At 46.5% G+C, this 115343-nt stretch carries 115 protein-coding genes, 7 pseudogenes and 1 riboswitch (2 of these 123 only partly in view); of the genes and pseudogenes, 26 read left to right on the top strand and 96 right to left on the bottom strand.

Going from position 1 to position 115343, the window contains the following annotated elements:
* On the bottom strand, nucleotides 1-38 hold the start of the coding sequence (locus tag NST83_RS14535) for a D-alanyl-D-alanine carboxypeptidase family protein (protein WP_137063511.1). Its footprint begins 1156 nt before the window's first position; only the first 38 of its 1194 coding nucleotides appear in the window; its start codon is at nucleotides 36-38; its stop codon lies off the left edge, out of view.
* A 212-nt stretch (nucleotides 39-250) separates the two neighbouring features.
* The gene (locus NST83_RS14540) at nucleotides 251-1909 is read right to left on the bottom strand and encodes a glycosyl hydrolase family 28-related protein (protein WP_342414718.1); all 1659 of its coding nucleotides are present in this window, start codon (nucleotides 1907-1909) and stop codon (nucleotides 251-253) included.
* Nucleotides 1910-2112: 203 nt separating this feature from the next.
* Between NST83_RS14540 and NST83_RS14545 the strand changes: the two genes are divergently transcribed.
* Complete coding sequence (locus tag NST83_RS14545) at nucleotides 2113-3378, top strand: O-antigen ligase family protein (protein WP_342414719.1); 1266 nt, start codon at nucleotides 2113-2115, stop codon at nucleotides 3376-3378.
* 36 nt (nucleotides 3379-3414) lie between these two features.
* Here the strand turns inward: NST83_RS14545 and NST83_RS14550 are convergent, their stop codons facing one another.
* The 7 genes from NST83_RS14550 to NST83_RS14580 all read right to left on the bottom strand — a co-directional run bounded on the left by NST83_RS14550 (nucleotide 3415) and on the right by NST83_RS14580 (nucleotide 9017).
* Nucleotides 3415-4239, bottom strand: a complete 825-nt coding sequence (locus NST83_RS14550) for a purine-nucleoside phosphorylase (protein WP_342414720.1) — start codon at nucleotides 4237-4239, stop codon at nucleotides 3415-3417.
* Between the two features lie 81 nt (nucleotides 4240-4320).
* Nucleotides 4321-5265, bottom strand: a complete 945-nt coding sequence (gene xerD, locus NST83_RS14555) for a site-specific tyrosine recombinase XerD (RefSeq protein WP_137063515.1) — start codon at nucleotides 5263-5265, stop codon at nucleotides 4321-4323.
* A 67-nt stretch (nucleotides 5266-5332) separates the two neighbouring features.
* Nucleotides 5333-5575 (bottom strand): YqzK family protein, encoded by a 243-nt coding sequence (locus tag NST83_RS14560; protein WP_137063516.1) that lies wholly within the window; start codon nucleotides 5573-5575, stop codon nucleotides 5333-5335.
* A gap of 185 nt (nucleotides 5576-5760) precedes the next feature.
* The gene (locus tag NST83_RS14565; RefSeq protein ID WP_137063517.1) at nucleotides 5761-6258 is read right to left on the bottom strand and encodes a Fur family transcriptional regulator; all 498 of its coding nucleotides are present in this window, start codon (nucleotides 6256-6258) and stop codon (nucleotides 5761-5763) included.
* A 102-nt stretch (nucleotides 6259-6360) separates the two neighbouring features.
* Entirely contained in the window at nucleotides 6361-7014 is a 654-nt protein-coding gene (gene spoIIM, locus NST83_RS14570) for a stage II sporulation protein M (RefSeq protein WP_342414721.1), read from the bottom strand.
* Between the two features lie 189 nt (nucleotides 7015-7203).
* Complete coding sequence (locus NST83_RS14575; RefSeq protein WP_342414722.1) at nucleotides 7204-8400, bottom strand: endonuclease Q family protein; 1197 nt, start codon at nucleotides 8398-8400, stop codon at nucleotides 7204-7206.
* 5 nt (nucleotides 8401-8405) lie between these two features.
* Nucleotides 8406-9017 (bottom strand): NUDIX hydrolase, encoded by a 612-nt coding sequence (locus NST83_RS14580; RefSeq protein WP_342414723.1) that lies wholly within the window; start codon nucleotides 9015-9017, stop codon nucleotides 8406-8408.
* 121 nt (nucleotides 9018-9138) lie between these two features.
* Between NST83_RS14580 and mciZ the strand changes: the two genes are divergently transcribed.
* Entirely contained in the window at nucleotides 9139-9282 is a 144-nt protein-coding gene (gene mciZ, locus NST83_RS14585; RefSeq protein WP_014282169.1) for a Z-ring formation inhibitor MciZ, read from the top strand.
* 57 nt (nucleotides 9283-9339) lie between these two features.
* On the opposite strand, the gene NST83_RS14590 is transcribed toward mciZ, so the two are convergent.
* Nucleotides 9340-10473, bottom strand: a complete 1134-nt coding sequence (locus tag NST83_RS14590; RefSeq protein WP_342414724.1) for a tripeptidase T — start codon at nucleotides 10471-10473, stop codon at nucleotides 9340-9342.
* A gap of 85 nt (nucleotides 10474-10558) precedes the next feature.
* Here NST83_RS14590 and prli42 point away from each other — a divergent pair, with 85 nt between their 5' ends.
* On the top strand, nucleotides 10559-10663 hold the full coding sequence (gene prli42 / locus NST83_RS14595; protein WP_137063522.1) for a stressosome-associated protein Prli42: 105 nt from the start codon (nucleotides 10559-10561) through the stop codon (nucleotides 10661-10663).
* Between the two features lie 122 nt (nucleotides 10664-10785).
* On the opposite strand, the gene lipB is transcribed toward prli42, so the two are convergent.
* The 6 genes from lipB to NST83_RS14625 all read right to left on the bottom strand — a co-directional run bounded on the left by lipB (nucleotide 10786) and on the right by NST83_RS14625 (nucleotide 16932).
* Nucleotides 10786-11484, bottom strand: coding sequence for a lipoyl(octanoyl) transferase LipB (lipB, locus tag NST83_RS14600; protein WP_137063523.1), 699 nt, complete (start codon nucleotides 11482-11484; stop codon nucleotides 10786-10788).
* 45 nt (nucleotides 11485-11529) lie between these two features.
* Nucleotides 11530-12924 (bottom strand): dihydrolipoamide acetyltransferase family protein, encoded by a 1395-nt coding sequence (locus NST83_RS14605; RefSeq protein ID WP_137063524.1) that lies wholly within the window; start codon nucleotides 12922-12924, stop codon nucleotides 11530-11532.
* Nucleotides 12925-13012: 88 nt separating this feature from the next.
* On the bottom strand, nucleotides 13013-13999 hold the full coding sequence (locus NST83_RS14610; RefSeq protein WP_342414725.1) for an alpha-ketoacid dehydrogenase subunit beta: 987 nt from the start codon (nucleotides 13997-13999) through the stop codon (nucleotides 13013-13015).
* A 2-nt stretch (nucleotides 14000-14001) separates the two neighbouring features.
* Nucleotides 14002-15030 carry a thiamine pyrophosphate-dependent dehydrogenase E1 component subunit alpha gene (locus NST83_RS14615; RefSeq protein WP_137063526.1) on the bottom strand — a complete coding sequence of 343 codons (1029 nt, stop codon included), beginning with the start codon at nucleotides 15028-15030 and terminating at the stop codon, nucleotides 14002-14004.
* Nucleotides 15031-15171: 141 nt separating this feature from the next.
* Nucleotides 15172-16593 carry a dihydrolipoyl dehydrogenase gene (gene lpdA, locus NST83_RS14620; RefSeq protein WP_342414726.1) on the bottom strand — a complete coding sequence of 474 codons (1422 nt, stop codon included), beginning with the start codon at nucleotides 16591-16593 and terminating at the stop codon, nucleotides 15172-15174.
* A 126-nt stretch (nucleotides 16594-16719) separates the two neighbouring features.
* Entirely contained in the window at nucleotides 16720-16932 is a 213-nt protein-coding gene (locus NST83_RS14625; protein ID WP_044647639.1) for a hypothetical protein, read from the bottom strand.
* 231 nt (nucleotides 16933-17163) lie between these two features.
* Between NST83_RS14625 and NST83_RS14630 the strand changes: the two genes are divergently transcribed.
* Complete coding sequence (locus NST83_RS14630) at nucleotides 17164-17760, top strand: thymidine kinase (protein ID WP_283652297.1); 597 nt, start codon at nucleotides 17164-17166, stop codon at nucleotides 17758-17760.
* 147 nt (nucleotides 17761-17907) lie between these two features.
* A pseudogene (locus NST83_RS14635) lies at nucleotides 17908-18685 on the top strand (sporulation protein).
* Between the two features lie 98 nt (nucleotides 18686-18783).
* On the opposite strand, the gene NST83_RS14640 reads toward NST83_RS14635, so the two are convergent.
* From NST83_RS14640 to NST83_RS14650, 3 genes are all read right to left on the bottom strand, one after another.
* On the bottom strand, nucleotides 18784-19188 hold the full coding sequence (locus NST83_RS14640; RefSeq protein ID WP_342414727.1) for a hypothetical protein: 405 nt from the start codon (nucleotides 19186-19188) through the stop codon (nucleotides 18784-18786).
* A gap of 66 nt (nucleotides 19189-19254) precedes the next feature.
* On the bottom strand, nucleotides 19255-19401 hold the full coding sequence (locus tag NST83_RS14645; protein WP_342417962.1) for a S26 family signal peptidase: 147 nt from the start codon (nucleotides 19399-19401) through the stop codon (nucleotides 19255-19257).
* A 469-nt stretch (nucleotides 19402-19870) separates the two neighbouring features.
* Complete coding sequence (locus tag NST83_RS14650; RefSeq protein WP_342414728.1) at nucleotides 19871-21571, bottom strand: methyl-accepting chemotaxis protein; 1701 nt, start codon at nucleotides 21569-21571, stop codon at nucleotides 19871-19873.
* A gap of 427 nt (nucleotides 21572-21998) precedes the next feature.
* Here NST83_RS14650 and NST83_RS14655 point away from each other — a divergent pair, with 427 nt between their 5' ends.
* Complete coding sequence (locus NST83_RS14655; protein ID WP_342414729.1) at nucleotides 21999-22757, top strand: SDR family oxidoreductase; 759 nt, start codon at nucleotides 21999-22001, stop codon at nucleotides 22755-22757.
* A 126-nt stretch (nucleotides 22758-22883) separates the two neighbouring features.
* Here the strand turns inward: NST83_RS14655 and spo0A are convergent, their stop codons facing one another.
* The 29 genes from spo0A to NST83_RS14800 all read right to left on the bottom strand — a co-directional run bounded on the left by spo0A (nucleotide 22884) and on the right by NST83_RS14800 (nucleotide 48328).
* The gene (gene spo0A, locus NST83_RS14660) at nucleotides 22884-23687 is read right to left on the bottom strand and encodes a sporulation transcription factor Spo0A (RefSeq protein WP_134913747.1); all 804 of its coding nucleotides are present in this window, start codon (nucleotides 23685-23687) and stop codon (nucleotides 22884-22886) included.
* A gap of 216 nt (nucleotides 23688-23903) precedes the next feature.
* Nucleotides 23904-25064, bottom strand: a complete 1161-nt coding sequence (gene spoIVB / locus NST83_RS14665; RefSeq protein ID WP_342414730.1) for a SpoIVB peptidase — start codon at nucleotides 25062-25064, stop codon at nucleotides 23904-23906.
* 123 nt (nucleotides 25065-25187) lie between these two features.
* Nucleotides 25188-26906, bottom strand: a complete 1719-nt coding sequence (gene recN / locus NST83_RS14670; RefSeq protein ID WP_342414731.1) for a DNA repair protein RecN — start codon at nucleotides 26904-26906, stop codon at nucleotides 25188-25190.
* Between the two features lie 59 nt (nucleotides 26907-26965).
* Nucleotides 26966-27415 (bottom strand): transcriptional regulator ArgR, encoded by a 450-nt coding sequence (argR, locus tag NST83_RS14675; protein WP_014282217.1) that lies wholly within the window; start codon nucleotides 27413-27415, stop codon nucleotides 26966-26968.
* A 16-nt stretch (nucleotides 27416-27431) separates the two neighbouring features.
* Nucleotides 27432-27908, bottom strand: a complete 477-nt coding sequence (locus tag NST83_RS14680) for a hypothetical protein (RefSeq protein ID WP_137063549.1) — start codon at nucleotides 27906-27908, stop codon at nucleotides 27432-27434.
* 154 nt (nucleotides 27909-28062) lie between these two features.
* Nucleotides 28063-28914, bottom strand: coding sequence for a TlyA family RNA methyltransferase (locus NST83_RS14685; RefSeq protein ID WP_342414732.1), 852 nt, complete (start codon nucleotides 28912-28914; stop codon nucleotides 28063-28065).
* 75 nt (nucleotides 28915-28989) lie between these two features.
* Nucleotides 28990-30888 carry a 1-deoxy-D-xylulose-5-phosphate synthase gene (dxs, locus tag NST83_RS14690; RefSeq protein WP_342414733.1) on the bottom strand — a complete coding sequence of 633 codons (1899 nt, stop codon included), beginning with the start codon at nucleotides 30886-30888 and terminating at the stop codon, nucleotides 28990-28992.
* A gap of 108 nt (nucleotides 30889-30996) precedes the next feature.
* Nucleotides 30997-31920: a polyprenyl synthetase family protein gene (locus NST83_RS14695; RefSeq protein WP_137063552.1), complete on the bottom strand. Its 924-nt coding sequence runs from the start codon at nucleotides 31918-31920 to the stop codon at nucleotides 30997-30999.
* Nucleotides 31892-32152 (bottom strand): exodeoxyribonuclease VII small subunit, encoded by a 261-nt coding sequence (gene xseB, locus NST83_RS14700; protein ID WP_007430920.1) that lies wholly within the window; start codon nucleotides 32150-32152, stop codon nucleotides 31892-31894. Before xseB ends, NST83_RS14695 begins: the two co-directional genes overlap by 29 nt.
* Nucleotides 32142-33506, bottom strand: coding sequence for an exodeoxyribonuclease VII large subunit (xseA, locus tag NST83_RS14705; protein ID WP_342414734.1), 1365 nt, complete (start codon nucleotides 33504-33506; stop codon nucleotides 32142-32144). The genes xseB and xseA overlap by 11 nt, the downstream gene beginning before the upstream one ends.
* A gap of 12 nt (nucleotides 33507-33518) precedes the next feature.
* Complete coding sequence (gene folD, locus NST83_RS14710) at nucleotides 33519-34376, bottom strand: bifunctional methylenetetrahydrofolate dehydrogenase/methenyltetrahydrofolate cyclohydrolase FolD (RefSeq protein WP_342414735.1); 858 nt, start codon at nucleotides 34374-34376, stop codon at nucleotides 33519-33521.
* A 38-nt stretch (nucleotides 34377-34414) separates the two neighbouring features.
* Nucleotides 34415-34864: a transcription antitermination factor NusB gene (nusB, locus tag NST83_RS14715; RefSeq protein ID WP_137063555.1), complete on the bottom strand. Its 450-nt coding sequence runs from the start codon at nucleotides 34862-34864 to the stop codon at nucleotides 34415-34417.
* A 135-nt stretch (nucleotides 34865-34999) separates the two neighbouring features.
* Entirely contained in the window at nucleotides 35000-35233 is a 234-nt protein-coding gene (locus NST83_RS14720) for a DUF2273 domain-containing protein (RefSeq protein WP_137063556.1), read from the bottom strand.
* 15 nt (nucleotides 35234-35248) lie between these two features.
* Nucleotides 35249-35788 carry an alkaline shock response membrane anchor protein AmaP gene (gene amaP / locus NST83_RS14725; protein ID WP_025683329.1) on the bottom strand — a complete coding sequence of 180 codons (540 nt, stop codon included), beginning with the start codon at nucleotides 35786-35788 and terminating at the stop codon, nucleotides 35249-35251.
* A 73-nt stretch (nucleotides 35789-35861) separates the two neighbouring features.
* Entirely contained in the window at nucleotides 35862-36275 is a 414-nt protein-coding gene (locus NST83_RS14730; protein WP_007430927.1) for an Asp23/Gls24 family envelope stress response protein, read from the bottom strand.
* 125 nt (nucleotides 36276-36400) lie between these two features.
* Entirely contained in the window at nucleotides 36401-37744 is a 1344-nt protein-coding gene (gene accC, locus NST83_RS14735; protein ID WP_342414736.1) for an acetyl-CoA carboxylase biotin carboxylase subunit, read from the bottom strand.
* A gap of 62 nt (nucleotides 37745-37806) precedes the next feature.
* Nucleotides 37807-38301 (bottom strand): acetyl-CoA carboxylase biotin carboxyl carrier protein, encoded by a 495-nt coding sequence (accB, locus tag NST83_RS14740; RefSeq protein WP_342414737.1) that lies wholly within the window; start codon nucleotides 38299-38301, stop codon nucleotides 37807-37809.
* Nucleotides 38302-38439: 138 nt separating this feature from the next.
* Complete coding sequence (locus NST83_RS14745) at nucleotides 38440-39267, bottom strand: SpoIIIAH-like family protein (RefSeq protein ID WP_342414738.1); 828 nt, start codon at nucleotides 39265-39267, stop codon at nucleotides 38440-38442.
* A 59-nt stretch (nucleotides 39268-39326) separates the two neighbouring features.
* Nucleotides 39327-39968 carry a stage III sporulation protein AG gene (gene spoIIIAG, locus NST83_RS14750; RefSeq protein ID WP_137063560.1) on the bottom strand — a complete coding sequence of 214 codons (642 nt, stop codon included), beginning with the start codon at nucleotides 39966-39968 and terminating at the stop codon, nucleotides 39327-39329.
* A 16-nt stretch (nucleotides 39969-39984) separates the two neighbouring features.
* Nucleotides 39985-40755 carry a stage III sporulation protein AF gene (gene spoIIIAF / locus NST83_RS14755; protein WP_342414739.1) on the bottom strand — a complete coding sequence of 257 codons (771 nt, stop codon included), beginning with the start codon at nucleotides 40753-40755 and terminating at the stop codon, nucleotides 39985-39987.
* 38 nt (nucleotides 40756-40793) lie between these two features.
* Complete coding sequence (gene spoIIIAE / locus NST83_RS14760; protein WP_342414740.1) at nucleotides 40794-41984, bottom strand: stage III sporulation protein AE; 1191 nt, start codon at nucleotides 41982-41984, stop codon at nucleotides 40794-40796.
* Nucleotides 41985-41996: 12 nt separating this feature from the next.
* Complete coding sequence (gene spoIIIAD, locus NST83_RS14765) at nucleotides 41997-42386, bottom strand: stage III sporulation protein AD (protein WP_025683336.1); 390 nt, start codon at nucleotides 42384-42386, stop codon at nucleotides 41997-41999.
* Between the two features lie 8 nt (nucleotides 42387-42394).
* Nucleotides 42395-42598, bottom strand: coding sequence for a stage III sporulation protein AC (spoIIIAC, locus tag NST83_RS14770; protein WP_137063563.1), 204 nt, complete (start codon nucleotides 42596-42598; stop codon nucleotides 42395-42397).
* Nucleotides 42599-42610: 12 nt separating this feature from the next.
* The gene (gene spoIIIAB / locus NST83_RS14775; RefSeq protein ID WP_137063564.1) at nucleotides 42611-43129 is read right to left on the bottom strand and encodes a stage III sporulation protein SpoIIIAB; all 519 of its coding nucleotides are present in this window, start codon (nucleotides 43127-43129) and stop codon (nucleotides 42611-42613) included.
* The gene (gene spoIIIAA / locus NST83_RS14780; RefSeq protein ID WP_137063565.1) at nucleotides 43122-44117 is read right to left on the bottom strand and encodes a stage III sporulation protein AA; all 996 of its coding nucleotides are present in this window, start codon (nucleotides 44115-44117) and stop codon (nucleotides 43122-43124) included. Before spoIIIAA ends, spoIIIAB begins: the two co-directional genes overlap by 8 nt.
* A gap of 422 nt (nucleotides 44118-44539) precedes the next feature.
* A complete protein-coding gene (locus NST83_RS14785) occupies nucleotides 44540-45793 on the bottom strand; it encodes an aspartate kinase (protein WP_342414741.1) in 1254 nt (417 codons plus the stop codon).
* A 201-nt stretch (nucleotides 45794-45994) separates the two neighbouring features.
* Entirely contained in the window at nucleotides 45995-46552 is a 558-nt protein-coding gene (efp, locus tag NST83_RS14790) for an elongation factor P (RefSeq protein ID WP_044647663.1), read from the bottom strand.
* 33 nt (nucleotides 46553-46585) lie between these two features.
* Nucleotides 46586-47659: a Xaa-Pro peptidase family protein gene (locus NST83_RS14795; protein ID WP_342414742.1), complete on the bottom strand. Its 1074-nt coding sequence runs from the start codon at nucleotides 47657-47659 to the stop codon at nucleotides 46586-46588.
* An 81-nt stretch (nucleotides 47660-47740) separates the two neighbouring features.
* The gene (locus NST83_RS14800) at nucleotides 47741-48328 is read right to left on the bottom strand and encodes a YqhR family membrane protein (RefSeq protein ID WP_342414743.1); all 588 of its coding nucleotides are present in this window, start codon (nucleotides 48326-48328) and stop codon (nucleotides 47741-47743) included.
* Nucleotides 48329-48643: 315 nt separating this feature from the next.
* On the opposite strand from NST83_RS14800, the gene NST83_RS14805 reads away from it, so the two are divergent.
* Both NST83_RS14805 and NST83_RS14810 read left to right on the top strand, forming a co-directional pair.
* Entirely contained in the window at nucleotides 48644-49636 is a 993-nt protein-coding gene (locus NST83_RS14805) for a DUF1385 domain-containing protein (protein WP_137063568.1), read from the top strand.
* 7 nt (nucleotides 49637-49643) lie between these two features.
* Complete coding sequence (locus NST83_RS14810) at nucleotides 49644-49964, top strand: hypothetical protein (RefSeq protein WP_342414744.1); 321 nt, start codon at nucleotides 49644-49646, stop codon at nucleotides 49962-49964.
* A 111-nt stretch (nucleotides 49965-50075) separates the two neighbouring features.
* Here NST83_RS14810 and NST83_RS14815 read toward each other — a convergent pair whose 3' ends face one another.
* The 3 genes from NST83_RS14815 to mntR form a co-directional block, all read right to left on the bottom strand.
* Entirely contained in the window at nucleotides 50076-51065 is a 990-nt protein-coding gene (locus NST83_RS14815; RefSeq protein WP_342414745.1) for a patatin-like phospholipase family protein, read from the bottom strand.
* A gap of 98 nt (nucleotides 51066-51163) precedes the next feature.
* Entirely contained in the window at nucleotides 51164-52900 is a 1737-nt protein-coding gene (locus tag NST83_RS14820) for a family 10 glycosylhydrolase (RefSeq protein WP_342414746.1), read from the bottom strand.
* Between the two features lie 138 nt (nucleotides 52901-53038).
* Complete coding sequence (mntR, locus tag NST83_RS14825) at nucleotides 53039-53464, bottom strand: transcriptional regulator MntR (protein WP_007430946.1); 426 nt, start codon at nucleotides 53462-53464, stop codon at nucleotides 53039-53041.
* A gap of 252 nt (nucleotides 53465-53716) precedes the next feature.
* Between mntR and splB the strand changes: the two genes are divergently transcribed.
* Entirely contained in the window at nucleotides 53717-54781 is a 1065-nt protein-coding gene (gene splB, locus NST83_RS14830) for a spore photoproduct lyase (protein WP_342414747.1), read from the top strand.
* On the opposite strand, the gene NST83_RS14835 is transcribed toward splB, so the two are convergent.
* The 8 genes from NST83_RS14835 to adhE all read right to left on the bottom strand — a co-directional run bounded on the left by NST83_RS14835 (nucleotide 54774) and on the right by adhE (nucleotide 67577).
* Nucleotides 54774-55490 carry a cytochrome c biogenesis protein CcdA gene (locus NST83_RS14835; protein WP_342417963.1) on the bottom strand — a complete coding sequence of 239 codons (717 nt, stop codon included), beginning with the start codon at nucleotides 55488-55490 and terminating at the stop codon, nucleotides 54774-54776. The two genes, splB and NST83_RS14835, sit on opposite strands and share 8 nt — an antisense overlap.
* 150 nt (nucleotides 55491-55640) lie before the next feature.
* Nucleotides 55641-57659 carry a methionine--tRNA ligase gene (gene metG / locus NST83_RS14840; protein WP_137063575.1) on the bottom strand — a complete coding sequence of 673 codons (2019 nt, stop codon included), beginning with the start codon at nucleotides 57657-57659 and terminating at the stop codon, nucleotides 55641-55643.
* Between the two features lie 416 nt (nucleotides 57660-58075).
* Nucleotides 58076-58366, bottom strand: a complete 291-nt coding sequence (gene yidD, locus NST83_RS14845; RefSeq protein ID WP_342414748.1) for a membrane protein insertion efficiency factor YidD — start codon at nucleotides 58364-58366, stop codon at nucleotides 58076-58078.
* 1 nt (nucleotide 58367) lies between these two features.
* Nucleotides 58368-58859 carry a Fur family transcriptional regulator gene (locus tag NST83_RS14850; RefSeq protein WP_137063577.1) on the bottom strand — a complete coding sequence of 164 codons (492 nt, stop codon included), beginning with the start codon at nucleotides 58857-58859 and terminating at the stop codon, nucleotides 58368-58370.
* 252 nt (nucleotides 58860-59111) lie between these two features.
* The gene (locus NST83_RS14855) at nucleotides 59112-61331 is read right to left on the bottom strand and encodes a stalk domain-containing protein (RefSeq protein WP_342414749.1); all 2220 of its coding nucleotides are present in this window, start codon (nucleotides 61329-61331) and stop codon (nucleotides 59112-59114) included.
* Nucleotides 61332-61552: 221 nt separating this feature from the next.
* Complete coding sequence (pflA, locus tag NST83_RS14860) at nucleotides 61553-62311, bottom strand: pyruvate formate-lyase-activating protein (protein ID WP_137063580.1); 759 nt, start codon at nucleotides 62309-62311, stop codon at nucleotides 61553-61555.
* A 65-nt stretch (nucleotides 62312-62376) separates the two neighbouring features.
* On the bottom strand, nucleotides 62377-64638 hold the full coding sequence (gene pflB / locus NST83_RS14865) for a formate C-acetyltransferase (protein WP_342414750.1): 2262 nt from the start codon (nucleotides 64636-64638) through the stop codon (nucleotides 62377-62379).
* 326 nt (nucleotides 64639-64964) lie between these two features.
* Entirely contained in the window at nucleotides 64965-67577 is a 2613-nt protein-coding gene (gene adhE, locus NST83_RS14870; RefSeq protein WP_137063582.1) for a bifunctional acetaldehyde-CoA/alcohol dehydrogenase, read from the bottom strand.
* 259 nt (nucleotides 67578-67836) lie between these two features.
* Here adhE and NST83_RS14875 point away from each other — a divergent pair, with 259 nt between their 5' ends.
* The gene (locus tag NST83_RS14875; protein ID WP_137063583.1) at nucleotides 67837-68553 is read left to right on the top strand and encodes a Crp/Fnr family transcriptional regulator; all 717 of its coding nucleotides are present in this window, start codon (nucleotides 67837-67839) and stop codon (nucleotides 68551-68553) included.
* Between the two features lie 185 nt (nucleotides 68554-68738).
* Here NST83_RS14875 and NST83_RS14880 read toward each other — a convergent pair whose 3' ends face one another.
* From NST83_RS14880 to NST83_RS14910, 7 genes are all read right to left on the bottom strand, one after another.
* Nucleotides 68739-69506 (bottom strand): class III extradiol ring-cleavage dioxygenase, encoded by a 768-nt coding sequence (locus tag NST83_RS14880; RefSeq protein ID WP_342414751.1) that lies wholly within the window; start codon nucleotides 69504-69506, stop codon nucleotides 68739-68741.
* Nucleotides 69507-70199: 693 nt separating this feature from the next.
* Entirely contained in the window at nucleotides 70200-70523 is a 324-nt protein-coding gene (locus tag NST83_RS14885) for a helix-turn-helix domain-containing protein (protein ID WP_137063586.1), read from the bottom strand.
* Between the two features lie 266 nt (nucleotides 70524-70789).
* A complete protein-coding gene (locus NST83_RS14890; protein ID WP_342414752.1) occupies nucleotides 70790-71521 on the bottom strand; it encodes a ThuA domain-containing protein in 732 nt (243 codons plus the stop codon).
* 20 nt (nucleotides 71522-71541) lie between these two features.
* Nucleotides 71542-72510 (bottom strand): sugar phosphate isomerase/epimerase, encoded by a 969-nt coding sequence (locus tag NST83_RS14895; RefSeq protein ID WP_342414753.1) that lies wholly within the window; start codon nucleotides 72508-72510, stop codon nucleotides 71542-71544.
* A gap of 82 nt (nucleotides 72511-72592) precedes the next feature.
* Nucleotides 72593-73675: a Gfo/Idh/MocA family oxidoreductase gene (locus NST83_RS14900; protein WP_342414754.1), complete on the bottom strand. Its 1083-nt coding sequence runs from the start codon at nucleotides 73673-73675 to the stop codon at nucleotides 72593-72595.
* Nucleotides 73668-74435, bottom strand: coding sequence for a sugar phosphate isomerase/epimerase (locus NST83_RS14905; protein WP_342414755.1), 768 nt, complete (start codon nucleotides 74433-74435; stop codon nucleotides 73668-73670). Before NST83_RS14905 ends, NST83_RS14900 begins: the two co-directional genes overlap by 8 nt.
* A gap of 18 nt (nucleotides 74436-74453) precedes the next feature.
* Nucleotides 74454-75560, bottom strand: a complete 1107-nt coding sequence (locus NST83_RS14910; protein WP_342414756.1) for a Gfo/Idh/MocA family oxidoreductase — start codon at nucleotides 75558-75560, stop codon at nucleotides 74454-74456.
* A gap of 161 nt (nucleotides 75561-75721) precedes the next feature.
* Here NST83_RS14910 and NST83_RS14915 point away from each other — a divergent pair, with 161 nt between their 5' ends.
* On the top strand, nucleotides 75722-76540 hold the full coding sequence (locus tag NST83_RS14915; RefSeq protein ID WP_137063593.1) for an AraC family transcriptional regulator: 819 nt from the start codon (nucleotides 75722-75724) through the stop codon (nucleotides 76538-76540).
* Between the two features lie 101 nt (nucleotides 76541-76641).
* On the opposite strand, the gene NST83_RS14920 is transcribed toward NST83_RS14915, so the two are convergent.
* The 5 genes from NST83_RS14920 to NST83_RS14940 all read right to left on the bottom strand — a co-directional run bounded on the left by NST83_RS14920 (nucleotide 76642) and on the right by NST83_RS14940 (nucleotide 81063).
* A complete protein-coding gene (locus NST83_RS14920) occupies nucleotides 76642-78126 on the bottom strand; it encodes an alpha-N-arabinofuranosidase (RefSeq protein WP_342414757.1) in 1485 nt (494 codons plus the stop codon).
* 409 nt (nucleotides 78127-78535) lie between these two features.
* Nucleotides 78536-78820 (bottom strand): hypothetical protein, encoded by a 285-nt coding sequence (locus NST83_RS14925; protein WP_137063882.1) that lies wholly within the window; start codon nucleotides 78818-78820, stop codon nucleotides 78536-78538.
* A gap of 54 nt (nucleotides 78821-78874) precedes the next feature.
* Nucleotides 78875-79195, bottom strand: a complete 321-nt coding sequence (locus NST83_RS14930) for a hypothetical protein (protein WP_137063595.1) — start codon at nucleotides 79193-79195, stop codon at nucleotides 78875-78877.
* A gap of 69 nt (nucleotides 79196-79264) precedes the next feature.
* A complete protein-coding gene (locus NST83_RS14935; protein WP_342414758.1) occupies nucleotides 79265-80209 on the bottom strand; it encodes a Gfo/Idh/MocA family oxidoreductase in 945 nt (314 codons plus the stop codon).
* A 164-nt stretch (nucleotides 80210-80373) separates the two neighbouring features.
* The gene (locus NST83_RS14940) at nucleotides 80374-81063 is read right to left on the bottom strand and encodes a TerC family protein (RefSeq protein ID WP_342414759.1); all 690 of its coding nucleotides are present in this window, start codon (nucleotides 81061-81063) and stop codon (nucleotides 80374-80376) included.
* 352 nt (nucleotides 81064-81415) lie between these two features.
* On the opposite strand from NST83_RS14940, the gene NST83_RS14945 reads away from it, so the two are divergent.
* Together NST83_RS14945 and msrA are read left to right on the top strand one after the other, a co-directional pair.
* Nucleotides 81416-82033, top strand: a complete 618-nt coding sequence (locus NST83_RS14945) for a VTT domain-containing protein (protein WP_342414760.1) — start codon at nucleotides 81416-81418, stop codon at nucleotides 82031-82033.
* A gap of 187 nt (nucleotides 82034-82220) precedes the next feature.
* Complete coding sequence (gene msrA, locus NST83_RS14950) at nucleotides 82221-83192, top strand: peptide-methionine (S)-S-oxide reductase MsrA (RefSeq protein WP_342414761.1); 972 nt, start codon at nucleotides 82221-82223, stop codon at nucleotides 83190-83192.
* Nucleotides 83193-83291: 99 nt separating this feature from the next.
* Here msrA and NST83_RS14955 read toward each other — a convergent pair whose 3' ends face one another.
* A complete protein-coding gene (locus tag NST83_RS14955; protein WP_342414762.1) occupies nucleotides 83292-84095 on the bottom strand; it encodes a lipid II flippase Amj family protein in 804 nt (267 codons plus the stop codon).
* A gap of 182 nt (nucleotides 84096-84277) precedes the next feature.
* Here NST83_RS14955 and NST83_RS14960 point away from each other — a divergent pair, with 182 nt between their 5' ends.
* Nucleotides 84278-84634, top strand: a complete 357-nt coding sequence (locus NST83_RS14960; RefSeq protein ID WP_342414763.1) for a DUF2188 domain-containing protein — start codon at nucleotides 84278-84280, stop codon at nucleotides 84632-84634.
* A 126-nt stretch (nucleotides 84635-84760) separates the two neighbouring features.
* On the opposite strand, the gene NST83_RS14965 is transcribed toward NST83_RS14960, so the two are convergent.
* Together NST83_RS14965 and NST83_RS14970 are read right to left on the bottom strand one after the other, a co-directional pair.
* The gene (locus NST83_RS14965) at nucleotides 84761-85465 is read right to left on the bottom strand and encodes a YitT family protein (protein WP_014282274.1); all 705 of its coding nucleotides are present in this window, start codon (nucleotides 85463-85465) and stop codon (nucleotides 84761-84763) included.
* Between the two features lie 456 nt (nucleotides 85466-85921).
* On the bottom strand, nucleotides 85922-86821 hold the full coding sequence (locus NST83_RS14970) for a DMT family transporter (RefSeq protein WP_342414764.1): 900 nt from the start codon (nucleotides 86819-86821) through the stop codon (nucleotides 85922-85924).
* 130 nt (nucleotides 86822-86951) lie between these two features.
* Between NST83_RS14970 and NST83_RS14975 the strand changes: the two genes are divergently transcribed.
* Complete coding sequence (locus tag NST83_RS14975; RefSeq protein ID WP_342417964.1) at nucleotides 86952-87365, top strand: hypothetical protein; 414 nt, start codon at nucleotides 86952-86954, stop codon at nucleotides 87363-87365.
* 6 nt (nucleotides 87366-87371) lie between these two features.
* On the opposite strand, the gene NST83_RS14980 is transcribed toward NST83_RS14975, so the two are convergent.
* Nucleotides 87372-87836: an amidohydrolase family protein gene (locus NST83_RS14980; RefSeq protein ID WP_342417965.1), complete on the bottom strand. Its 465-nt coding sequence runs from the start codon at nucleotides 87834-87836 to the stop codon at nucleotides 87372-87374.
* Entirely contained in the window at nucleotides 87764-87991 is a 228-nt protein-coding gene (locus NST83_RS14985) for a hypothetical protein (RefSeq protein WP_342414765.1), read from the bottom strand. The genes NST83_RS14980 and NST83_RS14985 overlap by 73 nt, the downstream gene beginning before the upstream one ends.
* Between NST83_RS14985 and NST83_RS14990 the strand changes: the two genes are divergently transcribed.
* The 3 genes from NST83_RS14990 to NST83_RS15000 are packed head-to-tail and all read left to right on the top strand — an operon-like array spanning nucleotide 87980 to nucleotide 91645.
* Entirely contained in the window at nucleotides 87980-89443 is a 1464-nt protein-coding gene (locus tag NST83_RS14990) for a spore germination protein (RefSeq protein ID WP_342414766.1), read from the top strand. The two genes, NST83_RS14985 and NST83_RS14990, sit on opposite strands and share 12 nt — an antisense overlap.
* On the top strand, nucleotides 89436-90527 hold the full coding sequence (locus NST83_RS14995; RefSeq protein ID WP_342414767.1) for a GerAB/ArcD/ProY family transporter: 1092 nt from the start codon (nucleotides 89436-89438) through the stop codon (nucleotides 90525-90527). The genes NST83_RS14990 and NST83_RS14995 overlap by 8 nt, the downstream gene beginning before the upstream one ends.
* Complete coding sequence (locus NST83_RS15000; protein WP_342414768.1) at nucleotides 90524-91645, top strand: Ger(x)C family spore germination protein; 1122 nt, start codon at nucleotides 90524-90526, stop codon at nucleotides 91643-91645. The genes NST83_RS14995 and NST83_RS15000 overlap by 4 nt, the downstream gene beginning before the upstream one ends.
* Before the next feature lie 15 nt (nucleotides 91646-91660).
* On the opposite strand, the gene NST83_RS15005 is transcribed toward NST83_RS15000, so the two are convergent.
* From NST83_RS15005 to NST83_RS15020, 4 genes are all read right to left on the bottom strand, one after another.
* Nucleotides 91661-94177, bottom strand: a complete 2517-nt coding sequence (locus NST83_RS15005) for a transglycosylase domain-containing protein (protein WP_342414769.1) — start codon at nucleotides 94175-94177, stop codon at nucleotides 91661-91663.
* A 35-nt stretch (nucleotides 94178-94212) separates the two neighbouring features.
* Entirely contained in the window at nucleotides 94213-94401 is a 189-nt protein-coding gene (locus NST83_RS15010; RefSeq protein WP_342414770.1) for a hypothetical protein, read from the bottom strand.
* A gap of 941 nt (nucleotides 94402-95342) precedes the next feature.
* Entirely contained in the window at nucleotides 95343-95723 is a 381-nt protein-coding gene (locus NST83_RS15015) for a DMT family transporter (protein ID WP_342414771.1), read from the bottom strand.
* A gap of 61 nt (nucleotides 95724-95784) precedes the next feature.
* Complete coding sequence (locus tag NST83_RS15020; protein WP_342414772.1) at nucleotides 95785-96417, bottom strand: NAD(P)H-dependent oxidoreductase; 633 nt, start codon at nucleotides 96415-96417, stop codon at nucleotides 95785-95787.
* 212 nt (nucleotides 96418-96629) lie between these two features.
* On the opposite strand from NST83_RS15020, the gene NST83_RS15025 reads away from it, so the two are divergent.
* Both NST83_RS15025 and NST83_RS15030 read left to right on the top strand, forming a co-directional pair.
* Nucleotides 96630-97310, top strand: a complete 681-nt coding sequence (locus NST83_RS15025) for a winged helix DNA-binding protein (RefSeq protein ID WP_342414773.1) — start codon at nucleotides 96630-96632, stop codon at nucleotides 97308-97310.
* Between the two features lie 64 nt (nucleotides 97311-97374).
* A pseudogene (locus NST83_RS15030) lies at nucleotides 97375-97645 on the top strand (Tn3 family transposase); the annotation flags it as partial.
* A gap of 266 nt (nucleotides 97646-97911) precedes the next feature.
* Here NST83_RS15030 and NST83_RS15035 read toward each other — a convergent pair.
* The 4 genes from NST83_RS15035 to NST83_RS15050 form a co-directional block, all read right to left on the bottom strand.
* Entirely contained in the window at nucleotides 97912-98229 is a 318-nt protein-coding gene (locus NST83_RS15035; protein ID WP_342414774.1) for a multidrug efflux SMR transporter, read from the bottom strand.
* A gap of 3 nt (nucleotides 98230-98232) precedes the next feature.
* Nucleotides 98233-98574, bottom strand: a complete 342-nt coding sequence (locus tag NST83_RS15040; protein ID WP_342414775.1) for a multidrug efflux SMR transporter — start codon at nucleotides 98572-98574, stop codon at nucleotides 98233-98235.
* An 80-nt stretch (nucleotides 98575-98654) separates the two neighbouring features.
* Nucleotides 98655-98753: riboswitch (guanidine-I (ykkC/yxkD leader) on the bottom strand.
* A gap of 33 nt (nucleotides 98754-98786) precedes the next feature.
* Nucleotides 98787-99305, bottom strand: coding sequence for a GNAT family N-acetyltransferase (locus tag NST83_RS15045; RefSeq protein WP_342414776.1), 519 nt, complete (start codon nucleotides 99303-99305; stop codon nucleotides 98787-98789).
* Nucleotides 99306-99332: 27 nt separating this feature from the next.
* On the bottom strand, nucleotides 99333-99785 hold the full coding sequence (locus NST83_RS15050) for a MarR family winged helix-turn-helix transcriptional regulator (protein WP_342414777.1): 453 nt from the start codon (nucleotides 99783-99785) through the stop codon (nucleotides 99333-99335).
* A 118-nt stretch (nucleotides 99786-99903) separates the two neighbouring features.
* On the opposite strand from NST83_RS15050, the pseudogene NST83_RS15055 reads away from it, so the two are divergent.
* Nucleotides 99904-100139 (top strand): annotated as a pseudogene (locus tag NST83_RS15055) (YitT family protein); the annotation flags it as partial.
* Between the two features lie 8 nt (nucleotides 100140-100147).
* On the opposite strand, the pseudogene NST83_RS15060 reads toward NST83_RS15055, so the two are convergent.
* Nucleotides 100148-100270, bottom strand: a pseudogene (locus tag NST83_RS15060) (transposase); the annotation flags it as partial.
* A 127-nt stretch (nucleotides 100271-100397) separates the two neighbouring features.
* On the opposite strand from NST83_RS15060, the pseudogene NST83_RS15065 reads away from it, so the two are divergent.
* Nucleotides 100398-101309 (top strand): annotated as a pseudogene (locus NST83_RS15065) (dihydrodipicolinate synthase family protein).
* A gap of 97 nt (nucleotides 101310-101406) precedes the next feature.
* Here NST83_RS15065 and NST83_RS15070 read toward each other — a convergent pair.
* From NST83_RS15070 to NST83_RS15080, 3 genes and pseudogenes are all read right to left on the bottom strand, one after another.
* Nucleotides 101407-102172: pseudogene (locus tag NST83_RS15070) on the bottom strand (transposase); the annotation flags it as partial.
* Nucleotides 102127-102486, bottom strand: a complete 360-nt coding sequence (locus tag NST83_RS15075) for a helix-turn-helix domain-containing protein (protein WP_342414778.1) — start codon at nucleotides 102484-102486, stop codon at nucleotides 102127-102129. The pseudogene NST83_RS15070 and the gene NST83_RS15075, both read right to left, overlap by 46 nt.
* 124 nt (nucleotides 102487-102610) lie before the next feature.
* A complete protein-coding gene (locus NST83_RS15080; protein ID WP_342414779.1) occupies nucleotides 102611-103879 on the bottom strand; it encodes a DNA polymerase IV in 1269 nt (422 codons plus the stop codon).
* 200 nt (nucleotides 103880-104079) lie between these two features.
* On the opposite strand from NST83_RS15080, the pseudogene polYB reads away from it, so the two are divergent.
* The 3 genes and pseudogenes from polYB to NST83_RS15095 form a co-directional block, all read left to right on the top strand.
* Nucleotides 104080-104262: pseudogene (gene polYB / locus NST83_RS15085) on the top strand (DNA polymerase IV); the annotation flags it as partial.
* Nucleotides 104263-104656: 394 nt separating this feature from the next.
* Nucleotides 104657-105253 (top strand): TetR/AcrR family transcriptional regulator, encoded by a 597-nt coding sequence (locus tag NST83_RS15090; protein WP_342414780.1) that lies wholly within the window; start codon nucleotides 104657-104659, stop codon nucleotides 105251-105253.
* Nucleotides 105250-106467 carry an FAD-dependent monooxygenase gene (locus NST83_RS15095; RefSeq protein WP_342414781.1) on the top strand — a complete coding sequence of 406 codons (1218 nt, stop codon included), beginning with the start codon at nucleotides 105250-105252 and terminating at the stop codon, nucleotides 106465-106467. The genes NST83_RS15090 and NST83_RS15095 overlap by 4 nt, the downstream gene beginning before the upstream one ends.
* A gap of 620 nt (nucleotides 106468-107087) precedes the next feature.
* On the opposite strand, the gene NST83_RS15100 is transcribed toward NST83_RS15095, so the two are convergent.
* From NST83_RS15100 to NST83_RS15115, 4 genes are all read right to left on the bottom strand, one after another.
* Entirely contained in the window at nucleotides 107088-107375 is a 288-nt protein-coding gene (locus NST83_RS15100; RefSeq protein ID WP_342414782.1) for a stage VI sporulation protein F, read from the bottom strand.
* Nucleotides 107376-107485: 110 nt separating this feature from the next.
* Nucleotides 107486-109534: an ATP-dependent DNA helicase RecG gene (gene recG / locus NST83_RS15105; protein ID WP_342414783.1), complete on the bottom strand. Its 2049-nt coding sequence runs from the start codon at nucleotides 109532-109534 to the stop codon at nucleotides 107486-107488.
* A gap of 1 nt (nucleotide 109535) precedes the next feature.
* A complete protein-coding gene (locus NST83_RS15110) occupies nucleotides 109536-110405 on the bottom strand; it encodes a DegV family protein (protein ID WP_342414784.1) in 870 nt (289 codons plus the stop codon).
* A gap of 48 nt (nucleotides 110406-110453) precedes the next feature.
* Entirely contained in the window at nucleotides 110454-112238 is a 1785-nt protein-coding gene (locus NST83_RS15115; protein WP_342414785.1) for a DAK2 domain-containing protein, read from the bottom strand.
* Nucleotides 112239-112748: 510 nt separating this feature from the next.
* Between NST83_RS15115 and rpmB the strand changes: the two genes are divergently transcribed.
* On the top strand, nucleotides 112749-112937 hold the full coding sequence (gene rpmB / locus NST83_RS15120) for a 50S ribosomal protein L28 (RefSeq protein ID WP_014282288.1): 189 nt from the start codon (nucleotides 112749-112751) through the stop codon (nucleotides 112935-112937).
* Nucleotides 112938-113161: 224 nt separating this feature from the next.
* Here the strand turns inward: rpmB and spoVM are convergent, their stop codons facing one another.
* From spoVM to pknB, 4 genes are all read right to left on the bottom strand, one after another.
* Nucleotides 113162-113242 carry a stage V sporulation protein SpoVM gene (gene spoVM / locus NST83_RS15125; RefSeq protein ID WP_014282289.1) on the bottom strand — a complete coding sequence of 27 codons (81 nt, stop codon included), beginning with the start codon at nucleotides 113240-113242 and terminating at the stop codon, nucleotides 113162-113164.
* 390 nt (nucleotides 113243-113632) lie between these two features.
* A complete protein-coding gene (gene rpe / locus NST83_RS15130; protein WP_137063612.1) occupies nucleotides 113633-114301 on the bottom strand; it encodes a ribulose-phosphate 3-epimerase in 669 nt (222 codons plus the stop codon).
* 4 nt (nucleotides 114302-114305) lie between these two features.
* The gene (gene rsgA, locus NST83_RS15135) at nucleotides 114306-115223 is read right to left on the bottom strand and encodes a ribosome small subunit-dependent GTPase A (RefSeq protein ID WP_342414786.1); all 918 of its coding nucleotides are present in this window, start codon (nucleotides 115221-115223) and stop codon (nucleotides 114306-114308) included.
* Nucleotides 115224-115310: 87 nt separating this feature from the next.
* Nucleotides 115311-115343, bottom strand: the final stretch of a protein-coding gene (gene pknB / locus NST83_RS15140) for a Stk1 family PASTA domain-containing Ser/Thr kinase (RefSeq protein WP_342414787.1). It continues 2244 nt past the right edge of the window; 33 of the gene's 2277 nt are visible here — the last part of the coding sequence; its start codon lies off the right edge, out of view; its stop codon occupies nucleotides 115311-115313.

Below are 115343 nucleotides of genomic sequence, written 5' to 3' on the forward strand. Positions count from 1 at the left end.
AGACAAGCCAGGATGAATGCTACCACTTTTTTCTTCACAATCGGTTCCCTCCTCAACATATTGGCGTAAAGCACCGGAGCCCGTAAGCTTACTCTTCCGGCCTATTCATGTGCTGCTAACCATTGTCGTCAGATTGGATGAAAAATATTCCATACGCCTGAAAACATCAAATAGCACCAAGCTGGGTCAGCATGGTGCGGATTTTTCAAATTTAGAATGAAAGAACGTCTATCATCTGCGTGACAGCGACTTACATTCGGCTGATCGTGAGGTACGTAAGTCCTCCACCCGGTAAAATATCCGTTTTATTTTGGCTGAACACCCGTATATCAATAAAAGAATCCGCCTCCAGCTTCAGTTCAATCGTTCCACTCAAAGCACTGTAGTTCAGTCCGCCAATCACCCGATCATCGAGATAAGCATACGCCGAGCTGCCGGCAACCTGTTGATCATTCACATGGAGCGCCAACCGTGTACGATTGCCATCCACTTGAGGATCGGTTGAAATATAGGCTTGTATTCTGTACTTACCAGCTTGTTTGGCCCGCCAACGGCTGCCCGTCGCCTCAAACTCGGTCAGTTCATCAAAGCTGATCTGGTTGAAGTTTACCTTCTGCCAACTGCCTGCGAGGATACTTTGTCTTGCTCCCAGATAGGCTTTGACAAAAGTTTTATCCAAAAGCTCGATTCCGTTGTTCGAATATTTCTCGACTAGCAGCAAGGCTTGCCCTGTCCCGTTGTTTTTATAATAACGGTTATCCGCGTAATTGAAATCCAAATGCGAGCGAAGTGTTGCCTGCTGCGTGGATGAACTGCCGGAGAAGGAAACCAGATTCCTCAAATTGCGTGGATATCCACCCACCTCATCCACTAAAATTTTTTTGCCAATGACCACATCTACAAAATAGTCACATACTGACCCGTAAGTGTCGCCGTTATCGTCCTTGAATTTGTCCGCGATGGCTAAAATGGAGTCGCGAAGAGCGACATTCTTCGTCTCCTTCGTGGCCCCAATTTGAATAAAAGATGGAACCGTCACTCTATGTTCTAAGCTCAGCCCCTCAAACCAGCAGCCTATAAATTCAGCATTCATAAAGTCATCAATTCGAATGGGGATATCACTTGAACTTCCGTCCTTAATGTGCTGGCTCGCCAAAAATCTCGCACCGTTGGAACTTTTCAGATCGAGCGCCGTATCATTCCCCAGTGTAAATAAAGCAAGGCTGGTAAACTGTGAACTTCTGTTCTGCAAGTGAATACCCGTTTTATTATAATTAATTTCCGTACAATTAAATAAATTCACATCGCTTTCGCATCCCCAAAAGGCCGTTTCAAAATGCTCAATCAACACATTATCCAGCGTAACTCCGCCGCCCTTCCAATCTTGGATGCCTAAAGTACCTTTTCCATAATATCCGCGCTTCACTTCCTGCGAAAAGGGATTATTTAATGCTGCTCGATTCGTTCCTTCGTAGCGGATGGCCAGGTCATGAAACTGCACATTTTGAAAGCCGCTAAACGATGAAAGACTCTCGTCTCCAATTTGAAAACAAGGACCCGTACCATAGTATTCAATCGACGTAACCCCCTTACCCTGTCGGTATCTTCCCTTATGAATGCCAAAAATGCGTACGCCCTGTTTGCGAATCTGAAGGGTGGAGGTTATTTTATATCGTCCACTGGGGATGTGAAGTATGGAATAGTCGGGAGTCTTATTGATCAGTTCCTGCAAAGCCACCGTATCGTCCTGAACACCGTCGCCTGCCGCTCCAAACCAACTGACATTTACACTGCGTTGGATAAATTCCTTTTCAATGCTTTTAAAATTTTCGTTTAATTGCTGCGGCGTTAGCTCTGTGCCCGTACCACTCAAATTCAACTTCAAACGATCTGTGAAACGATCCGTCACCCGAACACCCCCATTTATAAAAACATAGAAAATATATCTTTCAGACAGACTGAAGGATTTTGCATTTCCTTAACATGGACTGAGTATATGAACGGGACGGCTTGCTCTACACCTGAGAAAAATGAAAATTAAAAATTTTATCATTGTACAAAAGGATACAATTTGTATAAAATAGATACATATCGTATCTAGGTGGTGGATGTGTGAAGACTGTCCTTACAGTAGTCGGTTTACTTGCTTTTTCGATTCCTTATGCCTGTCAGGGCTTGTCTCCCAGAGTGATCGCAATTTCCCTGCTTATCCTGTTGTTTAGCTATCTGATGCTGTTGCCCTCGCTAAAGCCACTGATCGCAACCTTAGCTGATAATCCGTTGCTGACCTTGCTCATGATGTACATAGCTGCCTCCTGTTTATGGGCTGCACAGGAACAGACCTCATCCATGCTGATGGTGCTTAAATTCGTTGCTTTTTCCACCTTCGGACTTTATCTAGTTACCCATTATACGACGCAAGGCTGCATCCGCCTGTTGGTCATTACGTTAAGTGTTATGAGCATACTCAATTTACTGGCGGTATTGCTCGTTCCCTCCTTTGCCATTCATGGAGGCGTCGAACATACAGGGCTGTGGAAAGGCATTTCCGGTCATAAAAACACACTGGGAACGCTCTCTCTGCTTTGTTTTGTTTCACATGTCATTTATTATTTCAGAGGAACACGAAAAGCTTTGCATGTTGGCTTTGTTTTGCTGAATGCCTTACTGCTCATCAAATGCCAATCCACCACCTCGTTGCTGCTTACTTCTTCCCTGTCCACGTTCATCCTGTTTATATTGCTATTCAAAAGAATCCGAAGCGTTGCCCTGCGTGGTTTCTTCATTAGCAGTTCCTGCCTGCTTGTGCTTTTGGGCCTCGTGCTCGTCTTTAGTTACGGGGATGCGATTGCATCGGAATTCGGCAAAACAACAACCTTAACTGGAAGAACAGAAATCTGGCAGGGGATTGCAGGTGCCATTGGCAGTCACTACTGGTTTGGTTATGGCTATGGTTCCTTCTGGGCAAACCGACCCAGCATCTATGCCAATGGAATCCGATTTGATCTGACAAGCAGCCACAGCGGATTTCGGGATCTGTGGATCGATATCGGCCTCACAGGGCTGTTAGCAACCATTACACTCGTCATAACCACTTTATTTAAATTCAGAATTGGTAAAACCGATATGTATACATGGCTGACAGCAGCTGTCTTTTTCCTATTCATTGTATTGAACAATATTACGGACAGCCGCTTTCTGAATTCTCTAGCCATCTACTGGATCATATTCGTTGTTATTGTGATTAAGGTACAGGAACGGCATAGACTGACAGTAGCAGAAAGGGCGAATACGACAGGCATACAACACGCCCCCATCACATTAGGAAATACCAACCGAACAGCACGCAAAAAAGAACCCCGTTTTCCTACGCCTTAAATGGCGTTTGGAACGGGGTTCTTGGGATGTGACAACCTACATTTGTGGAATAATCGCCAATACGAGATTCAAAAATTTCTCACGTACCTTCTCTGCTGTCTCCATTACTTCATCGTGGGACAGAGGCTGATCCAAAATGCCTGCCGCCATGTTCGTGATACAAGAGAAGCCCAGCACCTCAATGCCTGCATGTCGGGCTACGATTACTTCGGACACCGTGGACATACCCACCGCGTCTGCACCCAGTGTGCGCAGCATAACGATTTCAGCAGGCGTTTCATAGTTTGGACCCAGCAATCCGGCATATACGCCTTCCTGCAAGCTGAAGCCCTGCTGAGTAGCGGTTTGCTTGGCAATCTCGCGCAAACGACGGCTGTATGCCTCCGACATGTCAGGGAAGCGAACGCCCAGAGCAGCATCGTTCGGTCCGATCAGCGGATTTTGTCCGGTCAAATTGAGATGATCCGAGATAACCATCAGATCACCTGCCTCGTAAGACGTATTGACACCGCCTGCCGCATTTGTCACCAGCAGACTTTGAACACCCAATTGCTTCATGACTCGAACCGGGAAAGCTGTAAGCTGCGGGCCATAGCCCTCATACATATGGAAGCGGCCCTTCATCATAACTACAGCGCGACCTTCAATGGTACCTAGCAGCAATTCTCCTTCATGACCTTCTACCGTCGATACGGGGAAATGGGGAATATCCTGATAAGGAATACTAATTCCATCTTGAATCAAATCGGCCAGAATGCCGAGACCCGAGCCTAAAATAAGACCGATTTCCGGACGGATTCCGCTCTTGGCACGGATATAATCTGCTGCTTCCTGAATCGTAGCTTGGTTGGCTGTTGACATCAATATCTCTCCTGACTTGTACAATCGTTAGTTATAGTTGCTGTTGGTTGTTACTATAATGATGATTATGGTAAATCGTCGTCACATGCGATCCTTGCTTTCGCTGGACGGACGATTGCCGCCGTGCGGGTGGTGCTTTTCGTACACTTCCTTCATACTTCGCTTGGCTGTCCGTGCATAAACCTGCGTCGTAGACAGATCGGCATGGCCCAGCATCTCCTGTACGGAGCGCAAATCCGCTCCGCCCTCCAGCATATGTACCGCGAAAGAATGCCGTAGGGTATGCGGTGTAATATCCCCGCTTATGCCTGCTTCCTGACCATACTTCTTGATCATTTTCCAGAAGCCCTGTCTGCTGAGACGCTGGCCAGATACATTGAGGAACAAGGCTTCCTGTTCTGCCTGAGTTTCCTCACCCTGCCCGGATCGCAGCAGCAACCCACGCTGCTCGTCCATGTACGCTTGTGCCCACTGCGCTGCCTCACGGCTGATTGGCACGACACGCTCCTTGCCCGCCTCACCGCCACAGTGAACGAAACGCAGATCGGTGCGTACATCACGCACGTTCAGGGCGATCAGCTCGGATACACGGATGCCTGTCGCATACAGCAGCTCCAGCATCGCCTTGTCCCGTCCCCCTTGCAGGGTGGAAACATTCGGCGCTGCCAGCAGACGCTCTATCTCATCCTGCGTGAGCACCGAAGGCTTTTTTTTGTTGGCCTTCGGCAGCTCCAGCAAGACAGACGGGTCATGACCCGTCATCCCCTCCCGAATGAGGAAATGGAAAAAGGAGCGGATAGAGGCTACGCTGCGCGAAATCGTCGCCGCAGCTCTTCCCTGTTCCTTCAAGCGTCCCAAATACAGCACCAGATGGGAGCGTTGAACATGGTTCGGCAGCTCGATGCCGCAGCTTTCAGCGAACTTGACAAACTGCTGTACGTCCCGATGATACGCTTCCAATGTGCTGGGCGACAATCCCTTTTCCTCTTCCATATATCGAACAAAAGGTTGAATATACATTTTCATGAGTTCCAGAAGTCTCCTTGTCCTGCATACAACGGTTCAGTCGGATCAGTCTCAGCGTCTGCATGGATTATTCACCATACCAGTAAAAGAACCGTAGACGCTCCGACACTGCCGCCTTATGCTCGGGTACGTCGGATAATTCCTGCCCGCCGAATACTTTGACTGCATGTCCTTCCGGGATCCGGTAATGATCCACAGGTGTAATCCAATCCCTGAACATCCCAAGGCTATAGTAGAACATACATGCGAAAGCCCCGAACAGTATGACCAGACGCAACCATTTCAGTCCTCTCCGCAACGATAGTACCATGTGAATCAGCCGCCTTTCTTCTAGATTATAGGCCCTATTAAGGCTCTCTATGGAAGGGTATGACAAGCTGTTCATTTTTATAACTGCTTAATGTCGTATAACAGATCCCGAACCAAAAAAGTCCCCCAACTAAAAAAGCTCCCCCGAACGCGTCTTCGCCGGTGAGAGCTTGGGTTGTCAGCTTATTAATCCTGAGATTTGTTTTTCTTGGTTTTACCCAAAAATTTCTGGGCAGTGGTATCGTTCTTCGCCTTGCAACGATAACAAATACCGTGAAAGTCCAAACGGTGGTCCACTACAGTAAAGTTATATTCCCGTTCCAGACGCTCTTCGAGCGGTCCAAGCCAATCCTCCAATATTTCATCCACACTGCCGCACTGCACACATATCAAATGGTGGTGGTGATGCTTGGTCGTATCGCCGCGTAGGTCATAACGCGCAACACCATCACCAAAATTGATTTTCTCCACGACGTGCAGTTCACTTAGCAGTTCTAGGGTACGGTATACGGTTGCCAGACCAATTTCGGGAGCTTTCTCTTTAACGAGCATAAATACATCTTCCGCACTCAGATGATCATCTTCGTTCTCAAGTAAAACTCTGACGGTGGCTTCCCGCTGAGGCGTTAGTTTGTAGCCCTGGGATTGCAGCTGCTGCTTAATTTTTTCGATCCGTGCTTCCATGTGTCTCCCTCCCCCTACAAAAGCTACTGCCCACTGCACTTTTTTTCACTCCTATTATTATAGGGGGTCTATACAAATAAAGTCAAACATTTTGAAGCGGAGTCAAGGAGACACGGAAGCAGTCAGCATGGGAGTAACCCACTGCATCATAACCGGGGTGATCCAAGTTTCAAAGGACGCGCTTCCAACGAGGAGCAGCATCATTGCAGCGGTCAGCCCTGCGTAGGACAGCAACGGACGCAGCATGCCGTCAGATGGCCGTGTAGCGAGTATTTTAGTTTTGATCATATGAATGGAAAAGGTCATCGCAGCCACACTGCACACGAGCAGTACCGGAATGATGATTAAATTGTGGGGAGCCACGGAAACGAGGGAAAATAACAGCCCCTTCCACGAATATTGTCCTACCATATACCCTACCGAAAAACCGATCAACACACCCTTGAGGAAATTCAGTACGAGAATGCCGGGAAGACCGATAACCGAAAGACCACATACCCAGATTAAACCGACCCATTTTAGATGTAGAGACACATTATCCCAAAAGGTTGAGGTCGCTTGCGAACCAGCAAAGCCCTGCTCATTTTGATTAACTGTCACAAAAAAATCCTTCAGATAACGCGACAAATCCTGAAGCTGCTCCAGCGAGAGCGCGTTCACCATCAGTGCGCCAAAGACGACTCCCACCAGAAACAGCACAGCCAAAAATACATAATACGGCGTCTGGTCCTTTAACGTATGACGAAACCATTGCATCGGCGTCCTGCCCCTTTCAACTGCTTGTTTGTCCAAAAAACAACCGTAATCCGACGGCTGATGGCTAGGGTTCGGGGCAGCTTGCGCTGCAAAAGAAGATTTACGAGCGATGTGCCAAGCCAACGGCATAGATATTTAATGGTTATGAACAAGCAGACCCCGATATGACTTTAATAGGACAAGACTTTACTAGGACTTGGCTATTTTGCCGTAGGTTCCGCCACCACCGGATACGAGGGAAAGTCGTCCTTCCCGGGAAAGGACAATTTGCTCTGCCAACACTTCTCCGACAACCGCCGCCAATTGTTCCTGTGTGACCTCATGTAAAATATTCATTTCTGTTCCGAATGCATTCAACAGATGGTTCAGCTTGGCTTTGCCCAGACCGGGGATAAACTCCAGTGGAATCTGGTAAATGTACGGTGGACGATGTGATGGAATCACGGGTTGCTCACGGTCAGCAATACTCCATATCCGATCCAGCACGCCTCGCACCAGCTTGGTATGGCCACAAGCAAGACAGCGTTCATCCGCCATCTGCTGCTCGTTCATAATCGTACCACAGCTTTGACAGTAGGAACGATGGTACTTGCCCAGCTTCGGATTTAATCCGTAGTTGGCAGACACCCGTCGTCCTTCCCGTCGCTCCAATGCCATTCTGAATTCATCAAAGCTCGGCTTTGCCATGGATAATTTGTTGTATTCCCGCCCAATTTTGCCGAGCGAATGGGCATCCGAATTGGTCAGGAAGCTGAAACGATCCAGCTCCGAGATCAATCCGGCCATAGACGAATCTGCACTTAACCCCAGTTCCACCCCGCTAATGAGCTGCATATCCAGCAGTTCCTCCATACGGGCCGCAGAGCTGCCGTATATGCCCTTATGAGGGGTGAATATATGCGCTGGCACCATTAGGCCTCCACGGCCATAAATTTGCTGCTGCAGCTCGCGTGGCGAAGCATAGATACGCTGCGAGCTGAGATTGACATTTTTCATGTGCCGAGCCATCCATTGCGTAAAATCCTCCATCACCGCCAAATTGGGAAAATAGGCCAGGATGTGCGCCTCGGGACGACCTTCCGCCCGAATCTCCAGCTCCGTTCCCAGCAGCACAACCGTATCCCGGTACGCGATACCACCACCGCTGATTTCCGTCATTTCACCTGTTTGTAAATAAGCGTGGATATCCTCCTGTACGTTCGGCGCGTGGCAGTCAATAATCCCGATCAGTCCGATCCCCTTGCGACCAGATGCTTCCTTGGCAATGTTGGCAAAAGTCAGGTCCCGACTGCCGCTGATTTTGACCGGATCTCCCTTTTCCGTTCTGCCGATATGAATATGGAGATCAGCATAGTAATCTGTAAGTTCCACCGTATTTCCATTCATACCGCTTAGAAGCTCCCTGTGTGTTGGTGAAGCTGCCACGCATAGACGGCCAGAATCGTTTTGGCGTCACTAATCCGACCTTCCCGAATGAGCGACTGTGCTTCCTCCAGCGTCACCTCGAACAACTCCAGAAATTCATCCTCATCCGGTTCCATTTCTCCCAGCTCCAGCTCTTCAGCCACATATAGATGAATGATTTCATCCGCAAATCCGGGGGAAGTATAAAAGGAATGTAGCAACTTCAGCGACTTGGCAGTATAGCCTGTCTCTTCTCTCAGCTCGCGTCCCGCCGCCTCCATTGGATCTTCGCCCTTCTCCAGCTTGCCAGCCGGTATTTCCACCTCACATCGGCCCATCGCCTGTCTGTACTGATCCACGACCAGCATTTTACCCTCATTCAACGCCAGCACGGCCACCGCCCCCGGATGCTTCACGATTTCACGCTTACCCGTGGAGCCGTCGGGAAGCTCTACCGTATCCACCTGCAATGAAATCACTTTTCCTTCAAAAATAGGCTGCGTGGATACCGTTTTTTCCTCCAGCGCAGGATTGGAATACGGCTTGTGAACTGGGTTGCTCACCCGTTTATTCACTGGATCGTTCTTTTGGTTGTTCATCAGCATGTTGCCTCCTTCGTCATCTATCTCTTCATCAGCCATCGCCAGCTTAGTCTAACTTGTCCACTTCGGGCATATGGTGGTATTATAACAAATTTCCCTGTTCAAAGGAGATTCGCCAATGAAAAGCTACCGTACCGAAACCACTCTCCATATTGTCGGCAAAGCCTGGCAGATTCAAGCCCTCCTGCGGCAATGGCAAAAAGAACACGGCTCCGCTGCCACGATCGCCTCGCTCATGGTTCCAAAAAAGGTTCAGGTCTAAAGACAAGGGAACGCTCCCTCTGTCTTTAGCCTGAACCTTATGTGTATCGCGCCAGTCTTACTTCGTCGCCTCTTGGATAAGTGCTACGACCACTTCGGCAACCTTCACCAGATCATCTGCCTTGATTTTTTCCTGTGTTGTATGAATGTTCTGGTAGCCAACAGCCAAATTCACCGTTGGAATTCCCAGTCCATTGAATACATTGGCATCTGAGCCACCACCGGAATGGAAGGTCGGCGTTGCCAGTCCCAGCCCTTGTATAGCACGCTGCGCAACCTGCACAATTTCATCATGCTCTGTGAAGCTAAATGCCGGATAAATGACTTCGCTGCGGAATTCTCCTTGTGCACCAAATTCACGCGCAGTAGTTTCCAGTGCTTCACGCATATGCTGGATTTGATGATTTACCTTCTCCTGCACAATACTGCGTGCCTCTGCCCGGATCAGCACAAAATCGCATACAACATTCGTTGCTCCGCCGCCCTCGAAGCTGCCAATGTTAGCAGTCGTTTCCTTATCAATCCGTCCCAGCTTCATCTTGGAAATGGCCTTGGAGGCTACTTGAATGGCACTGATGCCATCTTCGGGGTTGACACCCGCATGAGCGGACTTTCCTGTAATTTTCATTTCAATACGAGCCTGCGTTGGCGCAGCCACACAAATGGAGCCTACTTCACCATTGGAATCCAATGCATACCCAAAGTCCGCATCCAGCAATTCCGGTTTCATTGCCCGTGCGCCGAACAGACCGGACTCCTCACCTGCCGTAATCACAAACTGAATTTGTCCATGGGGAATTTTCTGCTCACGCACGACACGAATCGCCTCGAACAAAGCGGCAATCCCTGCCTTATCGTCTGCCCCCAAAATGGTTGAACCGTCACTGCGAATCCAGCCATCCTCACCCAGCTGCGGCTTGATGCCTTGGCCTGGGGTAACGGTATCCATGTGGCAGGTAAAAAACAATTTAGGTGCTTGCTCCGCCCCTTCCGCTTTCCAGGTTACGATCAGATTACCCGAACCATGTCCGGTTCTTTCGCGGGAATCATCTTCTGTTACCTCTAGTCCGAGTGCATTGAATTTTTCTTTCAGAACACACGACATTTCCTGCTCGTGCTTGGTTTCGCTATCCACCTGTACGAGTTCCATAAATTCTTGTACGATTCGGTCTTTCACTACTTTTGCTGTCATTGAACTTCCCTCTCTTTCCCGTTTACGCTACAATACGGATAGATAGTCTTATATCTGACTTAAACCTATCCTAAAGGAGTTACACATGCAGAACAAAAAATGGGTTCGTTTTTTCATCTACATCATGCTCGCCGCGATGATTGGCTCTACGCTGTTCATGGTGATTGAGCCATTGATTATGCCACTATAATGGATTGCGCCGCTCAGGATATTCTCCCATCCCAGTGCTCCATGGAGACTGTAGGCGGACAAGCTGTGGCGCAAGAAAACAGGCGGGCTTCCGTGTACATCACAGAATAGCCCGCCTTTGCTTTATTGGAGGGAATGACTTTGCCATTCCGCCGCAAATGAAAATTGCTCCTCAAAGTAAGGTACAATCTCTTTCGCAATCTGCTCTACTGTAAAAGCCTGCTGTGTGCAGTCCTCCAATGAAGTCACTCCGTATTCCTGGATTCCGCATGGAACGATACCCTGAAAGCCCTCATGCTGTATCCCTGATTTGATATTGAAGGCAAAACCATGACTGGTCACAAAGCCCCGACGGTGCTTACATTTGTTGAATTTGACTCCTATGGCCGCGATTTTAAGATTCCCGACCCATACCCCTGTGTATTCAGGCTTGCGACTTCCTTCAATACCATGGGAAGCCAGCAACCGAATGATCACCTCTTCCAGACTCCTGAGGTATCCGTGCAGGTCAAGTGCCTTCTGGTTGCCCAGCATAAGCAGGGGATATCCGACCAGTTGCCCCGGCCCATGATATGTAATGTCTCCCCCACGGTCAATCTGAAAGACGCTGATTCCCTGAGCCTTCAACTGCTCCGACGTGAGAAGCAGATGCTCAGGATGCCGCTGAGAGCCAATCGTGTAGGTCGGCGGGTGCTGGAGAAGCATAAGCGTTTCCCTCGCCTCCCCCGCATCCAGCTTCCCTACAATATCCTTCTGGATATCCCATGCATGGGCGTACTCCATCCTGTTCGTATAGGTTACATCCAGCGGTCGTCTGTTCACGGCCTGTCACTTCCTCTCCGTCCATTTACCCAACTGTTCGGATGATTAGTACAGCTTCGTATCTAAGGTGTAGCCTTCCAGGTTTTCTTTGATCCGTTGCAGGAATCGTCCGCAAATCACACCATCCAAAATCCGATGATCCAGCGACAGACACAGGTTAGCCATTGAGCGAACCGCAATCATATCATCAATCACCACTGGTCTTTTAACGATGGATTCAAAGGTCAGAATCGCAGCCTGCGGATAGTTAATCACCGGATATGACAGTATTGAGCCAAAGGAGCCAGTGTTGTTCACAGTGAACGTCCCGCCCTGCATATCGTCCAGCTTGAGCGTGCCTTCCCGTGTTTTACGTGCCAAATCGTCAATTTCACGCGCCAGTCCGGCAATATTTTTCTGATCCGCTTTTTTAATAACAGGTGTAAGAACTGCGTCCTCTGTACCCACAGCCAGCGAAATGTTGATATCTCTTTTGACGATAATTTTGTCCACAGCCCATACCGAATTCATGATCGGATATTCCTTGATGGCATTCACGACCGCTTTCATGAGGAAAGCCAGGTACGTAATGTTGATACCTTCTTTTTGCTTGAACTCGTTTTTGATCTTGTTGCGGAGCATCACCAGGTTGGTCACATCCACCTCAATCGTCGTCCAGGCATGTGGAATTTCCGAGACACTTTGCCGCATATTGCGGGCAATCGCACTGCGAATTGGTGTAACATCAATAAAATACTCGGATCTGTTGTTGCCACCCTCAACTTCGATCGGAGGAGCTTTCGGAGCTTCCGTCAAATGAATGCCGCTGTTGCGCACCGGAATTGCAGGGTCCATGTTTTGAACCGGTGTACTATTCTGAACAGCAGACTGCTGTCTCCCTGCAAAAGGAGAGCCTTGCCCTTGTGTCGTTGCAGTTGGCTGTTCGGATACCCCTGCCTGAGCGAACCCACCCTGTTGTACATAATTCAGCACATCTTTGCGAGTAATTCGTCCACCCATGCCTGTGCCTGTCACCTGATTCAGGTCTATGCTGTGCTGAGCAGCCAGCGTTTGCACCGCCGGGGAAAACCGTCCCCGCATGGATTGATCGGAGGCAGCACCCTGCTGGGATTGTACTTGTGCTTGTGCGTTGCCTTGAGGTGCTGGCACAATAGGAGTCGCTCCAGTTGATGCAACAGGTGCAGCCGACTTCGTCTGAATACGGCAAATCAATTCTCCAACGGCTACCGTCTGACCTTCCTCAGCTAACAGATCACCCATAATTCCGTCCAATGTCGATGGAATTTCCGCGTTCACTTTATCTGTAATGACCTCGCAAATCGGTTCGAATTGCTCCACCGTTTCGCCAGGTTGTTTCAGCCATTTTGCAATTGTCGCCGATACAAGCGATTCTGCCAATTGGGGCATGGTCACGTCGGTCCATTGTGTTTGGTCTGACATTTTTTCAACTCCTTAACATCATAGGAGGGCGCGTTTTACCGCAACCCACGCTACACTTTTGGAATGCTTTCGTCCAATCCGCTCTATATTAATACATTGCAAGACGGCGCATCGCTTCCTTAACCTTATCCTTGTTCAACATATAAAACTTCTCCATCGGCGGGCTGATCGGCATTGCAGGCACGTCTGGAGCGCACAGGCGCTCAATCGGCGCATCCAGCTCGAACAGACATTCCTCATTAATAATAGCGGATACCTCGGCACCGATGCCGCCCGTTTTGTTGTCTTCATGCACGATGAGTACCTTGCCTGTATGCTTTGCAGCTTCAATAATGGCCTGACGGTCTAAGGGCTGGAGTGTGCGCAAATCCACAACATGTGCGGTAATACCCTCTTCCTTCTCCAACTCCTCAGCAGCCTGCATAACAAAATGTAGCGGCTGGCTGTACCCGATGACCGTAATATCGTCACCTTCACGCAGCAAATTGGCTTTACCAATCGGAACGATGTAATCATCATCAGGTACTTCACCCTTGAGGAGCTTGTAGGATTTTTTGTTTTCAAAAAACAGCACCGGATCAGGGTCACGAATGGCTGCCTTCAGCAATCCTTTGGCGTCATAAGGTGTAAAAGGCGCTACAATTTTCAGACCCGGTGTGCCAAAAAAGATAGATTCCGGACACTGTGAGTGATACAAGCCTCCAAAGATCCCCCCACCGATGGGCGCACGGATTACAATAGGGCAGCTCCAATCGTTGTTAGAGCGATAGCGAATTTTAGCTGCTTCACTAATAATCTGATTGGTTGCCGGAAGCATGAAGTCCGAGTATTGCATTTCGGCAATTGGCTTCATTCCGTACATGGCCGCACCAATCGCAACTCCGGCAATAGCCGACTCTGCCAATGGCGTATCCAAGACACGCTGCTCACCGAATTGATCCATAAGACCCTTGGTGGTCGTAAAGACACCACCCTTAACACCAACATCCTCACCTAACACAAAAACCGTTTCATCCTGCTCCATTTCTTCCTTCATGGCAAGACGAATCGCATCAATATATTCCATAACCGCCATAATTACCGGCCCTCCCCATCGCTGTCAGCATAAACATGCAGTAGCGTATCTTCGGGCTTCGGAAAAGGCGCATTATCCGCATATTCAATCGCTTCCTTGACCTCGAGCAGTAGCTCAGCAGACAAATCCGCGTCCTTGGCCTCATCCCAAATGCCGCATTCCAGCAAATAATTTTTCATACGGGCAACGCCGTCCTTGGCCCAGTTCTCATCCACTTCCTCTTTGGTCCGGTAAGCCAGATCATTATCCGAGGTGGAGTGAGGAGACAGGCGGTACATCATCGCTTCAATAAGCGTTGGCCCCTCGCCACGAATAGCACGTTCACGCGCTTCCTTGACGACTGCATACACTGCCAGCGCATCGTTACCATCGACCCGAACCCCAGGGAATCCGTATCCCAAAGCACGGTCGCTCACCTTGCCTGCCATTTGCTTATGAATCGGAACTGATATCGCATATTGATTGTTTTCACACATAATGATGACTGGCAGCTTCTGTACACCTGCAAAGTTACAGCCTTCGTGAAAATCCCCCTGGTTGCTGGAGCCTTCACCAAATGTAACGAACGATACAAAATCCTTCTTCTGCATCTTGGCAGCCAGCGCTACACCCACTGCGTGTGGAACCTGCGTCGTCACCGGACTGGAGCCTGTCACAATTCGCAGCCGTTTACTGCCGAAATGACCGGGCATCTGTCGGCCACCGCTGTTGGGATCATCCGCCTTGGCAAATTGCGACAGCATCAGTTCGCGTGGCGTCATACCGACCGCAAGTACGAATCCGTAATCCCGATAATAGGGAAGAAAATAGTCCTTCTCCCGGTCCAGTGCAAAAGCCGCACCTACTTGTGCCGCCTCCTGCCCAATGCCGGAAACGTGAAAATTAATTTTCCCTGCCCGTTGCAGGAGCATGTTACGCTCGTCAAACCTTCTTGCGAGCAGCATATATCTGTACATGTCAATAACTTGTCCGTGAGTCAGTCCCAGCTGTTCATGTCTGAAGCCAGCGTCTACAGCGCCTTTTGAACTCATTGAGGCACCTCCTTAAGTGTCAAACATCCTACTACCAGCACATAGTACCATCTTGTCTTAAAACCTGGTACTAAACTCTGGCTAACCCCATTATAATCCTTTTCTCCCCAAAAAGAAAAGCACCGATTTATTAAGATAAAATTATATCCCTATCGCCTGTCCATCAACCGCCAGCATCGCTTCTCCCAAAATCTCCGACAATGTTGGATGCGGATGAGCCAGCTGTCCGACTTCCCATGGCGTAGCATCCAACAGCTGCGCAAGAGCCGCCTCGCTGATGAGATCCGTTACATGTGTACCGATCATATGTACACCGAGAATATCATTCGTCTTCTCGTCGGCAACCACTTTGACAAAGCCATCCCGGCTACCGTACACCAGCGATTTTCCGATAGCTTGAAAAGGGAACTTCCCTGTCTTCACCTGATGTCCACGCTCACGGGCTTCTTGCTCTGTCCAGCCGACACTGGCTGCCTCAGGACGTGTATAAATACAACGCGGAATCAGATGATTCGGTACGCTGTGAACCACTTCGCCGGACAGATGATGGACAGCCAGCAGCCCTTCATGGCTCGCCGCATGCGCCAGTTGTAAGCCTCCGATGCAATCCCCGATCGCATAAATATGCGGCTCATTCGTCTGCAAATGCTCGTTAACCGATATAAAGCCACGCTCTACTCGGATATCCGTATTTTCCAGCCCGATATTTTCCACATTCGCCTGACGCCCCACCGAAATAAGCAGCTTGGAGGCGCTGAGGGTTTCGGTTTCGTCTCCCTTTTGCACGTCAATCTGTACGCCTTCCTCATCCTTACCGTACGTTTCAGCCAGCACTTGCGAGCCCGTCAGAACCTTGACTCCACGCTTGGTTAACAGGCGCTGCATTTCACGCGAAACATCCTCGTCCTCGGTTGGAATAAGCCGATTCGCCGCCTCGACCACCGTAACCTCCACGCCAAAATCATTCAGCATGGAAGCCCATTCCACGCCAATAACGCCACCACCTACGATAATCAGGGAGGCCGGTAATTCTTCCATCGTCAACGCTTCGTCACTACTCAAAATAAATTCGCCATCCGGCTCCAATCCGGGTAGCATACGCGGGCGTGATCCCGTTGCAATAATGAGATGGGTAGGAACAATCGTCTCCATCTCGCCATCTTCCAGCTCCACGGCAACTGCGCCGCTTTTTGGAGAAAAAATCGATGGCCCAATCACACGCCCTTTGCCGCTCAGCACCGTGATTTTATTTTTACGCATCAAAAATTGCACGCCCTGATGTAGCTGCTCTACAACGGCTTCCTTGCGCTCTTGTACCTTGGGAAAAACAAGCTGCGCTCCAGAGGTCTCAATGCCGTATTGCGCACTTTCCTTAATCGTCGCATATACCTCCGCACTACGCAGCAAAGCCTTGCTCGGGATACATCCACGATGCAGACAGGTTCCACCTAGCTTGTCCTTTTCAATAATAACGACTTCCTTGCCGAGCTGGGCTGCACGAATGGCTGCCACATATCCCCCGGTTCCCCCGCCCAAAATTGCAACATCACAATGTATAGTCATACTTCTCCTCCATTAACATTGATTATATATAGCTTATTGTACTCTCTTTATTTCTCTGTACAAAATATAGTGTTTATGCATAGGCTATGGGCCGTCTAGCAACCCGCTCGCGGCATCTGACATATATTATTCATACAAGGCGTCCCGCAACTTGGTAGACATCCTCGGCGTTTGGGCTGATTTGGCCCGTAGTGCTTTGCGAAACGATTCATTTTGCTTGCGCAGAAGATCCAGCTCCGTCTCCAGCTCCGTGATCAACTCCTGAGCCTGTGGGCTTACCAAGCCTTGCTCCAGCAATGCTTCTTTTTTGGCACTATAATCCGTATCTTTTTGGTCCATGCCTGTCCCCTCTTTCCTTTATTCCACTACACTTCACCTTATCATGCTCACGGCAACAGAGCAATGACATCCACCTTTACGTTCAAAGAATAGATCTACAATAACATGTCGAAAAACAATATATTTTCTCTAGTCTGTTTGCTGCACATTATGGTACTCTATAATGGCCTTTTCTTTCGGGAATAATAGACTCACAGCGTTATGCGCATGTTACAGAGAGGGGAATTCGCGTTGCATACAGGACGAATTACGATCATTACAGGCCCCATGTTTAGCGAAAAATCCGGCGAACTGATTCGCCGCTGTCAAAAATTAATTCAATACGGACACCGCAAGGTGGTCGCTTACAAACCGGCTGAAGATAACCGATACGCCAAGGATGAAATTGTAAGCCGCATCGGATATCGGCTGCCCGCCATCTCCATTCCGAAAAAGCTCACAGATGAGCTCGTTCAGCGGATTTTGGAAGAAACGAAGGATGCCGATGTGGTCGCCTTTGACGAAGTACAGTTTTTCAGTCGTCATATCATGACGTTGGTGGAGGAGTTAGCTTACTGTGGCAAGCATGTAATTGCAGATGGACTCAATTTGGACTACCGGGGTAAGGAATTCGGATATGTCGGCGGTTTACTCGCCATGGCAGATGACATCGAAAAGCTAGCTTCCTTTTGTGCCGTATGCGGAAGTTCGGAAGCTGTATATACCCAGCGTATGGTGAACGGAAAGCCTTCCACTGTAGGACCCATTGTAATGATTGGCGACTCTGAGGCGTATGAGCCACGTTGCCGTAATTGCTTTATACCACCCCATAAAGTGAACTGCGATTAGCACGGAGAATTTGCCGTCAAACTGCGATAAAGGCACGACTACTAGCAGATTTTTTTCTTGCATTTTTTTGGAACGATTCGAGCAATTGCCCCGTTTATCCGGTTAAGTATGAACACTATGACCATGATATGATCGGGGGGCTTACTTATGAGTTTTTTCAACAAGATCTTGGCAAGCGCAGGAATCGGTTCAGCTAAAAGTCAATACATTGGTGGACCAGGTCGTGTATGTCCCTGGCGAAGAACTTAGTGGCATCATGCGTATTAAAGGCGGTAAAATTGATCAGGAAATCGGCAAAATCGATATCGAACTCAAAACAGAATATATCGAAGAGCACGATGACAAGAAAACCACCTCCACCTGCTGCATCGCTCGGGTCAAGGTATCCGACGGCTTTCATTTAAAGCAAGGTCAGGAGCTTGAAATCCCTTTTTCTTTTCGGTTGCCATTGGAAACCCCTGTCACTCATGCCAAACAGCCCGTATGGCTGGATACAGCATTAGACATCGGTATGGCCTTGGACCCGACCGACCGTGATTCGCTCAAAATCGAGCCGCATCCCTATATGAGTACGGTGTTTGAGGCCGTTCACCTGTTGGGCTTTCGATTCCGTTCCTCCACCTGTGAACGTCATCCCAAGCTGGGACGCGGTGTTCCGTATGTACAGGAATTTGAATTTACGCCCGGATCGGAATATGCACGCGATATCGAGGAGCTGGAGCTAATTATGCAGTTGGAGCCTGAAGGCGTGCATGTGCTTGTGGAAGTGGATCGCAGAGGCAGAGGGTTATCCGGCTGGCTGGAGACTGCCTTTGATATGGACGAGCGTCATGCCTGGCTGAGCCTTAGCAGTCAAGAACTGTCTTATGACCCAGATCATATCGCAGAGGCGCTGGAGGGGCTGCTCGACAGACAGATTCGATAAATATGTTGATATAACAAAAAATCCCCGCCGTTTAAGTCACGGTTGGGGATTTTTATGCTCTTCAAAATACTCTGCCGTTTCCGTATCATCTGCATCGGCTAAAGTGGCAACATGTCCTGTCGTTCCGCCTTGTGCTTGCAATCCTTGCATACCCCGTACAGAGAACCATTGTCATCTGCGTAAAAGGTTAATTTGTCTTGTTTTTTACAAAAGGAGCATTTTTGTTTGCCTGTGTCCTGAATGGAGTCAGACAGTCCAAACCCAGATTGGACTTGAATACTAGTTGCATCTGTATTCGCGTGAGAATCCGAAGATACCTTAGATTTGAACACGTTCCCGGTCCTCGATTGTCGGGCAGGCTTACGAGGACGAAATTCCACGACATTGCTGCCCCGCTGTTCATTCACTTGTTTTTTGCTGCTGCGACCACGCCATGCCATAACAATCCAACCCAACGCCACCAACAACACGCCGACGATCACCCAAGTTAGACTATTCCACATGCCTTCATCCCCGCCTTTGCTTTAAAATCTTTTGGTTTGCTTCCACTTCCTCGTACAGTACAAGCTTTATCCTGTTTCGTCTAACGGAATCCCGTTCAATACAATAACCTTGCCTATGACCTTATTCATTGAAATATATCTGAGAAAACGACTGTCTGTGCTGTTCATCGGATTGTCTCCCAGTACAAAAACGCTATCCCGTCGAAGTCCAATAACCCTTTTTACAAATTGTACATCATCCTTCTAAAAAACGATAATATCCCCTCGCTGAAAACTGTTTCCCTTAAAGCTTTGCGACTATGCCTAAAGTCCTTTTGACATCTTCAATACCAAATCTATATTATAGCGTTTCAAATTCAAATGCTCCTGTCATGTTGTACATGTTAGCCAATCCAAAGCATATATAACATACCCCGGCTTGATAAGAAAGCATCGCTTGTCTCATAATCAAGTTCTTCTTCCCATACATGAACAATCACTATTTTCTCGGGCATAGCCACGTCTAACACAATTTTTTCCTCTTTTCTAAAAAGTAGATTTATTTTAATCCATAATCTTCCTCCTTAAAACATACAATCCCATCATTATATCGCTTCCATCGCCCTTACAAAATAAAAAGAGACAGCGTGTTATTACACACACTGTCTCTGCTGAATCTCAGCTTAATCTATGTTGATCCGAATTATACTTTGAACTTGCCGATTTGTCCTTGAAGGTCCTCTGCCATGGTAGACAGGTTTCTTGCAGATGAAGCAATTTCCTCCATGGATGCCAGTTGCTCTTGTGTTGCAGCAGACACATGCTGTGTTCCGGCTGCAGCTTCCTCAGCAATCGCTGAAATTTGCTTGACAAAACCAACAACTTCATCCGTACTTGCAGACATTTGCTCTGATCCAGCGGATACCTCTTCAATCTCACTCGCTACTTTATTAACAGTTTCCTGAATCAGTTCAAAAGAAGCACCTGCATTCTGCACGACTTCCCGACCTGTCATGACATCTTTTCCATTGGACGCTACAGCCTCGATCGCATGGGCGGTGTCCTTTTGAATTAAACCAACAAGTTCCGTAATTTGTTGAGCAGAATGAGCCGATTGTTCAGCCAACTTGCGCACTTCGCCCGCAACTACAGCAAATCCGCGACCGTGTTCTCCTGCGCGGGCCGCTTCAATGGCAGCGTTCAGAGCAAGAAGGTTGGTCTGACTCGAAATATTGGTGATTACATCAATAATCTTGCCAATTTCATCTGAACGCTCCCCCAATCCAGCCATAAGACCAGCCAATCCCTCCATGGAGTGATTTACAGCGTTCATCTGCGTAACAGCCTGTTGAATCAATTGGTTACCTTCAGCTGATTTGTGGGCCGCATCCTGAGCAGATGCAAATACATTTTGCGCACGGATAGCAATTTGTTCTACACCGATGGACATTTCCTCAATAGCCTGAGACGACTTGGTCACCATATCCACCTGTTCGCCCGTTCCTGTAGCTACTTCCTGTACCGTTTCGGTTATTTGTGCAGAAGCTTGGCTATTTTGCTCTGCGCTGGCCGTCAATTCCTCTGAGGATGTGGTTACCATTTCAGTCGTCTTACTAACCGATTGAATCAATTGGCGAAGGTTTTCAACCATCGTATTAAAGGAATGTGCCAACGTGCTAATCTCATCCTTACCCTTCACGACGATAGCTTCACCTGTGAGATCACCCGATGCAATGCTTTCAGCAGCGCGGCTGATCCGCAAAATGGGTTTAGAAATAATTTGGGCGATGATGAGTGCCATGATGAATGCCAATACAATGGCCGCAATACTCAAAACAATGACTATTTGTCTACCTGAGATAAAGTTGTCAACGCCTTCTTGTGTAATCTGTTTTGAGCCATCTGAGTTCAGCTTGATGAGCTGAAAGATCATATTGTTCGCGCTATCCCATAGTGCATAGGAATCTTTATGAAGAATGCTGGATTGTACATAATCGTTAGCTTTCCCTGCTGCAATAACCTCTGGCAACTTATTCAGATAATCTGCATATTTTTTGGAGAAATCATCATACATTTCACGTTCTTTAGGAGTAGCAATTAATTTTTCATATATTTTCCGGCCGCTCTCGATCTTTTTCAAAACCTTATCGTATTCCTCCTGAACCTTCTCCACCTCTGCCGGGTCGCGTTCTACAATAATATTTAAGGAAAGCCGTTCTACATCAGATATATCGCCGTTTAGCGTTCCCAGGATAGTCACACTGGGCATCCAGTGGCTATCAATTTCCATCGAAGTGTCACCCAAGTTTTTCATTTTTGAGATGGAAACCAAACTAATGATGATCAATAAAGCAATTACCGCAAGAAAACCCAATAACAATTTTGCTCGAATGTTAAATTTCATACGTTCTCCCTTCAATCTCTTCATAGTACATATTATATCGACATGAATCGACACATTGTTTATATCAATCTAAAGAGATTTTTCAGAACTGTTTCCAAAAGGAAAATTTTACTTGTGATAATTAGTGAAGCTGATTCTGGTTTGTTTTATAAACAGCGTGGGACGTGTTATGTTCATGATTTCGAGCAATTGTTCCGCTATATAGAGAGGGGAATGCTACAGAAACTCATCAATGCGTTTATCCTCAACTAATTTTGGATTAGACATGCTGCATCGCCGTTATTTTGAATTTTATATACACAGAATAGGAATATTGTTCGAAAAGCAACAAATTGCTGTTAGTTTGCTGATTGTGATTCATAAATAACTATGATTATACTATTAATAAAGTATAACAGTGCTTAATTGAACAGGCGGAGGGATCAACATGAAACTTCAAGGTAAGGTGGCAGTAGTCACAGGAGCAGCTTCTGGGATGGGTAAGGAAATAGCCATTTTGTATGCTAAAGAAGGAGCTAAAGTGGTTGTATCTGATATCAATATAGATGCGGCAAACTCGACTGTAGCAGACATTAAATCCAATGGCGGAGTCGCTACTGCTATTGTAGCAAACGTTTCCAAAGAAGCAGATATTCAAAATTTAATCGATACTACGGTGAATACGTATGGAACATTAGATGTTTTAGTTAACAATGCAGGGATTATGGATAATTTTGTTCCGGCTGCTGATTTAACAGACGAGCTTTGGGAACGCATGTTTGCTATCAACACCACGGGACCTATGCGTGCAATTCGGAAAGCTCTTCCCATTTTTATGGACAAGGGTGCCGGGGTTATTATTAATGTTGCTTCACTGGGCGGGTTGCATGGTTCTAGAGCGGGTGCAGCTTATACAGCAGCAAAACATGCGGTTGTCGGCCTGACTAAAAATGTGGGCTTCCAATATGCTAATAAAGGCGTACGTTGTAACGCAATCGCTCCTGGTGCTGTAATCACTAATATTGGAACTACTATTAACCAACCCAATGAATTCGGTATGGAAAGAGCTATGGCTGGGCAAAACCTGAGTCCTCGGGCCGGAGATGCTGAAGAAATCGCGAAGGTTGCCCTCTTCCTTGCTTCAGATGATTCCAGCTTTGTGAATGGTACGGTGATTACAGCCGATGCTGGTTGGTCCGCTTATTAAAAGATGTAGGTAATAACAAAAAACCAGTCCGGACACGAAAGTGTCGGCTGGTTTTTTTGTTGTTCTACGTAAAATGTTTAGCTCTGCGAACCTTCTTTATTCGCTTACTTTCCCTAATTAACCCTTTCAGGAAACTTTATTCTCAATCCGCAGCTTATCTGCCACCATCGCAATGAATTCGCTATTCGTTGGCTTGGATTTGGAGATATTAATCGTATACCCAAACAGGTGAGAGATGCTGTCGATATTGCCACGTGTCCATGCTACCTCGATAGCATGGCGAATAGCGCGTTCCACGCGAGATGCCGTCGTTTTGAATTTTTCGGCGATTGCCGGATATAATGTTTTGGTTATGGCACCCAAAATTTCGATATTATTGTATACCATCGTAATGGCTTCGCGTAAATATTGATAGCCCTTAATATGAGCTGGCACACCGATTTCATGGATAATGGCCGTAATACTGGCATCCAGATTTTTCGTTTTACCCATTGGCACCACATTAGACCGCATGGAAGAAATGGTCACCGGACTGCTGCTAACTAACTGTGGTCCCACCAATTGGCGAACGCGGTTCGCAAGCACTTCCATATCAAACGGCTTCAAAATATAATAAGATGCCCCGAGCTGTACAGCCCTTTGCGTAATATTTTCTTGCCCAAATGCAGTCAGCATAATGATTTTCGGTTGTGGAGACAGGTTCATTTCTCTCAGGCGTTCCAGTACGCCGAGGCCGTCCAGATGAGGCATGATAATATCTAAAATAAGTACATCAGGTACGTTACGGGATTCTGCAATGTGTTGGAGCACTTCTTCACCATTATAGGCGATTCCTGTAACTTCCATATCCTCCTGATCGGAAATATATTCGGCAAGCAAATTCGTAAATTCCCGGTTGTCATCAGCCAACAATACCTCAATTTTTTGCAATGTACTTCCTCCTTATTGAGTGTTATTCAGTTGGGATATCAGTTTACAGCAAATAAATATTTCTTGTCGGAGTATATGATTTCGACATCGAATTATGAATTCCTTCTGTCGAAAATTATTTTTATTTATTTTTTTTATGGTTTCCATTATAATTAATTCTTTAGATTGCTATTACGAGTTTATTCTTTGCCTTTCGACAAAAAAATCTTAAGGCCACTAGCTGGCCTTAAGATTAGAGAATGATTTCAAGCTTACGTTATTCTTTATGATTCCTGCATCACGCAGCATCCATTCGATAAAGCAGCCGTAGCCTGATTTAGGATCGTTAACAAATACATGCGTCACAGCCCCGATGAGCTTGCCGTTCTGAATAATTGGGCTTCCGCTCATCCCTTGTACAATTCCCCCAGTCTTATCCAGCAACTTTGGATCTACGATACGAATAACAAGTCCTTTGGTTGCCGGTTTATCCTGTTGAGAAATGTGTACGACCTCTGCCTTAAACCGCTGAATCTGCTGACCTTCCAATACAGTCAAAATTTCTGCGGGTCCTTCTTTTACTTCATTCGCAAGTGCCACAGGAATTGGCTTGGAATACAAACCATATTGCGGCTCATCTGACATCTTCCCAAAAATCCCAAAGTTCGTGTTTCGTTCAATATTACCTAATACCCGATGATCCTTGAGAAAATGTGCGCGTTTTTCCCCTGGTTCACCACTTTGACTTTTCGCAATTGACGTCACATTGGATTGCACTATTTCCCCGCTCCCCACAACAATGGGGGTCTGGGTATTCATGTCGGTAATAACGTGCCCCAAGGCCCCATACACCCCCTGATCCGGTGCGTAAAAGGTCAAGGTGCCTACACCCGCAGCTGAGTCCCTAATATACAGTCCAAGCCGCCATGCCTTATCATCAAGATCATAAGCTGGTGTTAGCTTGGTGGAAATCGTCTGCTCCCCCCGGCAAAGCGTGATGTCGAGCGGCTTTTTGTTCTTGCCAGCTTCCTCTACAGCCTCCGCTACCCTTGTCAGGCTATCCAAAGGTTTGCCATTCATATGGGTGATCCGATCACCAAGACGAATCCCGGCAACCTCTCCAGGTGACACCTTGCGATCCATACTTTCCTGAATGACATGATGACCAACAACAAGCACTCCTGAAGATTTTACTTTGACCCCGATCGTCTGACCCCCTGGATATACCCTCAAGTCGGGAATCATGTTCTCTTGAGGCGTCTTCACTGCATGGGAACCGAATAATTCCAGAGAAGCTTGTGAAGGCAGCGCTGCATGCACATGCTTGGCGTTACCGATACAACAAATAAGAAAAACAAGCAAAAGACCGAGCAATTTGATCCTGGAGTAAAAATTCAATGGCTGTCACGCTCCCTTTGCTTCTTTCGCTTGACGAGTAAAGGTGGTCGCCAATTGCGTACCTTTAAGGTAACCTTGCCCCCAGGCTTTTATAACTGTTAATCATTACGCCAGCCGCTCTTTTCAGGCTTTCTTTCCTTCCGCCAAATTCAGCATTTCCTGTGCGTGATGCAAAGTTTTTTCGGTAATTTCCACGCCGCCCAGCATACGTGCCAATTCCTTTACACGTCCGTCCTCATTTAACGCTTCAATTTGCGTCATTGTACGTTCGTCATGAACATTCTTCTCAATTAGGTACTGGTGATCCGCCATACATGCCACCTGCGGCAAATGAGTAATTGAGAACACCTGGCAGACAGAAGACAAACGATATAGTTTTTCGGCAATGGATTGAGCCGCGCGACCGCTTACCCCAGTATCCACCTCGTCAAAAATGAGTACCAGAATTTGATCATGACGTGCAAAAATACTTTTCATCGCCAACATGATACGGGACAGTTCACCACCCGAAGCAATCTTGCCCAGCGGACGAAGCGGCTCCCCCGGATTCGGGGAAATCAGAAATTCCGCATTATCGATGCCCTGCTTGGTTGGTCGTACCCGCCGACCTTTATATTCATATCCGCGCGGATCTTCAATCGGATCAATACGAACCTTGAGTGACGTTCTTTCCATTTGCAGATCCTTTAGCTCCTGCTCTACCTGCTCGGCCAGCTCTTCAGCACAAATTTCACGCGCTTCTGTAAGCTCTTCTGCAATCTGTAGCAAATCCGAAAGCAGCTCATCCCGCCTTGCAATTAATTGCTCCAGCCGTTCATCCTTATTTTCCAGCATATCGGTTTCCTGCTCAATACGGCTATAGTATTCCAAAATCTGCTCTATACTATCACCATATTTTCGCTGTAACCCAGTAATTTGATTCAGACGTTGCTCCACTTCATGCAGCTTGCCCGGATTAAATTCAATATCCTCACGGTATGAACGTAATTGGAACGCCGCATCCTCCAGTTGGTAAAAAGCAGATTGAATCTGCTCCGCAATAGGCTGAAGGCTTTTGCTGTCGTAGCTTTGGACATCATTCAGTCTGGACAACACGTTATTGATCATATCCAGTCCACCTCTGCCGCTTAGCAGATCGTAGGCTCCTGATATCCCATCCATCATTTTCTCACTATGGGATAGCTTGACCCGTTCTTCTGTCAATAATTCATCCTCTCCCAATTTAAGCTCGGCAGCAGCAATTTCCTCCAACTGAAACCGATACATGTCCAATAACTGATAGGCCTTTTGACTGGAACTTTGCAGCTCTCGTACTTCTTTTTCCGCTTTGACAAAAGCATTGTAGCGCTCTCTGTAAAGTGTTTTGACCGGACCGATGACCGAATCACCGAACGTATCCAGCAACGCCAGATGGCGGTCTGCACGTAGCAAACTTTGATGCTCATGCTGACCGTGAATATTGACGAGCTGCTCACCCACCTCACGCAGCATCGTTAAATTGACCATTTGACCATTAATCCGCGATGAACTTTTGCCTTGAACGGTCAGTTCCCTCCGAATCAATAGATGTTCTTCCGCATTTGCCTTGATTCCCTGCTCTTCTAACGTTGCCCAAACCGGATGCTTAATCGGCAGTTCAAACAGCGCCTCCATCTCTGCTTTATCACATCCATAACGGACCAGATCGGCCGAACCTCTGCCTCCAGCAATCAGACCGAGGGCATCAATAATGATGGATTTACCCGCGCCTGTTTCCCCGGTCAATACGTGGAACCCTTTATAAAAATGAACATCGACAGCCTCTACAACTGCCAAATTTCGTATAGATAAAGTGACCAGCATCGTTCTTTCACCTCTATGATGTACAAATTCAAACGTCTAAATGAGCTAAGAAATAATATTTAGGAAATGTAGCCCATAAGACGATTCACAATGGCCTCGCTGTTCTCTTCTGATCGGCAAATAATCAAAATGGTGTCATCCCCGCTTATGGTACCCATAATTTCAGGCCATTCAATATTGTCCAATAATGCAGCAATCGAGTTCGCCGTTCCCGGAAGGCACTTCATTACGATCAGATTGGTCGTATAGTCAATATGTAAAAAGTTGTCGACCAATGTACGTTTCAGTTTCTGCGCCGGATTATATCGCTGATCTGAAGGCATCGAATATTTGTACCTGCCATCATCCATTGGGACTTTAATAAGCAGCAGTTCCTTGATGTCCCGAGATACAGTGGCTTGAGTGACCTGAAAACCTGCCTTGCGTAAAGCTTCGACCAGATCGTCCTGCGTTTCAATTTCCCGTTGTGAAATAATTTCCCTGATTTTAATATGTCGTTGACCCTTCATAAAATCCTCCTATAGATTAATCCTTATATTCCTCTTCTTCAATGTCTTCCGCTAATGTAATAAGGCGGATATTCCGTTCGTCAATATCAACGTACAATACGCCCGCACAGCCCGGATAAAGCAGCAGATAAGGCATAAGCCTGTCCCGCAAATCAGGACCATTCCACTCCATCGGTCTCTTGCGGCGTGACGTTTTGACCATATATGTTGAACCATTTCGCACAGCCACGTAGTCTATAAACAAACGGCTATACACGGTATGTCCATTCACTTTAAAAGCAAGCGGTATTTTCATTTTTCCGCCCACCAATTCATAACCCGCGTCTTCCAGCAAGTCCACAGCAGGCCCTTCGTCCAACTCTTCGTTAATTGGTATGGTCTTTAATACAAGCGGTCCCGGCTCCTTTAACCAGGTACGTAAACCGTAAAAAGCCCATACCGCTAATATTACGCCGATCACAACGATGATAACCGTATCATATCGCGTGTCCATGAATCGATCACCTCATGGACATATTCTAGAACAGGAGGTGAAATCCCTTTTCTCCTGTATATCTCATTATAGGCGAACGTAAGTTCGTTAATCAATCCCTCACACCAAAAAGAGGTTCCCTTAAGTTCACAGAACTCTTGAGAACCCCTGAATGTTACTTACGCGACGGATCATTATTGAAGGTCTGCCCTGCTTCCTGAACAGTAAGGTCAATTAGCGAGCGGAAATCAACGTTTTCCTGTTGCAAGTCTGCATTAGCAGACTTATCCAAACGCCAATGCGCCAAAAATTCAATATTGCCTTCTCCACCGGTAATAGGAGAATAAGCCAATCCTTGCAGCGAAAGTCCAAGCTCGTGTGAGAACGTCAGGATGTTTTGCAATACTTCTTTGTGTGTTGCGGGATCGCGGACGACGCCGGATTTCCCCACCTTTTCACGTCCGGCTTCAAATTGCGGCTTAATCAGAGCCACAATGTCAGCAGGCTGATGCAGCAACGCAAGCAATGGCGGCAAAATAATGCGCAGCGAAATAAAAGAAACATCGATACTTGCGAAATTTGGTATAGGACCGTTTAAATCCGCAGGTGTCGTATACCTGAAATTCGTTTTCTCCATTACGCATACCCGTTCGTCATTACGAAGCGACCAGTCCAGCTGATTATATCCCACGTCAATGGCATATACATACTCCGCTCCATGCTGGAGGGCACAATCCGTAAAACCTCCGGTGGATGAGCCGATATCCAGCATCGTCCTGCCCTTCATGTCCAGCTCGAATTGACGGATAGCCTTTTCCAGCTTCAACCCTCCACGGCCTACATACGGATGCACTGCACCCTTTACTTTAAGCTCACTGTCGCGTGGTACCTTCATACCCGCCTTCTCGATCCGTTCACTGTCGGCCAGTACCAGCCCTGCCATAATTGCAGCTTTGGCTTTTTCACGGCTTTCAAAAAATCCTTGCTCTACAAGTAATACATCAATGCGTTCCTTCGGAACAGACATGTTAATCTCCCTTTAAGGCAGCTACGCTGCTCTTGTCATACTTTTTCATTAATATCATCGTTGTCACAAATTCTACTATACCGATTGACCCATGCCATACACTGGCTCGGAAACCCATTTGCGAAGCTTCAGGCATACGGCTTCAACGGTAAGACCTACCTCGGCGCGTTGCTCCTTGATCGAGCCATGCTCGACGAATAGATCAGGAATCCCCATCAGACGCACCTGTGCATTTTGCATTTCTTCTTTGGCGTAAAATTCCAGCACGGCACTACCCAAGCTTCCCGCTTCAGAAGCTTCTTCCAAAATGATCAGCTTCGTATGCTGTTGGGCCAGCTCACGCAGCATATCTTCATCCAACGGCTTAAGGAAACGCGCATTGACGACACCCACCTGCAAACCTTCCCGCTTCATGGCCTCCGCAGCCTCTGTCGCCACCTGAAGCATCGGACCTGAAGCGATTACAGCGTAGCCCTCACCCTTGCGGAGAAGCTCCCAACTACCGATGGGTATGGCCTTCAGTTCTGTGTCCAACGGCACACCAACCACATTAACACGCGGATAGCGATAAGCAATCGGACCATCGTCGTAATCAAGCGCTGTTTTCATCATATGGCGCAGCTCGTTTTCATCCTTAGGCATCATAAGCACCAGATTGGGGATATGACGTAAAAATGCTACGTCGAACACGCCATGGTGCGTTTCTCCGTCGGCCCCGACAAAACCGGCACGGTCAATCGCAAACATCACATTCGCATTATGACGACATATATCATGTACAATTTGATCATAAGCACGCTGCATAAAAGTGGAGTAGACCGCAAATATCGGCTTCATCCCTTCCATTGCCAACGCAGCACACATAGTAGCAGCATGTTGCTCAGCAATACCAACGTCAATCATACGTGCAGGAAATTCCTTGCTGAACGGCACCAGTCCGGAACCACTAGGCATGGCAGGCGTAACCGCTATAATACGTTCGTCCTGTTCAGCCATCTCAATCAGCGTCCGTCCAAAAATTTCCGTATACATGGGGTTGCCCACTGCCTTGAGTACCTGACCGGATTCCATTTTGTACGGACTGATTCCGTGCCATTTGTGTGAATCTGCCTCCGCAGGCTTGTAACCCTTGCCCTTAGTGGTAACGACATGCACCAGCACAGGGCCAGTGACGTTATCAGCCTGCTTGAAGGTTTCGATCAGCTTCGGCAAATCATGTCCGTCGACCGGACCGAGATACGTAAGCCCCAACTCCTCAAACAGCACGCCCGGCACCATCATATATTTAAGACTGTCCTTAACACGGCCAGCCGATTTGGCAAGTTTACCGCCGATAGCAGGTATTTTTTTCAGCAAAACTTCCAGCTCATCCTTAGCCCGCAAATAATGACGGTCCGAGCGGATTTTGCTCAAATAATTATGCATGGCCCCTACATTCGGCGCTATGGACATTTCATTGTCATTCAGAATGACCATCAAGTTTTTACGTTCGTGTCCGATATGATTCAAGGCTTCGAAGGCCATGCCTCCAGTCAACGCTCCATCCCCGATCATAGCAATAACTTTATTGTCCTCGCCCTTCAAATCACGAGCCAAGGCCATCCCCATCGCAGCCGACAAAGAAGTGCTACTATGTCCAGCTTCCCAAACATCATGCTCGCTCTCGCTTCTTTTTACAAAACCGCAAAGTCCATCACGTTGGCGGAGGGTATCAAACCGGTCCATTCGCCCTGTCAATATTTTGTGCACGTAGGCCTGATGCCCGACGTCATAAATCATTTTGTCCTTCGGACTGTTATAGCAGTAATGCAGGGCGATTGTGAGCTCAACCACTCCCAGATTCGATGCCAGATGCCCCCCAGTCACGGACAGCTTCTCAATCAAAAAGCTCCTGATTTCCTCGGCTAGAGAAGCCAGCTCCTCAACCGACAGTGATTTCAGATCGCCTGGTTGCTTTATGTGTGGAAGCAGCACGCATATCTCCCCGCTTTCCTTCAAGTTTGTGTGTAAAGTTAACAAATATTATATCACACTCTGTGACCTTGCTTAAACTCTAGACAAGCCAAAGATACTTTAACCGCACTAGTGATCACGCTTCATCAGGTAATCCGCAATCTCCAGCAAACGCGAAGAATCCGGTATATTGCCTTCTATTAACGCTTTTTTGGCAGATGCCGTGAGTTTCTCTACTTGCTGCTGGGATGCCTCCATACCGATAAAAAACGGATAAGTTACCTTTTCCTGTTCAACATCACTTTGCGTTTTTTTACCCATTTTGCTCTCATCGCCTATAAGATCCAGTATATCGTCCTGAATTTGAAAAGCCAAACCAAGGTCTCGTCCAAATTGGCGAAGCGCTTCTAATTGATTCTTGTCCGCTCCGCCAATCCGTCCACCTGCCAAGAGGGAGAAAATGATCAAATCTGCGGTTTTATGGAGATGGATGTACTCCAGTTCCTCGATCCCTGTCATCCCCTGCTCGCCGGACATATCCGCGACCTGACCGCCTACCATGCCCCGTGCCCCGCTCATTTCGGACAACTCCTCCACGATGGACAGTAGCGCATCGGAGGAAATCCCGTGCCGCCGACCTGTCTGTACGACACTGTAAAAAGCGTGGGTCAGCAATGCATCCCCTGCAAGTACAGCAACCGCCTCACCGTATACCTTATGATTCGTCAGTTTGCCCCGGCGATAATCATCATCATCCATGGCTGGTAAGTCGTCGTGAATCAGGGAGTACGTATGTACCATTTCTACCGCACATGCTACGGGTAACGCTGCCTCCCGGCTTCCGCCGAATGCTTCGGCAGCTGCGATCACAAGCAGAGGCCGCAGGCGTTTTCCACCTGCGGTGAGTGAATAATTCATGGATTCACGAAGAACGGCGGGAATACTCCAATGAGCTGGGAATTGCTCGGTCAATGCAGACGAAACCTCGTCCACCGTCCCGGTCAAATATTCCTTGAACGACGGTTTATTCAACGCCTTCACCACCGTTTTCATCCAATCCGCCGCCGAAAGGCTTCTTGCGCAAATCTCCGTCCTCTTCCACAATCATTTCAATTTTACGCTCAACTTGCTCCAGCTTCTGACTGCAAAGCTGAGACAGCTTCATACCACGCTGGAACAAATCAATGGCTTGCTCCAGAGGAACGTCTCCATGCTCCAGTTGTCCGACAATTTCTTCAAGAGCGGCCATAGCCGCTTCAAAATTCAATTCCGTTTCATTCGCCACCGTGCTTCGCGTCCTCCTTCATTCCCCATACTTGGCAGTCCAACTGCCCGTCACTCACTTTAATCTTGATGGAATCCCCCGGCTGTATGTCTTTTAATGACTTGATTAGCCGTTTCTCGTGCTCATCATACACAAGGCTGTAGCCTCGCGACATGACCTTAAGCGGGCTAAGCGCATCCAACTGACGAATACCCGCGTGCAACTGCTGGCGTCCCGTCTTGGTAACGGCACGCATCGCAGACTCCAACTGACGTTGTGCCACATCCGTCTGTTTGCGGGCCGAACGGATTTGTTCACGCGGGTTAAACCGCTCCAGTACCTGACGCATACGCGCGTTCTTTTCCGCGTTCAGACGCGAACGATTGCCTGCTGCACGGATGAGCCGTTGATGCAGCATGTCCATGCGCTCCGCATGCTGTAGCATATAGCGGCGCGGGTGCAGCAGCACCGGTGAGCGCCGAAGCCGGGTCAACCGCTCACGGCTGGTTTCCAGCCGCTGTCGGAGTGCGTTACGTAATCGCTTTTCCCGCTGGAGTAGCTGATCTCGCAACTCTTGCTGATGAGGCACAGCCAGCTCGGCGGCTGCAGTCGGCGTAGCCGCACGCAAATCGGCTACAAAATCGGCAATCGTAAAATCCGTTTCATGACCGACGGCTGAAATAACCGGAATCCCCGATGCAAAAATGGCACGCGCAACCGCTTCCTCGTTAAACGCCCATAACTCCTCAAGCGAGCCACCGCCCCGCCCGACGATCATCACCTGAACCTCCTGCATACGGTTCATGGCTTCAATCGCCTTAACGATAGCGGGCGCAGCACCTTTTCCCTGCACAAGCACAGGATACAGCACAATTCCAGCCTGAGGGTATCTCCGTTGAAGCGTCGTGATAATATCGCGTACGGCAGCTCCGGTTGGTGAAGTAATGACACCGATTGTCGACGGGTGAGCAGGCAATTTGCGCTTGCGGGCGCTGTCGAACAGCCCTTCAACATCCAGCTTTTGCTTGAGCTGCTCATATGCAAGATAGAGACTTCCGACGCCATCAGGCTGCATCTGGGTCGCATAAAATTGATACTGTCCATCTCTTTCGTACACAGATACGTTTCCCCGGGCAATAACACGCGTACCTTCCTTTGGCACAAAGGGAAGCCGCTGATTATGAGTCGCAAACATAATCGAACGGATGCGGCTACCCTCATCCTTGAGCGTAAAGTACATATGACCACTCGAATGATGCGTAAAGTTAGAAATTTCCCCGCGTATCCATACGTCGGACAGCACCTGATCCGATTCCAGCTTCATCCGGATATAGCGATTCAGGTCCTTAATAGAGTAAATACGCTGTTCAGCCACAGACAACCGCCCTTATGCCAAACCGTGCGACCGCTTGGCCGCTACGAGTGTATTTTGCATCAGCATGGTAATCGTCATTGGACCTACACCGCCGGGAACAGGGGTAATCGGACCGGATACTTGCTTCACGCTCTCAAAATCAACGTCACCCGCCAGTTTTCCGCTCTCCAGACGATTCATGCCTACATCAATGACCACCGCTCCGGGCTTCACGAAAGAAGCATCAATAAAGTTGGCTTTGCCAATGGCAACCACCAAAATATCCGCTTGCCGACTCAGCTCGGCGATATTCGCCGTACGAGAGTGGCACATGGTCACCGTAGCATTTTCGCGCTGCAACAACAGCGATACCGGCTTGCCCACGATATTACTGCGACCAATGACCACCGCATGCTTCCCCGCAATTTCTACCCCCGCACGCTTGATCAGCTCAATGACACCAGCAGGAGTACAGGGCAGTAGACTATCATCACCGATGACCAGATTCCCTACGTTCACCGGATGGAATCCATCCACATCCTTCTCGACTTCAATAGCGTCAATGACTGCTTTTTCATGAATGTGTTTTGGCAACGGAAGCTGTACCAGAATCCCGTGAATATTACTTTGGTGATTCAGTTTGTCCACCAGTTCCAGCAATGCTTCCTGCGAAGTATCCGCTGCCAGCCGATGTACCTCGGAATAATAACCGAGATCATGACATGCTTTTTCCTTGTTTCTAACATATACCTGAGAAGCAGGGTCTTCACCTACCAGTACGACAGCCAGTCCAGGCTGAAAGTTGTGCTCCTTCAGACGGACGACCTCCTGCTGAATGCTTGCTCGAATATCTTTAGAGATTTGTTTGCCATCAATGATCGGTGCTGACATATTCAACCACTCTCCAACCTGAGTAAAATAATCTCAACTTAAAACCGTGCTTTCAATTGCTCCAGCTCTTGTATAATTCGTCCCAGAACACCGTTGACAAATTTACCGGACTCCTCGGTGCCAAAATGCTTGGACAATTCAATCGCTTCATTGACTGCAACTTTAGCTGGAACATCCTCACGAAAAATCATTTCATATGCCGCCAGTCTCAAAATCTGGCGATCCACGCGTGAAAGTCTGCTGATCTGCCAACCTTTAAGATAATCCACCAGAAGTTTGTCAATCGCTTCCTTGTGCTCCCAGGTACCTCGCACATGCTCCAATACGTAAGTCCTTAATACTGCTGCATTTTTGATGACTACTTCCGCTTCGTTTTCCTCTGCGGCTTCCTGTAGCAGCATATCCACAGCTGCTGCCGCATCCACTTCATTCATTTCCATATGGTACATGCTTTGTACCGCTATTTCCCTCGCCAGACGTCTTTTCATGCCCTGCCTCCTACGCTTGCCTGTATCTATTTTTTCATTTTAACCAATTCCACAAAAAAACCTGTGAACGCAACCTCCAAAACGTTGGGCGCAAAGAAGCTACAGCTCTATTTTGGAGAAAGCGTATCACAGGGTTCATTTAAAAGGACGCCAACGCTGCGACAGCCAGTCGCTCCATTCCTTCCAAGGGAGGAGGGAACCAAGCGCTGCGTCGCTACGTCTTCCTAACGTATATCCGATGAACACCATCAATGCAAAGAACAACATATTCCAAAAGCCTGCCCACAAATAAATAAACCCGAAAAAAATGCCAGCCGTAATCCCCATGATCCGACCCTTGTAACTTCCCCATATTTCTTTCCAGGGCATCAGGGAAAATCACCTCTATTCCACACGACTCTTAAAGCTTGGTGACTGAGAAACATTGGCGATGTACACAGACACATTGGACACAGGAATTCCCGTAATTTCTTCCACATGGTCGTGTACCCCCTTTTGTACCTCGGAGGTTAACACCGGAATAGAACTTTCCCCGTCCACAACCGCCCGAATCGTAATATCAAGTCCCGATTCCAGCACGCGAATACGTGCTTTCAAATCCTGTATCCCACGAAATCTGGAGGCCGCTTTGAGACACAGATTTTCGATGGTATCCACTGAAATCTGAATGTCGCCGTACTCCGTTCGTTGATCTATAGAATGCTGTACCGTTTGGTTCCGGCGAATGGAGATATAGAAAACCCGGAGACTCAAAAGCAGCAGCACTCCTGCAATAATCAGGCTGGTAAACCACACAATCCGCTCATCCTGAATGCTTAAGGCATACGGAATGGCCCCGCTCAGGAGGAGGATGGCGAGAATGGAAATAATTCCAATACTTAAGCTGTACAAGAACAGCAGAAGTCTGTCCATAACTTTAGCCACGAAACGCACAGCCTCCTTAAATTAGAGTAAACCCTCGACCCTTAAGGGTCGGGGGTTTGTACAAAGTATCGCTCTATTTAACCCGTCCGGCGCCCAGAACTTCCGGCTCTTCTACTTTTTCGGCACTTTTGAATTGAACATCATGAATTTGCACGTTCACTTCAACAACATTAAGACCTGTCATAGTTTCAATGGAACGCTTAACATTGTGCTGAATAGCAGCAGCCACCTCAGGCAGACGGTTACCGTACTCGATAATGACGGAGACGTCTACAGCTGCTTCACGCTGTCCGACTTCCACTTTTACACCTTTGGACAAATTTTTGCGGCCCAGCAGTTCGGCAAACCCGCCTGCAAATCCCCCACTCATTCCCGCTACGCCCGGCACCTCAACGGTTGCCAGTCCGGCAATGACTTCAATAACCTCCGGGGCAATCTGAATCTCCCCAATTTCTGTACGCTCGAATTCGGTTGGCACTGTGCTCATACCTTCAACACCTTTCGGTCAAAATAAGTTTCACTTCAGCTTTGGATTTCAAAGCAGACATGCTCACTTATTATCCATACTATATCATTTGGCGTTCATTATGACAAACTGAGGAAATATACCGATTAAACTTCGTTTTCCTCCAAAAATTTAATATCAAAATCGCCCTTGACGAAGGTCGGATGCTCCAACAATCGTTGATGAAAAGAAATCGTTGTCGGTATGCCTTCAATAGCAAATTCAGACAGAGCCCGCTTCATTTTGGCAATCGCTTCCTGACGTGTAGGCGCCCACACAATCAATTTGGCGATCATGGAGTCATAATAAGGAGGAATGCTGTAACCCGGATAAGCTGCGCTGTCCACGCGTACCCCAGGACCGCCTGGAGGCAAATAAAACCCGATTTTACCGGGTGCAGGCATAAAATTGCGATCCGGGTCCTCGGCGTTAATACGACACTCCATCGCCCACCCATTGATGGTGACTTCTTCCTGTGTAAAAGAAAGCGGATGCCCTTCAGCGACCAAAATCATTTCCTTAATCAAATCCACACCGGTGATCATCTCTGTTACGGGATGTTCAACCTGTATACGTGTATTCATTTCCATAAAATAAAATTGATTATCCGGTCCAAGCAAAAATTCCAGCGTTCCTGCACCGGAGTATTGTACAGCCATAGCAGCACGAACAGCTGCCTGCCCCATTTCTTCACGCACATCCTGCGAAAGCACAGGACACGGCGCTTCCTCCAGCAGCTTCTGACGACGACGCTGCACAGAACAGTCCCGTTCGCCCAGATGCGCAACATTGCCGTGCTTGTCCGCTATGATCTGAATTTCCACGTGCTTCATACCGGTCAAATATTTTTCAAGATACACACCTGCGTTGCCAAACGCTTTTTGCGCTTCCTGCTGGGCGGTTGTAATTTGTTGAATAAGATTATCCTCATCCTCAGCGATACGGATACCTTTACCGCCGCCACCTGCGGTGGCCTTGATGATTACCGGATAGCCAATATCGCGAGCTATGGTTATGGCATCCTGCAAATCCTCCACCAGCCCGTCCGAACCCGGAATGACCGGAACCCCGGCATCCTTCATCGTCTGCTTGGCGACAGCCTTATCCCCCATTTTGTTAATCGCTTCTGGAGAAGGACCAATAAACGTAATATTGCAAGATTCGCAAATTTCAGCGAAGTCGGCGTTTTCAGCCAAAAATCCGTAACCTGGATGGATCGCATCACATTCAGTCAATGTCGCAACGCTCATCAGGTTCGTAAAATTCAGGTAGCTGTCCTTGGACAGGGTCGGTCCGATACAGTAAGCCTCGTCTGCGAGACGCACATGTAACGAATCCTTGTCGGCTTCCGAATACACGGCAACCGTCGAAATATTCATTTCGCGGCAAGCGCGAATGATACGAACCGCAATTTCTCCACGATTCGCAATCAATACTTTTTGAAATGTCATGACTTTATCCTCCCTGGGAGCAGCCTTGCTGAACCCTCAAACAGAGGGTTCAAGCGAGCGTCTTACTCCGGTTTCACAAGGAACAATGGCTGGCCATACTCGACCAACTGTCCGTTTTCGGCCAAAATTTCCACAATTTCGCCCTTCACTTCAGCTTCCAACTCGTTCATCAGCTTCATTGCCTCAATAATACACACCGTTGTTTTCTCGCCTACTTTACTGCCGGTACTCACATACGGAGCCGTATCCGGGGATGAAGAACTATAGAAAGTGCCCACCATCGGAGATACGATTTTATGTAGATTGCTCGCATATTCCTTAGTCTCCCCAACAGATGTATGTCCTGAATCGGACGACTGTGCTTGTGGGTTCGGAATAGCAGCTTGTGGTGCCACCGTATAAGTAGGTGCTGCCACAGGAGCCTGTACCGTAACAATCTCGCTTTTGCCCGGTTTACGGATCAGCAGGCGAGTTCCTTCATTTTCAATTTCAAGCTCATGTACAGACGTTTCATCCACCAGCTTGATCAATTCCTTAATCTCGCTTAATTTGAACATCTCTATTAATCACTCCTTCAGCATTTTGCCGGTTGCTGATAACATTGTTGAAACAGCTTTATGTATTATATCACAATCATTAAAAATAGAAAGAGCCCGGAAATGTGCAGAAATCCGGGCTTTTTCTCGATTTTTGTCTTATTGTGTAACATACTGGACGCTGATCTTGTCCTGCGTTACGTTCAATTCTTTCATGACTTTATCAACGATCGTTACCGCTTGTTTGGCATTCAGTTTTTCACTCAGAACCACTACCTTGTATTTATCAGCATCTTCCTCACGAACCACTGCATTGGCGAACTGCTGTTGAAGCTCTTCCTCAATTCCGGTGATTTTCGCCTGTTTGTCTTCCAGCACATGCAATTCTTTTTGTGCTTCTGCGGCTTTCTTGGCAGTGCTATCGTTCATTGCAGTCGTCAGCTCGTCATTTTTCTTTTGATTCGCCACATCCCGCTCCAGCAAGTAGTTGTCGATAACCGCAGCGGCCGTAGGCTTGGCGGCTTGTTCCGTTGCCACCTGATCGAGCACCTGCTGGTCCGTTTTCGCGGTGGATGCGGTTTTGTCGTCACTTTTTGCCGCAGGATCTGGGGCGGTAGCAGTAGTATTTTGACCCGATTTAGCAGACTCAGTAGTCTGGGTGGCGGCCGTATCTTTATTTTCGCCTGTAGTAGATTCGGTAGCAGGATCCGTTGCAGCAGCCTTGTCTGTCTTTGCGGAAGAGACAGTTCCTTCTCCGGTCACCTCTCCATTAGTCACCACTTCATTTACTTTCAGCTCGTTCAGTTGCTCTTCTGCCTTGCCTGTCGCTTCCTGGGCGGTATCCTGCTTAACCTTGCTCACTTGCTCACTATCCGCCACAGGCGGGTTAGCCGGGCTAGAGTCCTCTGTAAACAGATAGTACGCAGACAACACGACCATTAAACTCAGCATGGACACCAGCCAAACGGTTTGTCTTTTATTATTCATGTTCCGTCCTCCAATATCATTAAATTAGGATTTTCATTTATCCCTGCTTATGATTTCAATTATCCCTGCTTGCGCGGGACGACTGAAATTTTATAGGAAGGCACATTGAGGCCTTTCTGTACGGCATCCACAATCAACTGCTTCACGGTGGGGTTTTCTGCTCCCATCGCTACCACCAGCACTCCCCTCACCTGCGGCTTTACTTTTTTTGTAACAATCGGGGTGTGTTGACCTCCTGACGATTCATAGGTGACAATCTCTCCATCGCGTGTATATTGAGTGGTATGTCGCTGGCCGCCATTGGCATCCGTCTCGTTATTTTCTTCCTGCATATCCTTCACATTGCGCTGAACGATGACTTCCTCAGTGGAGTCAACCGTAACCATGACATCGACCGTCCCTACACCAACAATCTGCTCCAGCATCTGCTTCATATTATCTTCGAACACTTTCTCAATCCCGGCAAAGGAACTTTCCTCACCCCCCGTTGTCTGAAGTGAAGGTTCATTTTTCATCACGCCAGGCGGCTCCCGCCCCACGTTTTCAGGATCCACCTTTTTCACATTCACGAACGAATTAAAAAGCATGATCGCGACCCCGATAAGACCGAGAATAAGCAGCCAGCGAAATGAATTGAACCTTTTGGGTCCGTCTGCCCCCCCGCCCATCCATTGCTCCAACTTTTTCATCCATTTGCCCATTTCTGCTCACCTCCTGTTACCATTCATGTGTACCGTCCTGTGAAGAAAGCACCTGCACATTTTTGCTGTCGATCCCCCATTTTTCGTACAACAGTCTCGTAATTAAGCCGAAAGTTTGCGTATCTGCTGTCTTTTCACCATCAGAGCCTTCCGCATGGTTGTTGGCACCCTCTATCGTCCCCTTCTCTTGGTCCGATGCTTTTACAGGTGTTGGCTCTATGCGGATATTTACTGCTTTTTCAGCGACAGGCTCTACCATAATCGGCTTGGAGTCCGAACCTGGCGGGATATTCGTGCTTTTCTCCTTACGCCCAGCCTGCTGCTCCGCCAACTTAACCACGACCGACTGAATCCCCGTTCCAGCCTCCAGATCGGATGCTCCCTGCTTCATCTGAGCAAGCGTAACCTGAACCGATTGAACCGCAAGCCCGGTACTCTGCTCCAGTTGTCCCTTCATTTCCTTGGCGACCTCTTGGCCAGCCCATTGCATGGAGCTTTGCTCCTGTTGCCGCTTCAGCTTGTTGCCTTTTGCCAATATTTCCTCCAATGTCGGTTCGCCCTTGCCCGTCTCTGCCTGACGTTGAAGATCAAACGCGCGCCCCAGAAGCTCAGAGGGATTAGTACTCAGCAAACGCACGACCGGAGAAAGCAACGTCAGTAGAATAAGCAGGCTGAGTACGAGCTTGACATACCTTTCCATGGAACGGCTTGGCAAGATCATATCGATAAAAGAAGCCAGCAGCACAATCAGCACCAGTTCCTTAAGCCAGCCTCCCAGCCAGGTCACGTCACTCCCCTCCCCCCGTTTGATTTCCGATCATTCACTCACCTCATCATGACTGTCATATTGCCTGCCGCGAGCATGACTGTAATCGCAAGGAAGGACATTAAACCCACTGCCGCGAGCGCTGCGAAGACATAAATCATGCTTTTACCGATTGCGTCCAGGCATTCCACAATAGGCGTATCTCCCAAAGGCTGCATAATCGCTGCTGTGACTTTATAGATCAGGGCCAGCGTTAGAATCTTGAGAGCAGGAAAGGCGCAGAGGAACAGGATAACGATGACTCCCACCAGGCCAATAGCATTTTTCACGAGCAACGAAGCCGAAATGACCGTATCTGTCGCATCTGCCAGCGCCTTGCCAACCACCGGAACAAAGCTGCCTGTAATATACTTGGCCGTGCGGATCGTTAATCCGTCAGTTACAGACGATGTCAAGCCCTGTACGGAAATGACACCCAGAAAAATGGTCAGCAGCACCCCCAGCACCCCTACTCCGGCGTTACGCAGCAGATCGGCTAACTGGGTCAGCTTGTATTTGCCTGTCAGTGAGTTGACCAGATACAACACCGCCGAGAAGAACAGCAGCGGGAACACCAGCGTATGAATGACCGTCCCGACCGTGTTGATCATAAATACAATCAGCGGGTGGGTGACCGAAACGGTTACGACGTTACCCATCGAAGCCAACATGGTAAACAGCAGGGGCAGCATCGCCATCATAAACTGAATCATGCTGTCAATGGCTTCCTTTGCATAACCGATCGCTACACTAAAGCTGTTAATCGCCAGGATGATAATGACCATGTAGACAATGGCGTAGGCGACTTTGCTGACCTGATTACTTTCAAAAGCGCTTTGCAGCGTTTCCAGCACCATACTCATAATGCTGAGCATGACAATGGTTACGAGCAGCTTGGCATTCACCCGAATTTCGTGGATGAAAAAATCGGCTATGGCGCTCAATACACCTTTAATGCTGAACCCTTCACCGCCCGGAAGCAGCATATCCATGAAGGAAGGCGTTTTTTGATCAGGGAAAAATCCGCCATATTGCTGCATCAGCCCGTCCCAATAATGCTCTACCTCATCTTTGGGCATCTGCTCCGCCTGTTGTCTGATCCATTCATTCGCAGGTGTATCTGCAAACATGACCACAGCCGAGGCACACCAGAGACATAGCAGCAAAATGGCAACCACTTTGAGATTCGGCATGCCCTCCAGCCTTTTCATGGCATCACCCCCTCAGGCGGGCATCAGCTTCAGAATCGTATCAATGATAATGCTGATAATCGGGATGGCCAGCACCATAATGAGCACCTTTCCTGTAAGCTCAATTTTGGAGGCAATCCCGTCTTGTCCCGCATCCCGAACCACCTGCGCTCCAAATTCGGCAATATAAGCGATACCAATAATTTTCAGCACGGTTTTAAAATAAATCATATCCATGCCCGATGACCTTGCCAGACGCTCCAGCACAGCAACCACGGACCCAATCTTGCCAATCAACAGTAAAAAAATGACGATTCCCGCAGCTGTCGCAATCAGAAAAGCAAACATCGGCTTCTGTTCCTTAATGACCAAAATAAGAACTGTGGCAATCAGGGCGAAGCCGACCACCTGAATGATTTCCATGTGTCCACCTACTGAAAAAGAAAGATAGATTTGATCTCTTGCAGAAGGTCATCCAGCATTCGTACCACCATGAATAGCACCACCACAAAGCCAATGACCGTTACCCAGTGGGCCATGTCTTCTTTGCCCATTTGCTTGAGTACGGTATGAATCATGGCGATAATAATGCCAATTCCGGCAATCTGAAAAATAGCGTTCACTTCTAAATTCATTCGAGCACCCCGCTAATAGATCAAAATGACGATCAATGCTCCGATCAGCAGTCCCAGGCTTCTGCTCATGCGCTCGTATCTCACCTGATCCGCTTGCGCCTGCGCTTCCTCATGGGATAGCTGCTGGATGGTTAGCGCAATGTGCTTGATCTGGTCTTCACGGTCGCTGGTTCCGAGACTGTAAGCTAGCTGCCGCATCGCTTCTTTCTCGGCCTGCTGCATACTGGAGCGGCTCCACGAGGCTTCAATCGCTTTATGCAGGCTTTCTCTGGCGGTCAGCCCAAAGGAGGGGTGCATCCAGTGTGAGGCTTGCTTGAACAAGGTTCGCAGCGGCTCCCGCAACGGCTCTCCCGTCTTGGCAAAAGCATCCGGTAGCGGCGACACCCCGTAGGAAACCTCGGTGGTCAGCCTTTGCAGCGCGAGAATCAGCTCTCTGATCTGCCTCGGCCTCAGCGCAAACTGCCTTGCCCGCTGCCAGCCAGCCAGCGTAGCGGCGAGTATAACCAACGTGGCACCCAGTAGCTTAAGCATAGAATATGCCTCCGTTCTGCCCTTCCGCAGACAGTGTCAGCCTGCGCTGTTTGGCATCTGCCAGCCGGAAGGAGACGCCCCGGCTCGTCCGCTCCAGCATGACGTAGAGCTGAAACAGCTCCTGTCCTGTAGTCAATCCGGCAAAAGCAGGCCGGGTCGCCATTTCAGCCACATCACGTCCATGCGCGGAAGCAATGACTGCGATCCCCGCATGAAGCGCTTCACGCACCGCTTCGGCATCCTCAGGTCGGCCGATTTCATCGACGATCAGCACATCTGGCGACATGGAACGAATCATCATCATCATGCCTTCTGCTTTCGGACATCCATCCAATACGTCGGTTCGAGGTCCAACATCAAAACCGGGAATGCCCTTGTGACTGCCGGCAATCTCCGAACGTTCATCTATAATGCCTACCTTGAGCCCGCTTCGACGCCCCCCATTACTTTCCATCCCCCCGTAGCTTAGTTGCCGGGCCAAGTCCCTAAGCAGTGTTGTTTTACCATGCTGAGGCGGGGACAAGATGAGGGTATGAAGGATTTTACCGGATTTTCGATCCGCTACATAAGGCAATATGCGATCAGCTATACCGGGAATCGCTCGGGCAATTCTTACATTAAAGCTGCTTATATCCCTCAAATGCTCCACTCGCCCTCTGCTCAGCACCGTTCTCCCCGCCAACCCGATCCGGTGACCCCCGGGAATGGTAATAAACCCTTTGCGAAGCTCCTCCTCCATGGTGTACAGGGAATGATTGCTAATAAAATCCAGCAAACGGTGGGCATCCTCCCGGTCCGGCTTATAGGCTTCCATATGGTTCACAGTCAGCCGACCGGCGGACGTTACAAAATGATGTTCACCATTTGTATTAATTTCCAGCGGCCTTCCTTCCCGGACCCGAATTTCCTCCAGTTGCTTGAATACCGTTTCCGGAAGCTTTCCGAGTATACCGTGCAACGGTTCGGGAAATAACTCCAGCCATTCCATACCGATGCCGCCCCCTCACAGTTGTCCTCTTTCTTTAAGACAAGTCTATGGCCGACTCTCGCTTTTTATGCCGAAAATATATCGAAAACCTAGTCGTTGATTTCAAAGCTCCTATCCGCCTTTAACAAACATATTTCACGCCACCTAAAGCTCCTTCATGGAATCTGCAAAAATTAAAAAAGGCACCCCGAAGCCTTGACGGCTAAGGGATACCCTGGAACAAAAACAATAGATTCACAATAAAAGAGGCTGCCCTTCAGCCCATCACTCGCTGAAAAACAACCTCTTAACCTACCGCTATATTCTATGATTATAAAACTATAAATAGTAGGCGTACAATGCATCTGCCGTTATACTTGATTGCTTTCGTTCAAGCAACTTCATATGCTGCATCTTAGTGGTGCACACTTTCGGTCAGTAAATTACCGACGGTCCTGCGGTCCACCTACAAATGCTTGCTCCTCAGTATCCAGATTGTACGCTGTATGCAACGCCTGAATAACCCCATGGAGTTTGCCAGCCTCGATCACACACGACACCTTGATTTCAGATGTGCTTACCATTTTAATGCTCACGCCTTGTTCTGCCAACACAGCAAACATTTGCGCTGCAACGCCTGGATGGCTGACCATGCCTGCACCTACGATGGATACTTTGACGAGGTTTTCTTCAGACGTCACTTCACGGTATGGAAGCCCTGTGCGAATGCCTTCCAACGTCTTCAAGGCCGCTTCGCGATCCGTTAGAGCCACTGTAAAGGAAAAGTCTGCTTTGCCAGCCTCAACACCACTTTGCACAATAATGTCTACATCAATTTTGGCTCCCGCCAGCGTTCCGAATACTTTCGCCAGTACACCAGGAGTATCGACTACGCCCAAAATACTGATTCTTGCTACATTTTTATCATATGCAATCCCACTGACTACTACGCCCTGCTCCATTACTGCATCCTCCTTTACGACCGTTCCTTCATTATGGTTAAAACTGGACCGCACAATCAGCGGTACCCGGTTATGTTTCGCATATTCTACCGCACGTGGATGCAACACTGCCGCACCCAGATTAGCTAATTCCAGCATTTCATCATAGGAAATTTCTTTCAGCTTGCGGGCAACCTTCACGATCCGTGGATCTGTAGAATATATGCCATCCACATCCGTGTAAATTTCGCAAGCATCTGCCTGAATCGCCGCCGCCAGTGCAACCGCCGTCGTGTCAGAGCCACCACGTCCCAGCGTCGTAATATCTCCTTCAGCAGACATCCCCTGGAAACCCGCAACCACGACAATCTTATTGCTGCTTAGTGCATCCAGTACCCGCTGAGGCTGGATGTCCGTAATTCTCGCCCGACCATGCTCGGATTCCGTACGGAAACCAGCCTGCCATCCTGTAAACGATACCGCCTCATGTCCCAACTGCTGAATAGCCATCGACAACAATGCAATCGAAATTTGCTCGCCAGTCGTCATCAGCATATCCAACTCACGTGCAGGCAACTGCTCATTCAGCAATTTGGCCTGGTCGATCAGTTCGTCTGTTGTGTCCCCCATCGCAGAAACAACAACTACACATTGATGCCCTTCACTCTGTTTCTCAACAACGCGTTTTGCCACGCGTTTCATGCGCTCCGTATCACCGACGGAACTGCCTCCGAATTTCATGACATACAAAGACAACGATATTCACTCCCTCAGACTCAACAGTATGTAACCTTGAGATGGCACAACCGACTTTGAACGTGACATCCTACGGCATAACTTTAGTACAGTATAATACGAAAGTGCTATGCGGAGCCAATGTTTTTTAATAACAGTTATTCATAACAAATAATCCTCTGTCCTTGACAAGGACAGAGGATATGAAGAAGCTAGACCATTTTATGCGCGGGAAATATATTTACCATCGCGTGTATCAATCAGCAGTACATCATCCTGGTTGATGAACAAAGGAACCTGAACGTTCAGTCCTGTTTCAACTTTAGCATTTTTGGTAGCACCTGTAGCCGTGTTGCCTTTAATACCCGGCTCCGTGTCAATAACCTTCAGCTCTACGCTGTTAGGCAGGTTAATCCCGAGAATTTCACCATTATAGCTAATGATGTTTACATTCATGTTTTCTTGCAGGAAGTTAAGTTCCCATTTCAGTTGATCACTGGAAAGGTTGAATTGATCGTATGTTTCGTTGTCCATAAATGTATGCTCGTCAGCGCTCGCATAGAGGTAAGACACACCACGGTTTTCAATTTGCGCACGACCAATCGTTTCACCTGCACGGAATGTACGTTCAACCGTGTTACCATTACGCAGGTTTTTCAGCTTGGAGCGCACGAATGCCGCACCTTTACCTGGTTTTACGTGTTGGAAGTCCAGTACTGTAAAAATATCTCCGTCTACCTCGACGGTCAAGCCTGTTTTGAAATCATTTACGTTAATCACTAAAATACCCCTCCTACAGGACTGTTATCGTTATTAAACGACTGTAAATTCTTTGCTTGAATGTGTTAATACCTTGATGCCGCTATCTGTAATAACGATATCATCCTCGATCCGTACGCCGCCCAATCCAGGTACATAAATACCTGGTTCAACCGTTACAACCATGCCAGGCTCCAGAATGTCATCGCTTGCCTTCGACAGACGCGTGGATTCATGGACTTCCAGACCCAGACCATGACCTGTGCTGTGTCCGAAATTGTCTCCATAGCCATGGCTTGCAATAATATCCCGTGTCAGCGCATCCGCTTCACGGCCTGTCATGCCTGGCTTAATATGTTCCAGCGCGTGAAGCTGCGCCTTGAGCACAATATCGTAGATCTCACGTAGCTGCGGCGACAAATCCCCTTGTGTAGCTACTGTGCGTGTTACATCGGAGCAGTAGCCATCCAGCAACGCACCGAAATCAAACGTAATCAGTTCGCCCGCTTGTACCAACTTGGAGCTAGCTACACCGTGAGGCAGTGCCGAACGAACCCCGGATGCCACAATCGTGTCAAAGGAGGAAGACGTAGCTCCCTGCTTGCGCATGAAGAATTCCATTTCCAGATCCAACTCACGCTCGCTGACACCCGGTTTGATGTAAGGCAAAATGTGTGCAAATGTAGCATCTGCCAAATCCGCCGCCCGCTGCATTACTTCCAGCTCTTCCGCATCCTTGTATACCCGTAGCTTTTCTACAATTCCCGATACCGGAATCAATGTAACAGGGGACAAATCTTCACTGTAAGCTTTATGCGTCGCAACAGATACATGATCCTGCTCAAAGCCTGTTTCGCCGATCTGATGGGAGGACAACAGCTCTTTCACCGTTTCCATGACTTGCGCAGCGTGCTGCACCACCGTAAAGCCTGCCGCTTGCTCGGCCGCCTGTGTCATATAACGAAAGTCGGTCAGCAGATAGCTGTGAGATTCCGTAATCAGCACATAACCCGACGAACCAGTGAATCCTGTCAAATATCGGCGGTTGACAGGGCTTGTAATCAATATAGCCCGCAGATCATGCTCGCCCAGCGCCTGCCGCAGCTTTAACACCCGGTCATTCTTCATCTTTCATCCCGCTCCCCTCTGTCAAATAACCAAATGCTATTTTAACACAGGCGATAGCCGCTTGAGAAGTTTTTGTTGCGCTCAGTCCCCAGCTTCCTCAGGCTCGCGCTTTCTCTCGTCCGTATACTCAACAGCAACGGTGTATCCGATAAATAGCCCCCACAGTATAAACACACAAATTTCCGTATATATGGAATCCCAGGTCAAACGATGAAGCGGATTCATCATCCCGAGCTTGGGACCTGTCAACACGAATAAAATAACCCACCAGACCAGACCGTAAACGATGCCAGGCAAGGGACCCTTATAACTACGAAACATAAATGTGTACACTAGCGAAGCTACAACTGATAATGCTATAAAAAACAGTAGACCCACCAGATGCCCTGCCGTCGTTTTCATGAACGAATGCTTGAAAAAAGGCTCTGCCAAAAATCCCGGTGCGACTACCGTAAAATGCAATGTATAAAACAACCAGCGCAGCAATCCCCAGAGCAAGCCCGCAAAAAATCCCAGTTCGAGTGCAAAAGGAATAAGGGGCGTATGTATTTTGCCCGACTGCTGCCTGCCTCTACGGGTGTTATTATTGTTATGGTCGCGTTCATCCTGAGATTCGCGAGTCTGGTCCTGATCATGGCCTGCCTTGGGTATGGAGTAGGTTTCACTCATGTGTTTGATCCCCTTTCAAGATCCAAAACTTTTTCCGTGCTAATAAGGATGACTTTATTGGCGCATGAAGAAGGCGCATTGCCGATGATTCGTGCATATCCATTTTGCTAGTAGTATGCTCCTAAGGGGATTAGTTTAACACTGAACTTGATGAGTGGTGTTTAGATATGGGAAAATAGAAGTAAAAGCACACTTCAAACTAACTAATAATGTTCCTTTTTAGCATTTGAAGTCCAACTCCCCTCCCCCAACTAGATATTCCCTTCCAAATTCGATACAATATACAAAAAGCACGTGTAAAGAGAGGTGAGACGGTTGTCACAAGCATCCAAGCCTGTAAGCTACGGTGGTCAGGCTGTCATTGAAGGTGTCATGTTCGGCGGCAAGCGTGTCAATGTCACGGCAGTTCGCCGCAAAACTGGCGAAATCACATATTTGGAAGTACCGCGCAAGGAGCAATCCTGGGTGACCAAATTTCGCAGAATTCCGTTATTGCGGGGAATTGTAAGCATCATCGACTCCAGCGCCAAGGGTACAAAACATTTGAACTATTCAGCCGATGCGTATGCTGATGATGAAATTGACCCAGAAGAACGCGCTGAACAGAAGAAAAAAGAAGAATCCCGCTGGAGCCTGAGTATGATCATCGGTGTGGCCGCGGTCGGGATTTTATCCTTTTTATTCGGCAAAATTGTGTTAACCCTCGTTCCGGTTGTTGTGGAGGATTTCCTGTTTAAAAATTTATTTCACGAGCAGATTTTGCATAATCTGGCGGAAGGAGCCATTAAGCTGATTCTGCTGTTGGCCTATTTATGGGGAATTTCCCAAACTCCGTTGATCAAACGGCTTTTCCAGTATCACGGAGCAGAACATAAGGTGATTACCGCATATGAAGCGGGTGAAGAACTAACCCCTGCTAATGTGCAAAAATACAGTCGTCTGCATTACCGTTGTGGTAGCAGCTTTATCATGCTCACAGTGATCATCGGGGTACTTGTATATTCCCTGTTTACGTATGATAATCTGTGGGAGCGTATGGGACAGCGGCTTTTGCTGCTTCCAATCGTGTTGGGGCTTTCTTTTGAATTTCTCAAGCTAACAAATGCCCTGCGGGAAATTCCGGTACTCCGTTATTTGGGATACCCCGGCCTGTGGCTGCAACTACTTACCACCAAAGAACCGACCGATGATCAAGTAGAGGTATCCATTGCTTCGTTCAAGCGTATGCTGGAATTGGATGCCGAGTTGGAAAATGTACCTGTAAAGGAGAACTTCAACAGCTCGGTCCTTGATCCTGTGAAAGGATGAGTGAAAGATGAACAGACATGCGGTTATTTTCTGGCTTACCCTTGCCTTGGGCGCATATGGGATTGTGGATATGGTATGGAGAGGAAGCTGGGGCTTTCTTATAAGTTTATTGATTCCTGTCCTTGTTTTTGCAGTTATATTTCTGCTGTACAAATACCTGCCAGGACGGCGCCCTCGTACTCCCAAGATTAAACCCTCTGCACGCACGATGGCCAAAACAGCCGACACACGCAAGCAGCAGACTACAGGCAAGCGTAAAGCGTATCCTTTTCATGTTATTGAAGGTTCTAAGGGCAAAAACGAAGAAGAACAACCTAAGTATCATTAGTCGATCACACTCTAACATGGTACTCAAAGGAGCCATCACCCGCGTAATGAAAAATCACCGGGAAATGGCTCCTTTTTTAACCTCTTGACTCCAGTTCCAACTAACAAATGATTATTTCATGGCGTACATCGTATCCTTCATTAATTGATACTTGTTATACTGCTGTTGGTAAGAAGCGATGCTCCATTTGTGGAAAAAAGCGTCTCCTGCCTGCACACCAGATTCATACAACAAATTGCTTTGCTCAGGAGAAATGTTGAACTGTGCTGTGCGAATGCCCAGCGTCGGGATTTTAATCGTCCGATATCGATTCTCCTGCTCAATATAACGCTCATCATGTGCTGATAGCATCGTATCAAAAATAGCTTGCAGCATCGTCAATGGCCCCCGTATATACGAAACCTTCGTTTCGGTTCCCGTTTTGCCCACCATCTGAAAGCCTACTGTTGGAATGGTTTTGGCCTTTTGCTCATTTACAGGCTCATCAAAAAGCCATAAAGGCAGATTACTCAGCAAGGCCCCATCGACAATAAACACAAATTGCTGTGAGAATTTTTTGCCTTTCGTATGCAAAGGATCAAGTCTTAGCATAACCGGGTCGAAAAAATATGGGATGCTTGTGCTCATCCGAATAGCCTTGGCCACCTCCAGTGAAGAGGTATTCATGCCGAAACGTTTGATATCCTCAGGAAGTACCAGTATGCGTCCATTCGTTATGTCTGAAGCAATAATGCGCAACTTGCCTGGAGGCAGATCAGCGAACGTACGCACTCCCTTGGCAAGCAACAGCTCCCGCACCCAATGCTCCAATGCTTCTCCAGAGTACAGCCCTTTTTTAAGAAAAATACGAGCTGCCGGTCCAACCCATTTGATGTTAAACACCGGAGAACGCCGTAACAAGCTGACCAAGGGGGTTTTCTCGATCACGGCTTTCATTTCATCTGCTGAATATCCTGCCGCCAACAAAGCAGCTACAATAGCACCTGATGATGTACCCGCTAAGCGGTTGAATACAATTTCATGCTCCTCCGCAGCCTTGACTGCACCCGCCAGCGATATACCCTTAACCCCTCCACCCTGGAACACAGCATTGATCAGCATAGATCAAAAAACCTCCGTTCTCTTGGGAGTAAGCAGTTCTACTGCTTATGTATGAGAACGGAGGTTTATTTAGAACCTATATGAACGAATTTACATCATTATTGATAATAATTTTGAAGAAGCTGAATAAGTCCGTTCGGATTTTTCCTTAAATGCTGGGCACTAAAGTAAATATCTCCTTTGATCTGGTTATAATTTTCGTTCAGCTTGAGTTGCTTAATCAGCTCTTCGGCAGATTGCCAGCCCTTTTCAGGAGTGCCGATTTTATAAGGAGAATGTCCAATGTACAGCTTAACATCTGAATTTTTGACCTCATTGGACCACCATGCTACAAGCTTGTCATAGCCAGCGGCCGGGAAACCGATACTCCAATAAATCTGTGGAGCTACATAATCAATCCAGCCTTTGTTAATCCAGGTACGTACATCGGCAAATGTCGTATCATACGCTGTAACGCCTGCCTTCGTATCTGATCCGGTTAAGTCCTGAGACTTGTTGCGCCACACTCCAAAAGGACTAATACCGAATTGCACTTTGGACTTGCTTGCATGAATGCTTTTGCCCAAATCACGGACAAAGCTGTTCACATTATCTCTCCGCCAGTCGTCTTTGTTAGAGATTTTGTTGGCATTATAAGCTTGAAAAGTCGCATCATCATCAAAAGTACCGCTGTATGGATAGAAATAGTCATCCAAATGAACGCCGTCAATATCGTATCCGTCCACAACCTCCATAATCGCATCAATGACATGCTGGCGAGCGGCGGGAATACCCGGATTGATGTAAAGCTGGCTGCCATTCTTAACAATCCAATCCGGATGTTGGTTAGCGACATGGTTTGCAGCTAAACCATTGGTGGTCCCTGTAGAATTGGCGCGGAAAGGGTTAAACCATGCATGAAACTCCATCCCCCGCTTGTGCGATTCACTAATCATAAATTTTAAAGGATCATAGCCCGGATTTTTACCTTGGGTATTCGTCAGGTACTTGCTCCATGGCACAAGATTGGACGGATACAGCGCATCCCCACTGGCCCGGACCTGAACAAAAACCGCATTAATACCCATCCCCTGCAAATCATCAAGCATTTTGGTAAATTCCTGCTTTTGCTTCTCGGTGCTGCTTCGGGCGGCGGAAGAAGGCCAATCCCCGTTAATCGTAGAAATCCAAGCCCCACGCATGGAAGTAGAAGCTTTCACTTGCACGACATGTCCCTGCGAAGAATTGGAGCTACCCTCATTGGTTGATGTAGACGGTGAAGTGACACTCGCCTGCTCGTCATCATTAATTCCCTGATTCGTATCTACACTTCCCGGATTGTCAGATGTAGACATATTGGAGCTGGAGCCGCCACCAGAGGATGTTGTTCCGCCTGTGGCGGCACCCACTTTACCACTATTTAACGTAATGACTCGCTCTGAAGCTTGCCAGTCCACTTTTAATCCCAACTCTTCCCCAACAAAACGCAGCGGCACCATGACTCTTCCGCTCGTCATACGCGCAGATGCGTCCAATCGAACTGACTTGCCATTCACTATAGCACTCTGTCCGCCGTTTTCCATAGAAATGTTCTTGTCTTGTGCTGTAATGGTTACCGTACCGGACGATGCTGACCAGTTAACCTGTGCGCCTAATCCCTCACTGATCACCCGCAAGGGTACCATCGTTACGTTGGCTCCCTGTACAATGTATGGCGACGCATCACTTTTCAGTGGTTGCCCGTCCAATATGATTTCAATCTCTCCGTTTGGAGCCGCTTGCACTCCTGGCACAACTGCCGTCTGCACCGCCAGCAGTAAACCCGCAGCCAGTGCCCATGTTTTCTTCCAATTCATATGATTACAATCCCCCGCTAACCCCGTTAATTTTTAACCCTGTCTTGTCCTGCTATATAATGGATAGACGCTAATACCCGGGTATTTGTTGCGGTAGGGACAAATAAAAAAAGCATCTGTCCTTACGGACGATGCCTGTCAGGAATCACCACTCAATTCCTTGTGTATATCGTGAAGCTGGCGCAAACGATCTTCATCCCGGCGGAAATATTCGACCAATGTCTCAATGCGGGTGATGGAATCCCAGCTTAAATGGTGCTCAATACCTTCCACATCTTTATAGATCAGGTCCTTGTCGACCCCAATCATATCCAGAAATTGCTCTAGTAACTGGTGGCGATCAACCAGCCGTTTGCCGACCTTTTTCCCTTTGGGTGTTAAAATTAATCCCCGATATTTCTCATATACGAGATAGTCGTCCTTATCCAGCTTCTGGATCATCTTGGTAACGGACGAAGGATGGACCTCCAGACCCTCAGCGATATCCGAGACACGGGCGTATCCCTTCTCATCAATCAGCTGGTAAATGCGCTCCAAATAATCTTCCATGCTTGGCGTTGGCACTTGTTTCCCTCTTTTCTGTTATTGAACGGGCGCTTACCGCCTTCATTTCCTGCGTTGAACCTACATATGTAATGATACATGTTATCATTGCCTATTGGCAAGTCTCATCCCTCTGCTCACAGCTATTGCCACGATTTGTTCAATTTAAGCAGGGTACACTAATAACGTCCCTGTATCATTCTCCTATGGCATGAGTTAGAGTTGGACATCCAAGCTACTACTGGATATTTATTCCTGAAAGGAGCGTTACCCATGTCCACGCTTGAGCGTACTCCTGTCAAAACCAAAGGAACCAAACCGTTCGTGCCTGATCTGGTGTTTTTCGAGCCAGACGCACTGAATTATCCTAAGGGTCAGCGTATTATGGATTGGGTCAAAGCAAAAGGCATTCCGTATCGTATGACCACATCTCATAACCGGATTACCAATTTACCGGGCGAAACCGAAGTTGAAAAGTATCGAATGGCGAAAAAGACGTTGGTCGTCGGTATTCGCAAAACGCTAACTTTCGACCAGTCGAAGCCCTCTGCTGAATACGCCATTCCCATTTCGACCGGATGCATGGGACACTGCCACTATTGTTATTTGCAAACGACATTAGGGGCAAAGCCGTATATACGTGTCTATGTCAATACGGACGATATCTTATCGGCAGCAAAAGGCTATATCGAGGAACGTGCGCCCGAAATTACTCGTTTTGAAGCAGCCTGTACCTCCGATCCTGTTGGTTTGGAGCATATCACCGGATCGCTCGGAGAATTGATTCGTTTTATGGCAGATGAAGAATTTGGTCGCCTGCGTTTTGTTACCAAATATCATCATGTCGATCCACTGCTGGATATTCAGCATAATGGCCATACCCGCATTCGTTTTAGCATTAATTCCGATTATGTTATTAAACAGTTTGAGCCTGCGACTTCACGCTTCAAAGAACGTATTGAAGCAGCGGGTAAAATCGCCCGAGCCGGTTATCCGCTAGGCTTTATTATCGCCCCGATCATCTGGTATGACGGTTGGGAAGAAGGATACGGTGAACTGCTGCGCAAACTGGGGGAAACCTTGCCTCATGATGCCACAAAAGATCTGACGTTCGAATTGATCCAGCATCGTTTTACCAAAACGTCCAAGGCTGTAATTGAGAAGCGTTATCCCAAAACCAAGCTGGAAATGGACATGGAGAAGCGCAAGAAAAAATGGGGCCGTTGGGGACAAAATAAATACGTTTACCCTGATGAACAGCAAAACGCCCTGCGAGAATTTATCACTGAGCGCATTTTTGAACATTTTCCATTAAGTCGTATTGAGTATTTCACATAACCAGCATCCAATCCGGGGTAATCCGTTGTAAAAACAATGTTACATCTGTCATATGATCGGTTACCAGCAAAATACCGGTGATAACAAGCAGTATACCGCCTGTTTTAACGATAATCGACGTGTAACGCGAGGATAAACGAACAGAGCCAGCCAGTAAAGCCAATGCAAAAAATGGAATCGCAAAACCAAGCGCGTAGCCTGTGACCAGCTTGAACCAGGTATGATGCTCTACTGCCGCTAAAGCGATAATAGCCGTCAGCATGGGACCGATACAGGGAGACCAGCCTGCCGCAAATCCGATTCCGATCACAAAGGAACCGGCATAACCGGCAGGCTTCCATGTCCAGCGAAGCTTATGCTCCCGCATTAAAATCAAAGGCCGTATCACACCAATAGATACCAGCCCCATCGCCAAGATCAGTATCCCCGCAACCACTCTTAGCGTATCCTTATAATTGCCAAACCATTCTCCCAGCAACCCTACGCTTGCACCCAAGGAATAAAACACAACGGAAAAGCCCAGTACAAAAGCTAGGGTATGTCCCATCGTACGGTAACGCACCTCAGCCTTATGCCGTCCTTCGGCCAGTTCACGTGTCGACATACCCGTCATATAAGATAAATAAGAGGGGTACAGTGGCAAACAGCAAGGTGAGAAAAAAGAAACCATTCCTGCTATGATCGCCAACCCGGCGTTAACATCCGTCATCATCATTTCCTCCCGCCTGTCTTAAGTAAACGCGAGCAAAACAAGCTCTATTACTAAAACATACGTGAGGAAGCAGCCAAATATGTTGCAACCCAAAAAGCGTATGCCCTGGCATGTGAGCCGAAAGACATACGCTATTACAACCTTTATTTATTTCACAATCGCGCCGTTAGGCATGCTTTCCGGTACTGTAGCCAGCGTGAGCTGATCTCCGTGTGATGCTGCCAAAATCATTCCTTGTGACAACTCACCACGCAGCTTCACAGGCTTAAGATTGGTCACACAAATCACCTTGCGTCCAACCATATCCTCCGGCGTGTAAAACTTGGCAATGCCCGATACAACCTGACGCTGCTCATAACCAAGATCAAGTTGGAGCTTCAACAGCTTATCGGCCTTCTTCACAGGCTCACAGGCGATAACCTGAGCGACGCGCAGTTCTACCTTGGCAAAATCCTCAATACCAATCTCTTCCTTTGCCTCTGGCGCCTTCTGGCCTTCCTCAGCCGCATTTTGTGGTTGAACTTGAGCCTCAGCTTCCTCCGGCTTCTTGCCCCCCGTCATCGCTTCCACGATGAAAGCAACCTCCTGCTCAGAATCCAGACGTGGGAAGATAGGATTGCCTTTGATCAGTTGCGTTCCTTCCGACATGCGACCAAACTGCTTACCACTATCCCATGTCGTCAATTCACCTTCTTTAATGCCAAGTTGTTCCCAAATTTTATGGGGAGCGCGGGTCAAGAACGGTTGGAGCAAAATGGACGCGATGCGCAAGCTTTCCACCAAATGCACCATAACAGATGCCAGCTCACGGCGTTTGTCCTCATCCTTGGCCAGGTTCCATGGTTGTGTTTCGTCAATATACTTGTTGCTACGGCTAATAAATTGACTGATCGCCGTCAAAGCCACAGAAAACTCCATATTTTCCATCGCTTCTTCTACTTTACTGTAAGTCGCTGTTGCCATTTCCTCCACAGCCCCGTCGAATGCTGTTACATTCGCTTCATAAGCCGGAACCTTACCTTCAAAATATTTGTCTACCATTGCTACGGTACGGTTCAACAAATTGCCTAGATCATTCGCCAAATCAGAATTGACCCGATCAACGAAGCTTTCCGGTGTAAAAGTCCCATCAGCGCCGAAAGGCACCTCACGCAGCAAGTAATACCGAAGTTGATCCAGACCATAGCGGTCAATCAGTGTTACAGGGTCAACGACGTTGCCTTTGGATTTGGACATTTTACCGTCCTTCATGAGCAGCCAGCCGTGCGCAAATACTTTTTTAGGCAGCGGAAGATCCAGCGCCATTAGCATGATCGGCCAATATATCGTATGGAATCGTACAATTTCCTTCCCAACGATATGCACATTTGCAGGCCAAAATTTATCATACAGCTCGGTATTGGAGGAACCATAGCCCAGGGCTGTAATATAGTTGGAGAGCGCATCAATCCACACATATACGACATGCTTCGGATCACCTTTCACCTTAACGCCCCAGTCAAAGGTTGTGCGGGATACAGCCAAATCCTCCAGACCCGGCTTGATAAAATTGTTAATCATCTCTTTTTTACGGGATTCCGGCTGGATAAACTGCGGGTTCTCCTCATAAAATTTCAACAAACGATCAGCATACTTGCTCATACGGAAAAAGTAACACTCTTCCTTGACTAATTCTACAGGGTGCCCACTGTCCGGGCTTTTACCTCCAGCCACATTGCCTTCTGCATCCTTCACCACGTCAACCAATTGAGTCTCCGTGTAATAAGTTTCGTCAGGTATGCTGTACCAGCCTTCGTATTCGCCCTTATAAATGTCTCCTTGCTTTAGCAAACGATCAAAAATTTCCTGCACAACGCTCTTGTGGCGTTCTTCCGTTGTACGAATAAAATCGTCATTGGAAATGTCGAGCTTCCGCCATAAGTCCTGAATCCCTGCCACAATATCGTCAACGAAACGTTGCGGTGTTTTGCCAGCCGCACTCGCCTTCTGCTCAATCTTCTGTCCATGCTCATCCGTTCCTGTCAAATAGCGCACCTCGTAGCCGCGCAGCCGCTTGTAGCGCGCCATCGCATCTCCGGCTACCGTAGTGTACGCATGACCAATATGTAGCTTGTCGCTTGGATAATAAATCGGTGTCGTAATGTAAAATGTTTTCTCATTGGACATGTGTATTGCCTCCTGTTTTGTTCATGGCAGCAAAATAAGGCATGCTCCCCTGAATTCGGTACTCCAATTCATGTTTTTCACACCAATTGGGCACAAAAAAGACCCCCGTCCCTATGGGACGAGAGTCACCTCACGCGTTACCACCCAAATTCCCCGTATCCTCGCAGACTACAGGCTTCACCAGTCATTTCTGACCGCCCATTAACGCTGGATCACGCCTTTCCCTTACGGTCGCCCCTATAAAACATTGAACGGTGGCAAGCACGCTCGAAAAAGGTTCCTCCAGGACCATATTCAGGCTTCGTCCAGACCGGTTTGCAGCTAGCCCCGGCTCTCTGTACTGGACGGTTGACCCTACTCATCCCTTCGCAGGAAAACATTATTATCCAAAATATAACCAAACCCGCATAGCTATGTCAAGTCAAGCCCTTCCCAGTACGGTCAGCAAAACGATCTTCACCGGATCTATTCGCCCGCTTTTTAGCAGGAGGCACCAAATCTACACCGCCCGGATGAAAGGGATGGCACTTTGCTATACGTTTGGCGGCCAGCCAGGAGCCCTTGAACGCACCATGCACTTCCACCGCTTCCAGCGCGTACTGGGAGCACGTCGGATAGAAGCGGCAGGTCGGTGGCTTTAATGGTGAAATATAGGATCGGTATAACTTAATCGGAGCTTGAACCACTCTGCGTGTGGTAATTTTCATTTCAGTAGCCTCCGTGGCTGTGAGTGTGACCGCTCGCCTGTTTGTATCCCCCATTAGAATTGGCCTCTGCTTGCCCGTTCTTCTTCTGGCACTTCTTGCAATAACCAAAAATCTCAAACTTGTGTTCAACAATTTGGAACTGATCTGTCGTATCTGTCATCTGCATCGGGCAGAAAGAGATTGGTAAAGTTTTCTGACAGCTCAGGCAAATCATATGGTGGTGGTGATGATGCTCATTGCAGCTTACCTTGAATTTCATCCCATCCTCAAAAGATACCTGCTCCAGCACACCCAATTCCTGCATCACACGCAAATTACGGTAAACAGTGTCAAAGCTGAGTCCGCTGTATTTTTTACCCATATATTCATAAACGTCTTTTGGGGACAGATACCCTTCGTTCTCGGAAAATAACGTGGCCAGCGTCTTGCGCTGATCCGTAATACGCAGCCCCTGAGTGGACATTGTTGCGATAATCTCATCCTTTGTCAGCATGCGTTTCACCCTCCCCTGTCTGTAGTTTCAGGTTATCTGATGCAGGCTTAGGCTTGCATCTGCTTATTATACCACGATTAAAGTCAAAGTTATAAGAGATATTCGCGCTCTTGATAAAGAAAAAGACGTTCTTCCTGTGCTTGAACCGAATCCGCAGCAGGTGAACGCCTTTATTCTGTAAGTGATCTGACTTTAAACGGTGAATGATGAGACCCTTCGGTCTAAACCAATAAACAATACCGGATGCACATATTAATTTTTAATAGCTGGTAATGGCATAACTACCACCGAAACTGGCAAGTTACTACCCGCCGCAGCAGTGAAATACATCTCTACACTTTCCTCGATATGACCTGTACGATACAGTACACTCATCTCATTCGGAGCCCACACGGAGCCGTTCGTCGGGATACCCACGACCTGATTATTCACCATAGCATAGCCAGAGTATTCACCACCACGCGGGTTAAATGTAATCAGGGAATATGGCGCTACGCGATCCAGTTTAACCTTATACACAACACCAAAATTACCCGCATTGGAGGAAGAAGAACCGTCCAGACCGTCTGAACCAAGCAGGTTCGGGTCTACTTTATTGTCGCCAAGAACGATACGCTGAGCTGTTTTACCAACCTCTTCTGTATATTCAAGCGTAATATCCGAATTCGCATACGTTCCACGGTTATGAATTCCGTCCTTAGGCAGTTTTGCCAGAGTAGGCATGGCAATCAATGGATCTGCATTTGCATCTAACACAACAACTGTGTATTGAATAGGTTGATCCGTATACAAGTCAGATAAGAGAGAAATGACCTGTTTTTGCTTAATTTTTTGCGCATTCAAATCCTGTAAAATAACGCGGCTTTCGCCTGGATTCAGAACCGTGCTGGAACGTTTGCTTCCATCCTGCATGGATTGAAAGTACCGCTGAATCGAAACCTTACCCGCAGCCGTCGCAAACTCAGATGGGCCGGCGAAGCCGGAATTTTCGACGTTCAGATTAGCAGCAGTAATATTATTGTTGGTTGCGATAACGTACATTTTTACATCTCTGCCCGTTTCATTCACATGATGGACGAGTATACGTGTGCTGCCTGATCCCATTTCCTGATACACAATACCATCCTGGAATACACGTTCCGGGCTGTTAGCACGGATCAGAAGGCGTGGTGAAGATGTGCTGGTTAACGGAATGGTAGCCATAGTAGGCACCTGACTGCCGTCTACACTATACTTATCACCATAAGGCGTGAAGATTTTGTTGAAATCATCTTCGTTGTATAGTAGCTCATTCGTAATCTTAATCGTTTGACTTACTGTACCTGTTGCACCATGCTTGTCAGTCACGGTCAGCGTTATGGTCACATCACCCGGCTCGAAAAACGCCAGTTTCTTATTCACCCAATCACGTTTAGTAATCGCATTTTCATCATCCGTACTCAGATCCGTAATCGTGATTTTTTCACCCATTTTGTATTCTTTTTTATCTGTTGTAAACAGAGCCACTGGCGGCTGATTCGGCGGTCTTACCGTAATCGTAACTGAGTATGGATCACTCCAGTTCCCTGCGGAGTCAAGAACGGAATAGGTAACTACATATGTACCTGGCTCTTGAAATACGTCCTGCTTGCCTTCCCAACGTTGATTCACAATTGGAAGACCTGTAGGAGAAGATTCCTTTGTCAAATACGTAACTTGGGTTTCGCCCGCATAGATATCTTTTTGCTGAACCGTGAAGGAAGCTTTAGGCTTTTGATTCAAATCCATAATAACCTGTTTTGTTGTATTATTTACAGTATAAGGAATATTCAAAGCCTGTGTAATAGAGGTCAACGGCACCATAAATACGTTCTTTTGCTGGAATGCCGGTCCCTTCATTTGTCTAGCCTCACCGTTAACAGTATAAATTTTGCTGTCTGTCTTAAAGCGCAGCACGTTTGTACCTTGGGTGATAACGGTTTCCTTGGTAGCAGTATCATAACTAAACTGTAAGCCGACGCGGCTGACTAGCGAGCGAATAGCTACATAAGAAACACCGTCCTTGACTGTCATCGGCTGAGTCGCCGTATACACCTGTCCGTTTTGTTCCATTTTTGCGCTGTTCAAATACAAAATCAGTTGATTTGCACTCATGGATGTTGGAGAACCACCAGGGTTGGTGATCGTTCCGTCTCCACTGTATACATCATTGGATACGCTCGATCCGTTGGTTGTATCCGTCGGCAAGCCGGACAAAGGATCATTGGATGCGCCTGTGTTATCAGGTGTCACTGTGTCATTTTGTGCTCCAGTGCTACCTTGTCCCCCGATACTATTATCAACGCCGGAATTTGTGACATTGGCCTGAGCCTGCTGTCCGCTAACCGAATCGGTGGATTGAACAGTGGATACTGCTTCTGCTCCTACAGGGGCTACTGCAGCCACCTGAGCTACCGCAAGCGCGGTGAGCATGGTCCATTTCTTGAAATTCATTGTTTGTCTCCTTCTATTACCAAATTATTATCATCCCCGTAAAAAGTCATACTATTAGACGCGGCTGTTGACCAAAAGTTGCTGGGAATTTTGCTGAACATGAAAAAAAGGGAACTTTCTCCTGTGGCTGCAAGAAATACTACAACAAAAAAACGCCGCCCCATCTGACCTGATGGGGCGGCGGCTTCATAAATAGAAAGTATTTTAAAGGCCATTCAACATTATGACGGACGGACAGCGGCATTTGTCCCTGCGGTCTCCAGACGACCTTCTTCAATGAGACGATAAGCACGTTGAACCTCTTCATCTGTGGGGGACGGAACCCCTTCCAGCGGATACGCCTTGCCGAGCATTTCCCACTTGTATACACCCATTTGGTGGTAGGGTAAAATTTCGAACTTTTCGACTCCGTTTAATGTTCCGATAAACCGCCCCAAATTCAGCAGATCCTGCTCATCATCATGAATACCCGGTACAAACACGTGTCTAATCCACATCTTGCGCCCTTGTTCAGACAACCATCGTGCCGTACTTAGCATACGGTCATTGGATTTGCCTGTTAGCTTAATATGCTTGTCATTGTCAATATGCTTTATATCCAGCAACACCAAGTCTGTTACGTCCAGCAGTTCATGGATACGGCCTGCGTCATTAAAACCGTTACTGTCCAGCGTTGTGTGCAAATTCCAGCGTTGCTTCACTTCTTTGAATAGCTCTGCCACAAAATGAGCTTGCAGTGTTGGTTCTCCACCGGATACAGTCAATCCGCCTCCCGAAGAACGATAGTAGGCTAAATATGGCTCAATTTCAGCCAATACCTCCTTCAGGGTCATTGGATTGCCTTCATTTAGAGCCCAGGTGTCCGGGTTGTGACAATATTGGCATTTTAACAAGCATCCTTGCATAAAAAGCACGAAGCGGATGCCGGGACCATCGACGGTCCCGAAGGTTTCCAATGAGTGTATATGGCCTTTCAGCATGTTGCATCATCCTTCCCGCATCCGCTATGCGTGCGTCGTTGTAATATATGATACGTAAAGCTTTGTTACATTGTACCGTGGAAAGTACGGTTAATGACATCCAGCTGTTGTTCACGAGTCAGCTTGATGAAGTTAACGGCATAGCCTGATACGCGAATCGTAAGCTGTGGATAGTTTTCTGGGTGATCCATCGCATCCAGCAATTGCTCACGAGCAAATACGTTGACGTTCAGATGATGTGCATGACTTCCGAAATAGCCGTCCATCATGGAAACAAGATTCGTTTTGCGTGTTTCTTCTTCTTTACCCAGTGCTTTAGGCACGATGGAGAAGGTATTCGAGATACCATCCAGGCTGTGCTCGTAAGGCAATTTAGCTACGGAACTCAGGGAAGCCAAAGCACCTTTTTTGTCGCGTCCATGCATTGGATTTGCACCTGGTGCAAACGGTTCGCCTGCTTTACGTCCATCCGGTGTTGTACCTGTTTTCTTACCGTATACCACGTTGGAAGTAATGGTCAGCACAGATTGAGTAGGAATCGCATTCCGGTAAGCCTTATGCTTGCGGATCATGCCCATGAAGGACTCTACCAGTTCTACTGCGATGTTATCTACACGATCATCGTTATTACCGTAGCAAGGATATTCGCCTTCAATTTCAAAGTCAATGGCGATGCCTTTTTCGTTACGGATTGGTTTCACCTTTGCATGTTTAATGGCGCTCAGGGAATCGGCAGCAACGGACAGACCGGCAATACCACAAGCCATTGTACGAATAATATCACGGTCATGCAGCGCCATTTCAATCCGTTCGTAGCTGTATTTATCGTGCATGTAGTGAATAACGTTCAAAGTGTTCATGTACAATTTTGCCAACCATTCCATCATTGGCTTGAAGCGGCTCAGCACTTCCTCGTAATCCAGCACTTCACTAGTAATTGCAGGATATTCAGGACCTACTTGAGCACCTGATTTTTCATCCACACCGCCGTTAATAGCATACAACAGAGCTTTAGCCAAATTGGCACGAGCACCAAAGAATTGCATTTGTTTACCGATTTTCATAGCCGATACGCAACATGCAATACCATAATCATCGCCATAAATTGGACGCATCAGATCATCATTTTCGTATTGAATGGAGCTGGTTTCAATGGATACTTTGGCACAATATTTTTTGAAACCTTCAGGCAATTTTTCTGACCACAGTACAGTCAGGTTCGGTTCCGGTGCAGGTCCCAGATTGTACAGGGTGTGCAGGAAACGGAAGCTGTTTTTAGTAACCCGAGTTTCTCCAGTAATGGACATACCGCCAATGGATTCAGTTACCCATGTTGGGTCTCCGCTGAACAGTTCGTTATAATCAGGTGTACGCAGGAATTTAACAATACGCAGTTTCATAACAAAATGATCGACCAGTTCTTGTGCTTGTTCTTCTGTCATTGCGCCTTCTTCCAAATCACGTTGAGTATAAATATCAAGGAAGGAAGACACACGTCCCAAGGACATTGCTGCACCATTTTGTTCTTTGATCGCTGCAAGATAGCCAAAATACACCCATTGGAAAGCCTCTTTTGCGTTGTTAGCAGGCTTTGAGATGTCGAAACCATGATCAGCGGCCATTTGTTTCAGCTCGTTCAAAGCGCGAATTTGCTCGGAAATTTCTTCACGCAGACGAATTACGTCTTCTTCCATGGAATCTACTTCAAGGCTTTTCAGTTGAGCTTTTTTGTCTTTAATCAGGAAGTCTGCACCATACAGTGCTACACGACGGTAGTCACCGATAATGCGACCACGACCATATGCATCTGGCAAACCAGTGATAATACCCGCTTTACGAGCTGCTCTCATATCATCGGTATAAGCGTCGAATACACCCTGATTATGCGTTTTGCGAATATGAGTGAAGATATCAACAATGCTTTGCGGTACTTCAAAGCCATAGGCTTTGCAAGCGTCAATCATCATCCGGATACCACCAAACGGCTGCAAAGAGCGTTTGAATGGAGCGTCTGTTTGTACACCGACAACTTGTTCTTTATCCCGGTCTAGATAGCCCGGCTTATGTGAAATAATGGTGGATGGCGTATTCACGTCTACATCAAGCACACCGCCGTTTGCCAGCTCTTTTTTGGTAAGATCGGATACAATATCCCACAGTGCAGTTGTGTTGGCGGTAGGGCCAACTAGAAATTCTTCGTTACCGACATAAGGTAAGATATTGGTTTCGATAAAATCGTTGACGTTGACTTCTTTAGTCCATTTACCTTTTTTGAAACCTCTCCAGCCAGATTGTTGCTCTTGTAATTCTCTCTCAATCACCGACATGTAAATCCCTCCAAATTGTTTGGTTTTCCGGACTTGTGATTTTTTTCACATTTAAATAGTCTCGAGTCCGGCCTTTTCACCGATGCCTTACGCTCAGTGTCGGGACCTTTCTTACACCCTTATTGTAGAATAATGATAGAGTGTAGTATGTGATAAAAATCACAATACAGGTGATATTTATCACTTTATTTTCTTTAGCTTCACGCCCGTACCTTTATCCTTGCCGTTCACCTCCCTTCCCAAACCAACAGGCCCTCTATATAGAGAGCCTGCGTTGGTATTGAACGGGAAAATGCTTAGTCACAAATTCTATTAGTACCTATATATTATTGGTCAAAACGTCCGTAGAAGGCATTGCGGTATACATCAGCTAATTCGGTAACCAGCGGCAGCTTCGGATTCGCAGTTGTACATTGATCCTCAAAAGCGCGGTCAGCCAGATAATCTACACGCGATTCAAAATCCTTCGCATCGAAGCCGATTTGCTGGAACGATTCCTCGATACCGAGTGTTTTGTTCAGCTTGCGGATCGCTTCGATCAGGCTATTAACCCCTTCTTCCGTGGTACGGGCAGGCAGTCCCAGTATGCGTGCAATTTCTGCATAGCGCTCATCCGCAACAAAGTGCGAATATTTAGGGAACGAAGCAAACTTCGTCGGTTTTTTCGCATTATAACGAATGACGTGTGGTAACAAAATGGCATTTGTGCGACCATGTGCTGTGTGGTATTGTCCACCCCATTTGTGCGCAAGACTGTGGTTAATACCCAGGAATGCATTGGCAAACGCCATTCCTGCCAGCGTGGAAGCATTATGCATTTTTTCACGAGCCAGCTTGTCGCCACTCAGAGCCGATTGCTCTAGGTATTGGAATACCAGTTGAATAGCTTTAATTGCCAGACCGTCTGTGTAGTCACTAGCCATTACAGACACGTAGGCCTCGATGGCATGTGTCAGTACGTCCATACCTGTATCCGCTACAGCTGTTTTAGGCAGCGAATATACAAACTCAGGGTCAATAATTGCCACATCAGGAGTCAGCTCATAGTCAGCCAGCGGATACTTCGTGTTGCCCTGATTTTTGTCTGTAATAACTGCGAACGATGTAACTTCCGAACCTGTACCCGAGGTTGTAGGAATGGCTACAAATTGTGCTTTCTGACCGAGACGCGGGTACTTGTAGATCCGTTTGCGAATATCCATAAATTTTTGTTTCAAGTTGTTGAAATCAGTATCTGGGTATTCATAGAACATCCACATGCCTTTAGCCGCATCCATCGGCGAACCTCCGCCCAATGCAATAATGCAATCCGGTTGGAAACGTCTCATCATTTCAGTACCACGTTCTACCGTAACTGTCGATGGATCTGGCTCTACTTCCGAGAACACTTCGATAGCTACTGGTGTTTGGCGTTGGTGTAAATAATGGATGACACGATCCACATATCCAAGTTTTACCATCATAGGGTCTGTGATAATGGCTACACGTGTGATATCAGGCATTTTAGCAAGATACTGAGTCGAATTTTTTTCAAAATAAATTTTGGAAGGTACTTTGAACCATTGCATATTCACCGTACGTTTCGCCACCCTTTTTACATTAATCAAGTTGACTGCCGATACGTTCGACGAAGTCGAGTTACGTCCGTACGAACCACAACCGAGTGTCAGCGATGGAAGGTTGGTGTTGTAGATGTCACCGATCGCACCATGTGTGGAAGGTGCATTTACAATGATACGGCCTGTTTGCAAACGGTTCGCGAACCGAGCGATAACGTCCTCATCGTTCGAATGAATAGCAGACGAGTGGCCCATGCCCCCAAATTCCACGACTTCAGCAGCGCGTTGAATACCTTGTTCAGCATTTTTTACTTTATAGCAAGCCAATACAGGACTCAATTTTTCCGCAGACAATGGGAATTTTGTTCCTACCCCTTCAATCTCAGCAACCAAAATTTTAGTTCCTGCTGGTACTGTGATGCCACTCATTTCAGCAATTTTTACAGCAGACTGTCCGACGATTGCTGGGTTCACTGCACATTTCTCGACATTCATAGCTCCTTGAGTGAGCTTAGCTGCTTCTTCTTTGTTTACAAAATAGCAACCGTTAGCGATCATCAATTTTTTCACTTGTTCGAAGATTGGCTCTTCGATAATAACCGCTTGCTCGGAAGCACAGATCATACCGTTATCAAAAGATTTTGAGAGGATCAGATCGGTCACAGCTTGCTTGATGTCCGCTGTCTTTTCAATGAAGCAAGGCACGTTACCAGGACCTACGCCCAGAGCAGGTTTACCGCAGCTATATGCCGCCTTAACCATGCCTGATCCACCAGTTGCCAGAATCAGCGCCACATCCGGGTGATTCATAAGTGAATTTGTCTTATCCATCGATGGAGCTTCAATCCATTGAATACAATCGGCTGGAGCACCATGCTTGACGGCTGCTTCAAGCAAGACGCGAGCTGCTTCCGCACTACACGATTGAGCGGATGGATGGAAACCGAAAATGATCGGGTTACGTGTTTTAATAGCAATCAACGCTTTGAACATTGTAGTTGAAGTCGGATTAGTCACTGGAGTGATCCCCATTATGATGCCGACAGGTTCTGCTATTTTTTGAAAACTGTCAAAGTCATTATCTTCAATGACACCGACGGTTTTTTCATTTTTGATACTATGATAGACATATTCTGTTGCAAACATGTTTTTGGTGATTTTGTCCTCGTACACACCGCGTCCTGTTTCTTCAACAGCCAGCTTCGCCAGATGCATGTGCTTATCCATCCCTGCGAGTGCCATAGCTTGTACGATTTCGTCAATCTGCTCCTGATTCATACTCATGAAAGCCTGCTGTGCCCGGTTCCCCCGGTCAATCAGTGTTTGAATATACTGCTCAGCGCTTTGCTCTTTTTGGATAACCTCGTTTTTAACAGCCATTTCCCTCATCCTCCTGTTATCTCGTGTACTATCTCTTGTTCACGCACTGATCGTAACACAGCTTTTCAAGATATATTGTGATTTTTTTCACAATATATTTAAAATTTTATTTTATGAAGTGAATTAAATCACAAAGTTTGGAATTCTGCCACTTTTACCCCCTCTTCTTGCCCCAAAAACGCATAGCACAGGTATATAATGAATTTGAATTGATCAAGTTGCAGATAAAAAAACAAAGGAAACAAAGGGGAAATGGACGATGAGAAACCCTGCAAACGTAATGGAAGCCCGCGGCAATACCTGTTGCTTCTCGGAGGCCAGCTTCAACCGGCTGCAAGTGATGATGAAGGATCGGATCATGCCAGAAAGCTCACACCTGTTCTGGGAAGGAGACACAGCGGATAAGCTGTTTTATATCAAGCGCGGACGCGTGAAAGTAACAAAAACAACGGATGAGGGTAAGGAACTTATACTATATATGTACCAAAGCGGCGATCTGATTGGTCAAGCTGATCCATTTTTTGGTACCAAGCACTCCTTTTCTGCCGAAGTTCTGGAGGACAGTGATATCGGTGTTGTCGATCATACGGATTTGGAGCTGCTTATTTGCCAGCACTGTGATTTTGCCATTGACTTTATGAAATGGATGGGGTCCCACCACCGTATTACTCAGACCAAATTTCGCGATCTAATGATGTACGGGAAGCCCGGTGCTCTGTGCTCCACGCTAATCCGCCTGTGTAACACCTATGGAGAGCCTCATGGGGAACATATCCTTATTCATAAAAAAATCACTCATACCGACCTCTCCAATATGATCGGTGCCACCCGCGAAAGTGTAAACCGGATGCTGAGTGATTTGCGTAAAAAAAATGCAGTCGAATATGATAATGGCATGATTGTCGTAAAGGATTTGGAAATGCTGCAAGGCGTATGTCATTGTGAACTGTGCCCGCGTGAGATTTGCCGGATCTAATAAATAGTTTTAATATAAAAGGGAGTGTTTTGAGCCATTTTGGCTATAAAGCACTCCCTTAATCTTTTTTGCTCCCCCTTAGAGGCAGGCAGTAGCGGAACAGCCCATTTGTATCTGAACAGCGATCGTAAGATCATGTGAATCCCAAAGCGTCTAACACCCCGCCAACATCCTTCTTCACACTTTTAGAACTGGAAGCACAGATAACTTAAATTCCCCATCTCATAGCTCCTGTGGATGACCTTGGCCTTATTCGCCGGATCTCCACTCCCCATGGCAATAAACAACGGTACAAAATGTTCAGCTCTCGGTACCGCTTGACGAGCATACGGGGCTTCGCTTTCATAGCGATCCAAAGCCTCTACATCTCCACTCTGTACATTTTCAATAATCCAGTCATCAAAATCAAGTGCCCAAGGCTCTGTTTTCGTTTCTCCCCATTTGACGATGCGCAGATTATGAACAGTTACACCACTGCCAATGACCAAAATATCCTGCTCACCCAACCCCCGCAGCACTTCACCGATAGCATATTGTGCTTTCGGCGATAGAAACGGATTCACGGAAATCTGGACTACCGGAATATCCGCCTCAGGATACATACGATGCAAAAGTGTCCAGGACCCATGATCCAGCCCTCGCACCCGGTCCGTTTGTACGTCAATACCCTTTTGCTCATATAATTCTTTCAACTTATCCGCCAGCTCCACCGAACCATACGCTGGATATTTAACCGCATACAGCTCCGGCGGGAAACCGCCAAAATCATAAATCGTATCGTAAACGTCGTCTATCGAACTAATTGCCAATGCCTGCGTCTCCCAATGGGCGGTAAAGATAACAATAGACTTCGGGCGAATACTCTTTCCAAGCTGCTCCAGAAAAGCAGTATATTCTGTCTGTTCAATAGCAAGCATAGGTGATCCGTGGGCTAAAAACAAAGATGGCATCATGTGAAAATCCCCTTATCATTTATCAATTTATTTTTATCAATAAGTAACTTTATGTAAGTAATGATACATAAGTAACAAGGTTATGTCAATGCAGATTTTAGCATACACTTAAAAAACGTCGCTTCCTTAAATAAAGATTGATATAGGTATAAAGTCATAGTAATATATAACTAATAAATATAAATATTCACTATAACTCGATATAAAGGACTGGTTTCTATGGAGATACATACTGCTAATTGCCCAAAGTGTGGTTCCGTTTTCCGCTATAATCTTAGAAACCTGTGCAATACTTGTATTCAAGAAGAAAATTTATTTTATGACCGCTGTTCTAACTATTTGTGGAAACATCCCACTACCCATACTCGCCAGCTTAGTGAAGCAACCGATACACCTATGGATTTGCTCACAGACTGGGTGAGAGCAGGCAAGTTTCCCTCCACCTATAGCCAGCTTGATTATCCTTGCGAGTCTTGCCATTCCCCGATTTATGCGGGAAGGCTTTGCCATTCCTGCCTTGGTACGTTCCGTACAGCAGCACTCGATATTCAAACCCGTGTACCCCGTCGAACTGCGACCGGATTGTTTTCAATCGCAGGCCGCGCCAAAGGCTATTAAGTATTACAAAAAAAAACAGCCTTTTTCCTAGGAAAAGGCTGTTTTGCTATGAAAAACGTTTATTCGGCTTGATACTCATCTAATCCATTCCTCGGCCCAATATTGAATCTGTTCCATGACCGGCTGAAGTGCACGGCCTTTGGTTGTCAGCTCATATTCAATGCGGACAGGAGTTTCCGGGTATACATGACGTATAAGAATTCCTTCATTCTCCAGATCCTTCATCCGTTCAGATAGCATTTTATCGCTCATTGTGGGAATCAGATTGGAAATATCCTTAAAACGCTTGGGACCGCTCATCATGGATTGAATAATGAGTCCGTTCCAACGCTTACCCAGACATGAAAAGGCACTTTCAAAACGCGGACACATTTTTGTAAGTTGCGGTTGAACCTCCATATTTTTCACCTTCTTTAGCATTTCGGCTTGATAAAGCTTTCCTTTTGTTAGTATATATCATTTTAGCATACTTTATCCCGAAAGAAAACACTTTCTTCTTAATTTAATACCTGATCCGATAAAGTTGCCATGACCAAAGCTGATTATACAACAAACCAACATAAGAGGTATATGGCAAATGCGTTAAATCAAAAACAGACGGAATCTCAAGAGATTTCGCCTGTCAGTTTGTTCAAATCAAGCTTGTCGGAATCAATAAATGGAAATTATACCAATACACCGCCGAGAGGCCTGAAAGGTTCGCTTTTTCCATAAACTGGTTGAACAATACTTGTCGGATGAGCCCAGCGAATACTGTTAGCAATGACCTTCAGAATATCAGGCTGGTAATAGGTTGGATACGTTTCATGACCCGGGCGGAAATAAAATATTTTACCACTGCCACGATGAAAGGTACAACCCGTTCTGAACACCTCTCCACCTTCAAAATTGCTGATAAAGACCAATTCATCCGGTGCCGGGATATCAAAAAACTCACCGTACATCTCTTCGTGCTCCAACAGAATTTTAGCGTCAATGCCCTCCGCAATAGGGTGTGACGGATTGACGGACCAAATAATTTCCTGTTCGCCTGCCACTCTCCATTTCAGATTACAGCTTGTGCCCATCAGGGCTTTAAACGGCTTGGAAAAATGTCCCGAATGCAGCACGATCAAGCCCATGCCTTCCTGTACCCGCTTTACAACACGGGCTGTAACTTCATCACTCACCTGATCGTGTGCTTTATGCCCCCACCACAGCAGCACATCTGTGGAATTCAGGACTTCTTCTCCCAAACCATGCTGGGCATCGTCACGCAACGTAGCCGTTCGAATAGCGAATCCTTCGCTTGACAGCCCATCAGCCAATGCCTTGTGTATCCCATCAGGATATACCCGTTTGGCTTCATCATTCAGCTTCTCGTTCAAAAACTCATTCCAAATGGTGACGTTAATCATCAATACTTCCCCCTATTAGGTTAGACCCACCACATCTCGCTCAGCGGCTCTTCAATAAGGACCTGGCGAAGATTGTGAACGGCTTTAGTAAAGCCTTCCTCGACGGACATCAGACCATCCTCGTGCTCAATACTCACTACATAATCATAACCCACCAGACGGAGAGCACTAATAATATCCGCCCAGGTTTTGATATCATGTCCATAGCCGACGGTACGGAACTGCCAAGCACGATCCAGCATATTCGTATAATCCTGCATATCGGTCAAACCGTATTTATTCACATTAATCGGGTCAATCGTCGTATCCTTGGCATGGAAATGATGAATGGCTCTCTCCCGGCCCAAAATTTGAACCGCCTGTACCGGATCAATCCCCTGCCACCACATGTGACTTGGATCCAGATTGGCACCAATGACTTCCCCCACAGCTTCACGCAGACGAAGCAAGGTTGCCGGCGTATGAACGGAGAAGCCACCGTGCAACTCCAGCCCAATTTTGACATGATGATCCGCTGCAAATTTTCCAGCTTCGCTCCAGTAAGGGATAATTTTATTCTCCCATTGCCATTTTAGCACTTCCTGAAAATCATTCGGCCACGGCGCAACAGGCCAGTTCGGGTACTTCGCATCCTCATGATCACCCGGACAGCCGGAAAAGGTGTTTACAACAGGAACTTCCAGCTTTTCCGCCAAACGAACTGTTTTAAGAAACGCCTCATGATCGGCCTGTGCCAAATGCTTTTGCGGATGGAGCGGGTTACCGTGACAGCTGAGTGCACTAATAGTCAGTCCACGGGACTCTACTGCTTTTTTGAAGTTTTTGAGAGCTGTTTCGTTGTCCAGCAGTTCATCCGGCTTACAGTGCTTATCGCCCGGGTTACCGCCTGTGCCGATTTCTACTGCATTCAGTCCTTGAGATGCTACATAGTCCAAAGCCTCTTCCAGTGAACGTCCGCCGAACAATACCATAAATACTCCAAGTTTCAAACCTAATCCCTCCCTGTATTATATGTGAAAGAAACTGCTTATCTTATAATGATGGCCTATCCGGTTGCTTACAGGCTTAATCTTAATCGAAATAGACAGCTTTTCCTGTACGAGCCGATTCATAGATAGCTTCCAAAATTTCAGTAACCACCAACGCCTGTTCGGGCTTCACAAGCGGCTCTTTATCGTCCAGAATGGCTTCGATCCACAGACGGGCTTCGCGATCCGCTTCGTTTTCCGTTTCTCCAGAGTAAAAGGCTACACCGCCCGCATCCAGATCAATTTTCGTATCAAACAAGCGGCTGTTCTTCTCCCCGTTAATACGCAGACCGTCCTGCATATCGGCTCCGCCCTCAGTCCCACATAACAGCGTCTTGGCTTCGCCAAATTCTACAACATTCAGTGCCCAACTGGATTCCAATACAATAGTGGCTCCATTTTGCATGGTAATAAAGCCAAAGGCAGAATCCTCCACTTTAAATTCCTCAGGGTTCCACGGTCCAAAGGCATTCGCCGCGTTTTTACGATCTCCAAGTTTATGGAAGGTAGAGCCCAGCACGCTTTTAGGCTTGTAATTATCCATCAGCCAGAGGGTCAGGTCGAGCGCATGCGTCCCGATATCAATCAGCGGACCGCCGCCTTGCTTCTCTTCATCCAAAAACACTCCCCACGTCGGAACCGCGCGGCGACGCAGAGCAATGGCTTTGCCCAGGTAAATCTCACCAAGCTCTCCCTGTTCGACCAATTGCTTCAGGTACAGGCTATCATTGCGATAACGGTTTTGATACGCAATAGACAGCTTTTTACCTGTACGTTTTGCGGCATCCAGCATTTCCCTAGCCTGCTCGGCGGTTTTGGCCATCGGCTTTTCGCACAGCACATGCTTACCTGCCTCAAGCGCAGCTACCGTAATTTCCGAGTGCGAGTCGTTGGGTGTACATACATGTACGACTTCAATATCTTTATTTTCAAGCAGCTTCCGATAATCGCTATAAACTTGTGAACCTTCAACACCAAATTTTGCTGCCGCTTCCTCAGCCCGTTCTTGAATAATGTCACAGAAAGCGACGATCTCTGCACGTTTTTGCTTGGCAAGACTAGGCAAATGCTTGCCGTTGGCAATCCCCCCACAACCAATAATTCCGATTTTGAGTGTTTTAGACATGAATATTTCCTCCCTGAGCTGCGTATTGTTGGAGCCACTTAAAGCTGGTTTCAATGCTTTCGATTGGAGGATTTGAGCTGAAATCCTGTTCCACAACAACCCAATCCACGCCTGCCTCAATAGCGGCTTCTGTAATGGCCTGAAGCTGCACCTCTCCTTTGCCAAGCTCTACGGTAACTGCTTTTTGCTGCTCGTCACGTGCCATATCCTTTAAGTGAATGATAGGCAGGCGTCCACGATAACGTCCGATGTATTCCACAGGATCATAGCCTCCGTAGTATACCCAACAAGTATCCATTTCGACCTGCAACAAATCAGCCGAAACCGCATCATATAACGCATCAAAAACCAGACGATCACCTACTTTTTCCGTCAGTTCAAAATCATGATTATGGTAAGCCAATACCAATCCCTGTTCCTTCACTTTTTCACCAATTCGATTCAGGTTTACAAAAAGCTCATCCCACTGACGCTGCTCCTCGGTTAAATAAGGAACGATCAGGTACTTATTCCCTAATTCTTTGTGATAAGCAATCTCCTCTTCCAAATGGTCCAACAGACGGGTGTATTGAACATGGGTTCCGACAACTTCCAAACCTAGCTCATCCAAAAGTGCCTTTACATCCTTGGCACTGCGTCCGAAAAAGGCATGAAATTCAACCCCTTTATAGCCCAGCTCAGCTACCTTGCGCAACGTACCTTCAAAATCCTGTTCAAGTTCTTCCCTTACTGTGTACAATTGCAATCCTACTTTAGCCATTGCCCTTCACCTCTTCAATTAGGATGGATGAATCGTTATATCTGTTCCATGATACAAATCCTCGTCTGGCTCAAATGTACTTTCCAACGTAATATGTTTACCTTCCAATGAGGAGCGCTGAAAAGCGTGCATAGCCTCTAATACATGATAGGCCAGTTCCACGTTAGCACGATGGTTCTTTTCACTGCGAATGGCTCTTACCATCTCACCCGCACCTATTCCGCGTTCGTTCTTCCCACACTCAAATAAAGGTTCCACGAGCTCTGCGGTTTCCTCTCCAGATCGACGAAGCTTGACATCTCCGTTAAAAAAGTTCGGATCAGGCAGGATTAAGGTTCCTTCCGTACCATAAATTTCAATACGAGGCAGATCCGACGCCCCCTGAATGTCAAAGCTGGTAATGAGCGTTACAATGGCTCCGTTATGGAAATCCATCGTTCCGGCCAAATGCGTTGGTGTCTGTACCCGCAGCGGTGTACCGCTTTTGGGACCGGAATGTATGTAACGATCAGGAATCTGAATGCCCACTGAACTGCTGATTCGCCGGACCGGACCCAGCACATGGATCAGCGACGTCAAATAGTAAGGTCCCATGTCAAACATCGGACCGCCTCCAGCGGCATAGAAAAATTCCGGATCAGTATGCCACCATTCGGGACCTCTACCCATAAAGAAAGCAGTAGCGGCTACGGGCTGCCCAATCATTCCATTTTGTATGGCATAGCGTGCAGTCTGAATACCTGCGCCAAGAAATGTATCCGGGGCACAGCCGACACGCAGGTTTTTTGCCTTGGCTAGATCCAGAACGTGTTTGCCATCCTCCAAGGAAACCGCCAAAGGCTTTTCACTGTACACATGTTTGCCTGCCTCCAGTATCGCCATATCCGTCAGTGCATGGCTGCCAGGCACGGTCAGATTAAAAACAAGCTCAATCTCGGGCTGACGAAGTAATTCATCTACCTTGTATGCGTTTTCAATGTTAAATTCATTGGCCCTCGCTTTGGCCCTTTCCTCCAATAAATCAGCCACGGCCACCACTTCGATAAGCGGACTGTTTTGGAGATTTTCAAGGTATACCGCACTAATGTTACCGCAGCCTATAATGCCGGCCTTCATTCGTTTCACTTCGTCACCCCCCTGGCCTCCAACATGTTCTGTATTCTGCTATAAGCCTTACAGACACAATAGTATTCTATTTCCGTTTCGTTTAAAATGAATAATATGATTAAAACATGAACAATCTGGTCAATATTTGAAGCAGCCATATGCCCAAAGGAGTCATCATCATGTCTATCGTCGAGCCTTGTCAGGTTCTTACCGCAGGCTATTCCTTCCATCGCAAGCCCTTTTATTCGAACCAGCCTGAAGGGATCAAAAATTATTTGTTTCGTCTACAAACAGACGGACGCTGCCAGGCCCGCATTAACGGGGAAATGACACGGATTGAGGCGGGTGACCTGCTGCTATTCAATCCGACCGAGCCTTACGAGCTGGACATTCACAGTGAGTTAAATCCCATGGGGGAACAGGTCGTGGAGAGCGGAGATTATCACATTTTTTTTGGAGGCTCCTGGGTAGATGAGTGGTGGCACCATCACAAACGGCCCAACCGCATCAAGGTCCAGCTTACCGAAGCACTGCTTGGCCTATTTCGGCAGCTTGTGATGGAGCAGCGGCGTATTTCTAATCCTTATCCGGAAATATCAAGCTATTACATGCGTATTCTTTGCCTGGAGTTTGACCGTATGCTGTCCGAGCATCCGACTTCCACCCATCATAGTTATCTCGCTTATCAAATTAAAAACTATATTGAAGAAAATGCTTCTTCCAATTTTAAGCTGGATGACGTGTCCTCACACATCGGCATCAGCGTATCCAGAGCTGTACATCTGTTCAAGGAAACATTTAATACGAGTATTATGCAGTACACACTGGATATCAGGCTCAACATGGCGAGGGAGCGCATTATTTTCAGTCCCATGTCTTTGGAACAGGCAGCCGAATCGTCTGGTTTTGCAAACTATACGTATTTTCACCGCGTATTTCGTTCCCGCTTCGGCATGTCGCCCAAGGAATTCAGAGGGATTCACCGCGAGCAATTGTAGTATTGGTAAAAATAAAACCTTGAGAGAGCCTTTCTTAGCTCCATCAAGGTTTTGTTTTGTTCCGATTTCCAAGTCATACTTCTTCTGAGTCCACAAAATATCTACAGTGCAATCGTCAGCATCACTACTGACATTGGTGGCAGTGTAACATCCAAGCTCTGACCTTTCTGCTGGAAGGACGTGAAAGTTTCCGTTTTCACATGCTCCGGCTGATCAAATGTATTGTGTGCCTGCATATCGTCACTGGCGAGCACAACGCCGCTAATTTGCTTAACGTTTTCCAGCCCTCTCAGCTCCATATTCAAGGAAGCCACCTCGCCCGGATGGACATTGCACAAACTCACATGAATAGTTCCGTCCTGCGCCTTGGAAGCGGACACACTCACCTGTGGAATGGAATCACCATCATATTCATAATTGCCTACGGTTACATGGGTAGCCAGCGCTTGTGCATCCTGATGCACCTTGAACATTTCAAATACATGGTATGTCGGCGTCAGTAGCATAGCAGGTCCTTCGGTCAGAACCATAGCCTGCAAAACGTTGACCATTTGAGCAATATTCGTCATTTGTACACGGTCATGATGATCGTGGAAAATGTGCAGGTGCAGTCCGGCTACCAGCGCATCGCGCATCGTATTTTGCTGATACAGGAAGCCCGGATTGGTACCCGGCTCGGTCATGAACCAGGTCCCCCATTCATCTATAATCATTCCTACCCGTTTACCAGGATCATATTGGTCCATAATAGCAGAATGGCGTGTAATCAATTCATCCATACGTAATGATTTTTTCATCGTCTCAAACCATTCCGTTTCATCAAAACCGAGTGCTTGCCCTTTCGCTTCCCAGGTACCCGGGACCGTGTAGTTATGCAGACTCAAGCCATCCATAAGATGCCCGGCTTCACGCATCAGCACTTCGGTCCAACGATAATCGTCCACATTGGCCCCGCCCGCAATCCGGTAGATACGGTTATCACCATAGTTGCGGACATATGTCTGATAACGACGATACAGATCGGCATAATATTCCGGACGCATATTGCCGCCACAGCCCCAGTTTTCGTTACCTACGCCAAAATATTTAAGCTTCCATGGCTGCTCACGTCCGTTTTCCTGCCGCCTTGCAGCCATTGGGGACTCTCCATCAAAGGTCATGTATTCTACCCACTCCGACATTTCCTGCACCGTGCCACTGCCAACATTCCCACAAATATAAGGCTCAGCCTCTAACAACTCGCACAATTGGAAAAACTCATGGGTGCCAAAATGATTATTTTCAACCACACCGCCCCAATGCGTGTTGACCATTCTTTTGCGATTTTCCTTTGGACCGATGCCGTCCTTCCAATGATATTCATCGGCAAAACAGCCACCTGGCCAGCGCAGTACAGGAATGTTCAGCTTTTTGAGCGCTTCTACCACATCATCGCGAATCCCGTCCGTATTTGGAATCGGAGAATCCTGTCCAACCCACAAACCTTCGTAAATACATCGTCCAAGATGCTCGGCAAATTGTCCGTAAATATTTTTATTAATAACGCCTTGCTCCCAGTCTGTATGCACAACAATAGAACCCTTCATGACAAGCCCTCCTTAAAAATAGTAAAGTTCATCAGACTATACACACCAATGATTGCGCTTTCATAAGATTAAAAAAATGGCTTCTACCTGTTCTCTTTTCCATCTCAACGTTTACAATGATCCAAAGTAACAGCTTGGATAGATAATGAAAATATTAATAATTAAATAAAAACGTTTTACATTTTTAATATATTTTATTAACTTCTATTTGTCAAACGTTAAGCCATATCTCCACCCAAACCAAAAAGTCTGCCCTCATGGCAGACCATAGTAAGACCATTTTAACTCGTGATCGCGGGCTTTAGATGAGCAGCGAAAGCCTCAAATAAAAATATCACATAATGAAGTAACTAGCCAGATTAGCTTTAATTATTGAAACAGCCGCATGTTTAGTGGACTCTGAGCCTATTTATTTCAAGGATGTCCCTTGCCAGCGAGAGCCACTATGGCCGGGACAATTTTGATTGACTGCCAGAGCGCGTACACGGACAATACTTCCGCTGATCCTGCACGTATGTCCACCCAATAACTCATCACATTGCGAGCAGGCTAACAGTCTGGCCTCGTACACATCATTGGTCACACATTCCATTCCGGGCCTCAAGTTGTTTATAATTCTGGTAATTTGCTCTTCCGAAATAGCGATGTCCCTTTCACACCCTTTACAGGTGTTTGGTGCGGTTATACCTTCCATCATCGGCTTACCCTCTCTTTCAAACAACGTCCTGAGTACATGCAGCTGGAGACCTTATTTCCGTTCCGTCGGAAGCTTGGCAGCCGCTTCAGATACGACCATCGCCAAGTCCTCATTTCCGAACATGGACAGCACTCCCAATACTGTGTCCAGCGGAATATTCCCCGCTTCTTCACGCGATACAGTCAGCTTGCGTACTCGCAGCAGACGCTCATTGCTATCCTGCTGCGGATAAGCTACACGATACAGTTCCTCTGGCTCCAGCCCGTGATTGATGCACCATTGCGCAAACACAAGGATCATCATATCCTCTTCCTGCTTATAATTTTCAATGATAGCCTCTTCTAGTTGTTTACCGCGGTTGTGCTCTTCCATTCGCTCATTTCTCCTTCAATCTATTTCTCGATGTCTGGACTGCCTTGATGGCTGTCTTTCCTTCTATAGTTAGTCATTCAAACGGCTAATGAGCTCGTCCGCCAACATATGGCTTTCCAGCACTCCACCAGCACGGACACTGCACTCCTCTGGACGATAAATATGCTCCAGAAAATGATTCACCACTCCAGTGAATCCCCGTCTTTCCAGGGTTGTGTCCCAGCTTCCGTATGGTTGTGACAATGGCGGTTTATTTTTTTGCATAAAAATAGCCTGTTCCATGTTGGTCACCTCGACGGAACGACCTGCCCCATGCATCTCCAGTCTCTCCATGTCAGCCCCTGCCTGTCTGTTCATACTATAGCTTCCAGAGGCACTTCCCAAACGTACCGACCCGAAAGCAACGTTCATATATCCTTCACTCGTCGTGTCCAAACTGCTATGCAGCAGCTCATAATCATCGCCTCCCAGCCACAAAAGCAGATCGAGCATATGAATCAAATCATCATAAACCGTCTGTGTCGCAGGTCTCCGATCATATCCAGTCCGATGCTTGATCGCCGCGCATTGGCTGAAACCGCCTGCTTCCTCCAGCCACGCTTTAGCAGCTACATAATGCGGGGCAAAACGTCGGTTAAAGCCGACCGCCAGCAACACAGCCTGTGCCTCCGCAAACGCGGTCATTTCCAGGTTTTGACGCACATCATAGGACAGCGGTTTATCCACATACACCGCAACACCTTTTTCAATACACGCCATAACCAGATCAAAATGGGCTTCGGTCGCAGCATGTATGAATACAGCCTCCGGCTCCCATGCCAGCATTTCCTTCACATCCGTCGTTCCTCTTGGCAGCCTGTACTGCTCCATAATGGAACTAACCGGCTCCTGCGAACGGTTCATGACACCTACAATATCTACACCTTCGTGTGCAGTCAGCAGCGGCAAATACACTTTGCGGGCAATACCGCCCAGACCTGCAATAGCTACTCTTGTTTTCGGTTGCTTATTCATATCATACCCACCTCTGATGACTCATTTCTTCTGTTGTCTAGTTTACATGGAAGTCCGCTGACAAGCAAAGAAAAGAGGCCGCCCCCGATCCATTTAGACCTGACGGAACAGCCTCTATGCATGAGCGTCCAAGCTTCAGCTACGATGATTTCAGTGTGCTTAGCTTAGGCGTGCAGCGCTTGTTTTCTTGTTTTTTCACTTTTTATTTTTTTAACACGCATTCCAATGGCTACAATCAGAACAACGACTAGAGCTTCAAATCCGTATTTGACTACCCCATTCGTAAACCAATGTGCAATCAGCGGCTCAGCCACTACCATTTTGGCAGCAGTGTAGGCTAGCACAGCAGCCCCAATTGTAATGACCATCGGGAAACGTTCGGTCAGCTTCAAGATAACGGTACTGCCCCATACCATAATCGGAACGGAAATCGCCAGTCCCAAAATAACAAGCAACATATTTCCATGAGCTGCTCCTGCAACAGCAAGTACATTGTCGAGCCCCATCATGGTGTCGGCAATAATAATCGTACGAATCGCGGCCCACATTTGATTGGTTGCAGAGATTTCATGTTTTTTCTCCTCAACCAGCAGCTTGTAAGCAATGTAGATGAGCGCAATCCCTCCGATTAAACGCAAGCCGTAAATTTGTAGTAAGTATGTGACCAGCACCGTAGCGATAACACGAATGACGACCGCGCCGACCGTCCCCCAAATAATGACCTTTTTTTGATTGGCCTTCTCTACATTACGAGCTGCCAGACCAATCACAATCGCATTGTCACCAGCCAGCACCAAATCAATGATAATGATTGATAATAGCGCAGTTAAAAACTCAATTGACAAAAAATCCATACGTTTCTCCCACCTTCTTTATTTATTTGTTATACTGTACATAGTTCTGCGCTTTATACTAAAAAAGCGCCATTTCACGGAATCCGGAAACGGCGCTTGACCCAAATTTAGCATCAAAAAAAGACCATTTGCCCGGATTCCAAAAATCCTGACAAAGGTCTCGCTTACAACATTACGTTGCCAATAAAGCCGGGGATTTTAAAATCCCGTAATGACGACTTTACTCGTTGAGCTACTCCCCTTTGGGAACTATTCTATTAGTGGCAGTATAGCACACATTTTTGGGAATGTGAACCCTATTTTTTTCTGTATAAGCGACAAGCCGAACAGGGATATTGAAAGAGGTATGTAAATGAAAAAATGGCTACTCGCTGCGGCTTATGTTTCGCTGCTCTGCATCGCGTTTATCTACAAAAATGATTGGCTCGCCTGGGCGAACAAGCAAACCTCTTTTCCGGCTCTGCTGCTGCTCGCGTTTCTGTTCGCGTTAATTCCATTTGTGCCTTACAAGCTGATTATCGCTTCCATTGCTTATGCAGCAGGTGCCTGGCAAGGCGCTCTGATCTGCTGGTTCGGCACTACATTGGCTGCGTTGGTGGTTTACGGCGCGGTACGTATCCTCTTCCGTGACAAAGGACGGGCTTATCTGGAGCGAATTTCAGCGTTGGAGCGCTTAAACCGGGTCATGGAGCGAGAGCCTTTTGCTGCTGTGCTGCTGGCCCGCCTGATTCCGATCATCCCGCAAGCAGCGGTGAATGTATATGCGGGGGTGGCAGGCTTTCCGTTCTGGAGCTTTATGGTGGGTACGGCCATTGGCAAGCTTCCTGCAATTGCGGTATATGCTTATGCGGGCGGGACTATCGCCAAACATCCGATCACTGGCTTGCTCATTTTGCTGCTGTATACAGCAATGGTGGGCGGTGGCTTTGTGCTTTATCGCAAAAGGATTCAACGTGTCCATAAATCATAGCTTCTGTTGAGCCTGCCGCTGGATCTGTAAGGATGTAGGCTGGCGGTGGCTTTTAGTTCAGAGAAATTTGCAAAGCTGGTTTGTTTCTGTCGTTCCATTGGATTTTGCGAACATGTCGTATATAATTTAATTGTAAGCTATTTAAATAACAACTAATTGAAACTTTCTCAGAATGGAGTGACAAATAATGAGCACCAACAATCCAAACACCGTGGAGAAGGCAACTTTTGCAGGCGGCTGCTTCTGGTGCATGGTTTCCCCCTTCGAGGAACTGCCCGGCATTGTAAAGGTAAGATCCGGTTACACAGGAGGACATACGGAAAACCCGACCTATGAAGAGGTATGTTCCGAAACAACGGGACATGTAGAAGCCGTACAGATTACATTTGATACGCAAATCTTCCCATATGAAAAATTATTAGAGCTGTTCTGGCAACAGATTGATCCGACGGATGAAGGTGGACAATTCCACGATAGAGGTTCATCCTACCAAACAGCTATTTTCTATCATAACGAAGAACAAAGAATCAAGGCAGAGGCTTCCAAAAAAGCGCTGGGTGAAAGCGGCCGTTTTGACAAGCCTATTGCTACACCGATTCTGCCTGCGGCAACCTTTTATGAAGCGGAAGAATATCATCAGGACTATCATAAGAAGAATCCCTCCCATTACAAGCGCTACCGCAAAGGCTCCGGACGTGAAGATTTTATTGAGCAAAATTGGTCGGGCAAAATCGATAAATCTGATTTGAAAGAGCGACTGACACCTATTCAATATGAAGTAACACAAAAAAACGCGACTGAGCGCCCTTTTCAAAATGAGTTTTGGGACCATGAGGGTGAAGGCATTTATGTGGACATTGTTTCGGGAGAGCCTTTGTTCAGCTCGCTCGATAAATATGATGCAGGGTGTGGTTGGCCCAGCTTCACTCGTCCGTTACGCAGCTATAATGTCAAAGAAAAAACAGACCTCAGCCACTTTATGATTCGTACCGAGGTCCGCAGTCGCGAAGCCGACTCCCATTTGGGACACGTATTTGATGATGGCCCGGGTCCAGATGGCCTGCGCTATTGTATTAATTCCGCCGCTCTCCGTTTTGTACCTCAGGAAGACTTGGAACGTGAAGGCTATGGAGCCTATAAGTCACTATTTGAAAAGTAAATAGACTTCAAAAATATTTTAGGCTGGCCCGGTAATCATCTTTCGCAGATGACCTCGGGTCAGCCTTTTTGGAATTAAAATCAGTATATGTATTTCCCGTCAGCCCATAATCCACCCAAGCCAGAATGCGAGCGGCACCAACAGCAACTGTGCAAGCAACGTGCCTCCCAGACGCGAGATGATCATCCAGCCGTACATGCTATTCATACGGTTCAAGGGCAGCTCCCCACGCAGCGTTTTTTCAGACAATACTGCCAATCTGGGATCAATTAGCAGAGTCAGCAGCACCGTTGCCATACCATTGATTAGACCTGATGACATCGACATTGCCGTCCCTTGAGCGGGCCACAGGAAAGATGCGTATAAAGCAGACACCACTCCCGTCGTATATATCGCGGTCACAGTCATATTCAGGGTAATCAGGCGCTGGGGGATCGCTCCCCTCAACAGCGAGGTGAGCATGGACCCGGTTGGACGCTTCATGTAGTAGCCTGCATGCTTCCAACGGTTGTGCACCATTAAATGACGCACCAGTGCAGGAATAGAGCCAGTATGCTCCAGATGCACAATCCATCTGGCCGACATGCGTACCACGGTCGGATACAAAATAATAGCGATCATGGTCCCGACGGTTGCTGCCAGTAGAACCCCGTGCATGTACAGCTCCAGCCTAACATTAGCCCCACCCGCTCGTATGGCAGCCTTTGCCTGATCGACCATACCTCCCAGTAAAGGTCCCTGCGCCATATTGGAGGTGCGCGAAACCAACAGCAGCATGCCCGCTACGGTTAAAGCCAATCCAATTCGACGTGCTCGCAAACCGCCAAGACGGAGGGCATAGGTCAAACTGTCTGTAGTATGTATAATGATGGTTAGCATAAAGACGAAACTCCAGGCAAGCAACTGCTCCACTCCTTTTCAGGTATTCTGCACACCATTATACGCTTTTTCTCCAAATACATTTTACAATATATTCATTTCTTTGATTTCCGTTTGTTTAAGCGGACAGCGGCTAATACATTACTACATCATCTGCTATAAGGAGTGTTGGGTATGCCTTGGACCAAACATGATTACCCCCATCTATGAAAAATCTGGAGCCGCGTGTGCGAGAAACAGCCGTTGATATTGCTAACGCACTACTTCGTGGCGGCTACGAAGAAGGACGTTCCATTGCGATTGCAACCTCTCAAGCCGAGGAATGGGACGATAATCACCCCACTGGACGAGACGGGAAACAGAAAAAACATGAGCAACAACATTCAAGCAGAAACGGGAAAAACAAGCATTCTGCTTCTTCGGAGCCTCAGGAGCCTATTCATGTCGTGCCACATGAGTATGGCTGGGCTATTAAGGAAGAAGGGCATGATAAACCTGCTTCCACTTTCCGGCTCAAAAATGAAGCGGTGAACGAGGCTCAAAAATTAGTAAACCAACAGTAGGTTTCGGCGATTATTCATGACCAAAACGGACGCATTCATTCTACTTTAAAGCCTTCCTGCTGAAGCCTGGATACAGCGAAAGGGTGTCACGCAGGAAGATTTCTCTTCTAACGTAACACCCTTTCCTTATTGACGAAGGCTGTGGACGACCGGCACTGTTTTGGCAACTACCTTTTGGGCTGGAATAGCCGCAGGCAGTACCTTTTTCACAGGTCGGTGTAGTTGGAACGTTGTCGTCCATGTAATTATTTTTCCGGCGAGCCACACAGCCAGTATGGTAAACATTGTTTCCTTCACAGGCAGATACAACAGCGATAATCCCAATACAATGATGTCACTGACGATAAACACGTTACCGATTTTCCATCCGCGCCACTCGCTGATCAGCAGGGACAAAATATCATCGCCCCCGGTTGCTCCACCAAATCGCAATACGATTCCGGCACCCAAGCCTGTAAGCACTCCGCAAAGCAGAGCCGCTACCAGCAAGTTGCCGTGCAGATCTATAACCAGCGTCGAATACTTTTCAAATCCTGCATAAAACAAGGAAAAGGCGACCGCCCCGATCAATGCCAGCAGCATGAATCTTCTGCCCTTCAGTACCCAGGCCAGCAATATGACAGGGATATCGAGCAGTAGCATACTCCAAGCCGGAGACACGCCAAATGCGTAATGTCCCAGCAGAGCTAGGCCTGCAAATCCGCCTTCTGACAAATGATTTTGAGCATTGATGTGATAATACGTAAAAGCTAAAATGCATGTTCCGAGCAGCATGACAGCAATCTGCCTTAATGCTCCATTGTTCACGATAGATTCGTAAGTTTTCCTCATACAGGCTCCCTCGGTTTCTCGTAAGTTTGATGTGGATGAACCCACTCTTACGGAAGCTACCGGGTAAGATGTGCCTGGAGGACTTGGTCCTTCGCATGTACAATCCCCTCTTCCGCAGAGTTGGCTTTCGCAACTTGACGTTACTCCGCGGAAAAGCTAAGTATAAGACAGATCAAATCGTTTCCAAATCGTCCTTTGGGGAAGTATCCTTCGGGGACACATGGTATCCTGATCCTTTCTTTTGTGGAATAAAACTCCGACATTTCTGTGGTACATGTAATTCTATTATTTATTATACCACACCTTACCACCTGCTAAACAGCTTGCTTTTTATGCCGCACCATATTTTTATTTTATGCGTGAGCATGCTTTATTGTATGTGCGAATAACCGCATTATACCGAAGGTTTGGCGGATGCATATACAATGTGCTTATGGCATGGTTTATGCAGGTTGTTCAGTGATACTCCCTGGCTAATTTGGCTGTTCTGCGTTGGTTGGCCATAAACACCCCTCCGAGTATAAGGAGCAGCCCGGTCAGAACGTTCCAGCCGATGTGTTCATTCAGAAGCAAAAAGCCCCATACAATAGCGCTCACCGGTACAAAATAAGTCACCGAGGAGGCAAATTCCGGACTTCCCCGCAAAATCATATAATTGAACAAAATATACGCTACTCCCGATCCCAAAACCCCCAGCCCTATAAGGGAACCCAACACACCAGGGCTGAAGACGACCGACAGATCAGGTCGATCCACCATTGCCGTCATGATGCCGCCCCCTGCCATCGCACCCAATAGTGTCGCAAAGGTTGCCTGATACATCGACAGATTGGATAAAAACCGCTTGGACAACTGCGTTCCGAAGCCATAGCAGAGAGTCGCAAGCAGCATACATCCAAAGCCGACGGGGTCGACAGAAATAATGGATACAGGATTAATACCCAGTAAAATAACGATTCCTACAAAAGCGAGTCCCATTCCAAACCACTGCATTCGATAAAAGATAGCTCCGAAAAAGACAAGTCCGACCAACATGGTCCAGATTGGCGTGGTAGCATTCAATACGGAAGCCATGCTGCTGGCAATTCTGGTCTCGCTAAAACTAATCAAGGCCCATGGCAAAACCATGTTCACCAGAGCTACAAGAATAACCGATTTCCATGGAATACTTCTGAATACAAATGGCTTGCGCATAAGCAGCATCAACAAAACAATAAAAATGAGGCCAAAGCTGGAACGAAGAAATACAATAGTCCAAGGTCCTACGTGATGAAGCAATAATACCTTGATAAACAAAAACGATCCACCCCAAATGAGGCTTAGCAGCAATAGCGCCGCATATAAAGAGCGTGACAATATGTATACCTTCTTTCTTTCCAATAATTGATGATTGCTTTGGCAAAGGAATAATTTCTATGATGAGGTATAAAAAGAACATTTGTTCTGTATGCTGATTATAATTGTATTCCTGCTATGAGTAAAGGAGATTCTTATGAAAAAGATACTGGACAACAAGAATAAGGCCCCACTGCCTTCCGAGGAAGACGCAAGGCTGATCAAAACTTGTGTACTTCTGACCCTCGTGCTGGATGTGCTGGAACGGGACATTCGCATTCTGAATGCCTCTGCCTTAAAAATGCCCGATCTATACGTTCGCAGTCTGACCGGGGTGCAACAGCGTGTAGCTGTTCAATTGGCGGAGACAAAGGCGCGAATGAAAAGGCAGGGAGTTAAAATATACAAGGAAACCCGGAATCACGAAGGCGTGGAGGTTCTGTATGTATGCCGTGGCTACCAAAAGCGGTTTTTCATGCTTTCCTCCTTTGCACGTAGCGAGGTTCGACGAGAATTGGGACATTATTTAGGAATTGATGTGACACAAAGCCACTCGACTGTGTAATCTCGTTTACAATCCTTGTACGATGCGGTTTCCGCGTACCGTTGCTTGTGTGAGCACCTCTTTCTCGTCTATCGTCAACAAATGTCTTCCTCGCATTAATACACGTCCATTCACAATAGTCGTATCGACATCTGCGCCGTTTACACTGTAAGCAAGCAGTGACTCTATCTGGTGTATTGACTGTAAATGCGGCTTTTGCATATCTATCAGAATGATATCTGCCTTTTTCCCCACCTCAAGCGTGCCGGTTTCGTGCTCAAGGTTTAGCAGCTTGGCTCCATTGACTGTAGCCATTTGCAGCGCCTGCGCAGCAGTAAAAGCAGCTGGATTGCCTGTGCTTAGCTTTTGCAGCCATGTTTTTTGTTCATCTGTCAGATGATGCAGGGCATAACTGCTGACTACAAAGTCAAAGGTCCATCCATATAAGAAATCGACATCAGATTTCCCAGCCTCATCTCCACCTGCGGGAATTTACTCCGGCAGCGCTTGACCATTTCATTCGATTGACGTGAGGTGAAACATGATGCGGGATATGGATAGGTCGCCAGATCATGGATAAATCCAATCCATTTAGCACACATTATGCTTATCTCATCCAAAAAGAAGGTGTTTTCTTGACTGGACATAACCCAGCTTCCTTTGAACTGAACAAGAATATTTCCTTTATCGAGCAAGCCCTTTTTTATACGGATGATTTAAAAAAACAGTCTATTTCTGTTGACGGAAAAGATGGCATTCTTCTCTATATAGACTCACTCGTGGATCAGGAGATCATTCAGACGCATATTCTGGCCACATTATATAATAAAACCGATTCTGGCCCTCACCAAATGTTTACCACCCTGAACAGCCAAAAGGACACCGACCTCCGAAATGCCGCTGATTCGCTTATTGAGGGATACTCCATTTTAATGGTGGATGGCGCAGAAGAATTTTATATCCTTTCCTCGGAAAAAACATACGCCCGTAGTACGAATGAGCCGGAGAACGAGGGAATTATCCGCGGGCCGCACAATGGATTTATTGAGCAGTTGTCCGTCAATCTGAATCTTATTCGCAAACAAATCATCAGCACATCGCTGATTGTGCGCTACTTTTATGTCGGATCTAAAACCCGGACCAAAGTCGCTATCATGTATATGCAAGACTTGGCCAATCCTGAGCTAGTGGAGGAAGTGGAAAAAAGAATACAAGCCATCTCCTCCGATCTGGTACTGCCTCCCGGTTTTATTCAGGAATTCACGGAGGACAATCCCTTTTCCCTGTTCCCTCAGCAACTCAGCACAGAACGTCCAGATCGGGTAGCCGCTAATTTAATGGAAGGACGAGTAACTATTTTGGCCGAAGGCAGTCCTACTGCCTTAATCGCTCCCGTCTCCTTTTTTGCATTTTATCAAAGCCCAGATGATTATAACGGTCGCTGGATTATTAGTTCCTTTCTGAGAATGATCCGAATGATGAGCTTTCTGATTGCTTTTACACTGCCCGCTATTTACATTGCAACGATTTCCTTTCACTCAGCCATTCTGCCACTGGAGCTGGCACATACGATCAAAAAATCGTTGGAAAATGTTCCGTTTCCCGCCATTGTGGAGGCGATGTTGCTTGAAGTGATTTTTGAGGTGCTACGGGAAGCCGGGATTCGTCTGCCCAGCCGAGTGGGCCAAACAATAGGCATCGTTGGCGGTCTGGTTATCGGGGATGCTATCGTTCGAGCAGGTCTCGTGTCATACACCATGATTATTGTCGTTTCGTTAACAGCTATCTCTTCTTTTTTGGTACCTTCCCATGAAATGAGCTCAGCTGTCCGCATTCTCCGTTTTCCAATGATGATTGCTGCAGCCTTGTTCGGATATATTGGCATTGCCTTCGGGATGCTTATTCTCCTTATTCACCTTTGTAAGCTGGAAACATTTGGTTCACCTTATTTTGCTCCTCTGGCACCTTTCCGGCTTGGCGATATGAAGGATGTTTTTATTCGCTTTCCCATTTGGACACTACAACAGCGGCCGCATGATTCCCGCCCCAAAAAAATGAAGCAACAGAACTACTCTAGGAGCTGGAAACGTCGTGAATAAAGAAAGTACAATTACACAGGGTCAATTGTTTTTTTTGATTATCAAGTTTGAGATTGGCGTGGATATTCTATCACTTCCTTATCAGATGCATTTGTCATCCAAGGGAGGGGGCTGGATATCCGTCATTATTGGAGGCATTTTGATCCAGCTTATCATTTTAATGTGCTGGCTCCTGTTAAGACGTTTTCCCTCCTCCTCCATTTACCAAATCCTCACTCGGATTACTGGTTCCTGGATGGGTAAAATTTTGACGGTAGCTTACATTATATACTACTTACTTATGGGAACTTCGGTTCTTGTGAGCGCCTATGACGTCATTAATCGCTGGATGCTGCAAAAAACCCCACGTTGGGCTATATTGGCTCTGATTCTGTTCAGCAGCATCTATTTAGTTCGCGAAAATTTGAGGACAATTGCCCGAGTGCTTGTTTTAATCTCCTTCCTGATCGTACCGATGATGTTTTTAATCAGTTATGGAATAAAACAGGCCAATCTGCTCTATCTACTGCCTTTGACTGAGGCTGGATGGCCTCATATTATTATAGGCTCCAAAGAAACGCTTCTAGCCATGTTCGGCTTTGAATTCATCCTCGTGGTCTTTCCCATGGTCGAGGGCAAAAGTAAAGGGAAGCTCAAGTCGCTCCTGCTAGCTAACGGGGTCGTGGTTCTGTTGTATGGATTTACCATATTAACCTGTACAAGTGTATTTAGCCCCCAGCAGCTTGATTTGATGCCGGAGCCTGTCATTTACCTGCTCAGATCTATTCCGCTGGGAACGATGGACCGGGTTGATTTTATTTTCCTGCCCATCTGGTTAATTTCAATCTTTGGCTCCATAAGCGGTTATTATTATGCAGCGTCCTATGGACTAGGCTATTTGTTCAAGAAGAAAAACCACAAACAAGCCGTTCCTTTCGTAGTATTCGTCTCATGCATTATTGCCTGCATCCCTCAAAAAAGAGAGGATTTTGACCTCTTCGGTACAATTGCCAACAATTCGGCTTATTTTTTCCTGATTGCACTACCTCTGCTGTTGCTGATTGTATCGTATATATTCAACAAAAAGGAGGAGCCCAGAATATGAAAAAAAAGAGGAGAGCACTTGGTATGCTGGCTCTACTCATTTTTATGACTGGCTGCTGGGATCAGGACAGCTTGAAGGATGCCCGGCTGGCAAATGCTTCGGCCTACGATCTTACTCCAGAAGGCATATTGCTGCAAACACTCGAAATTGTAGACGACTCTGGAAATAACCAAGGGAAAAGCGCCAATGAAATTCATTCAGGCACGGGAAATTCCGTCCGGCAAAGTACAGACAAAATCCGAGCCAAGGTAACAGGAGATATCCGTTACTTTAAATATGGGGTTACTTTGTATGGCACAAGCTTGGCCCAAAAAGATTTGTATCCATATCTGGATGTCCTGTATCGGGAGCCGGATCATCCAACCTCACATGTAAAGGTAGCTATAGTAGAAGGATCAGCTGGAGAATTAATGAACAAAAAAAGTGTAGGCAGCCTTTTAATCGGCGAATTTATAACGAAAAAAATCCGAAGCCTGGAGGAAATGTGCGTATTTCCCGAAGTGACGCTAGAAACACTGCTTCCCCCTATGCTTGATCCAGGGCAGGACTTTGTTCTCCCCTATCTCTCCAAAGATGGAGAAGACATCGTAGCACGAGGGATTGCCTTGTTTCACGGACAAAGATTTACAGGAACCCTTAACGACGAGCAAGGGGTGCTTTATGTCCTGATGACCGGGAAATGGAAGGACACAGCGCGCTTTGTAAAAAGGGTTCACTCGGGACCTGCCAGTGATTTGCAAAACTTTATTACCTATCAGGCTCATATTCGGAACATCAAACGCCAGCTTATAGTGAAAGTTGGACGCGATGGTCAAATTGATGTGTACCTCAACCTGAAGCTCCCTGTCGATGTTGTTGAATACTCGCGGGATCATCTTCAGGATAAGGATAATGTCATGCGCCTGAACCGTCAGCTTTCGGAAATCATGACCCAGGATGCGGAGGAAATTATCCGTACGCTTCAAAAAAGCGGTTGTGATGCCTTTGGCATCGGCAGACAATTGATTGCCCATCACCCGACCTTGTGGAAAAACCTGGAATGGAATAAAGAGTACCCTAATGTTCGTTTTCACCCACAGGTCACCGTCAATATAGTCGGGAACGGCATATTGAATTAGGCCGCTCCCTTTGGTTTAGTTTTTCGGCTGGTCGGGTGTTTCGGTATGAATAGCCTCGCTAGGTTTATTTTCTGGAACTTCATTCTGGGTTTCTGGTTCAGAAGGAGGCTCCTGCTTATTTTCAACAGATGGCTGCGAACTATCTGCTGGTGGCAAATCATGACTCTCGCCATTCGTATCAAATTCTGTGCCAAAATCAGAAGGTACTGTTTCTTCTGGTATAATTCCCCTCTGATCCGTTACAGGTTCTTGTTTCTCCGGAGCTGCTTTATCCTTTGTATCCGATTTGGACGGTACGGCAGGTATGGATGAACGTGTTCGTTGCTCCCTCCCGACTTCCGTTGGCACGTATTTTTGGTTAAACCAGTCTGTCACGAGTTGACCAGATTGCCTGGAATAGCTTCCCGGCAGCTTACCTGTAAGGCTGGAGACCGTAACTTTTACAACACCTTCCGGCTGTGTAAAATGCTTATTTTTGAAGAGCTGGGGCTTATCCTTGATCGCCTCGTTCATGATAAGCGCCCACACCGATTGTGCTCTGGAGTGCCCTTCTTGAGATAGCGTGTTAACCTGTTGACGGTAACCTGCCCAGACGCCAAGTGTAACATCCGGGGTATAGCCCATGAACCATACATCGCCAAAGTTTTGTGTCGTACCGGTCTTGCCAGCAATATCAATGGTACCATAGCTTTTAAAAGCATTTTGCATACGTTTGCCTGTACCCCTCGGGTCCGATATAACCGTTTTGAGCATATCTGTCATCAAAAACGCGGTTTGACGGGAATATACACGCTTCGCCTGCGGTTTGAATTCATATACGATCTTGCCGTCGGCATCCGTAATTTTACTGATCAAATGGGGTTCGTTGTATACGCCCATATTGGGAATCGTACCATATGCCGCTGTCAGTTCCTTGACAGATACCCCCTTACTCAGTCCACCCAGAACTCCTGTCTGAGCATGTTCATCCTGCGGCTGAATCGTTGTAATCCCAAGGGATCGCACAAAATTCCAGGCATTTGGAATTTTAACTTCATATAAAAACAATCTCAGCGCAGGAATGTTGATCGACCGATTGAGTGCTTCGCGGGCTGTCATCAGTCCTTCGTACCGTCTGTTATAATTTTTAGGGATATGATAGCCTTTACGTCCGTCTTTCAATACAATTTGAGAATCATCAATAAGACCAGCAGGCTGAGTGTAGCCTTTTTCCAAAGCAGGCAAATAAGCTGCAATAGGCTTCATGGCAGAACCGGGCTGACGCGTCATCTGGGTTGCATAGTTCATTTGCTCAGTATTAAAGTCCCTGCCCTCGATCATACCGAGTATAGACCCCGTTTTATGATCAATCATGATGGCAGCAATCTGTTCCAGTCCCTTCTGCTTACTGTATGGAGAAAAGTTTTGCGGATTGGCTGCAATCTGTCTCATATCGTTATAAACTTTCTTATTTATCGTTGTATAAATCCGATAACCGGACCGTTGCAGCTCTTCCCGTGTATTTTGAAGGAGTTCAGCATGCTCAGGTTTGGAAATCTCAGCTGTTGTAAGATCCGGATTTTCCTGGAGCGCCAACAACCGAGTGGCCTCCCGTTCCGTCTCCAGCATCAAATAAGGGAATGTGTTGTAGCTTTTCTCGCGATGTGGTGCAAGAGTAGCTTTAATATCAAATTGAAGTCCCTCGTTATATTCCATTAGTGTGATTTTACCTGTTGCCAACATTCTTCCCAGCACGACATGCTGGCGCTCGATAGCTTTGTTGAAGCCTTCTTCATCAAACTTCCCTTTACCGTCAAAAGCTGAATAAACAGATGGCAATTGTGGAAGACCGGCCAAATAAGCCGCTTGAGCAATATGAAGCTTATGTAGATCACTTACATTAAAAATCCCTAACGAAGCCGACTTGATCCCATACAAATTGTAGCCTGCGGAGCCATTGCCAAACGGCATTTTGTTCAAGTATGCCGTTAATATTTTATCCTTACTCATAAAACGCTCCATACGCAGTGCGAGCAGCATTTCCTTTACCTTGCGGCTGTCCGTCTTATCCAGACTGAGGAAAACTCGCCGGGCTACCTGCTGTGTCAGTGTGCTGCCGCCTGTTTGGCGATTCTCGTTCAGAAGCTTCTGTTTGACGGCGCGAGCCGTCCCTTTTAGATCAACACCCTGATGCTCATAAAATTGGCTGTCTTCTGTTGAAATAAGGGCATCTACAATGGATTGGGGAACATCCTTCAAATCCACGAGCTGCCGATCCTCCTCCATGCGCATTCGTCCAACCGGGGTTACCTGGTCATTAAAAAATACAAAGCTGGTCAGAGCGTTCTCGTTTACCTTTTCATATATCAACTGGCGTGATCGCACAGGCTCATCATGAACCAGCGCTGCCACATAACCGGATATAAGACCTCCGGCAAATAGGACCCCAAGTACGCCCGCTAGCGAGAACCACTTGATATTAATCAGCAAAACTCTGCCAAAAATACGCCACCTGCTGCGTTTTTGAGATGATGGTCGACGTTTTGGGTTCATAAAAATGGTTTTCTCCCCTCAATATGCATTCATTACTACATGCTTTCGTTCAAGATAATATGATACGCCATGTTAGGTTTTCCGTAAACTATAACGTTCCAGAAAAACCGAGCCGTTCTGCTGTAGACACTCCGAAACTTTTTGCCATAGGAAGCTTTCTCTACACTCGCATAAAAGCTCTGACAATCCGCCAAAAGAATTGTCCGTTCAGTTGTTTTAGTCATGCTGTACCCTCCAAAAAGCCGATTACGTACGAACGTAAATTCTTAATTATTATAACACCAAACACTTGTTCTGTATTCAGGTAATTTATAAGGTTGTATGATTTGCGAAAAATATTGGTGGTATCCACTAATAAGGTGTATCCGAACTATTGGTTCTATATTCAATATTATTAGGGATTGGAGTGTTTAAATAATTCCTCTATAGTGATGAAAGCAATAAACTTTCTTCCTTGTTGTCAAAGAAGCTAGAGAAAGACTATCTCCCAATGGAAATAGTCCCTTTACTATATCGATTCATTTATTTGGAAGGGAAAAACCCTTCAATACATCCACGCATTTCTTGCTTGATGGATTGAAGGGTTTTCTTTGACCAAGTCTTCTGCCTCTTCTAATGTGGTGGCCAAACCTTACTCAAGTAATACTCCGGTTGAAGATGCCCGGAAAAACATTTTTATAAGATTATCCTGTTTACCTTTCCATTTAAGGGGTACCGCCAGCAAAATTCGGATTAACAACTCATGGAATTCTAACCACAAAAATAGCCAATTTTCACCACGCTAAGGTGTAATCGTCTGCCTGATTATCAATGGTGCATCTAGGGTTATCGACAGCAGAACGTGAAAACGTACGTTAAGCAATTTATTTACAATAAACAATGATCAGCCGCCGCGCTGTAAACTGCTCATTCTGTCATTAAACTAACGTGTCCCGGTAGTTTAACAGGTTAGCCGATTCTCGTCAGCAGCCTTGTCACTATGTTGAGTTACACTTATCATTTCAAAAAGAAATGAGGTCAGCTTCATTGTATGTTTCAAAGGTAATTATAGTCATTTTGAATACTTCAAAAGCAGGCGAATTTCTTTAGCTCTATTTCTTGCCTCACTGCAACTTCTTGGAACATCCAATTATCTTGACAGACGTTCAGATACAGGCATTATGAGCTATCCCCCCCGCCTTCTCTCTCTGCCAGCTTCACCTATCCATATGGAGCCCAATAGCAAGACAGCACCGAGCAATTGCTGCAAAGTCATCCTCTCAGCTAAGACAAGAGCTGAAATCAATAGTGAAGTTAGGGGGTCGATATAACTCAATACAGCGATGCTTTGACCTTTTAGGCCTTTCATTCCGGCAAAGAACAGATAAAATCCAACACCGCCATGAACGATACCCAGCACAAGCATCAATATTATCGTGTTGCCGGTGATCGACAAGAAACTGAAGCCATCTGTGAATAGCACAAATGGGAACAGCATGGCAACCGACAAGCCAAGCAAAGCAGTTCCGATACAAACCGCCTTTTTAAGTGACAGCTTTTCTTTCAAAGGTTCTCTTTAGGTCGAGTCGAGGGAACTCCGGGATGCTTGCAAGCCGTTTTGTAAATAGTCAATAAGTGGTAGGCCAACGTTCTGCGAAAAGTTTTTCTGTTTTCTTTAAATACAATTGGCGCTGTTCAAGAGTTCGCTTCTCCATACCTGAGTAATTATACCATTTAAGAGAGTTTATACTCATTTTTCGAAAAGTTCCACGAAACATCATTTTGGTGATTGGATTTCCAAATAGCCATCGATAAATATATGTTGGAGTTGCCATAATTGTTAGTAAAGAGACACCCTTCAAACGAGGAAGCAGACACTTAAATAAACGCCCTGGTTTAGGCTCGCTGTACACAATTCCTTTTGCTAATACCTTATCTAAGAAACCCTTCATCATTGCTGGCATTCCTTCCCACCAGATAGGAAAGATAAAAATAAGGTGATCTGCTTCGAGTAGTCGCTGTTGGTAATCTGCAATTAGAGGATCAATTACTTCCTTTTTTCGCCAAGACGCGAGGTCAGAAGCAGACATAACAGGATTAAAGCCGTCTTTATGCAAATCAATCAAATCGACTCGGTGACCACTTGAATGCAAACCTCTTATGGTAGCTGCCAACAAGGCTGCTGAATAACTTCTATTATGAGGAATATTTTCTGAAGCACCACTTCCATAAGGATGATCAAATATAATAAGAATGTTCATATAAAATTTCCTTTCTTGAATTTTGTTGTCTGTGAAACAAAATTGTTTTTATGGATATAATAATATATTTTTGTTTCCTTGTTGTCAATAATGTTTCCTTGTATTTTATTTTTTTATAATTACTTGGTATACTAGAAACATAAATCTGAAACAGGAATATTTCTTTATTCTCTAATATAAAATCTTAAAAGTAAGAGAGTGAGATTGTAAAAATGAATGAGAATTTTGAACAAACGCTTTTAATAAAAGATATAATAGGTCACATTGCTGCTATACAGAAGCGATTTCAGTCAGAAGGCGAAGATGAAGAAAAAAGATGGATGATTAAAAATGCTACTGAGTCGATCGTCATCCAATTTTTAAAGGAAGCAACTGTTCAGATGCTCCATGTCTTGGATGCTATAGGTGAATTAGAGCCAGTCAATGGCATTACAATTTCTAGGCATTTTGGTATTCCCAGAGGTAGCGTATCAAAAATAACTCAGCGGCTGGTAAAACTAGGAATCATACATGCTGAATCATTATCTTCCAATAAAAAAGAAGTATTATTTCGTTTAACTCCATCTGGTGAGCAAGCTTTCAAATTGCACAAGCAACTTCACGAACATATGGATGAAAATTTCAGGATTTTTCTAAGTCGTTATAACCTCAACCAGATACGCTTTCTTTCAGAATTAATGAGAGAAGTATTGGGAACTTCATGGGTTGGATCAGAAATGGTTTCTGTTGAAGCAGAGGATGAACAAGAAGATTACAAGTTATCTACTAGTGAGATTAGCTCACCTAGAGACTTACAACAACAAAATGAAATCTTAGGTATGTTACAGAAATTTGATTCGAAAAAGTTGAGCAAAGTAAAGGAATTGATACGTATTGTCTTTCTTGAGGATTGACTAGTACCTTGTCTCAAACAAATTTAGGATTTATGGAGAAACTCTTATAAAAATGCATGAAGGCATTAAAAATTCTTAGGTCTCCTAATTGGAAGTAGCAAGTTGGAATGGGTTTGACGAGGCTTCAACCAATCGTCAACCTAAAGCTGAAGAAAAACCGATTGTTCTGGCATCGCTCATGGCTATGGGGGGACCAATATCGGATTAACAAAAATGGCTGATGCAATGCCCGGTATCTCATATCATTCAAATAGCCAGCTCAGTGAAGAATGTACGATGATGCAATGAATAGAGCACAAGCAACACTTGTGAACTTTCATCATCGTCGTTCTTTACTAACAGGTTTGCGAAATCCTGTAGGAACAAGATATTTAACGAATAAAGTGATACACAGTATTCAATATGCTTTGTTTAATGCCTTCTGAAAAAAGCTTTAGATTAAAAGATTAAGTTATAGACTAGGAAAATAAAGTATCCTATTCCAGAAGGATCTAAAGTGGCTTCTAGCAACCATACAGCAAACCATGTCGTTATAGTTCATAAACATTCAGATAGTTTGCCGCTATTCTAAAATAACGAATTTATCTAATACCATCATTATTCAGCTTACCAGCTTTAGACCAACTGCTGAACCGAGTACCATCGCAATGAACAAAATTCTCGCAGTATTACGTGGTTCACCATAAAAGATTATCATACCCAATATCGCCCCGCCCGAAGCTCCAATACCGGTCCAGACGGCATAGGCTGTTCCCATTGGTAGTGCTTCCATGGCCAGGTTAAGAAAGAAAAAGCTCAATCCAAAGCCTCCAAGCAAGTAGAAAATGAACAGGAAATTCCGGTCTTTATGGAGCTTATTAATCATGAGAACTCCAATCATCTCAAATACGCCTGCCAAAATTAGAAATATCCAGTTCATATGTCAGTGCACCTCTTTTCCTTGTTTCTTCTCTTTGCTCTGCATTTTGAGTCCTACAACTCCGAACAGAAGTAGCCCGATTAGCATCAATTTAGATCCCTGTACTTCAGCACCAAACAACAAAATTTCTGCCAATACAGTACCGGCCGTTCCCAAACCGACAAACACTGCATATACTGTTCCTACTGGAAGCGTACGGGAAGCCATAATCATGAGTATAAAACTGACAAAAATGGCGACTAAAGTCCCTCCCCACTCTAACCATCCACTGGCATGTTTCAGGCCGATAACCCATCCAACTCCAAATAATGCCGCAATTACAACAGATAACCATGTCTTGTTCATCCTTTGCTTCCTCTTTTTTGGTAACGCTGCAAATGTAGTATGGATTTAAAGCAGCAATTGAAAAAAGCCTGAGATCATATTTCTCCCAGGCTTTTATCCCTCCGTGACACAGTACGACGACTGTAAGTTTTCTCTCGGACCAGCCGATATTACATCGCGGAACCCTAGAAAACATTTTTGCATTCAATTATAGTTAATATTATATATATTACCTATATCATTGTTTTGGTCATTATGAAATCAATTTGCTCTTCATCCCCCATATAAAAAGAGTGGGCACCCGTTTGAATAAACCCCATCTTCTTATAAAAAGCAATAGCATTTTCATTTTTTTCCCATACACCGAGCCAGATTTTGTTTTTATTTTGTTCCATTGCAATTTCCATAGCTTTATTTAGCAGATATCTACCAACCCCATTTTTTTGAAGTTTGTTTTTTATATAAATCCTCTCAATTTCGAGTGACTCATCACCCATTTTTTCGGATTGGGCCTCATTCATATTTACCTTTAAATATCCAGCAAGTTCTTCATTGAAATAGATGAAAAAGATTTCTGAAGAGACATTGGACAATTCCTCCTCCAACTGTTTAGAGTTAAATGCTCTTTGCAGATAGGTTTTCATATTTTTAGGTGAATTTTGATCTTTAAATGTATCGTTGAATGTTTCAATACTTATTTCTTGGAGTATTGGTAAATCTTCACGGCTGCACTTTATTATTTTTACAGTCATTTTTTAGGTATCGCTCCTTCATATAGATCAATAATTTCTCTTGTTCCCCTTTTTCACAAATTCCCAGTCAGTCCCTATATTTATTCTTACTCTTTGAAGAAGATTGAAAATGGTTTCTACTTCTCTTTCCGAAAATCCCTCTAATGCAACGTTATTGGAATGATCATTTTCTCTTTTTATAAATGGATAGACATTGTTTCCTTTCTCTGTTGGAAAGAGTTTTTTAATTTTTTTGTTATGGTTATCTTCCTTCTTTTCAATAAAACCATTAATTACAAGTTTTTTTATAGCACGAGATGCTGTTGTTCGATCTACTTTTATCATCTCAGCTAACTTTTCTTGAATGATTCCGGGGTTTTCACATATTCGAACAATGTACAAATACTGCCCTTTTGTAAGGTCATACTCTTTAAATTCTATATTACTTATTGAATCTAATGCCCTTGCTATCATTCCAATTTCACGAAGTACTTCCTTCATAATTAACTCCTTTGCACCTATTTTGTTGCAAACGCAATAAAAATGGTATATATTAAATTTATCCTATCTTTATTGCATTTGCAACATAAAATTATGATAAAGAGTTGAGTAAAGTGAAATATGTTTTTTTGTATTAGGAATTTTTATATTATCCCTTGGAATTTCTTTCACTATACAATCAGACCTTGGGACTTCAGCTTTTGATGCACTTTTGGTAGGAATATCCATAAATGTGGGGCTTACTGTGGAAAGTTGGGAAATAATAATAGCTTTAATATTGATATGTTGTAATTAAAAAGACAAAGACCAGAATTTTTAGGGTTGTTAACAGCATTTATAACGGGTATTAGTATTAAATATATGGCTTTTTTTAGCAGATTGTGGGCAAGGCAAAGCCACCCGACCTCCAGGCTTACTTTTTGCAAGCCGCGAAGCAGGAATCTTCGGAATCCCCGATTGTTTTTGATTTGTCCAAACACGCTCTTCTTGTTTAACTAACCTTATATGTTAAAATATGTAATATCATAACATTGATTTCGATACAGTTGTGTCTAATTCATTTTTATAATGTGTTTGTATTTTGAAGGTCAATTAATAAAGGAGTGTAGCATTATGTTCTGTGGATTATCTGCTTTTCCACTCACCCGAGTTAACGAGGCAGGTATTGACGAAAAAGCTTTTATGACACTGTTCAACGATTAGTTGCAGCTGGAGTAGACTCAATTGGTGCATTGGGTTCAACTGGTAATTATGCATATCTTAATCGAGAAGAACGTTTACGTGTTCTTCAACTTGCTGTCTATTCAGCTAAGGGAATTCCCGTGATGACAAGTATAAGTGCGATTCGTACTTTTGAAGTACTTCGATTAGCGGAAGATGCACAAAGAGCAGGAGCAAGTGCAGTGCTGCTAGCCCCTGTCTCCTATCAAACACTAACGAATGAAGAAGTATTTTTACTCTATGAACGTGACGAGTTCACTCTCCATTCCACTTTGTGTATATAATAATCCGAGCACCTCACATTTTCATTTCAGTGATGAGTTGCACGGTCGAATTGCTGAGCTACCTAACGTTCGTTCTATCAAGATTCCTGGAGTACCTTCAGATCCTGAAGCAGCCAAGACACGCATTAGGAAACTGCGAACGGCCATTCCTCCCCATGTAGCTATAGGAGTAAGTGGAGATTCATCTGCAGTCACTGGCTTGAATGCAGGCTGTGAAGTATGGTACTCAGTACTTGGTGGTTTGTTTCCAAAGGCGTACCAAAAAATGACCCTTTTGGCCCAGGCCGGTTTTGCTGGCGAAGCAAGACAACTCTCGGCGCTACTTGAACCAATTTGGACGTTATTTCATCAATATGGTAGCCTTCGTGTTATTTCAGCAGCAGCAGAAATAAGTGGCTTGAACTCAAGTCCCAGTCTTCCTTTACCCTTACAACCATTGAATCAATCAGCTAGAGAACACTTGGAATTCATACTAAAGGATATTCAGACTACAGAAACATCCTGTTCCCCATTCGGCTAATACCTTTTCGAAGGGGAGACTACTAAGCACGGGGTCTGTCAATAATTTTGTGTAAACTCTTTTAAGCATAGACTCCCCCGAGGAGGAAAACACGAATCTAACGCAAGTGTTGACCGACCCGATCGGGGAAAAAGACCGAAAGCTGGAGTAGCATTTGCCCCCAGTTTTGGACACGGCCTGTCCATTTTCGAGTGACATCGACGGTGGCCAGATAAAGCATTTTAAGTAGGGCTTCATCGGTAGGGAAAATGCTCTTTCCCTTCGTCACTTTACGAAGCTGACGGTGGTAACTCTCGATCATATTGGTGGTGTAGATGAGCTTGCGGATCTCAGGTGGGTACTTGAAAAAGGTAGCAAGTTCGTCCCAATGGGTCCGCCAAGAACGGATAATCAGGGGATATTGGGCTCCCCAAACTTCCTCGAAACGTTCGAGTTCAAGTAAGGCACTTTCCTCGGTAGCTGCCTTGTAAATGGGTTTTAAGTCGGCTGTTACTTTCTTAATGTCCTTGTATGACACGTAACGGGTGGAGCTGCGGATTTGGTGAATAATACACTTCTGAATTTCGGCTTGGGGATAACAGGCTGCAATCACCTGAGAGAATCGTGACATTGGAAATGAGCGTAGGGGAGACTTCAATGCCATACATCTGTCCCAGATGATCCTGGATTTCCCTAGTGCTGATCCCTTTGGCATACAGGGCGATGATTTGCTCTTCGATGCCCGTTACATTCGATGGATGCTTCTTAACGACCAGAGGCTCAAACTCACCCAGTCGGTCCCGAGGAATGGCAATGTCCTGTTCGCCGTACTCACTGACTACCGTTTTACGACTCTTTCCATTGCGACTGTTTGGAGAGAGCTTACACAATATATTTTACAGACTCGCGGAACGGAATCGACAATGGTTTGCTTCAACTGTTCCTGCTGTTCTTTGGTTAATCGAGTGGGCACTCCGGAGAAAACCTTCATTTGCAGACCCGCTAATCCGCCGATTTCATACGCCCGAATGTAGCTATTCACCGTTTCCTTGCTGCGGTTCAGGATTTCGGCAATCTCTTTAACGGATTTTCCCTTGAGATGCAAATACAACGCTTGATAGCGTTCATACATGCGGCGTTCTTTTGCTTGTTTCATCACTTGTGTTACTTCATACAGTGCCGTTTGTTTTTCCTCCATGGTGCCCCCTGCTTGTCCGTGTCGTTTTCGACAAGCTGGTTCTCATTTCCTTGCCATAGTTTGCTAAAAAATTGGGTTCAACTTATATAGATGATTAGTTCTGTTTTCCTTATCTGCGAACTGTTTATTTATAATGCCCACCAATTTTTAGGGACCTTTCCAGCGCCTGACCCGCGTTGGTCAAAGAGGAAGCTCTTACAATAGCTGCACTACCATAGCGTTCTTTAATGCTATCTGTTGCTTTTTCCAGGGAACGTGTACGCTCCTGATCTTCAAAGAAGGAGAGTTGATATGTTTGATCGTCAACCAGTTCACTTAAAGTGACACCTAGGCGTCGTATCGGCATACCATTCCAAAAATTATAAAATATTTTTTTTGCTGAGTCGTACACTTTATTCGTATTGTTAGTCGGGTCGGTAAGCTTCATTTGCCTGGAAAATCCGGTAGGAGCTTCATATGGACTGCATATACAACTGACGGTCACAACAGAGCCCATATACCCTTTACGACGGCTGTCTCGGCAAACTTCTTCGGTGAGTTCAAGCAAGATCGTTTCAATCTCATTCCTTTTCGAATAATCCTTGGGCAGGGTCATTGCATGGCCTACCGACTTTTGCGGGGAACCGAGCGTAGATGGAACAACAGGGCTATCATCCAGACCGTTAGCGCTCCTCCACATAACTTCTGCCTGGATGTCCGACTGTTTTCCAAAATGACTACGGAGTTTCGTCTTAAGCTCCGGCAAGGTCATTCTGCCGATATCTCCGATAGTTGTTATGCCAAGCCGTGCAAAATGTGCTGTCATCCGCGATCCCACTCCAAACATTTTGCTGACTGGTTGTGGCCACAATAAATGTTCAACTTCTGCTATGGGTAGTGTGAAAATCCCGTTTTTATTTTTCTTGGCCCAAATGTCAGTTGCAATTTTTGCAAGTATCTTATTAGAACTGCTTCCTATTCGAACCCAAACTCCAGTTTGTAAAAGAACATTTTGTTGAATATCTTTTGCAATAACTAATGGATCACCGAAGGTTCTTATACTACCAGAAATATCCAAGAATTGTTCATCTATACTAAACACCTCTACAAGATCGGTGTACTCCTTATATATATTCGTGATTGTTAAAGAAACATCAATATAGTATTTCATCCGCGGTCGTACGATAACAAGTTCAGGACACTTTTTCAGAGCTTCTCCCAGACGCTCTGCTGTTGTTACACCGAAACTTTTTGCAATGGGGCACGCCGCTAAAATGATTCCCGATCTACGTGAAGGATCGCCAGCCACTACAAGTGGTTTATTTTCATACTCTGGGTGAGAAGCTTTTTCCACGCTAGCGTAAAAACTTTGACAATCTGCTAAAAAAATTGTTCTCTTATCTTTTTTAATCATGTTGCACCTCCAAAAATGCAAATGAATAAGAACATACATTCCCAAGTCGATTATATACCAAACATCTGTTCCGTATACAAAGTAAATAATGGAATTAAAAAATTGTAGAGACAGCAATTAAAGAGATATCTCCACAATTTTTGTTACGAATATCATGTGCTAATCCTGCCTTTTATAAAAATGTATTGTCTATCTAGTCTCAGCCGGTTCGCAGTATGTTCGGTATTGGCTCGCGCATAGAACGGCATTTGGAGAGGCTTGGATTGCACACCATTGGAGACGTCGCACGTACTCCCTTGCCCCGGCTTCAGGACAAATTCCGGTCTCATTTCGGCAAGCAGTCAGATATTCAGGCAGAGGTTTTATGGCGAACTGCTAACGGGCAGATTTGCGTGGTGCCGCTACAAAGGAAATCGAGTCTCTTTGCCTTATGCGGTACTAGATGAAGGTGTCTCTAAATCGCTTGATGCGGAAATCGGAACATTCATCGACAACAAGAAACAGTATCATGTCAAAACCTGCGCGATTCACGAGAGCAACCTGCTTGGCCGGACGGTTATGTTGCCTTTCACAAACAAGGTTGGGATGAAGACGGTGTTGTCTACCATGATGATGAGTGCGCTAATGCATTTGATAATAATGCGAACGGTACTCTTTACTATTAAGGCAAACGAAAAATGACCCTTGTAATTTATGGAAAATGGTTGTAGAATAATCAACGTAGTACTAATTGAACTGATATAGTACTTATGGTTTTCGTGATGAGGAGTTGCTAATATGCAAGAATCCAAGACAAAACAAAAAATTGTTGATTACGCTACAAAGAAGTTTTTCACGATCGGTTTCTCCAAAATCTCGACGGATCAAATGGCGAACGAGCTTGGCATGAGTAAAGCGACATTGTACAAATATTTTCCAAAGAAGGAGGTGCTGCTTGAAGAGGTGGTTTCCCATTTCGCCCAAGAACAGCTGCGGGATATAGAACGAATTGCTTCTGATGCCGAGCTTGAATTCAGGCAAAAGATTGAGCGGTTTATGCTTGCAGTTGGGAAACGGCTCAGTACGGTGAAACAAGAAGCTATGCAAGACATCCAACGATCGGTGCCCGAAATCTATGAACAACTAATGGAATTACGCAAAAATATCATTTTGAAAAAGCTAAGCGAGCTCTTTCAACAAGGAGTGTACGACGGTTTGTTTCGCAAAGATTTGGATCAGACTTTTGTGGTGAGCGTCATCCTTGCGGCGATCGAGTCATTGGCGAATCCTGAATTTTTATCAAATTCCGCACACACCTATGAAACTGTGTTTCAAAATATACTGACGCTGATTCTCGAAGGAAATATGATCAGGGAAAGGAACGATGGGGGATGAAAACTTTGGAAACGGACGTTTGCATAGCGGGCGGTGGCCCAGCGGGCATGCTCCTAGCTCTGCTTCTGGCGAAGATGAATATTCGGGTTCACGTGCTGGAGAAACAGAAGAACTTCGATCGCGAATACCGCGGAGAGATTTTGCAACCTCGTTTTCTGCAAATGCTGGATCAGCTCGGCCTCAAAGAATATTTGGAAAAATTTCCACATGAGAAACTGAAACAAGGAGCGTTCTTTGTCCACGATCATCAAATCGGATCCATCAATTTTCAAAATGTTTACTCCGGCATCCCTTATGCCATTTCCATGCCACAGCCAGTCCTGCTGCAAGCCTTGTATGAGAAAGCAGCCGAATACCCTTCATTCGAGTTATCTTTTCATGCCTCCGTAATGAAAATGATTATGGAAGAGGGCGTGGTCAAAGGCGTTACAGTCAAATGCGTTGATGAGGAGTTCGACATTCGTGCTAAAATTACCATCGGAGCAGACGGTCGATTCTCGACACTGCGCCGATTAATGGATTATGCAATAGAGTATGAGCAGTATAGCATGGACTTGATCTGGTTTACGATTGAACACCCGGAGCACTGGGAGCGTATGCTGCGGTTTCAGATCTCGAACGGTCCGACCTGCATCATGGGCTCTAAATATGGTAATCGGCTACAGGTGGGGATCGCTTTTAAGAGGGAAGAATGGGATGCTATCAAGCAGCAAGGGATTGAAGCCTTCAAACAAACGATCATCAATACCCATCCTTATTTCAAGGATTTCGCCAGCTCGTTAACGGATTTCAAACCATTTACTCCGCTGCAATCGAAGCTTTTTATGGTCAAACAATGGGCGAAGGACGGGTGCCTTCTCATTGGGGATGCCGCCCATTGCGCTACCCCGATAGGAGCGGTAGGAGTGTCGCTTTCCTGCGCAACTGCCGTTATTGCCGCGGATGTAATTGTAAAAGCAATCAACGAGAATGATTTCTCAGCCGGAATGCTGAACCTGGTACAAAAGATTCGCGAGCCGGAAATCAGAAAGATCCACGCGTTTCAGAAAAAGATTGAGAATGTCATGGTGGACTCTCCAGTGCTGCGCAAAATTAGACCGATCGCAATTACCCTACTGGCCAAAACTCCATTGTTTACCAAAATCCAAAAACGGATGCTTCTGATGCCCACTCCTTTGCCAATCGATCCGCAGTTATCGTTCAATAAACAATGATCGGAAACATGATGTAGGAAAATAATGAGCTTGATGCGTTAAACCAACGGATACAAGTGTTCAAACACGCTCAAGGATAACATGAGCGTGGCGATGGAGCAAATCCATCGCTTATTTTGTATTTTGGCACCATGCTGAACTAAAGGGCAGTTATCTTCGATAAATCGTGACATCTGGTATAATTAATTTTAAGCAGGATATTTTTTCTAGGAGGATTTTCTATGAACAAGAAGCTGATCAAGCTCGAGAATTTATCGGTTTTCATTGCATGCATTTATGCGTATTATCGATTCGATTTCAGTTGGCTATTGTTTATCCTGCTGATCTTTACTGGATTGTCAACAGTAAATCAGACAACTTTTTTAAGGGCTTCTTGGCGATACTGAACAGGCGTCATAAATTGGCGGTCATTACAAATAAAATCTTTCTATTAACACGCAGTCTATTACCCGGGGAATTAAATACGAGCGAAGGCTACGGAATACTATGCTGAACAGAGAACAACCTGGAAATAGAGGAGCAAGCAAAAAAGGACCGCCTGACATCAGGCAATCCTTTTTCCAGCTTAGATGAGCATCGAGCATTCAAAGAGATTTTAGAGACATCCTACGTATGTCCGGTTAACGAAACATCCCCCACAGCTTAATCAGATGGAACGTATTAGACGGATCGATCTTTTGCGCCAGTACGAATGCCGTCAATTGTTCTTCCTGTGCAGCCGTCAGCCGCTCGTTCAAAATAGCGGAAGTGGACTTCACAAGTTGACGTACCTTGGCTTTGTTTTGCAGGTCCGTCTTGGTCACGCCTTCGATCTGCTGCTTAACCCGCTCCTTAAGCGCACGATTTTTCATTTTCAACTTAATCCGCTCCACCAGTTGCGGACTGATTCCATATTGCTGATAGCTCAATGTTACCGCACCTCCCATATCATTCGGTCATTCCCAAATATATGACGGCCAGCCTGTCCATTGTGCCTACTGTTTAAAACTATATAAACAACCTTATGATTCGAGGTGTATTAGTCGATAAGATCACCCTGGAAAATCTGCTCTTTTTGCAAATAGCCACGTAATGCTGCATACTGCGGAGATGTCCAAAAGGACGAATCCGCGATCAAACCAGTCGCATCCTCACGTGCCTTTTCCAGCACCTCAAAATCCGCTACCATATCTGCTAACCGAAACTCGGGCAGCCCACTTTGCTTGGTACCGAAAAAGTCACCCGGCCCTCTCAAATCCAAGTCACGTCTAGCCACCTCAAAACCATCGTCCGTATCGGTCATAACCTTCATCCGCTCCCGACCCACCTCAGACTTGGGATCAGCGACCAGCACACAGTACGAGGCATGTGCCCCCCGTCCGACACGTCCACGCAACTGATGCAACTGGGACAAGCCAAAGCGGTCGGCATCCATAATGATCATTAGCGTCGCATTCGGCACATCTACACCCACCTCTACAACTGTCGTTGAAATGAGTAACTGGACTTCATTGCCATAAAAAGAACGCATAACCTCTTCCTTTTCAGCAGGAGTCATTCGTCCATGCAGCAGACCGACGCGGTAATGTGGGAAAGCCTGCTGCATTTGAATATGCAGATCGATGGCATTCTGTACATCCAGTTTCTCGGACTCCTCAATTAACGGACAAATCAGATAAGCCTGTCGTCCCTGATCCACCTCACGGGAAATAAATCCGAGCACACGATCCATCAGCTCATGCTTTACCCAATACGTAGAAATGGGAATACGCCCCTTTGGCCGCTCTGACAACGTAGAGACATCCATATCGCCAAAAGCAGTGATGGCCAGCGTACGCGGAATCGGTGTTGCCGTCATTGTAAGAACATCGGGATTATAACCCTTGCGACGCAATATACTACGCTGATTTACACCAAATCTGTGCTGCTCATCCGTTACAACCAGCCCAAGCTGGCGGAAATACACATCTTCCTGAATAAGGGCATGCGTGCCCACCACAATATCCAGCAGACCCATCTGGAGCGATGCCAGCAGTTCCTTACGCTTCTTCCCGGTTGTACTGCCCGTCAACAACCCCACACCAATCCCAAACGGTTCAAATAGCTTGTGAAGCGATCGCATATGCTGCTCAGCCAAAATTTCTGTTGGTACCATCAACGCCCCTTGAAAACCGGAACGCACCGTAGCAAACAAGCCGATGGCCGCAACCACGGTTTTCCCTGACCCAACATCTCCTTGAAGCAGACGGTTCATACAATAGGGCGACCGCAGATCACGCAGTATTTCAAGCTCGACTTTCTTCTGAGCATCCGTCAGCTCAAACGGCAAGGCCCTCACAAATTCGCGTACCGTGGCATTATCCACCGTATGTACGACCCCGTCTGCCCGGCCGCGATTCAACGCACGGAATGCCTGCATTTTTAGCTGAAATAAAAACAGCTCTTCATATACCATCCGACGCCGGGCCTCTTGCCCCTCTCGATTGTCCTGAGGCTGGTGTATACCTGCAATTGCCTGCTTACGCGGCATCATACTGTAATTACGCACAAGCGACTCCGGCAAAATTTCGGGAATCATTTCACCAAACTGTTGGAGTGTCTGGTTCATCGTCTTACGCATCCAGGTCTGCGTAATCTTGCCACCTATGGAGTACACAGGCTGAATCGTTCCCGAACGAGCGACTCCTTTATCGGGAAACTCGGAATCCGAAACGGTCATCTGCATCCGTTTCAGATCCCATTTGCCAGTCACTACAATTTCACGGCCTGACGTTAACTGCTCCTTCAAAAAATGACGATTGAACCACGTAGCTGTAAACATCCAGTCCTCAGCCATCAATTTACAAGTCAATCTGGATTTGCGCCCATAGCGCTGAAGCACCGGAATGCCCAGAATTTTAGCCTGCACCGTAATTTTATCTCCGTCCTTCACTTCGCTCAGCGAACGCAGACTGTAATCCTCATACCGGAACGGATAATATTCCAGCATGTCCTGCACGTTAGAAATGCCAAAAGCGTGAAGCTCTCCTTCTTTGAGAGCGCTCACGCCGTGTATTTGTTTCAAAGGTATTTGATCCAGCTGTAACATATTACCTCTCATCTCCGGCCGGCCATGCAAAAATGGCAATCGTTCCGGGCCCCACATGGGCTCCGATCGCAGCGCCAACTTCCGTATATATTCGCTCTCCCAGCTCAAAGTGTTCTGCCAACTGTGCCTCGAACGCTTCTGCTGCCGGACGATCTGCCGTATGGCCCACAGCAATATTAATTTTTTGGCCCTTTAAATCCCGTTCCAGCAATTCAATGATTCGTGCTGTTGCTTTTTTATGTCCTCTTGCCTTGTCTGCCGAATAAATGATGCCTTCCTTGTCCATCGAGAGAATCGGCTTAATATTGAGCAGGGTGCCAATCATGGCTGCTGCTTTGCCGATACGCCCCCCTTTTTGCAAGTATTCCAGCGTATCCACCAGAAAATACAAGCAAAGACGTTCCTGACGATGCTCTAAAGCTTGAACGATATCAGCCGGGGAATGCCCAGAAGCCGCCAGCTCTGCCGCATAGACCACAAGCATACCATATCCGTACGAGGCCAATTTGGAATCTAGCACAGTTATTCTGTCTTCATGCTTCTCCAGCATGGATTTACCCAGCAGAGCGGACTGATACGTTCCACTCACGCCGGAAGACAAATGGATGGAAACGATCTGGTTGTCGGGATGTTGCTCCAACAGCGTAGTGAATGTCTCCAAAAAGCGGGCTGGTGAAGGCTGTGACGTCGTAGGTAGCCCATCAGCCCGTACCAGTTCGCTGTAAAATTGCGCGGCAGACATCTCAATGCCGTCAAGGTAAGTCGTGTTTCCGAACATCACCGTCAGCGGCACAATGACTATCCCGAGACGGTCTACCAGTTCCTGTGGAATATCAGCCGTGCTATCGGTCACAATGATGGTGTTGCTCATCGGTCAGACCTCCTTTTGTGGTGAACTTTTATGACGCTCTACAGCCCATTAAGTTTCCACCGAGAACAGGTAAGGATAAATCGGCTGACCGCCTTCATGAACTTCCACTTCAGCATCCGAATAATTTTCTTCAAGCCATGCGACGAGCTGCTCTGTATCTTCTTGCTGCGCATCCGAACCTGTGAGAATCGTAACAATCTCATCACCATTCACCAACATTTTGGTCAGCAAAAGACGAGCAGTTGCGATTAATTGTTCATCGGTCGCTACAATTTTGGAATCCTGAATACCGATATAATGGCCGGCCGTAATCTGCAGGTCATCAAGCGTCGTATCCCGTACTGCATAGGTTACCTGCCCTGATTTCACGCGGCTGACCGCGTCCCGCATGCTGTCCTGATTGGCCTCAAAGGCTTCCTCCTCCTGAAAAGCGAATGCCGCAGCAATACCCTGAGGAATCGTTTTGCTCGGAATAACCGACACTAGGCGCTCCATCTCCAGCAGTTCACGGGCCTGCTCTGCCGCTAGAATAATATTGGAATTATTCGGCAGGATAAAAATGTGCTGAGCCGCAATCGAGCGAGCCGCATTAACGAAGTCTTCCGTACTCGGATTCATCGTTTGACCACCGGAAAGGACAACATCCACACCTAAGCTTCTAAAAATATCAGCAATCCCTTCTCCTGGAGCCACTGCTATGAAGCCATAGGGTGCCAGCTCATGAGCCGGTGGCTCAGATGGCTCCTCCTCACGTGCAGGCTCTGCCGGTATTTCAGCAAACCACTCAGGCTCAGGAGCGCCATCCATACCCGCAGACAACAAATCACGATGCTGCTCGCGCATATTCAGAATACGGATCTGTGTAATTTCCCCGTAACGTAGCGCCAGATTCAACACTTCGCCCGGAGCCTTGGAATGAACATGAACCTTAATAACATCATCGTCAGAAATAACAATGATAGAGTCTCCATCCACAGATAACGCTTTCCGGAAGGCTTCCTCATCAAAGTCCGTACCTTGGGCTTCTCCCAATTGTCGATTAATAAAAAATTCCATATCATATAAAAATTCAATATTTTCCGTTTCAAGCTTCGCCTGCGCCGAAATCGGCGCATCCGGTGAAGGAGCAATCGCTTGCGCTGTCGGTCTCTCGGATACATGAGGAGCATAAGCAGTGCGTACATTCTCCCCTTTTACACTTGGAGCTGTCACCAAACCGCTTCCAAGATGCTGCATGAACCCTTCATAAATATACACAAGTCCTTGTCCACCCGAGTCCACAACCCCAACTTGCTTCAGTACCGGAAGCATGTCCTGCGTCATGGCAAGCGTTTCCTTCGCTTTGGTAAGCACTTCTTCCATCAGTTCAGTAATGTCATTCGTTCGGCGTGAAAAAAACACAGCTTGCTTGGCCGCTTCCTTCGCCACGGTAAGAATTGTACCCTCCACCGGCTTAACTACCGCCTTGTAGGCCGCATCCACCCCGCTCTGCAATGCCGATGCGAACTGAAGGGTATTCAATTCCTCGTATGGGGCAGCGTAACGGCTAAAGCCACGAAACAACTGAGACAGGATAACCCCTGAGTTGCCGCGGGCTCCCATCAGCAAACCTTTGGATAATATGCCGGACATGACACCGATGGAGGAAGAATCCCCCCTCTTTAATTCTGTTACGCCCGCGCTCATCGTCAAATTCATGTTAGTTCCTGTGTCACCGTCCGGCACCGGAAATACATTAAGTGAATTGACGTGTTCCGCATGCTGCTGTAATTGTTCCGCCCCGGCTAAAACCATTGCGGTAAAATCTGTACCATTCAAAGAACGATTACTCAAGAGAATTCCCCTTCCTAGCTTAATACACTTGTTTTGCCATCAGCCTTCCGCATCGTCATGTTCATCTGCGGACAGGTTCAATTGAATTATACTAAAGCCAGACGACGAATACGAATGTCACACTTTCGTAAGCTTTTCGTACTCACGGCCTGATCAGCCTTCTACAGGTCATATATATGAAAAACCAGTCAACCACCCGACACTGAAACATCGGCTGGAATGATAAATATGGTTCCGCCTCTGATCTGTCCGGCATGACTGGAATAAGAATTCACATTCCAACTATTACAAGAATAATCACAGCAATAGCTATCCCATATTGTACTATAATGCGTAAGAGAAATAAATAAAGTTTTTGAATCGGTTGACGGAGCTTTTTTGACTATGATATTATATATAAGTATTGTTTTGTTCAGGTTAGTGACTTACAAAGTCCGACTGACCCAGTCGGCCTGAAGAGCGACCCGTTCCATACGGAACTTGGTTATTTTCAGAATAGGAGGTGGAATCATGTCTCGTAAATGTTCTGTAACAGGCAAAAAGCCTGGCACCGGTAACCACGTATCTCACGCTAACAACCGTAATCGCCGTACTTGGGGCGTCAACGTACAGAAAGTTCGTATTCTCGTTAACGGTAAACCGAAACGCGTTTATGTCAGCACTCGTGCATTGAAAGCCGGTAAAGTAACTCGCGTGTAGTCGCAAAAAAATAATGTTATAAACAAAAGGCACCTCGTTTTAAACGGGTGCTTTTTTGGTTATTCAAAATGTTACGTCCATTTGGTCCTTGATGTCAAAATGTCAGGCATCTTCCCGCGCGTTCCTGCCATTTGCTGCCGAGCTATCTCTTTGTTGCTGTGCCCGGGAAGCATGCCCTGCGTACCTTGCTCTTCATTTTGCATCCTGTGTATGTTACGTGAAATTCAGCTTTTCTGGAATGTATTCAGAATGGCTTTGACGAATCCACCCAGAAATCTTGGCAGCTTGATTGTATAAAACTTCATGCTTCACCCTCCCCATCATCCTCATGCATCCGTTCTCTGTAGTTTATGCAACCTGTCAAGGGTTGTTGCCATACAAAAAAAGGCTACATGAGAATCCCGCTCATGTAACCATATTTATGCACATCTATCCCACGCTATACCATTAGACAAGTCCACGAACATACAGATATGCTGAGAGTATGAAAATAAATAGGATATAATAAAGCACGCTGCTTATTACAAAGCCGATACGCAAACCGCGCCGTTCATTTTTACGAAAATAAAACAGCACAATCAGAACGGCAACGAGTGAAAGAAGGGCATTCCAAGGAGCCTTCACCAGTGAGAAGCAACTTAGGATCACACCTGTCGACATACTCGCTCCCGTCATCCACAGCGCTTCGGTCAGCTTCACTTGGACAAATGAGCTGCACTGTCCCGAATAGCCGCAATAGCCGCTCCACGGTCCACTCTGCCAAATACTGCACTACCAGCTACCAGAACGTCAGCTCCTGCTTCAAATACGGCTGGTGCCGTCTCCTCGGCGATGCCACCGTCTACCTCGATATGTACATCCGGACGGCCGATTTCATTCAACCATGTGCGAATCTGTCTGATTTTATCCAGTGTCTCCGGAATAAAAGACTGTCCCCCAAACCCAGGGTTAACTGTCATAACCAGAATCATATCTACATTTGGCAGCACTTCCTTGATCGCATATGGTGAAGTGCCCGGATTGAGGGCCACACCCGCAAGAGCACCTTGCTGCTTGATCAAATGAATGACCCCGTGCAGATGAACACAAGCTTCGGCATGAACGGTGACGATATTAGCTCCTGCCTTCACAAAATCCCCGATGTAACGTTCAGGATGCTCAATCATCAGATGAACGTCCAGAGGAAGGCTCGTATGCGGACGAATAGCCTGAACGATAGGAGGCCCTAAGGTAATGTTGGATACAAAATGACCATCCATAACATCCACATGAATCCAGTCAGCTCCTCCTGCTTCAGCTTCCGCAACTTCACTGCCCAAACGAGCAAAATCAGCGGATAAAATCGACGGTGCTATTTTTAACATATGCTCAGTACCTCCGCTTTTTTTCTTTTAATTCCTGATAAAACTGTAAATAGCTATCATATCGGCCCTGCGAAATATGTCCTTCTGACAAGGCCTCTCTCACTTTACAGCCAGGTTCGTGAATATGGGTACAGCCACGGAATTTGCATCCTTCTGCGTACTCCTGAAATTCACGAAAACATGGGGATAATTCATCCACGCCCAGCTCCAGAAAATCCAGTTGGCTGAAACCTGGTGTATCTGCTACAAAACCGCCATTGTCGAGTGGAATTAATTCTACATGACGAGTCGTGTGCCGTCCTCGGCCCAACTTATTACTAATGGCACTCGTCTCCAGCGTTAGGCCAGGTTCCAGCGCATTCAGCATGGAAGACTTCCCAACACCCGACTGTCCAGAAAAAACGCTGATTTGACCAGCCAATAGCTTCTTAAGCTCAGCCGTACCTTCTCTGGTACGCGCACTGGTCACCAGCACCCCATAACCAATCTTCCGGTACATTTCCTGAACAGCCAAAACCGTCTCATCCTCCGAAGAGCTACCCTCATACAAATCGCGCTTTGTCAGACAGATAATTGTATCCAGCCCGGCGTGCTCAATATGCACCAAAAACTTGTCCAGCAGCGGCAGATTTAAATCCGGCTCACGCAAGGAAAACAACAGTACGGCAAGCGTAGTGTTAGCCACTGGTGGGCGAATGAGCTCCGTCGTGCGCTTCCGAATCTCATTAACCATACCTTCCCCGTTTTCCGTCAGTTCGTAAACGACCCGGTCGCCGACAAGCGGCGTAATCTCTTTTTTCTTAAAAATTCCGCGTGCTCTGCATTGTACCGTAGCTTCGCCGGATACCGGCCGCCCATTCTGATCCAGACTGGAGACATAATAATATCCGCTGAGCGCCTTGACGATCAGACCTTCAGGCATGTGTAAGCTGTCCTCCTTTAAGTGTTAAGCTTCCCAAATTGGAATAGTGAACGCTAACAACGGATAGTATACTGACCTCCGACAAGATTACTGATGCTTTACAGCCTCAATGGCTTCACC

The sequence above is a fragment of the Paenibacillus sp. FSL R10-2782 genome, from assembly GCF_038592985.1.
GTDB lineage: Bacteria > Bacillota > Bacilli > Paenibacillales > Paenibacillaceae > Paenibacillus > Paenibacillus terrae_C.

Coding starts and splice junctions, on each gene's coding strand:
- NST83_RS14550 (WP_342414720.1), bottom strand. CDS start 4,239: ATGTCAACAGCCAACCAAGCTACGATTCAGGAAGCAGCAGATTATATC.
- xerD (WP_137063515.1), bottom strand. CDS start 5,265: ATGAAAATGTATATTCAACCTTTTGTTCGATATATGGAAGAGGAAAAG.
- NST83_RS14560 (WP_137063516.1), bottom strand. CDS start 5,575: ATGGTACTATCGTTGCGGAGAGGACTGAAATGGTTGCGTCTGGTCATA.
- NST83_RS14565 (WP_137063517.1), bottom strand. CDS start 6,258: ATGGAAGCACGGATCGAAAAAATTAAGCAGCAGCTGCAATCCCAGGGC.
- spoIIM (WP_342414721.1), bottom strand. CDS start 7,014: ATGCAATGGTTTCGTCATACGTTAAAGGACCAGACGCCGTATTATGTA.
- NST83_RS14575 (WP_342414722.1), bottom strand. CDS start 8,400: ATGAATGGAAATACGGTGGAACTTACAGATTACTATGCTGATCTCCAT.
- NST83_RS14580 (WP_342414723.1), bottom strand. CDS start 9,017: ATGAACAACCAAAAGAACGATCCAGTGAATAAACGGGTGAGCAACCCA.
- mciZ (WP_014282169.1), top strand. CDS start 9,139: ATGAAAAGCTACCGTACCGAAACCACTCTCCATATTGTCGGCAAAGCC.
- NST83_RS14590 (WP_342414724.1), bottom strand. CDS start 10,473: ATGACAGCAAAAGTAGTGAAAGACCGAATCGTACAAGAATTTATGGAA.
- prli42 (WP_137063522.1), top strand. CDS start 10,559: ATGCAGAACAAAAAATGGGTTCGTTTTTTCATCTACATCATGCTCGCC.
- NST83_RS14605 (WP_137063524.1), bottom strand. CDS start 12,924: ATGTCAGACCAAACACAATGGACCGACGTGACCATGCCCCAATTGGCA.
- NST83_RS14610 (WP_342414725.1), bottom strand. CDS start 13,999: ATGGCGGTTATGGAATATATTGATGCGATTCGTCTTGCCATGAAGGAA.
- NST83_RS14615 (WP_137063526.1), bottom strand. CDS start 15,030: ATGAGTTCAAAAGGCGCTGTAGACGCTGGCTTCAGACATGAACAGCTG.
- lpdA (WP_342414726.1), bottom strand. CDS start 16,593: ATGACTATACATTGTGATGTTGCAATTTTGGGCGGGGGAACCGGGGGA.
- NST83_RS14625 (WP_044647639.1), bottom strand. CDS start 16,932: ATGGACCAAAAAGATACGGATTATAGTGCCAAAAAAGAAGCATTGCTG.
- NST83_RS14640 (WP_342414727.1), bottom strand. CDS start 19,188: ATGTGGAATAGTCTAACTTGGGTGATCGTCGGCGTGTTGTTGGTGGCG.
- NST83_RS14650 (WP_342414728.1), bottom strand. CDS start 21,571: ATGAAATTTAACATTCGAGCAAAATTGTTATTGGGTTTTCTTGCGGTA.
- NST83_RS14655 (WP_342414729.1), top strand. CDS start 21,999: ATGAAACTTCAAGGTAAGGTGGCAGTAGTCACAGGAGCAGCTTCTGGG.
- recN (WP_342414731.1), bottom strand. CDS start 26,906: ATGCTGGTCACTTTATCTATACGAAATTTGGCAGTTGTAGAGGCTGTC.
- argR (WP_014282217.1), bottom strand. CDS start 27,415: ATGAAGGGTCAACGACATATTAAAATCAGGGAAATTATTTCACAACGG.
- NST83_RS14680 (WP_137063549.1), bottom strand. CDS start 27,908: ATGGACACGCGATATGATACGGTTATCATCGTTGTGATCGGCGTAATA.
- NST83_RS14685 (WP_342414732.1), bottom strand. CDS start 28,914: ATGTCTGTTCCGAAGGAACGCATTGATGTATTACTTGTAGAGCAAGGA.
- NST83_RS14695 (WP_137063552.1), bottom strand. CDS start 31,920: ATGAAAACGGTGGTGAAGGCGTTGAATAAACCGTCGTTCAAGGAATAT.
- folD (WP_342414735.1), bottom strand. CDS start 34,376: ATGTCAGCACCGATCATTGATGGCAAACAAATCTCTAAAGATATTCGA.
- nusB (WP_137063555.1), bottom strand. CDS start 34,864: ATGAAAAGACGTCTGGCGAGGGAAATAGCGGTACAAAGCATGTACCAT.
- NST83_RS14720 (WP_137063556.1), bottom strand. CDS start 35,233: ATGCCCTGGAAAGAAATATGGGGAAGTTACAAGGGTCGGATCATGGGG.
- NST83_RS14730 (WP_007430927.1), bottom strand. CDS start 36,275: ATGAGCACAGTGCCAACCGAATTCGAGCGTACAGAAATTGGGGAGATT.
- accC (WP_342414736.1), bottom strand. CDS start 37,744: ATGACATTTCAAAAAGTATTGATTGCGAATCGTGGAGAAATTGCGGTT.
- accB (WP_342414737.1), bottom strand. CDS start 38,301: ATGTTCAAATTAAGCGAGATTAAGGAATTGATCAAGCTGGTGGATGAA.
- NST83_RS14745 (WP_342414738.1), bottom strand. CDS start 39,267: ATGAATAATAAAAGACAAACCGTTTGGCTGGTGTCCATGCTGAGTTTA.
- spoIIIAG (WP_137063560.1), bottom strand. CDS start 39,968: ATGGGCAAATGGATGAAAAAGTTGGAGCAATGGATGGGCGGGGGGGCA.
- spoIIIAE (WP_342414740.1), bottom strand. CDS start 41,984: ATGAAAAGGCTGGAGGGCATGCCGAATCTCAAAGTGGTTGCCATTTTG.
- spoIIIAD (WP_025683336.1), bottom strand. CDS start 42,386: ATGGAAATCATTCAGGTGGTCGGCTTCGCCCTGATTGCCACAGTTCTT.
- spoIIIAC (WP_137063563.1), bottom strand. CDS start 42,598: ATGAATTTAGAAGTGAACGCTATTTTTCAGATTGCCGGAATTGGCATT.
- spoIIIAB (WP_137063564.1), bottom strand. CDS start 43,129: ATGCTTAAGCTACTGGGTGCCACGTTGGTTATACTCGCCGCTACGCTG.
- spoIIIAA (WP_137063565.1), bottom strand. CDS start 44,117: ATGGAATGGCTGGAGTTATTTCCCGAACCGTTGCACGGTATACTCGGA.
- NST83_RS14795 (WP_342414742.1), bottom strand. CDS start 47,659: ATGAAGAATGACCGGGTGTTAAAGCTGCGGCAGGCGCTGGGCGAGCAT.
- NST83_RS14800 (WP_342414743.1), bottom strand. CDS start 48,328: ATGAGTGAAACCTACTCCATACCCAAGGCAGGCCATGATCAGGACCAG.
- NST83_RS14810 (WP_342414744.1), top strand. CDS start 49,644: ATGAACAGACATGCGGTTATTTTCTGGCTTACCCTTGCCTTGGGCGCA.
- NST83_RS14815 (WP_342414745.1), bottom strand. CDS start 51,065: ATGCTGATCAATGCTGTGTTCCAGGGTGGAGGGGTTAAGGGTATATCG.
- NST83_RS14820 (WP_342414746.1), bottom strand. CDS start 52,900: ATGAATTGGAAGAAAACATGGGCACTGGCTGCGGGTTTACTGCTGGCG.
- splB (WP_342414747.1), top strand. CDS start 53,717: ATGTCCACGCTTGAGCGTACTCCTGTCAAAACCAAAGGAACCAAACCG.
- NST83_RS14835 (WP_342417963.1), bottom strand. CDS start 55,490: ATGACGGATGTTAACGCCGGGTTGGCGATCATAGCAGGAATGGTTTCT.
- metG (WP_137063575.1), bottom strand. CDS start 57,659: ATGTCCAATGAGAAAACATTTTACATTACGACACCGATTTATTATCCA.
- yidD (WP_342414748.1), bottom strand. CDS start 58,366: ATGAAAATTACCACACGCAGAGTGGTTCAAGCTCCGATTAAGTTATAC.
- NST83_RS14850 (WP_137063577.1), bottom strand. CDS start 58,859: ATGCTGACAAAGGATGAGATTATCGCAACAATGTCCACTCAGGGGCTG.
- NST83_RS14855 (WP_342414749.1), bottom strand. CDS start 61,331: ATGAATTTCAAGAAATGGACCATGCTCACCGCGCTTGCGGTAGCTCAG.
- pflA (WP_137063580.1), bottom strand. CDS start 62,311: ATGCTGAAAGGCCATATACACTCATTGGAAACCTTCGGGACCGTCGAT.
- pflB (WP_342414750.1), bottom strand. CDS start 64,638: ATGTCGGTGATTGAGAGAGAATTACAAGAGCAACAATCTGGCTGGAGA.
- adhE (WP_137063582.1), bottom strand. CDS start 67,577: ATGGCTGTTAAAAACGAGGTTATCCAAAAAGAGCAAAGCGCTGAGCAG.
- NST83_RS14875 (WP_137063583.1), top strand. CDS start 67,837: ATGAGAAACCCTGCAAACGTAATGGAAGCCCGCGGCAATACCTGTTGC.
- NST83_RS14880 (WP_342414751.1), bottom strand. CDS start 69,506: ATGATGCCATCTTTGTTTTTAGCCCACGGATCACCTATGCTTGCTATT.
- NST83_RS14885 (WP_137063586.1), bottom strand. CDS start 70,523: ATGGAGGTTCAACCGCAACTTACAAAAATGTGTCCGCGTTTTGAAAGT.
- NST83_RS14890 (WP_342414752.1), bottom strand. CDS start 71,521: ATGATTAACGTCACCATTTGGAATGAGTTTTTGAACGAGAAGCTGAAT.
- NST83_RS14900 (WP_342414754.1), bottom strand. CDS start 73,675: ATGTCTAAAACACTCAAAATCGGAATTATTGGTTGTGGGGGGATTGCC.
- NST83_RS14905 (WP_342414755.1), bottom strand. CDS start 74,435: ATGGCTAAAGTAGGATTGCAATTGTACACAGTAAGGGAAGAACTTGAA.
- NST83_RS14915 (WP_137063593.1), top strand. CDS start 75,722: ATGTCTATCGTCGAGCCTTGTCAGGTTCTTACCGCAGGCTATTCCTTC.
- NST83_RS14920 (WP_342414757.1), bottom strand. CDS start 78,126: ATGAAGGGTTCTATTGTTGTGCATACAGACTGGGAGCAAGGCGTTATT.
- NST83_RS14925 (WP_137063882.1), bottom strand. CDS start 78,820: ATGGAAGGTATAACCGCACCAAACACCTGTAAAGGGTGTGAAAGGGAC.
- NST83_RS14930 (WP_137063595.1), bottom strand. CDS start 79,195: ATGGAAGAGCACAACCGCGGTAAACAACTAGAAGAGGCTATCATTGAA.
- NST83_RS14935 (WP_342414758.1), bottom strand. CDS start 80,209: ATGAATAAGCAACCGAAAACAAGAGTAGCTATTGCAGGTCTGGGCGGT.
- NST83_RS14940 (WP_342414759.1), bottom strand. CDS start 81,063: ATGGATTTTTTGTCAATTGAGTTTTTAACTGCGCTATTATCAATCATT.
- NST83_RS14945 (WP_342414760.1), top strand. CDS start 81,416: ATGAAAAAATGGCTACTCGCTGCGGCTTATGTTTCGCTGCTCTGCATC.
- msrA (WP_342414761.1), top strand. CDS start 82,221: ATGAGCACCAACAATCCAAACACCGTGGAGAAGGCAACTTTTGCAGGC.
- NST83_RS14960 (WP_342414763.1), top strand. CDS start 84,278: ATGAAAAATCTGGAGCCGCGTGTGCGAGAAACAGCCGTTGATATTGCT.
- NST83_RS14965 (WP_014282274.1), bottom strand. CDS start 85,465: ATGAGGAAAACTTACGAATCTATCGTGAACAATGGAGCATTAAGGCAG.
- NST83_RS14985 (WP_342414765.1), bottom strand. CDS start 87,991: ATGTCCAGTCAAGAAAACACCTTCTTTTTGGATGAGATAAGCATAATG.
- NST83_RS15000 (WP_342414768.1), top strand. CDS start 90,524: ATGAAAAAAAAGAGGAGAGCACTTGGTATGCTGGCTCTACTCATTTTT.
- NST83_RS15005 (WP_342414769.1), bottom strand. CDS start 94,177: ATGAACCCAAAACGTCGACCATCATCTCAAAAACGCAGCAGGTGGCGT.
- NST83_RS15010 (WP_342414770.1), bottom strand. CDS start 94,401: ATGACTAAAACAACTGAACGGACAATTCTTTTGGCGGATTGTCAGAGC.
- NST83_RS15020 (WP_342414772.1), bottom strand. CDS start 96,417: ATGAACATTCTTATTATATTTGATCATCCTTATGGAAGTGGTGCTTCA.
- NST83_RS15025 (WP_342414773.1), top strand. CDS start 96,630: ATGAATGAGAATTTTGAACAAACGCTTTTAATAAAAGATATAATAGGT.
- NST83_RS15035 (WP_342414774.1), bottom strand. CDS start 98,229: ATGAACTGGATATTTCTAATTTTGGCAGGCGTATTTGAGATGATTGGA.
- NST83_RS15040 (WP_342414775.1), bottom strand. CDS start 98,574: ATGAACAAGACATGGTTATCTGTTGTAATTGCGGCATTATTTGGAGTT.
- NST83_RS15045 (WP_342414776.1), bottom strand. CDS start 99,305: ATGACTGTAAAAATAATAAAGTGCAGCCGTGAAGATTTACCAATACTC.
- NST83_RS15050 (WP_342414777.1), bottom strand. CDS start 99,785: ATGAAGGAAGTACTTCGTGAAATTGGAATGATAGCAAGGGCATTAGAT.
- NST83_RS15075 (WP_342414778.1), bottom strand. CDS start 102,486: ATGGAGGAAAAACAAACGGCACTGTATGAAGTAACACAAGTGATGAAA.
- NST83_RS15080 (WP_342414779.1), bottom strand. CDS start 103,879: ATGATTAAAAAAGATAAGAGAACAATTTTTTTAGCAGATTGTCAAAGT.
- NST83_RS15090 (WP_342414780.1), top strand. CDS start 104,657: ATGCAAGAATCCAAGACAAAACAAAAAATTGTTGATTACGCTACAAAG.
- NST83_RS15095 (WP_342414781.1), top strand. CDS start 105,250: ATGAAAACTTTGGAAACGGACGTTTGCATAGCGGGCGGTGGCCCAGCG.
- recG (WP_342414783.1), bottom strand. CDS start 109,534: ATGTTACAGCTGGATCAAATACCTTTGAAACAAATACACGGCGTGAGC.
- NST83_RS15110 (WP_342414784.1), bottom strand. CDS start 110,405: ATGAGCAACACCATCATTGTGACCGATAGCACGGCTGATATTCCACAG.
- rpmB (WP_014282288.1), top strand. CDS start 112,749: ATGTCTCGTAAATGTTCTGTAACAGGCAAAAAGCCTGGCACCGGTAAC.
- spoVM (WP_014282289.1), bottom strand. CDS start 113,242: ATGAAGTTTTATACAATCAAGCTGCCAAGATTTCTGGGTGGATTCGTC.
- rpe (WP_137063612.1), bottom strand. CDS start 114,301: ATGTTAAAAATAGCACCGTCGATTTTATCCGCTGATTTTGCTCGTTTG.
- rsgA (WP_342414786.1), bottom strand. CDS start 115,223: ATGCCTGAAGGTCTGATCGTCAAGGCGCTCAGCGGATATTATTATGTC.